The sequence below is a fragment of the Marinoscillum furvescens DSM 4134 genome, from assembly GCF_003386095.1.
Lineage (GTDB): Bacteria > Bacteroidota > Bacteroidia > Cytophagales > Cyclobacteriaceae > Marinoscillum > Marinoscillum furvescens.
The window spans coordinates 1-115343 of the sequence record NZ_QREG01000007.1 but is presented as its reverse complement, the minus strand read 5'-3'; the positions used below and the strand labels follow the sequence as shown (position 1 = coordinate 115343).

General features: G+C 46.0%; 91 protein-coding genes and 2 tRNA genes (1 of these 93 running past the window's edge). 41 read left to right on the top strand and 52 right to left on the bottom strand.

The window, feature by feature from the left end:
- Nucleotides 1-1976, top strand: the 3' portion of a protein-coding gene (locus tag C7460_RS09345) for a triple tyrosine motif-containing protein (RefSeq protein ID WP_170147951.1). 904 nt of this gene lie to the left of the window's left edge; 1976 of the gene's 2880 nt are visible here — the last part of the coding sequence; the start codon falls outside the window, past its left edge; its stop codon occupies nt 1974-1976.
- Nucleotides 1977-2033: 57 nt separating this feature from the next.
- Nucleotides 2034-2216, top strand: a complete 183-nt coding sequence (locus tag C7460_RS09340; RefSeq protein ID WP_115867831.1) for a hypothetical protein — start codon at nt 2034-2036, stop codon at nt 2214-2216.
- Here the strand turns inward: C7460_RS09340 and recR are convergent.
- Both recR and C7460_RS09330 read right to left on the bottom strand, forming a co-directional pair.
- Nucleotides 2213-2824 (bottom strand): recombination mediator RecR, encoded by a 612-nt coding sequence (recR, locus tag C7460_RS09335; RefSeq protein ID WP_115867830.1) that lies wholly within the window; start codon nt 2822-2824, stop codon nt 2213-2215. The genes C7460_RS09340 and recR overlap by 4 nt on opposite strands.
- Complete coding sequence (locus C7460_RS09330) at nt 2824-3114, bottom strand: ATP-dependent Clp protease adaptor ClpS (protein ID WP_394340426.1); 291 nt, start codon at nt 3112-3114, stop codon at nt 2824-2826. Before C7460_RS09330 ends, recR begins: the two co-directional genes overlap by 1 nt.
- 74 nt (nt 3115-3188) lie before the next feature.
- On the opposite strand from C7460_RS09330, the gene C7460_RS09325 reads away from it, so the two are divergent.
- From C7460_RS09325 to C7460_RS09310, 4 genes are all read left to right on the top strand, one after another.
- Nucleotides 3189-4628, top strand: coding sequence for a sodium:solute symporter (locus C7460_RS09325; protein ID WP_115867829.1), 1440 nt, complete (start codon nt 3189-3191; stop codon nt 4626-4628).
- 60 nt (nt 4629-4688) lie between these two features.
- Nucleotides 4689-5048, top strand: coding sequence for a hypothetical protein (locus tag C7460_RS24050; protein ID WP_115867828.1), 360 nt, complete (start codon nt 4689-4691; stop codon nt 5046-5048).
- 104 nt (nt 5049-5152) lie between these two features.
- Entirely contained in the window at nt 5153-5386 is a 234-nt protein-coding gene (locus C7460_RS09315) for a ribbon-helix-helix domain-containing protein (RefSeq protein WP_115867827.1), read from the top strand.
- On the top strand, nt 5383-5715 hold the full coding sequence (locus C7460_RS09310) for a type II toxin-antitoxin system PemK/MazF family toxin (RefSeq protein WP_115867826.1): 333 nt from the start codon (nt 5383-5385) through the stop codon (nt 5713-5715). Before C7460_RS09315 ends, C7460_RS09310 begins: the two co-directional genes overlap by 4 nt.
- Here C7460_RS09310 and C7460_RS09305 read toward each other — a convergent pair.
- Nucleotides 5712-6056 carry an MGMT family protein gene (locus C7460_RS09305; protein WP_115867825.1) on the bottom strand — a complete coding sequence of 115 codons (345 nt, stop codon included), beginning with the start codon at nt 6054-6056 and terminating at the stop codon, nt 5712-5714. The genes C7460_RS09310 and C7460_RS09305 overlap by 4 nt on opposite strands.
- Nucleotides 6057-6102: 46 nt before the next feature.
- Here C7460_RS09305 and C7460_RS09300 point away from each other — a divergent pair, with 46 nt between their 5' ends.
- A complete protein-coding gene (locus C7460_RS09300) occupies nt 6103-6780 on the top strand; it encodes an SDR family NAD(P)-dependent oxidoreductase (protein ID WP_115867824.1) in 678 nt (225 codons plus the stop codon).
- On the opposite strand, the gene C7460_RS09295 is transcribed toward C7460_RS09300, so the two are convergent.
- From C7460_RS09295 to C7460_RS09275, 5 genes are all read right to left on the bottom strand, one after another.
- The gene (locus C7460_RS09295; protein ID WP_115867823.1) at nt 6777-10319 is read right to left on the bottom strand and encodes a VCBS repeat-containing protein; all 3543 of its coding nucleotides are present in this window, start codon (nt 10317-10319) and stop codon (nt 6777-6779) included. The two genes, C7460_RS09300 and C7460_RS09295, sit on opposite strands and share 4 nt — an antisense overlap.
- Nucleotides 10320-10322: 3 nt before the next feature.
- Entirely contained in the window at nt 10323-13634 is a 3312-nt protein-coding gene (locus C7460_RS09290; protein WP_147302897.1) for a VCBS repeat-containing protein, read from the bottom strand.
- Nucleotides 13635-13805: 171 nt separating this feature from the next.
- Complete coding sequence (locus C7460_RS09285; protein WP_115867821.1) at nt 13806-15500, bottom strand: RagB/SusD family nutrient uptake outer membrane protein; 1695 nt, start codon at nt 15498-15500, stop codon at nt 13806-13808.
- Between the two features lie 18 nt (nt 15501-15518).
- The gene (locus C7460_RS09280; RefSeq protein WP_115867820.1) at nt 15519-18722 is read right to left on the bottom strand and encodes a SusC/RagA family TonB-linked outer membrane protein; all 3204 of its coding nucleotides are present in this window, start codon (nt 18720-18722) and stop codon (nt 15519-15521) included.
- A gap of 279 nt (nt 18723-19001) precedes the next feature.
- The gene (locus C7460_RS09275; RefSeq protein WP_115867819.1) at nt 19002-19427 is read right to left on the bottom strand and encodes a hypothetical protein; all 426 of its coding nucleotides are present in this window, start codon (nt 19425-19427) and stop codon (nt 19002-19004) included.
- Between the two features lie 92 nt (nt 19428-19519).
- Between C7460_RS09275 and C7460_RS09270 the strand changes: the two genes are divergently transcribed.
- The 7 genes from C7460_RS09270 to C7460_RS09240 all read left to right on the top strand — a co-directional run bounded on the left by C7460_RS09270 (nt 19520) and on the right by C7460_RS09240 (nt 25842).
- Nucleotides 19520-20230 carry an ABC transporter ATP-binding protein gene (locus tag C7460_RS09270; protein ID WP_115867818.1) on the top strand — a complete coding sequence of 237 codons (711 nt, stop codon included), beginning with the start codon at nt 19520-19522 and terminating at the stop codon, nt 20228-20230.
- Nucleotides 20227-20790, top strand: a complete 564-nt coding sequence (locus C7460_RS09265) for a cob(I)yrinic acid a,c-diamide adenosyltransferase (protein WP_115867817.1) — start codon at nt 20227-20229, stop codon at nt 20788-20790. Before C7460_RS09270 ends, C7460_RS09265 begins: the two co-directional genes overlap by 4 nt.
- Before the next feature lie 15 nt (nt 20791-20805).
- Nucleotides 20806-21870, top strand: a complete 1065-nt coding sequence (locus tag C7460_RS09260) for a branched-chain amino acid aminotransferase (protein ID WP_115867816.1) — start codon at nt 20806-20808, stop codon at nt 21868-21870.
- A gap of 130 nt (nt 21871-22000) precedes the next feature.
- Complete coding sequence (locus C7460_RS09255) at nt 22001-22459, top strand: CBS domain-containing protein (RefSeq protein ID WP_115867815.1); 459 nt, start codon at nt 22001-22003, stop codon at nt 22457-22459.
- 480 nt (nt 22460-22939) lie between these two features.
- Nucleotides 22940-24026 (top strand): peptide chain release factor 2 gene (prfB, locus tag C7460_RS09250; protein WP_115867814.1). Its coding sequence is split into 2 segments (ribosomal slippage): nt 22940-22999 and nt 23001-24026, totalling 1086 coding nucleotides; the frame shifts between segments, so codons are not numbered across the junction.
- Entirely contained in the window at nt 24026-25174 is a 1149-nt protein-coding gene (locus C7460_RS09245) for an MFS transporter (RefSeq protein WP_115867813.1), read from the top strand. The genes prfB and C7460_RS09245 overlap by 1 nt, the downstream gene beginning before the upstream one ends.
- Nucleotides 25171-25842 (top strand): lysoplasmalogenase, encoded by a 672-nt coding sequence (locus tag C7460_RS09240; protein ID WP_115867812.1) that lies wholly within the window; start codon nt 25171-25173, stop codon nt 25840-25842. The genes C7460_RS09245 and C7460_RS09240 overlap by 4 nt, the downstream gene beginning before the upstream one ends.
- On the opposite strand, the gene C7460_RS09235 is transcribed toward C7460_RS09240, so the two are convergent.
- The 7 genes from C7460_RS09235 to C7460_RS09205 all read right to left on the bottom strand — a co-directional run bounded on the left by C7460_RS09235 (nt 25830) and on the right by C7460_RS09205 (nt 31655).
- Nucleotides 25830-26741 (bottom strand): hypothetical protein, encoded by a 912-nt coding sequence (locus tag C7460_RS09235; protein WP_115867811.1) that lies wholly within the window; start codon nt 26739-26741, stop codon nt 25830-25832. The two genes, C7460_RS09240 and C7460_RS09235, sit on opposite strands and share 13 nt — an antisense overlap.
- A 21-nt stretch (nt 26742-26762) precedes the next feature.
- Nucleotides 26763-27890: a molecular chaperone DnaJ gene (gene dnaJ, locus C7460_RS09230; RefSeq protein ID WP_115867810.1), complete on the bottom strand. Its 1128-nt coding sequence runs from the start codon at nt 27888-27890 to the stop codon at nt 26763-26765.
- Between the two features lies 1 nt (nt 27891).
- Nucleotides 27892-28488, bottom strand: a complete 597-nt coding sequence (locus tag C7460_RS09225) for a nucleotide exchange factor GrpE (protein ID WP_115867809.1) — start codon at nt 28486-28488, stop codon at nt 27892-27894.
- A gap of 100 nt (nt 28489-28588) precedes the next feature.
- Nucleotides 28589-29575 carry a GTPase ObgE gene (obgE, locus tag C7460_RS09220; RefSeq protein WP_115867808.1) on the bottom strand — a complete coding sequence of 329 codons (987 nt, stop codon included), beginning with the start codon at nt 29573-29575 and terminating at the stop codon, nt 28589-28591.
- Nucleotides 29575-30153, bottom strand: a complete 579-nt coding sequence (locus C7460_RS09215; RefSeq protein ID WP_115867807.1) for an adenylate kinase — start codon at nt 30151-30153, stop codon at nt 29575-29577. The genes obgE and C7460_RS09215 overlap by 1 nt, the downstream gene beginning before the upstream one ends.
- A 54-nt stretch (nt 30154-30207) precedes the next feature.
- A complete protein-coding gene (gene hpt / locus C7460_RS09210) occupies nt 30208-30744 on the bottom strand; it encodes a hypoxanthine phosphoribosyltransferase (protein ID WP_115867806.1) in 537 nt (178 codons plus the stop codon).
- On the bottom strand, nt 30741-31655 hold the full coding sequence (locus C7460_RS09205; protein ID WP_115867805.1) for a M20/M25/M40 family metallo-hydrolase: 915 nt from the start codon (nt 31653-31655) through the stop codon (nt 30741-30743). Before C7460_RS09205 ends, hpt begins: the two co-directional genes overlap by 4 nt.
- 86 nt (nt 31656-31741) lie before the next feature.
- Between C7460_RS09205 and C7460_RS09200 the strand changes: the two genes are divergently transcribed.
- Nucleotides 31742-32200 carry a hypothetical protein gene (locus C7460_RS09200; protein WP_115867804.1) on the top strand — a complete coding sequence of 153 codons (459 nt, stop codon included), beginning with the start codon at nt 31742-31744 and terminating at the stop codon, nt 32198-32200.
- Between the two features lie 8 nt (nt 32201-32208).
- Here the strand turns inward: C7460_RS09200 and sdaAA are convergent, their stop codons facing one another.
- Nucleotides 32209-33117 carry an L-serine ammonia-lyase, iron-sulfur-dependent, subunit alpha gene (sdaAA, locus tag C7460_RS09195; RefSeq protein WP_115867803.1) on the bottom strand — a complete coding sequence of 303 codons (909 nt, stop codon included), beginning with the start codon at nt 33115-33117 and terminating at the stop codon, nt 32209-32211.
- A gap of 109 nt (nt 33118-33226) precedes the next feature.
- Here sdaAA and hemE point away from each other — a divergent pair, with 109 nt between their 5' ends.
- Nucleotides 33227-34249: a uroporphyrinogen decarboxylase gene (gene hemE / locus C7460_RS09190; RefSeq protein WP_115867802.1), complete on the top strand. Its 1023-nt coding sequence runs from the start codon at nt 33227-33229 to the stop codon at nt 34247-34249.
- On the opposite strand, the gene C7460_RS09185 is transcribed toward hemE, so the two are convergent.
- From C7460_RS09185 to C7460_RS09170, 4 genes are read right to left on the bottom strand one after another with little or no spacing between them, the layout of a single operon-like run.
- Complete coding sequence (locus C7460_RS09185) at nt 34242-36566, bottom strand: response regulator (protein WP_115867801.1); 2325 nt, start codon at nt 36564-36566, stop codon at nt 34242-34244. The two genes, hemE and C7460_RS09185, sit on opposite strands and share 8 nt — an antisense overlap.
- Nucleotides 36563-38896, bottom strand: coding sequence for a response regulator (locus tag C7460_RS09180; RefSeq protein ID WP_170147950.1), 2334 nt, complete (start codon nt 38894-38896; stop codon nt 36563-36565). The genes C7460_RS09185 and C7460_RS09180 overlap by 4 nt, the downstream gene beginning before the upstream one ends.
- Nucleotides 38897-38901: 5 nt before the next feature.
- Nucleotides 38902-39903: a bifunctional heptose 7-phosphate kinase/heptose 1-phosphate adenyltransferase gene (locus tag C7460_RS09175; protein WP_115867799.1), complete on the bottom strand. Its 1002-nt coding sequence runs from the start codon at nt 39901-39903 to the stop codon at nt 38902-38904.
- On the bottom strand, nt 39904-41103 hold the full coding sequence (locus tag C7460_RS09170; RefSeq protein ID WP_115867921.1) for a pyridoxal phosphate-dependent aminotransferase: 1200 nt from the start codon (nt 41101-41103) through the stop codon (nt 39904-39906).
- Nucleotides 41104-41150: 47 nt separating this feature from the next.
- On the opposite strand from C7460_RS09170, the gene C7460_RS09165 reads away from it, so the two are divergent.
- Nucleotides 41151-42215: an outer membrane beta-barrel protein gene (locus C7460_RS09165; protein ID WP_115867798.1), complete on the top strand. Its 1065-nt coding sequence runs from the start codon at nt 41151-41153 to the stop codon at nt 42213-42215.
- 88 nt (nt 42216-42303) lie between these two features.
- Here the strand turns inward: C7460_RS09165 and C7460_RS09160 are convergent, their stop codons facing one another.
- From C7460_RS09160 to C7460_RS09130, 7 genes are all read right to left on the bottom strand, one after another.
- Nucleotides 42304-43176, bottom strand: coding sequence for a sigma-70 family RNA polymerase sigma factor (locus C7460_RS09160; RefSeq protein ID WP_115867797.1), 873 nt, complete (start codon nt 43174-43176; stop codon nt 42304-42306).
- A gap of 346 nt (nt 43177-43522) precedes the next feature.
- Nucleotides 43523-46150 carry an ABC transporter permease gene (locus C7460_RS09155; RefSeq protein WP_115867796.1) on the bottom strand — a complete coding sequence of 876 codons (2628 nt, stop codon included), beginning with the start codon at nt 46148-46150 and terminating at the stop codon, nt 43523-43525.
- Nucleotides 46151-46162: 12 nt separating this feature from the next.
- Nucleotides 46163-46495, bottom strand: a complete 333-nt coding sequence (locus C7460_RS09150; RefSeq protein ID WP_115867795.1) for a PadR family transcriptional regulator — start codon at nt 46493-46495, stop codon at nt 46163-46165.
- Between the two features lie 106 nt (nt 46496-46601).
- Nucleotides 46602-47615, bottom strand: coding sequence for a c-type cytochrome (locus C7460_RS09145; RefSeq protein ID WP_170147949.1), 1014 nt, complete (start codon nt 47613-47615; stop codon nt 46602-46604).
- Between the two features lie 101 nt (nt 47616-47716).
- Nucleotides 47717-50365 carry an ABC transporter permease gene (locus tag C7460_RS09140; protein ID WP_115867793.1) on the bottom strand — a complete coding sequence of 883 codons (2649 nt, stop codon included), beginning with the start codon at nt 50363-50365 and terminating at the stop codon, nt 47717-47719.
- Entirely contained in the window at nt 50362-50838 is a 477-nt protein-coding gene (locus C7460_RS09135) for a nuclear transport factor 2 family protein (RefSeq protein ID WP_170147948.1), read from the bottom strand. The genes C7460_RS09140 and C7460_RS09135 overlap by 4 nt, the downstream gene beginning before the upstream one ends.
- Complete coding sequence (locus tag C7460_RS09130) at nt 50835-51161, bottom strand: PadR family transcriptional regulator (protein ID WP_115867791.1); 327 nt, start codon at nt 51159-51161, stop codon at nt 50835-50837. The genes C7460_RS09135 and C7460_RS09130 overlap by 4 nt, the downstream gene beginning before the upstream one ends.
- Before the next feature lie 134 nt (nt 51162-51295).
- On the opposite strand from C7460_RS09130, the gene C7460_RS09125 reads away from it, so the two are divergent.
- Entirely contained in the window at nt 51296-52501 is a 1206-nt protein-coding gene (locus tag C7460_RS09125) for an MFS transporter (protein WP_115867790.1), read from the top strand.
- The gene (locus tag C7460_RS09120; protein ID WP_115867789.1) at nt 52498-53277 is read left to right on the top strand and encodes an SDR family NAD(P)-dependent oxidoreductase; all 780 of its coding nucleotides are present in this window, start codon (nt 52498-52500) and stop codon (nt 53275-53277) included. Before C7460_RS09125 ends, C7460_RS09120 begins: the two co-directional genes overlap by 4 nt.
- Nucleotides 53278-53328: 51 nt before the next feature.
- Here C7460_RS09120 and C7460_RS09115 read toward each other — a convergent pair whose 3' ends face one another.
- The 6 genes from C7460_RS09115 to C7460_RS09090 all read right to left on the bottom strand — a co-directional run bounded on the left by C7460_RS09115 (nt 53329) and on the right by C7460_RS09090 (nt 68739).
- Nucleotides 53329-55341: an OmpA family protein gene (locus C7460_RS09115; RefSeq protein WP_115867788.1), complete on the bottom strand. Its 2013-nt coding sequence runs from the start codon at nt 55339-55341 to the stop codon at nt 53329-53331.
- Nucleotides 55342-55368: 27 nt separating this feature from the next.
- Nucleotides 55369-56277, bottom strand: coding sequence for a PorP/SprF family type IX secretion system membrane protein (locus C7460_RS09110; RefSeq protein ID WP_115867787.1), 909 nt, complete (start codon nt 56275-56277; stop codon nt 55369-55371).
- Nucleotides 56278-56283: 6 nt separating this feature from the next.
- Entirely contained in the window at nt 56284-64215 is a 7932-nt protein-coding gene (locus C7460_RS09105; protein ID WP_147302896.1) for a tandem-95 repeat protein, read from the bottom strand.
- Between the two features lie 210 nt (nt 64216-64425).
- A complete protein-coding gene (locus C7460_RS09100) occupies nt 64426-65733 on the bottom strand; it encodes an MATE family efflux transporter (protein WP_245986279.1) in 1308 nt (435 codons plus the stop codon).
- Between the two features lie 94 nt (nt 65734-65827).
- Entirely contained in the window at nt 65828-66370 is a 543-nt protein-coding gene (locus tag C7460_RS09095) for an NUDIX domain-containing protein (RefSeq protein ID WP_115867785.1), read from the bottom strand.
- 14 nt (nt 66371-66384) lie between these two features.
- Nucleotides 66385-68739, bottom strand: coding sequence for a TonB-dependent receptor (locus C7460_RS09090; protein ID WP_115867784.1), 2355 nt, complete (start codon nt 68737-68739; stop codon nt 66385-66387).
- Between the two features lie 153 nt (nt 68740-68892).
- On the opposite strand from C7460_RS09090, the gene C7460_RS09085 reads away from it, so the two are divergent.
- The 8 genes from C7460_RS09085 (at nt 68893) to C7460_RS09050 (ending at nt 74600) form a co-directional block, all read left to right on the top strand.
- The gene (locus C7460_RS09085) at nt 68893-69507 is read left to right on the top strand and encodes a ribonuclease HII (RefSeq protein WP_115867783.1); all 615 of its coding nucleotides are present in this window, start codon (nt 68893-68895) and stop codon (nt 69505-69507) included.
- Nucleotides 69504-70130, top strand: a complete 627-nt coding sequence (locus C7460_RS09080) for a hypothetical protein (RefSeq protein WP_115867782.1) — start codon at nt 69504-69506, stop codon at nt 70128-70130. Before C7460_RS09085 ends, C7460_RS09080 begins: the two co-directional genes overlap by 4 nt.
- Before the next feature lie 28 nt (nt 70131-70158).
- The gene (locus C7460_RS09075; RefSeq protein WP_115867781.1) at nt 70159-71046 is read left to right on the top strand and encodes a hypothetical protein; all 888 of its coding nucleotides are present in this window, start codon (nt 70159-70161) and stop codon (nt 71044-71046) included.
- A complete protein-coding gene (locus tag C7460_RS09070) occupies nt 71043-71375 on the top strand; it encodes a tRNA-binding protein (protein ID WP_449405554.1) in 333 nt (110 codons plus the stop codon). Before C7460_RS09075 ends, C7460_RS09070 begins: the two co-directional genes overlap by 4 nt.
- Nucleotides 71376-71452: 77 nt before the next feature.
- Nucleotides 71453-71869 carry a DUF1801 domain-containing protein gene (locus C7460_RS09065; RefSeq protein ID WP_115867779.1) on the top strand — a complete coding sequence of 139 codons (417 nt, stop codon included), beginning with the start codon at nt 71453-71455 and terminating at the stop codon, nt 71867-71869.
- 92 nt (nt 71870-71961) lie between these two features.
- Entirely contained in the window at nt 71962-72738 is a 777-nt protein-coding gene (locus tag C7460_RS09060; protein WP_245986276.1) for an exodeoxyribonuclease III, read from the top strand.
- Nucleotides 72739-72807: 69 nt separating this feature from the next.
- Complete coding sequence (gcvT, locus tag C7460_RS09055; protein WP_115867778.1) at nt 72808-73890, top strand: glycine cleavage system aminomethyltransferase GcvT; 1083 nt, start codon at nt 72808-72810, stop codon at nt 73888-73890.
- Nucleotides 73887-74600 carry a 2-phosphosulfolactate phosphatase gene (locus C7460_RS09050; protein WP_115867777.1) on the top strand — a complete coding sequence of 238 codons (714 nt, stop codon included), beginning with the start codon at nt 73887-73889 and terminating at the stop codon, nt 74598-74600. Before gcvT ends, C7460_RS09050 begins: the two co-directional genes overlap by 4 nt.
- Here C7460_RS09050 and C7460_RS09045 read toward each other — a convergent pair.
- Genes C7460_RS09045 through C7460_RS09030 form a run of 4 tightly spaced genes read right to left on the bottom strand, consistent with a single transcriptional unit; the run spans nt 74587 to nt 76189 of the window.
- On the bottom strand, nt 74587-74874 hold the full coding sequence (locus C7460_RS09045; protein ID WP_115867776.1) for a YciI family protein: 288 nt from the start codon (nt 74872-74874) through the stop codon (nt 74587-74589). The two genes, C7460_RS09050 and C7460_RS09045, sit on opposite strands and share 14 nt — an antisense overlap.
- Before the next feature lie 3 nt (nt 74875-74877).
- Nucleotides 74878-75285, bottom strand: coding sequence for a DUF2721 domain-containing protein (locus C7460_RS09040; RefSeq protein WP_115867775.1), 408 nt, complete (start codon nt 75283-75285; stop codon nt 74878-74880).
- Complete coding sequence (locus C7460_RS09035; RefSeq protein ID WP_115867774.1) at nt 75285-75611, bottom strand: nucleotide pyrophosphohydrolase; 327 nt, start codon at nt 75609-75611, stop codon at nt 75285-75287. Before C7460_RS09035 ends, C7460_RS09040 begins: the two co-directional genes overlap by 1 nt.
- An 8-nt stretch (nt 75612-75619) precedes the next feature.
- The gene (locus C7460_RS09030; protein WP_115867773.1) at nt 75620-76189 is read right to left on the bottom strand and encodes a hypothetical protein; all 570 of its coding nucleotides are present in this window, start codon (nt 76187-76189) and stop codon (nt 75620-75622) included.
- A 184-nt stretch (nt 76190-76373) separates the two neighbouring features.
- Between C7460_RS09030 and C7460_RS09025 the strand changes: the two genes are divergently transcribed.
- Nucleotides 76374-76901 carry a DUF2911 domain-containing protein gene (locus tag C7460_RS09025; RefSeq protein WP_245986274.1) on the top strand — a complete coding sequence of 176 codons (528 nt, stop codon included), beginning with the start codon at nt 76374-76376 and terminating at the stop codon, nt 76899-76901.
- Nucleotides 76902-76961: 60 nt separating this feature from the next.
- Here the strand turns inward: C7460_RS09025 and C7460_RS09020 are convergent, their stop codons facing one another.
- Genes C7460_RS09020 through C7460_RS09010 form a run of 3 tightly spaced genes read right to left on the bottom strand, consistent with a single transcriptional unit; the run spans nt 76962 to nt 82209 of the window.
- Nucleotides 76962-77834, bottom strand: a complete 873-nt coding sequence (locus C7460_RS09020; RefSeq protein ID WP_115867772.1) for a YicC/YloC family endoribonuclease — start codon at nt 77832-77834, stop codon at nt 76962-76964.
- Between the two features lie 8 nt (nt 77835-77842).
- Nucleotides 77843-81166 (bottom strand): TolB-like translocation protein, encoded by a 3324-nt coding sequence (locus C7460_RS09015; RefSeq protein ID WP_115867771.1) that lies wholly within the window; start codon nt 81164-81166, stop codon nt 77843-77845.
- Nucleotides 81163-82209, bottom strand: coding sequence for an NAD(P)/FAD-dependent oxidoreductase (locus C7460_RS09010; protein ID WP_170147947.1), 1047 nt, complete (start codon nt 82207-82209; stop codon nt 81163-81165). The genes C7460_RS09015 and C7460_RS09010 overlap by 4 nt, the downstream gene beginning before the upstream one ends.
- A 58-nt stretch (nt 82210-82267) precedes the next feature.
- Between C7460_RS09010 and C7460_RS09005 the strand changes: the two genes are divergently transcribed.
- From C7460_RS09005 to C7460_RS08985, 5 genes are read left to right on the top strand one after another with little or no spacing between them, the layout of a single operon-like run.
- Nucleotides 82268-82906 carry an MBL fold metallo-hydrolase gene (locus C7460_RS09005; protein WP_115867917.1) on the top strand — a complete coding sequence of 213 codons (639 nt, stop codon included), beginning with the start codon at nt 82268-82270 and terminating at the stop codon, nt 82904-82906.
- A complete protein-coding gene (pssA, locus tag C7460_RS09000; protein WP_185148293.1) occupies nt 82903-83577 on the top strand; it encodes a CDP-diacylglycerol--serine O-phosphatidyltransferase in 675 nt (224 codons plus the stop codon). Before C7460_RS09005 ends, pssA begins: the two co-directional genes overlap by 4 nt.
- A gap of 23 nt (nt 83578-83600) precedes the next feature.
- A complete protein-coding gene (gene porU / locus C7460_RS08995; RefSeq protein ID WP_115867768.1) occupies nt 83601-86978 on the top strand; it encodes a type IX secretion system sortase PorU in 3378 nt (1125 codons plus the stop codon).
- 30 nt (nt 86979-87008) lie between these two features.
- Nucleotides 87009-88226 (top strand): type IX secretion system outer membrane channel protein PorV, encoded by a 1218-nt coding sequence (gene porV / locus C7460_RS08990; RefSeq protein WP_115867767.1) that lies wholly within the window; start codon nt 87009-87011, stop codon nt 88224-88226.
- Entirely contained in the window at nt 88226-89482 is a 1257-nt protein-coding gene (locus C7460_RS08985) for a M16 family metallopeptidase (protein WP_115867766.1), read from the top strand. The genes porV and C7460_RS08985 overlap by 1 nt, the downstream gene beginning before the upstream one ends.
- Here the strand turns inward: C7460_RS08985 and C7460_RS08980 are convergent, their stop codons facing one another.
- Nucleotides 89483-91648 (bottom strand): WG repeat-containing protein, encoded by a 2166-nt coding sequence (locus C7460_RS08980; protein WP_115867765.1) that lies wholly within the window; start codon nt 91646-91648, stop codon nt 89483-89485. It lies immediately after the preceding gene.
- Nucleotides 91649-91679: 31 nt separating this feature from the next.
- Nucleotides 91680-92939, bottom strand: coding sequence for a glutamyl-tRNA reductase (gene hemA, locus C7460_RS08975; RefSeq protein WP_115867764.1), 1260 nt, complete (start codon nt 92937-92939; stop codon nt 91680-91682).
- 198 nt (nt 92940-93137) lie between these two features.
- Here hemA and C7460_RS08970 point away from each other — a divergent pair, with 198 nt between their 5' ends.
- Both C7460_RS08970 and C7460_RS08965 read left to right on the top strand, forming a co-directional pair.
- Nucleotides 93138-94049, top strand: coding sequence for a ComEA family DNA-binding protein (locus C7460_RS08970; protein ID WP_115867763.1), 912 nt, complete (start codon nt 93138-93140; stop codon nt 94047-94049).
- Nucleotides 94050-94059: 10 nt separating this feature from the next.
- On the top strand, nt 94060-98058 hold the full coding sequence (locus C7460_RS08965) for an AAA domain-containing protein (protein WP_115867762.1): 3999 nt from the start codon (nt 94060-94062) through the stop codon (nt 98056-98058).
- 2 nt (nt 98059-98060) lie between these two features.
- Here C7460_RS08965 and C7460_RS08960 read toward each other — a convergent pair whose 3' ends face one another.
- The 7 genes from C7460_RS08960 to C7460_RS08930 form a co-directional block, all read right to left on the bottom strand.
- On the bottom strand, nt 98061-98528 hold the full coding sequence (locus C7460_RS08960; protein WP_115867761.1) for a gliding motility lipoprotein GldH: 468 nt from the start codon (nt 98526-98528) through the stop codon (nt 98061-98063).
- Nucleotides 98529-98645: 117 nt separating this feature from the next.
- On the bottom strand, nt 98646-99920 hold the full coding sequence (locus C7460_RS08955) for a PSP1 domain-containing protein (protein ID WP_115867760.1): 1275 nt from the start codon (nt 99918-99920) through the stop codon (nt 98646-98648).
- A gap of 176 nt (nt 99921-100096) precedes the next feature.
- Nucleotides 100097-101599, bottom strand: coding sequence for a sulfatase family protein (locus tag C7460_RS08950; protein ID WP_221409496.1), 1503 nt, complete (start codon nt 101597-101599; stop codon nt 100097-100099).
- A gap of 210 nt (nt 101600-101809) precedes the next feature.
- Nucleotides 101810-102706 (bottom strand): ribokinase, encoded by an 897-nt coding sequence (gene rbsK, locus C7460_RS08945; RefSeq protein WP_115867758.1) that lies wholly within the window; start codon nt 102704-102706, stop codon nt 101810-101812.
- 44 nt (nt 102707-102750) lie between these two features.
- Nucleotides 102751-103755: a multidrug DMT transporter permease gene (locus tag C7460_RS08940; RefSeq protein WP_115867757.1), complete on the bottom strand. Its 1005-nt coding sequence runs from the start codon at nt 103753-103755 to the stop codon at nt 102751-102753.
- A gap of 283 nt (nt 103756-104038) precedes the next feature.
- Nucleotides 104039-104112: transfer RNA gene (locus tag C7460_RS08935), tRNA-Ala, on the bottom strand.
- A gap of 70 nt (nt 104113-104182) precedes the next feature.
- A complete protein-coding gene (locus C7460_RS08930; RefSeq protein WP_115867756.1) occupies nt 104183-104659 on the bottom strand; it encodes a C40 family peptidase in 477 nt (158 codons plus the stop codon).
- Between the two features lie 166 nt (nt 104660-104825).
- Here C7460_RS08930 and asnB point away from each other — a divergent pair, with 166 nt between their 5' ends.
- The gene (gene asnB, locus C7460_RS08925) at nt 104826-106706 is read left to right on the top strand and encodes an asparagine synthase (glutamine-hydrolyzing) (RefSeq protein ID WP_115867755.1); all 1881 of its coding nucleotides are present in this window, start codon (nt 104826-104828) and stop codon (nt 106704-106706) included.
- Here asnB and C7460_RS08920 read toward each other — a convergent pair.
- Together C7460_RS08920 and C7460_RS08915 are read right to left on the bottom strand one after the other, a co-directional pair.
- Entirely contained in the window at nt 106700-107143 is a 444-nt protein-coding gene (locus C7460_RS08920; protein ID WP_115867754.1) for a Dps family protein, read from the bottom strand. The two genes, asnB and C7460_RS08920, sit on opposite strands and share 7 nt — an antisense overlap.
- 24 nt (nt 107144-107167) lie before the next feature.
- A complete protein-coding gene (locus tag C7460_RS08915) occupies nt 107168-107938 on the bottom strand; it encodes a class I SAM-dependent methyltransferase (protein ID WP_115867916.1) in 771 nt (256 codons plus the stop codon).
- A 140-nt stretch (nt 107939-108078) separates the two neighbouring features.
- On the opposite strand from C7460_RS08915, the gene C7460_RS08910 reads away from it, so the two are divergent.
- Entirely contained in the window at nt 108079-109224 is a 1146-nt protein-coding gene (locus tag C7460_RS08910; protein ID WP_115867753.1) for a GWxTD domain-containing protein, read from the top strand.
- Entirely contained in the window at nt 109225-109971 is a 747-nt protein-coding gene (rlmB, locus tag C7460_RS08905) for a 23S rRNA (guanosine(2251)-2'-O)-methyltransferase RlmB (RefSeq protein WP_115867752.1), read from the top strand.
- Here the strand turns inward: rlmB and C7460_RS08900 are convergent.
- Nucleotides 109964-111034 carry a mannose-1-phosphate guanylyltransferase gene (locus tag C7460_RS08900; protein ID WP_115867751.1) on the bottom strand — a complete coding sequence of 357 codons (1071 nt, stop codon included), beginning with the start codon at nt 111032-111034 and terminating at the stop codon, nt 109964-109966. The two genes, rlmB and C7460_RS08900, sit on opposite strands and share 8 nt — an antisense overlap.
- Before the next feature lie 161 nt (nt 111035-111195).
- On the opposite strand from C7460_RS08900, the gene recQ reads away from it, so the two are divergent.
- The 3 genes from recQ (at nt 111196) to C7460_RS08885 (ending at nt 115032) form a co-directional block, all read left to right on the top strand.
- Entirely contained in the window at nt 111196-113376 is a 2181-nt protein-coding gene (gene recQ, locus C7460_RS08895) for a DNA helicase RecQ (RefSeq protein ID WP_115867750.1), read from the top strand.
- Nucleotides 113377-113472: 96 nt separating this feature from the next.
- The gene (purD, locus tag C7460_RS08890; RefSeq protein ID WP_115867749.1) at nt 113473-114759 is read left to right on the top strand and encodes a phosphoribosylamine--glycine ligase; all 1287 of its coding nucleotides are present in this window, start codon (nt 113473-113475) and stop codon (nt 114757-114759) included.
- 190 nt (nt 114760-114949) lie between these two features.
- Nucleotides 114950-115032, top strand: a tRNA-Leu gene (locus C7460_RS08885).
- Nucleotides 115033-115343: the final 311 nt, after the last annotated feature.

Sequence of the window (115343 nt, the reverse complement as noted above, 5' to 3'; positions counted from 1 at the left end):
ACCTCTTTGAAAGTGCTGAAGGCAACATCTGGGCCTTACTCAACAATGGCATTGACTGCATCAACATCTCCTCACCAGTATCAGTGCTGTTCGAAAATGCGTCCGTATATGATGTGCTCATTCGAGGTGGAAAAATTTACGCTGCAACCAATCAAGGTGTATTTGTCTCTGAACGAATTGTTCACAATCCTCATTTTTCCAGCCTTGCCTTTGAGAAAATCCCTGGATTGGAGGGGCAAGCCTGGAAACTGGATGTCGTGGGAGAAAACATACTCTGTAGCCACGATGCAGGTGTCTACGTCATCAATGAAGCTGATCAAGCCAAAAAGTTAACCGGGAGTCAGGGGACCTGGAAAATACTAAAGGTAGATGGATATGAAAACACCTATTTCCTCTGCACCTACATCGGTCTCACACTCCTCACTTATGAGTCTGGCAAATACATCATCCATGGCCCGGTGGAGGGACTGGTAGAATCTACTCGCGATATCATTCAGGGAAACCAACCCGGAGAGTTTTGGATCTGTCACGGCTACAAGGGTGTATTTCGGGTGCGATTGTCCAAAAATCTAAAGCAGACAGTGGCCATAGAACATTTTCGCGAAAGCGGCCTACCATCTCCGCTAAGTGTGAACACCTTCCGCTACGACGGCCAGATCGTATTCACCACGAACGAAGGCATCTTTACTTTCGATGAAAAAGCGAACCGCTTCGTACCTCATGAGGAGCTCAACAAGCGCTTTGGGACGGACAAGAACGTACGCAAACTTCTAGAAGAAGGAAACCTTACCTGGTTTGTGCATGACGATGAAGCCGGGTATTTCCTGAAAGATCAAGAAGGGTTGAACAAGGATCTTTTCCTGGAACTAAAAGGAACTTTTAACCGCAGTATGGAGTGTATCCTGCCAGTAAACGACAACAATGTTCTTCTCGGTGCTACCAACGGACTGTATGCCTATGATCTGAGCTTTGAGCAACAAAAACCAACAGGTGAAGTGCTCCTCACTCAGGTTGCATTTTGGAATACTGGCGAAAAAGAGAAGCTATCGCTCCTTGATCCTCGGCCTAAGCTACCTCACCATGCCAGCAATATCACTTTTTGCTTTGCCGCACCTAAGCTGAAAGACCAGACGAAAGTCCAGTACAGCTATCTTCTAAAAGGAATGGATAAAGCCTGGTCTGCGTGGACTCCAAAGCCGTCCAAAGAATACACGACGCTTCCTCCGGGGAATTATACCTTTCAGGTAAAAGCGAGGAGCATCATTGGCGAATCCACTTCACAGAGCAGTTATGATTTTGTCATTATTCCGGTGTGGTATCAAACCAAAGGGGCTTACCTCATTTATCTAATTATCATCGTTTGTGGTGCTTACGCTTCCCGGAAACTCATCAAACGGAAAATTTTCAAAGAAAAAGAGAAAACCCGAAGCGAAGAGCAAGAAAAGCAATCCATTCTGGAGATGGAGCTGGAGCAAATGCGGCTGGAGCGCGAAAAGGAACGCATCGAACGAGATAAAAAGCAGTTGGAAGAAGACGTAATATTTAAAAGTAAAGAGCTGGCCAACTACACCATGCTGCTGGTGCGTAAGCGGGAGCTGCTCACAGAACTTCGCGAAGACTTGAAAGAACTGAAGGAGGTAGCCAAAAATGAAAAATCACGCAACCGCCTGCGCCAACTGATTCGTAAAATCGGCATTAACCTCAATGACGAAGAACACATTCAGGTATTCGAAGCTAATTTCGAGCGCGTGCATCATGAGTTTTTCAAGGAGCTAAAAATGCATTTTCCAGACCTTACACTCAAAGAACTACGACTGTGTGCGCTGGTAAAAATGAACCTCTCAAACAAGGAAATTGCACCGATATTGAACATTTCCGTAAGAGGAGTAGAAACGGCCCGCTATCGCTTACGCAAAAGGCTCAGTTTGGATCACGAAGAAAACATGGTAGAGTTTTTAGAAAAACTAGCACCTTGATTGAGCATAAGCCACAATTCCCCTAACATTACACCGAAGAAGCAAGTCTGACATCCTATGAATCCGAATGCACTAAAAGCTTTGAGCTATCTGATGGTAACGATCGTAATGGTCGTAAGCGGCGGATATTTTTATCGTACCTGGCAGCAGGGAGACCCAAGGTGGTATTTTATGATTTTGGCTTTGGCTATAGCCTTGCTACTGTCCTACAACCTGCTGACCAAAAAAAGACGTGACTAATCTGCTGAAAACAGGGTGCGTGTAGCGATACTCCTACCCAGTGTGAGCTCATCGGTATACTCCAGCTCACCACCCACAGGAATACCACGCGCTATGGTAGAAACTTTCACTCCCGTTTCTTTGAGCATTTTAGTGATATAAAACGCAGTAGTATCTCCCTCCATCGTAGAGCTCAGCGCCAGAATTACTTCCTTTACCTCACTGCCGGATTGCTTTACACGCGCTATGAGCGAGTCTATTTTCACCTGATCCGGACCTATGCCGTCCATGGGGGAGATGCGACCACCTAGTACATGAAAGAGGCCATTGTACTGTCCGGTATTACGAATGGCCAGCACGTCGGGCGTATCTTCCACTACACATATCACGGTGGTGTCACGCGAAGGTGTCTGACAGGTACAGTCTTCAGTATCAGCTATGATGTGGCATGTCTGGCAATACTTGATCTGCTCACGGAGATCTTTTAATGATTCCGAGAGGGCTGCTGTTTGTGATTCTGGCTGCTTGAGTAGATGCAGGGCCAACCGCAGAGCGGTTTTCTTACCGATACCTGGCAGGCGCGAAATCTCTTCTACGGCCTGTTCTACCAGCTTAGAGGGATACTCCATTATTCGATAGTGGCTGAAATCCCCGCATCAGTAATCCCATCTCTCATCGGGCGTAATTCTTTTAAGCTGCCTTTTTTCACAGCACACTTCCCCTTAAAATGAATGATGTATGTGCACTGCTCTGCCTGATGAACGTCATGCTTACACACTTTTATGAGTGTGTTGATCACATGATCGAAGGTGTTGAAATCATCATTGTGCACGATAAGACTTTTGACATCTTCCTGACCGAGATCCTCCTCTACATCTACTAATTCTTCTATGTCCGGTGCAAACTCCATGTCTACCATAACACAAAATTAGTGTAAGTGATTAATTTGCCCCAATTTTAGAGCTATTCTTCAACCAAAACCCCTTAGCACGAATGAACCCCGTACTCGTTGGAAGCATTATTCTAGGCTATTTTTTAATCTTAATCGGTGTTTCATGGTTTACTTCTCGCAATGCACAAGACGGTGATTTTTACAACGCCAACCGTCAGTCTCCCTGGTATCTGGTCGCCTTTGGCATGATCGGAGCTTCGTTATCCGGAGTTACGTTTATCTCCGTACCTGGCGAAGTAGGCAACAGCAACTTTTTTTACTTTCAGGTGGTCTTGGGCTATTTGGTCGGTTATTTCGTAATCGCCAAAGTCCTTTTACCGCTCTACTACAAGCTCAATCTGGTATCTATCTACACTTACCTGGAAGAGCGCTTTGGCTTTTGGAGTTATAAGTCAGGAGCGTTTTTCTTCTTGATTAGTCGCATTATCGGCTCGTCCTTCCGCTTGTTTTTGGTAGCAGGCGTATTACAAATCAGCTTTTTTGACGCCTTTGGGCTACCCTTTTGGGTGGCGGTGCTCGTCACCATCATCCTCATCTGGCTATACACTTTTCGTGGTGGGATCAAAACCATCGTGGTGACCGACACACTCCAAACCACGTTTATGATTGCTTCGGTGATCGTAAGCATCTTGTTTATCCAAAGCGAACTCAACTGGTCTTTTGGAGAAATGACCACCTCCCTTTTTAGTGACGCACGCAGCCAGATCTTCAATTGGGACTGGCAAAGTGGCAACAACTTTTACAAGCAGTTCTTTTCTGGTGCCTTCATAGCCATTGTGATGACAGGACTTGATCAGGACATGATGCAAAAAAACCTGACTTGCCGCACGCTTGGCGATGCACAAAAAAATGTATTTTGGTTTTGCATCATTTTGGTTATCGTCAATTTCCTCTTCCTCAGCATGGGGTTGCTCCTGTTCCAATACAGCGAAATCAGTGGCATTGCCATTCCTGAGCGTACCGATTATCTGTTTCCAGAGCTCGCCATCAACCACTTCTCCACGGTAGGAGCTGTTGTGTTTTTGCTGGGCATCACCGCGGCTGCATACTCCAGTGCAGACTCAGCACTTACAGCACTTACCACTTCCTTTTGTGTGGATTTTCTCGGCTTCTCGCCAAAAAATTACCACCGGAAAAAGAACCTGCGCAAGCTTGTTCACTTGGGGTTTTCGCTGGTGCTGTTTGTCGTTATACTCATTTTTCAGGCCATCAATGATCGCAGTGTCATCACCGCAGTATTTATAGCTGCTGGTTACACCTATGGACCGCTACTAGGCCTGTTTACACTAGGGATTTTCACCAAAATCAACGTAAAAGACCACTTGGTACCGTGGGTATGTTTGGCAGCACCGGCTCTTTCCTACCTCGTCAACATCAACTCAGAGGCCTGGTTTGGTGGCTATAAATTTGGTTTTGAAATCCTCATACTCAATGGATTGCTCACGTTTGTGGGACTGCTTCTGATTAGAAGAAAGGACTGACACTTATTAATAAAGTTTTTTTTGGAAATAATGCATACGCTTATTTGACAAGAATACGAAATGAAACGGATCAATAGCTACATCGTAAGGAAAAATAAAGATTACTACACCGCTGACCCGATTCCTCTAACAAATAAAAACTTCAAGAAAGCCTTGAGGCTGTCGTACAAGAGGCTGTTATATCTTCCCGTATTACTAACTCTTGTAATTGGTTTTTTTGTACTCCCTTTAATTGTTTTTAGAACAATCTCTGGGATTAATCTAACCCTTTCACTGGGTATTTCTGCAAGTATTTTCTTTACTATGGCTATTTTAGGTCCATATCTTCAAATAAAATTAGCCTTCTACAATGCCAAAAGAAATCCTAAAAATGGATTGAGAAAGCACGGGATTCTAGAGAATATGAATTTAGAGAAATAATCAATCTAACTTCATAGTTGAGCCCCTGGTCGTGTGACTGCTTCTGATTAGAAAGAACTAATTACGAGTGAAAGTAGTTATATTTACAAAACATAAATATGAATATGACCACTTTCACAAGTTCACTCCCCAATGAGCTACTAGAACAGCTTGCACAAAAATCCAAAAAGCTTGGACTCCCCAAAAATCGGATCATCGAACGTGCTCTCAGCATCTACCTCGAGCAGCTGGATAAAGCTGAGTACATCCAATCTTACCGAATGGCGGGCCAGGACGAGGAAATCATGAATATCGCTGAAGAAGGGATGGCCGAATATGTGAAGCAGCTACCAAAATGAAACAGGGAGAAATCTGGTACACAGATTTAGAGCCAACTAAAGGAAGCGAACAGTCTGGCTTTCGCCCAGTGGTTATTCTGAGTGGGAATATGATGAACGAACTACTTTCTGTAGTCATCGTCTGTCCATTAACCTCCAGTGTGAAAGGCTATAAAGGAAATCTGGTACTAGAACCCAACAGTACTAACAATCTACCAACCGCCAGCGAAACACTAATTTTTCACATCCGGTCACTGGCTAAGATGAGATTAAAGCGAAAAATAGGGACCATCGAACCTGAGCAAATTGATTTTCTGAAAACCAGCCTTAACAAAATCCTCACTTACTAGTCCACCCCCAACTCCACCATCGGGTCCCAAAATACCTGATCGAAATCCTGCACCTGATCCTTTTGGACACGAACACCCTCTGCTTCTAGTCGCTGCTGCATCACCTCTGGGCCACCCAAAAAATTGTGTTTGCCGCTTAGCACGCCAATCCTATTGACCACCCGGTGCGCTGGAATGCTCTCATCGCCATGGGCCTGGTTCATGGCCCAGCCCACCATCCTGGCACTGCGTTTTACCCCCAGATAAGCAGCAATAGCACCGTATGAAGTAACTCTGCCTGCGGGAATCAACCGTGCCACCTCATGCACATCTTTAAAAAAATTGGATTTAGAATCTTCCATAACTTAGCGGTCAATATCCTGTTATAACCCTAAAACTAAAGCAACAATGCCTAAAAATGTATTAGTAACCGGTGCAACCGGAAATCTGGGAACTGCCGTTTGTAAGAAACTGCTCGATCAGGGCTACCAAGTTATAGGGACCACCCGCCCTGGTAGCCAGGCTCCTGAAAGCGCTGTAGATTTTTTTCCGTGTGACCTAACTGACGAAAATGCAACAGCGGCACTTTTTGATCAGCTAAAGTCAAAATACCAACGACTAGATGGTGTCATTTGTCTAGTAGGTGGTTTTGGGATGGGCAATATCCGTGAATCCTCATCCCAGGACATGCTACAGATGCTCCAGCTAAACTATTTTACGGCCTATCACACGGCACAGCAAGCCATCAACTGGATGAATACAACAGGTGGTGGCAAACTAATCTTTATCGGCGCTAAACCAGCACAGGAAGGTGGTGCCGGACCTGTGCTACCATATGCCATTAGCAAATCGGCAGTAGCCAAACTAGCCGAAATCATCAATGAGGATGCAGACAACCAGAATATACAGGCATCACTAGTAGTCCCGAGTATCATTGACACACCTCCTAACCGGGAAGGCATGCCCGACGCAAATTTTAGCGATTGGGTGACTCCTGAGGCACTGGCAGCAAACATTGCGCATTTGCTTTCTGAGCATGGCAGCCCCCTACGGGACGTAGTACTCAAGGTGTATAATCGGGCTTAAAGCTTTCTGGACTTGCCGTCAAAGCTGGTAACCATCACCTCTGTGGCGCCAGCTGGAAGCCTTACATATCGGCTATTTTGGGAGAGGTATGTATGACCGTAGTACACCTCTCTCTTTACCTTTTGATTGTTCGCATCGCGGTAAGTTACCTGGAAGTCATTGGGCTGTAAGGAAATCACCAAACCTGCGCTATCGCCTATCGAAAACGCCCTTAGTTCACCTTGATTTTGACTGGCCACCAGTATATCTCTGCCGCTGGCACCTCTCAATTCCACAAGTGCTTTGGCGTCTTTTGGCACATAAAAACCCGATCGGGTGAGAGGAACTGGTACGAAATGCCCTGTCCCATCACCTTTAAGCACCAGACCTTTAAAGGCATCCAATCGCCCCTGCATGACCTCTGTACCATAATCATTGCCCACTATCATCACATCCAGGTGACCATCACTATCTACATCTTTTGGCAGCATGCCATATACAGGGGCCACCTGAGCCTCTAGTGGAAGCGCCTGTACGGTGAAGGTACCGTCACCCTGATTTTCCAGGTATGCAGACTGCATATAATTGGCTTTGTACGCCAGTGCACTGTCCAACTCACCCTCCCGAAACATTTCGGGAAGTGTAGCCTGAGCATACTGAGCATGAAACGCAAACTGATCCTTTATGCGTGTCATCTGTTTGATCATGTCAGGCCTACCAAAGTAAGGATACTCCTGCAATGCTCCCGATGGGCCGGGCAGGTAAACTCCGGGTACCGCATCCCAGCCACCATTCTGATCAAAATCTGCCGCGTAGATTGTCACCGGATGCTGTGGGCTTCCCTGATTGATGCTGTTGAGACCAAGGTTTCCTGCGAGGTAATCCATATCACCATCACCATCAAAATCTCCCGCAACGAGACTATTCCACCAGCCTACAAAGGCGTTTAGCCCAGCAGCTTGAGTGACGTTGGTCAGCTGCCCATCCGTATTTTGAAACAGTTGAATAGACATCCATTCCCCAGCTGTAACCAGATCTGCATCACCATCACCATCAAAATCACTCCAGAGTGCATCAGTGATCATCCCTATTTCTTTAAACAATTCAGAAGCTTGACCATCCAGCTCAAAAACCAGCCGCTCTGTTGTAGATACATTTTTGAACAGATAACTCGAAGCTGGCGCAGGGTACAGATGCGGCACCTGCCTACCAGCTACAAACAAATCCAGGTCTCCATCGGCATCATAGTCTGCAGCGCGCACCGCCCCACTGCTCCATAAAAATTCTGGGAGTGCATTTACCCGATGAACAAACTCCCCATTTACATTTTCATAAAGTCTGTCTTGATAGACGGTGTCACCTGCCGCAAACTCATTGGATCCGTTAGCAAGGTACAAATCCAAGTCTCCATCCAGGTCCGCATCGAAGAGCAGTACCCCTAGTTCTTCGCCTTCATTTGACGCTCCCGTTAATAAATCCTTTTGTTCGAACTGCCCTTGTTCGTTTTGGAGCAGAAAGACTCCCTTTTCAAAAAGCGACCCTCCTACATACAGGTCGTCAAGTCCATCGCCATTTACATCTCCCGCAGCCAGTCCCGGACCATATTGCGATAGCTTATGCGGCAGCAGAGGCTGCACATTAAAATCAATAAAGTCCTCCTCAATATGTACATAGCCATCAAAGGAATCCTCCGCCAATGGTGCTAAAAGCGCACTTGAACCGGTGGCATTGCTGGCCGGAGCATTCGCTGCATTGGATTCATCTAGTACTATTTCCTGGTTGAGCAACACTTCAGTGAGGGTTTGCTGGCGACCTGAAGGCCAAACTACCTCCACTGAACGAATAGCACTGGCAGCACCCAGACCAATCACCCCTTCAAATCCTACCGAAGACAGATACCCCCTATAAGGGCTTTGTTCCCAGTAATGCGTACCCAGGTCTGTAGTAATCCGAACTTTGGCCCCCAAACCATCAGGGTTGTCTCCGATCCCTTTAAGGGTAACTTTGAGCCAACGATTCTCAGGTTGTCGCTCCGTGCTTTTATTTTCATAAATAAAGGCCGGGTCATTGATGTTGTTGACCACATAATCCAGGTCACCATCATTATCCAGATCGGCATAGGCCGCTCCATTAGAAAATGAAGGCAACCGTACCCCCCAATCTTCGGTCACATTTTCAAACCGTAACCCATCTACGTTCTTGTAGGCGTAGTTTTTTATTTTCACAGAAGGGATTTTCGAGAGCAACAGCTTCTTGCTCGCAAAGCGAGCAACCTCTACGCTGTAATCAGAAAAATCGCGATCGGTGACATCTTTGGGAAAACCATTGGTGATGATCAGGTCTCTGAGGCCATCATTGTCAAAATCGGCGACAAGCGGTGCCCAACTCCAATCTGTAGAAGAAACTCCAGCCATAAACGCCACATCTCCGAATACCGGCTCTCCCGACCTGGGGTTCATTCCCTGATTGACCTGAAAGGTATTGCGTACACACTGGTACTGATAGCCATACCGTTCGTTGTTGATGTAGTTCGTGTAGTTGTTGCCCATCATCATGGTCTTTTTACGGTAGTTGTCCTCCGGCAGCATGTCCACAGCCATGATATCCGGGCGTGCGTCATTGTTGATATCCACTACATCATTACCCATAGCCGAATAACTGGTATGGGCGAGGTAATCCTTCGAGCGGTTGGTAAACGTACCGTCTTGATTGTTGATATATACCAAATCCTGAGTCAGGTAGTCGTTGGTCACGTAGATATCACTCCATCCATCCTGATTGAGGTCAGCTACATTCACCCCCAAGCTGTAACCTTCGTAAATGATTCCGGCCTCTGTTGATACATCCGTAAACACCGGCTGAGTACCCTCACCCGTTTGGTCATTGCGATAGAGTTTGTCTACACGTATTTTGGCGTCCGTATGGCTTTTCTTATACACATTAGGTATACGGGCCTGATCCATTTCGTTTACGGCCAGATAGAGGTCAAGGTCTCCATCACGATCATAATCAAAAAAAGCAGCTGTAGTAGTGTGACTAGTATCCGCTATGCCATAAGCCTCCGCCATTTCTTTAAATACAGGCACTCCATCCTGTATTCCCTGATTGACGAAAAGTAAGTTTTTGCGTTCACTGGATTGGGGCTTTACCGTAGCACACACATATATATCTTTCCATCCATCCGCATTGATATCCACCACAGCCACACCTGAGCACCAACGATCAGCTGCTCCCACTCCAGCCTGTGCCGTTACATCTTCAAACTCCATGGCTCCTTTATTTATATAGAGCTGATTAGAAACCATGTTTCCTGTAAAAAACACATCATCTAAGCCATCATTGGTAAAATCAGCTAGTGCTACCCCACCACCGTTGTAGACATATTCAAAAGTGAGGATGTTAAACGAATCATACTCCGTGATGGTGTTTTCGAAAAACACCTGCGTATCGGAAGGTCTGAGCAACTGAAACTGGTGTTTTTCCTCACAAGAAAAAAGGCAACTCAGGCACACACCCACAAGTAGCAATTTGATCGATTTTGTGATTGTATCGTATCGCATGATTTAGTTCTTTTTAAAAATCCGAATAGGCTGATCCACTGCAGACACCACATAGTGCACCTCACCTTGAATTTCGAGTTTTTCCGCATCTCTCACTTCTCCGCTGAGATAAAACCCCGATTCGGCTTCCTTCACATAGTTAAAACCACGCGCTCCATTTCCGCGCAGCATCACTCCCTTGCTAGCTCCTTGCCTGCCCAGCTGTGGTGCCAGATCATGGAGATTGCCTGCCATCCAAATATCCTGATAGCCATCAGCATCAAAATCATCTACCACTATCGCATAAACAGGAGAGATCTGTGCCATTGCCGGCAAAGGTTCGAGAGAAAGCACTCCGTCATTGTTCCAAAGCACAGAGTTGCTAAGGGTCTCAGCCTGATGAGAAAGTACACCGAGCTTTTCCTTGTCTGTAAACAACGTTTCGAAGGTCATTCGAGCATATTGGTCGTACTTCAAAATCCTCTTTTTGAGATAGGGGAGCTGCCTGGTGAGGTCAGCCTTTGTGGCAAAAGGATAGTCAACAGAGTCCTTTGGAGCGTAGGCTGTTAGGATTGGATCCACCTGGCTGTTGTTGTCAAAATCTTTGACATGAAGTTTTAGTGGGCGCTCGGCAGATGCTTTCAGCACGGTATTTTCACCCCAGTTGCCCAGCACAAAATCAGTATCTCCGTCACCATCGAGATCGGCAGGCACGATGGCATTCCACCACCCCCTTGTACCCGGCAAAGTCATGGGATCAAACTTCCCTTCATTGTTTTCCAAAATAGTCACGGCCATCCATTCCCCCACGACAACCAGGTCTGCATCGCCATCACTATCCACGTCGGCCCAGGTAGCATCGGTCACCATGCCACAATTGGCCAGGTAAGCGGGAGACACATCAGTCCAGGCTCCTCCACTGATTTTGAGCAAATAGCTGCGTGGCACCTTGCCATACTGACCCTGAATAGCACGACCACCGAAAAACACAAAGGACTCTTCACCTGACTCATGTGCTTTGATGGCGCCAAAACTTCCAGAGAGGTCCGGCACGTTCCCTTTGGGCGAAAAATTGCCAATACCCTGATTTTCGTAAAACCTAACCGGTGGCGATGGGTGGTCGTGATGATTTCCTCCGGAGCCAATAATCAAATCCTGATCTCCATCCCTGTCTATATCTAAAAATGCACCACAAGTACTTTCAAACTCCTTGTCAGCACTAAACAAGCCCGGAATGAGCGACAATCCTTTTTTACCATGAATATATAGCTTGTCTTCATCTCCATTTGATGAGAGGTGTAGCACATCATCTCTGCCATCTCCGTTGACATCAGCTGTTAGAATCCTGGAAGATTCTGTAGCCATAGTCTTGACCATCAGGCGCTGAAAATCAAAATCACTGTACGGGTTTTCGCGGTGGCTTTGCTTTCTCCGCAATAGCTGATCAGACACCTCCACAATGACGGATTCTGTGCTGACGGCAGAGAAAGCTTTTTTCGAAGCATCCGCTCGATTTACCTGGTGTGTACGGTTGGTCTCAATTTGATTGAGCACTTGCACACTACCATCTGGCCATTCAATGACCGCACTATCCAGCTGAGTAATACTCCCCACACCTATCACTACCTCTGGTGCAGTACTACTCTGAAATCCACGATTGGTGAAATTTTGAGCGCTAAACAGCTTACCACCAGCATAGAGGGTCACTTTGGCTCCAATGCCAAACGGATTTGAGGCTCCTCCTGAAAACATGAATTTCACATAGTTATGATCGCGAAGCGTGTCCGTACGATTCTTAAATAGCATCGCGGGCATGTTTACATTATTGACCAGTAAGTCCAGGTCACCGTCATTGTCCAAATCTGCATAAGTCGCTCCATTACTGAATGATGGGTAGGCCAGCCCCAGTGCATGAGCCTTGTTTTTCATCCGAAGGTTTTGCTGGTTTTCAAAGGCATAGTTGGCTATCGGGGTGGAAGGGAGGTGGGCCAAAAAATCTCTAAAATCAACACGGCCTTTCTCCTTCACAATCCGGTCGATATTTTCTCGGTCGGCAATAAAATCCACAAAGTCTAAATACGTAATGTCGTGATAAATGCCATTGCTTACATAAATGTCTTTATATCCATCATTTTCAAAATCAAATAGCAATGAGCCCCAGCTCCAATCCGTGGCGGAGACACCAGCCAGTCCACTGATCTCTACAAACTCTCCCATCCCTTTATTTAAATGCAGTGTGTTTTGAGTGTATTGGTGGTGGTATTCTTCCCGAGCTTTCAAATCCCTAAAGTGAAAAGGGTCAAACACCGTCATAGCTTTTAAGCGGTAGTTGTCTGCTGGTAACATGTCCGTGGTAAAGACCTCTGGTGCTCCATCATTGGTAAGGTCCGCAATATCAGCCCCCATAGAAGATCCCGAAATCATGGCTGTGCGGGTGCGCAAGTCTTCAGAGAAGGTGCCATCTCCCTGGTTTAGATACAGGTAGTCGCGCTCCCAAAAATCATTAGAAACAAAAATATCAGGCAATAAATCCTGGTTTACATCGGCGATCACCACGCCAAGCCCAAAGCCAATGGCACTACTGTAAAGTCCCGCCTGCTGGGTCACATTTACAAATTGTCCGTCTTCGTTTCGATAAAGTTTATCTCCACCAAGTTCATCGGGTTGATTTCGTGTGTCTTTTGAGATCCTAATTCTGCTAGGATCTTTGAAGCTGTTGTTGAGCACGTAACAGTCCAGGTCTCCGTCACCATCATAATCGAAAAATGCGGCATGTGTAGAAAAGCCCAGATCATTGAGACCAAAATTTTCAGCCTGTTCTGTAAAGGTACCGTCCTGATTGTTGATAAACAGTTCGTTTTCACGATCGTCTCCGGCGATATCTCCCGAGTTGCACACATAAATATCCAGCCAGCCGTCTGCATTTACATCTGCCATGGTTACCCCAGTACTCCAGGCTCGGCTACCAGCTACGACCGCATCATCGGCCAGCTCAAACCTCAGGCTTCCTTTGTTGAGGTAAAGCCGGTTAGCATTCAGGTTGCTGGTAAAAAATACATCTAGTAATCCATCATTATTTACATCACCGACGGCTACCCCTCCTCCGTTGTAATAGTTGCGATAGTTGATCACATTGAAGTCTTTGCCGTCCGTTACCTGATTCAAAAAATCTATCCCACTTTGAGTGGAATCTAAAAGCTCAAACAACGCATCTTGTGGGGGCTCAAAGTTAGGTATCGGTTGGTTTACAGATGTAGCTTCCTTATCTGAAGGAGCACAGGCCCAGATGCTGCACAGCACCAGTAGGCACCAATAAAATCTTTGAGATTGACGCATATACTCGTTTAGGTTTTGGCCAGGAGGTCTTATTTCCGTTGAAATTAGCCAATATGTATGGCTCAAAAAAAGCGGTCAGTAAAATCTTGGTGAGGAATTAAAAAAAGGCCTGCCTCCGAAGAAGCAAGCCAATTTTCATCATTGTGGATTTGTCGTCCTAAAATCACACTATTACCAGTTTTCGTCCACCAACGTGGATTCACTACCTTCCTTAGATACCTCTATTTGTGGCTGCGGTATCGGGTAGGTGGCATGTTTCGCTTCAAACTTGGAAGCGGCAGTTAGGTAATTGCGCTTCGTTTTTTCTACATCTATGTAGCTATTGAGCACCTCAGCAGCTATACCCCATCTTCTGAGATCGAATAGGCGGTGTCCCTCCATAGCCAGCTCTAACCTACGCTCCATGCGCACAGCATTTCGAGCTACGGCCTGATCAGTCCATGGCGTGTCGTAGGTGCCTATCTGATAATTTGCCCAGGTGATAGCGGCATCATCAATACCAGTAGAAACGCTCACCCCATCAGGACCTTGCGCACAATTGGCTGCTCTGGTTCGAATGCGGTTGACAATGTCACGAGCATTTTCCAGCGAACCAGCCTCCACTTCGGCTTCAGCCAGAAGCAAGAGTACATCGGCATATCGATACAAGTGCATGTTCATAGCATGAAGCTGATAGTTTGCCCAACCAACTGAACTTTGCGCAGGACTATTCTTCTCGTAGATGTTTTTCTTCGGCGAATACGGTCCAGCCCAGCTGCGATCACGAATCCACCCAGGCGCATGCACCCCCCAATCCAGAAAGGGTACATCATCTCGTCCTACAGTCCAGTCTAGTCGAGGATCCACAGGATCTCCCGCTGCTACATCTGCATTATTGAAACTACCGTCTAGCATAGGCAATCCGTCGGCATCTACTTTGAAGGCATTTACCAGATTTTGGGAAGGCTGATGAAAACCACAGCACCCAAACGGACTACCACCATGTGGGAAATTTAGTCGATCATTTCGGTTTCCATTGTCTCCATTAGGATTTCCGTCATTAGATGATGCCTGGTAAGCCAATACAGTTTCTTTCCCATTGTCATGAAAAGCCGAGAACACATCATGATAGCACTCTTCCAGATCATATGGACCATTGGCTTCCACATCACGAAGCGTAGTAAGACCGCCAGCATAATCACCAGAGTACACTTGAATTCGTCCTTTATAAGCCTTGGCCGTCCATTGGGTGACTCTACCTATGTCATCCTGCTCTGTCGGCAGTATAGCTATAGCATCATCCAGGTCTTTGAGCATCAGAGGAACCGGATCGGTGCCTACGTTGGTTTTCTTGAAGTCCTCATCATCTTCAGTGTAATACGGAACATTTTTCCAAAATTTCCATGCTTCAAAGTGATAATGTGCACGTAAAAACAGTGCCTCACCTAAAATACGGTCGCGATCATCGTCTGATATATCTTCTACGGATTCCAACAGAGTGATAGTCGCATTGGCTCGTTTTACACCATCATACACTACTCTCCACTTATCATTGAGATATCCTGAAACACCACCAGTAGACCACTGGTAGAGTTCCACATCTTGAGTAGGTTGCTGATCGCCTGGCTCGGAGCCTTTGTAGGCATTGTCAGAAGCCACACTTCCAAAAATCCAGTTGCTACCGGCACCACCCCAGCCGCCATACCCTGCCCAGCCATCGAGCAGTGAATATGCAGAAATGAGGTTGCCTTCTACCCCGAGCTGATTCGCCAGAGTTTTATCATCCAATACTCCTTGTGCTGGAGCATCCAAAAAATCATCACTACAAGCCCAAAGCACTGCACCGGTAATGATGAAGGTCAATATGAGTTTATATAACTTTTTCATTGTTCTTCAATTTTTTGATTAAAAGCCTGCAGTAATACCAAGCGTAAACATGCGGTTGTTTGGATAACTTCCTCTGTCTATACCTTGTGCCTGATCTGAGGTACTTCCTCCAGTTCCGCTTGTATCAAATGATGGCAAAACCGGGTCAATATTTGAATAGCTCGTGATGGTAAACAAGTTCTGAGCCTGAACGAACACCTTCAAATTGACACCCGTGAGGTTTGGCACAGTGTAGCCCACCTGTAGGTTCCTCAAACGGACATAAGAGGCATCCTCTACATAAAAGCTGCTGTATGCACTACTATAGCTGTCATCCTGATCCAAACGCGGATACTTGGCATCCGACTTACCTTCTTCCCATGAATCAGTCAAACGATCGGCGCGAACGTTCGTGCTGAACAGTCTAAACACTGTAAATTCCTTGGTAATATCGAAGATATCATTACCAAATGACGAAAATAGAAATGCGCTAAAATCAAAGTTTTTGTATTGAACAGATAAGTTCAGACCTCCAGTAAAACTAGGGTGGTAGCTTCCTATCACATCCCTGTCCTCCAGATCGATTACTCCATCATCGTTGATATCCTTGAAACGGAATCGACCAGGAGCGGCTCCATCTTGTGTGGCATGATCATTTACCTCTGTTTCATCCTGAAAGATTCCATCTACTACGTATCCATAAAATGCACCAATAGGATGCCCTACCTTATTGATGGTCATATTTCCAAATCGACCTCCTACAGGACCAAAAAATGACTCCTGATCACCGTCAATTTTGAGAATCTCATTTTTATAATGCGCACCAATAAAGTCAGCACTAAAGACTACATCACTACCGATATTGGTATTATATCCTATACTGAAGTCAAACCCAGTATTTTTCATAGTTGCAATGTTTACAATAGGAGGAGCTGCATTTCCTTGTGTTGCCGGTATTGCAGGATCATAAAGTAGATCATTTACCTCTCGACTATATAGGTCAAAAACGACGTTCAGCTTTCCGTCGAGAAATGCCGCATCAAAACCGATATTCTTAGAAATATTTTCTTCCCATTTCAAATCCTGATTTCCAAGCTGGGTTAATCTATACCCTGGAGTAATTCCTGTGTTGCTCCCAGTAATGTCATAAAAGGCATCACCTGTGCCGCCACCAAACTGATTGGCAACTCTGCCTCCAGGAATATTTTGATTACCTGTGATACCCCAGCCTGCACGAATTTTAAAATCATCTAAAAAAGCCATGCTTTGCATGAACGACTCCTCTGACAGCCTCCAGCCTAAGCTAAACGCAGGAAATACCCCCCAGCGATTGCTTGGCCCAAAGTTTGACGAACCGTCCCTTCTAATCGTACCACTTAGATAGTATTTGTTGCCATAGTTGTAGTCTATCTTTCCGAATAAAGACAAAAGGGTAGAAAACCCACCAAAACTGTTCACATTCTTAGTGCCTGGATCTCCAAGGGCATCCTGAATGTACCAGGAGTCTGTACCTGTATTGATGTAACCAGCCATATCACCATTCATACCATTGTAGGAGGTTTTAACCGCCTCATAACCTGCAAGCACACTGAAGTTACTTTGGTTGAAGGTTTTATTATAAGTCAGTATGTTGGTCCAGTTCCAGTTCAGGTTACGACGGTAATCTTCGTCTAGTGATTTTACTGTATTTGGCTCTGAGTTTTCTGGTGTTGGGAAGTTGAACCCTTTGTAGATACTGCTCGAAAGGTCAAAACCAAACGTAGACTTAAATTGTAGCCCTTCGATAATATCTGCTGACCCATAGACACTACCCACCATGCGCTCTTGCGTGAAAGAGTTGTTTCTATTTTTCCACAGTTGAGCTACAGGATTACTTCCATTACCTAACGTGTTGGCCTTTGCACCTGCGAAATAATCTCCAGAGACGTCATAAACAGGAATGATAGGCTGCATTTTGATCAGCTGACCGATTCCAGTGTTTTCGCCACCTCCACCGGAGCCCATACCGCCAGAGTTGCGCTCCATAGATACTGCGAGGTTTTCTCCTATTGTAAAGCGTCCCGCTTTCCACTCACTATTAGCTCTAATGGAACCTCTTTTCCACCAGTTGTACTTCATCGTACCATCCTGATCAAAATAGTTGAAAGACACATTATAGGTCCCTGATCCTGTGCCACCAGAGATGTTGAGGTTGTAATCTTGAACCATGGCAGGATCAAAAACCTCATCCCACCAATTGGTCCCGTTTGCGCTTGCGGGCATGATTAGCTGGTCTGGAAATGAATAATCTGCCTCAGTAATTCCAAATTGACCTTGCAGGTTATTGGTTTGGTTTACCCCATCATTTGGCCACAGGTAATTAGGAATACTTGGGTTATTCGGATCACCGTAAATGTTTTGTGGTACAGCCAATCCTGCATTTTCATGAGATCGCTTGACCACTTCATGATAGTCGAACGGATCCTGAATCAGAAAATCATCATATCCTTTCACTGGTGTTGCAATTCCAGTCTTCGTATTTAGGGTGATTCTTGCCTGACCGGGCTTGCCTTTTTTAGTAGTGATGATGATCACCCCATTGTTGGCTCTAGCTCCATAGATAGAAGCAGAAGATGCATCCTTCAATACCTGCATCGATTCTATATCATTTGGGTTGAGCCAGTTCATGTAAGCGTCCTGCATAGGCACACCATCCACGATAAAGAGCGGATCATTGTTCTGAAATGAGCTTACCCCACGAATACGAACGGTATTTCGTGATCCGGGTGATCCATTGGTAGTCACTACCACACCAGAACTTCGTCCGTCCAGCTTTCCCAGGACACTTGCATCTGTGATTTTGTTGAGCTCCTCAGTATCTACGATAGACACTGCACCCGTGATATCCTCTGCGCGCTGGGAGGTATACCCCGTCACTACTACTTCTGTGAGTGACTGCACGTCATAGGTGAGCACAGCATCAATCTGGCTTCTGCCATTTACTGCCAGCTCCACGGCATTGAATCCTACAGATGAAAAGACAAGCACATCGTCTGTTGATGCGCCAATGACATACTGACCGTCAAGATCAGTCACGGTACCAGTAGTGGTACCTTTGATCAGTACTGTTACACCGGGGAGGGTCTCCCCGTCTTCCGAGCTTACCGTTCCTTTCACAGTCATCTGTGAATACGCAGGCAAACTCAACACGAACATGAAAAATAGGCAGGCGAATCCACCCACCGAAGTGTAGATTTTTTTCATAATGGTTAAGTCGATGAAACAATCGTTTTTCTCTGCCAACTCACCGACTTCTTCGATGATTTGACACCATCAAGTAAATCAATTTTTTTGTGATATATGAAATTTATGAGGGTATTATTTGTCTTTTTCTGGATTATTGAATGTTGAAAACGTTTCCAATTTCAATATTTCAAAATATTCTTTGGGGACAAAAAATCAGGATAAAGGGAAATTAAGGTGGTTTTCACCTAAAAATGTGTGCGCACACAAAAAATCAAAGTTTAAAAATAATTTATAATGCTAGCCCCCAACCGGACGGACAGTTGCTTCCTCGATAAGGAAAAATAAGTGCAAGGGATCGTCGGCATTGAGCTTCAAAATGCCGGTGACTTCTACATGCTGGTCCTGATCTGAATAGACTTTATCCGTGTAAATTTCAGCTACGGTTTCAGGGCCAGCATTGCCACAAAAAAAACAGTTGTTGTACGGAAATCGCGAAAGCACAAAATAACGTTGCTCCAAACTACTCTGCAGTGGTATTACATAGCCTTGAAGAGTAACTTCTTTTCCATCAAATGATTTGAGTTCCTCAGAAAAAACCGGCACTTCTGTCTCCTCTCCTAAAAACTCATCATAGGCTTTTACCAGCTCAAGTTTTTGGAGCGTGTCCCAACCTTCAAAAGTGGGCAACGAGAACCATAGAAACAGAAAAACTACCATTGACATATTTCACAGATTACTTCCGACATATTCTAACCAATATAGTGTGTATTAGTTCCACCAAAGATTCCACATCTTTTGGTTAGATTTATAGCATCATGAGCATAATTGACACCAAAGAAATAAAGAAACGCTACACCATGGGTAGCGAAACCATCCATGCACTGAAGTCTATTTCTATTCAGATAGAAAAGGGAGAATACGTGGCGTTTATGGGGCCTTCGGGATCTGGCAAATCTACGCTAATGAATATCATTGGCTGCCTGGACACCCCTACAGAGGGGCAGTATATCCTCAACAACAACGACGTAAGTGACCTTACCGAAAACGAACTAGCCGAAATTCGAAATAAAGAAATTGGCTTTGTTTTTCAGACGTTCAATCTGCTGCCCAGAGCTTCTGCATTAGAGAACGTTTCGCTACCGCTGGTCTATGCTGGCTACAGCAAGGAAGATCGAGATGATATGGCCATGGCTGCTCTGGATGGTGTAGGTCTGGCAGAGCGGGCATACCACAAACCCAATGAGCTCTCTGGAGGGCAACGCCAGCGTGTAGCAATAGCCAGAGCACTGGTCAACAACCCTAGCATTATCCTGGCCGATGAGCCTACTGGTAACCTGGACTCCAAAACCTCCTATTCCATCATGGATCTTTTTGCCGAACTCCATAAAAAAGGCAATACCATCATCATGGTAACGCACGAAGAAGACATAGCGGAATATGCTCATAGAATTATTCGCCTAAAGGATGGACTTATAGAATCAGATATTATCAACGAAAACGTACGATCAACAGCCCCAGTGGTATGAGCACAAAACTTTACACAAAAACCGGCGACAAAGGACAAACAGCATTACTAGGAGGCAAGAAAGTTTCCAAATCACACCTGCGCATAGAGGCCTATGGCAATGTAGACGAGCTAAACGCTTTTATTGGTCTGCTCAAAGACCACAAAGAGGTAGAACCACGAATCGGCAATCAGTTTTACTGGATTCAGGAAAACTTATTTTCACTTGGTTCCATTTTGGCCACAGCTCCCGGCTTCACAGGATTCGAATTACCAAAGATTACGGATATCGAAATAAAACAGCTTGAGGTATGGATCGATAAAGCCTCTGGTGAACTGCCAGAATTAAGAAATTTTATTCTCCCCGGAGGTCATGAGGTTGTATCTTTGTGCCACGTTTGCAGAACCGTCTGCCGCCGAGCTGAGCGCAGCATCGCAGCCCTGGCTGAAGCAGAACCCGTAGACGACACCATTATTGTATTTATAAACAGGCTCTCTGACTACTTTTTTGTAATGGCCCGTAAAATGGCCCAGATCCTGAATGCCCCTGAGACTCCCTGGAGTCCGGGAGAAGAAGATTGACAAAAGAAGACAGGCATGATCGAAACTATGGACATCAGCATCACAAAGACCACAGCGTCTAAACTTCCATCAGTGGATATGGAAAACCCTCAGTTCGGAAAAGTATATTCCGATCACATGTTTTTGGCTGACTATGAAGATGGCGAATGGAAAGACCTGAGAATCGTCCCTTATGGCGACCTCTCAATCTCCCCCGCTAATACAACACTTCACTATGCGTCTACGATATTTGAAGGGTTGAAAGCCAACAAGACTGAGAATGGTGATGTGCTGGTCTTCAGACCAGATGCCAATGCCAAACGGCTGCAACTAAGCGCAGAGCGCATGTGTATGCCTGCCGTACCTGAAGAGCTGTTTATGAATGCCATGACAGAACTCATCAGACTGGACAAAGACTGGGTACCATCAGCACCTGGCACCTCACTATACATTAGACCTTTTCAGATTGCTATGGATCCTTATATTGGCATCCGTCCTTCTGACAAGTACCAGTTTCTGATCATCACCGGACCTGTAGGAGCCTACTATGCAGAGCCCGTAAAGGTGAAGATAGAAACTAAGTATACCCGAGCAGCAGCCGGGGGCACTGGGTTTGCAAAAACCGGAGGAAACTACGCTGCAGCACTAAAACCAGCGGTGGATGCTCAGAAAGAAGGCTTCAACCAATTGATCTGGACAGATGGTAAAACCCACGAATTTGTAGAGGAAAGTGGCACTATGAACCTGATGTTTATCATCAACGACACGCTCGTAACAGCTCCTGCAGGAGACACCATCCTTCACGGAATTACCAGAGGTAGTATCATACAGCTGGCCAAAGACAAGGGCATGAAAGTAGAAGAGCGCCCAGTACGTGTCACTGAAGTAATTGACGCTATCAAAGACGGGAGTATGCAGGAAGCTTTTGGGGCTGGTACAGCTGCCACTGTAGCACAAATAAAACTCATCCACCACGAAGGTGTAGATTACGAACTACCACCGGTAAGTGACTGGAAATACTCAGCAGAATTCCTCAATACGCTCAACGGCATCAAAACTGGCCAATTGCCAGATCCACATAACTGGATTTATAAAATCTAAAAAATGCACAAAGCAGCTCCTGGAGCTGCTTTTTTTTGGCCTTTCGCACTCATCTCCCTTCCATCGTCATTAGGAATTTCGGTTAGGTTTCACTAACTTTTAATAAGTTGGACCAAACCCCTTTAACACTATGGTAAAAAGCTACAGAGGCGTACAGGCCGCAAAACCAGCACCTACCGCACAGCGAGTGACCGTTGGTGACTACATGACTTCCAAACTCATCACCTTCAAACCTGACCAGCAGATGGATGAGGTAATCGAAACTCTCTTAAAACATCGTATATCTGGAGGTCCGGTAGTCAATGAAGACGGTGAACTAATAGGAGTCATCTCCGAAGGTGACTGCATGAAAGAAGTGGTGCGCGGCAAATACAACAACATGCCAAGTCTCAGTGGCACCGTAGGCGAGCACATGTCCACCAACGTGATCTTCATTTCCCCTGAAGCTAACATTTTCGACACAGCTAAAATGTTTCTAGATAAGCGAATAAGACGTTTTCCGGTAGTAAACGCAGGCAAGCTTGTAGGACAAATATCACAAAAAGACATTATGAGAGCCGTACACGGCATGCAAAGCTCCACATGGTAATACAGCTATGGGTTTACTGGTAATATTCAAACAAAAAAGCTCCCAATGGGAGCTTTTTTGATAGAAACATAATGTACATTTCTAAGACCTTCTGAACTGGTTGAAAAGGTTCTACTACTACCTTAATCCGCTGGGATTACAAGGTTTTATTCTTGGGCTACTAAAACTAAGGAAATACAATAAAGGGGTGTTTGTCAAAAATAACAGATGTTGGAGATTCTTACAAAGTTTACCTCCATAAAAACACCTGCCACACAATGCTTTTTTCTAGATATATCTAAATCAATAAGCTCGTTTCCAAGTGAAACTACAAAAACATATGCTGACACGCTTCCTAAATTGGTAAAATCACAACGAAACCAATGCAAAATACCACAAACAGGGTAGTAAAGCATTCGTTTTTTCAACCGTAACTGCACACTCAGAGGAGCATTATATATAACTTCGCTGATCAATTAATAAACATCAAAATCTAGCAACATGACAACAGATCAGTTGAAAGACTTGAAGGCGCGCGTTTCGGCCTTGAGGAGGTATCTTTGACTATGATGCCAAGAAAAAAGAAATAGAAGAAGAAGAACTAGTTACGGCTCAACCCGACTTTTGGAATGATCCAGAAAAAGCGGAAGCAGTCATGAAAGGCATTCGCGGTAAGAAAACCTGGACAGAGCATTATGAGCGTGTAGAAACCGCGGTGGAAGAAGCGGAAACGCTTCAGGAATTTTTAGACGAGGGAGAGGGCTCTGAAGAAGAAGTAGAAAAAGCCTATCAGAAAGCACTGGAAGAGGTAGAAGAGCTCGAATTTAAAAAGATGCTATCCAGTGAGGAGGATCAGCTATCTGCGATGCTTCAGATCACACCAGGAGCTGGTGGCACAGAGAGCAACGACTGGGCTGGGATCCTTATGCGCATGTACATCATGTGGGGTGAGGCCAACGGTTACAAAGTACGCGAAGTGGACTTTCAGGCAGGTGATGTAGCGGGCGTTAAGTCTGTGACCCTGGAGTTTGACGGACCACTTGCCTATGGCTTTTTGAAATCCGAAAACGGCGTACACCGATTGGTACGAATATCACCGTTTGATAGTGGTGGACGGAGACATACCTCCTTTGCCTCTGTGTATGTATATCCTGTAGCCGATGACTCCATAGAGATAGACATCCACCCTAATGACATAGAAATGCAAACTTCTCGCTCTGGTGGTGCTGGCGGTCAGAATGTAAACAAGGTGGAAACCAAAGTGCAGCTGACCCACAAACCATCGGGAATCGTGGTAGTCTGCCAGGTGGAGCGATCGCAGCTTGCCAACAGAGAGCGAGCCATGCAAATGCTCAAATCCCAGCTCTACCAGCTAGAGCTTGAAAAACGCAATGCAGAGCGTGATAAAGTGGAAGCCGGCAAAATGAAAATTGATTTTGGGTCTCAAATCCGAAACTACGTATTACATCCTTACAAACTCGTGAAGGATGCGCGTACAGGACACGAGCGCACTGATGTACAAAATGTACTTGATGGAGATATCAATGATTACATTAAGTCATTTTTGCTTCATCAGCAAGAAAGCTAATGCTTAAACGATACTCCAAAAACTTTTGGTTGCTATCGTTTAGCAGCTACTTATTCTTTTCCTCCTTTACCATGATTATTCCGGAGCTTCCGGCATATCTCAGTCGTATGGGAGGAGAAGAATACATTGGCCTTATCATCGCATTGTTTACCTTGACAGCAGGTATCTCCCGCCCTTTTAGTGGCAAACTTACAGACAAGTGGGGCCGCATTCCGGTGATGGTAGTAGGAGCTATGGTAAGTGGCATTGCAGCACTGCTCTATCCGGTGTTAATTACTGTGCCTGGTTTTCTGTTGTTGCGACTTTTTCATGGGTTTTCTACAGGCTTTAAGCCTACAGGCACCTCAGCGATCATTGCAGATATGGTACCCGCCAACCGACGAGGAGAAGCTTTAGGAATAAGTAGTTTCTTTGGTTCTATAGGAATGGCGAGTGGGCCGGCCATAGGCTCGTGGATATACCTGGAGTTTGGTATCAACACGCTCTTTTACGCCAGTGCGGCATTTGCATTTGCATCTGTAGGAATCCTGATTGGTATGAAAGAAACGCTCGCCGACAGAAGCCCCTTTAGCCTGAGCATGCTCAAAATCAAGCGCTCCGACATTTATGAACCCACAGTGCTTACACCATCTGTAGTAATGATCCTTACTACATTGGCCTTTGGCACGGTGATCACTCTCGCTCCAGACTTTAGCGATTTTCTTCACATCAAAAATCGTGGGTTGTTTTTCATCGTATTTACGTCATCGTCCTTATTGGTACGGGTCATAGGTGGCCAGCTTTCCGATAGGTTCGGGCGCAGAAGTGTACTAAGGTTTAGTACCCTGATTTTATTTGTCAGCATGACCGTACTCGGCTTTTCCACGGATACTCATCAGTTTTTTACCGGCGCATTTTTGTTTGGCATTGGGTATGGACTCAACTCCCCCACGCTGTTTGCCTGGACCATAGATTTGAGCCCGGAGGCTAAACGTGGTAAAGGAGTAGCCACTTTGTTTATTTTCCTTGAAGTAGGCATAGGGCTTGGTGCACTCATTTCAGGCACGGTATATCAGGGACATCCAGAGCGCTTTCCGCTAATATTTGGTACTGCAGGTCTTTTTTCTTTTCTTGCCTTTCTTTACTTGCAGTTTTTCACCCGGAAATGAAATCCAAAATACTCCTCGGTGGCTATATACTACTGATAGCTATCCACCTCATCGCCGACCTGATATCACACGAGGCTTACTTTCAGCTGTCCAAAGTGGCACTCATGCCCATGCTGATGTTTTGGGTGTATACCCAGGCAAACGGCTATGTAACACTCACGCGGTTGTTGTTATTCCCAGCACTGGTAGCTTCATGGGGAGGGGATATTTTCTTGCTCTTTCAGGCTAACCAATGGTATTTTATCAGTGGACTCGGGTGTTTTTTGATAGGCCAACTGCTCTATGCGTTGATTTTTGCCAAGGCCAAAAATCTGCAGAGGTCTTTCTCTTTTTGGCAATTAACACCTGGAATCTTTGTGGTAGGCTTTAGCTTTCTGGTGATCACACCGCAAGTGCCGGGTGAACTATTGGCTCCGGTGGGGCTATATACACTTTGTTTGGCTTTGGTGCTTACTTCAGCTATGCGGCGCTATCAGGCCACTAATCATTTCAGCTACAAAACTGGCGTAATAGGCTCGGCACTTTTTGTATTGTCAGATAGCTTGATAGCCATAAACAAATTCTGGATGACGCTTCCTTATGCTACAATTTGGATTATGACCACATACTGTTTGGCTCAGTACCTGATCTGTTACAGCATACTGAAACATGACGATCAGTCATCATAGTGAAAGGCCACATTACCGAGTGCCACGTCTACTTTAAAGGTCATTAGGTTTTCGGCATCAGCCTTATAGCTCATGTTTACAAACACATTGTTTTCTACTTCCTCAAACCCATCTGCCATGCGCCTGCCACAGAGTGGACTATCTTTAAAATAGATGATCATGGGCACTTCTTTGCCGGGGAGGAAGATGTCCAGATTACCAGCTCCTACTGAAGCATCCACCATACAGCGCTGATTTGTGGACTTACTGAAATCCAGCAATGCCCTTCCAAACCCCACATTGGCCATCACATATTTGGCACGTGTGAGCTCCAGATGCCGGGCTACTACAGAGCCCATATCTGATTTCACCCAAAAGGTATCCATCGCAATTTTATTCGGCTCACCATTGTCATAATCCACCAAAATATCTGCACTTCCAGATCGCACTTTGAAGTTTTGAACAGAGGTTCCACTCAGATCTACATCTGCACTACCAAATCCATAATTAAGATTTAGGCGATATACTTTTTCTTGATCCAGAAGAATTTTCCAGTAGTTATCATCTTCTGGCATATCTCTAATCATGGCAAATAGCAACCCATCTCCCAAGCTGGAAGACTTATACTCTTGCAATGCCAATGATACTTCACAGGTTCGCTTGTCTACTTTTCGCTGGAAAGAAGGATTGATCTTATCCAGGTCTGGATTGCCATAAATAGAAAGAGGCCCCTCCTCGGTAGTTGACTTTAAAAAGCAATTACCAGTGGTAGCCTCTAATGTGAATGACACAGTATCAAACTGTGCCGACTCCTTTAATGTATAGAATTTCTTGAGCTGTGCATACGAGCACAGACACGACAGGCCCAACGCCGCTAAAAATACCAACCGCAACATGCCTTGATTTACGTAATCGGACATGAATTAGTTGTGTTTTTAGTGCTATGCACCGAAAAATTCTTTCATGTTTTCGAAGAAACTCTTATCTCCCTTAGATGGATCTGGCTGGAAGTTCTCCGAATCACGCATTGACTCCAGCTTCAAACGCTCGTCTTTGGTGAGTGTTTTTGGCGTCCATACGTTTACATGAATGAGTTGATCTCCAGTGCTATACCCTTCGATATCTTTGATCCCTTTGCCACGCAGGCGCAAAATCTTACCACTTTGGGTTCCAGGCTCTATTTTGATTTTCACTTTACCGTTGATGGTAGGTACTTCCATGTGAGTGCCCAGAGCCGCATCAATGAAGCTCACATGCAGGTCATAGATCACATTATTTCCATCGCGCTTGAGCGTATCATCCTGCTGCTCCTCTACTACGATAAGCAAATCTCCCGGCACGCCACCTGCCACTTCATTTCCCTTGCCGCTCATGCTGAGCTGCATACCTTCAGACACACCTGCTGGGATTTTAATGGAGATGACCTCCTCCTGGCGCTTCATTCCAGAGCTATCAGTACCTGGTGCTCTGCTAGAAACCGTCTGACCTGTACCTCCACATGCCGGACACGTAGACGTAGACATCATTTGCCCAAGCATGGTGTTCATCACTTTGCGAACTTGCCCTGATCCGTTACAGGTGCCACAAGTACCAAACTTGGTCTCAGGATCTACTACTAGTCTATTGACCTTGATCTTTTTCTCTACACCATTGGCAATTTCCTGAAGGTTGAGCTTGAGCTTGATACGAAGGTTTGTGCCTTTGCGCGTACGTCGGCCGCCTCCGCCTCCACCTCCGAAGAAGCTATCGAACGGGCTGCCGCCTCCACCGCCAAAGATGTCGCCAAACTGGGAGAAGATATCGTCCATGTTCATACCTCCGCCACCGAAGCCTCCGCCAGCTCCACCTACGCCCTGATGCCCAAAACGATCATAGCGCTGACGCTTTTCATCGTTTGACAACACCTCGTAAGCTTCCGCTGCTTCCTTAAACTTCTCTTCAGCTTCATTGTCGTCAGGGTTCTTGTCCGGGTGAAATTTGATCGCAATCTTTCGATATGCTTTCTTAATCTCATCCTTAGACGCCCCTTTATCTACACCTAATACCTCGTAATAATCTCGCTTAGCCATATTATGATTTTGCTCCCGTTACCACTTTTGCAAATCGTACCACCTTCTCATTCAAGAAATATCCGTTCTCCACTACATCCACGATCTTACCTGCAAGCTCTTCTTCTGCAGGAATCTGGGTGATTGCTTCGTGATAATCGTCGTTGAAGTCATCGCCTTTGGCTATTTCCATCTTTTTAAGACCTTTAGCCTCCAGCACCTTTTTGAATTTATTGTAAATAAGCTCTGTGCCTTCTTTGGCAGGCTTCATTTCATCGTTTTCTTCCATAGACTTGAGCGCTCGCTCAAAATCATCAAGAACCGGAACCAGGTTTTCTACCAGTTCTTTATTTGCCGATCCTATCAGGTCTATTTTTTCTTTGGCTGTTCTTCGTCTGAAATTTTCAAACTCTGAGTATAGTCTCAGGTATTTGTCTTTGGCTTCACTCACGTCAGCCTGTAGTTTTTCTACTTCCGAAACTTCTTCATCTGCAGCATCTTCAGCCACTGACATTTCAGCTTCTTCTTGAGCTTCGGTTTGATTTTCGGACTCTACTGCTTCCGCGTTTTGCTCTTTTTCTTCTACCTGATCTTGTACTTGATCTTTCTCTTTCTGCATTGCTAGTTTTCCAATTTTAAGACAGGGACGATGGGACAATTTCTTTGCCAAACACCCACAGGCTGACAAGTTGTCATAGATGCATGAATTCTACCCAAGACTAGTCGTTGAGCATCTGCCAAATTTGATCCTTGAGTGACGGAACTCCATATCCTGTAATGCTTGAAATGAAAACATACGGTACATCTGGTAACTCTGCTTTCATTTCTTCCATCAATTCTTCGTCGAGCATATCTGCTTTCGAGATGGCTAGCAGGCGCTGTTTGTCCAGCAACTCAGGATTATACTCACGGAGTTCTTTGAGCAATATTTCATACTCTTTCCGGATATCGTCTGCATCTGTTGGGATCAAGAATAGCAACATCGAATTTCGTTCGATATGCCGAAGAAACCTGATCCCCAGTCCACGGCCTTCTGCGGCTCCTTCTATGATCCCCGGGATGTCAGCTACTACAAACGAGCGATCATCTCTGTAGGGAACTACCCCCAGATTTGGCACGAGGGTTGTAAAAGGATAATCAGCAATCTCTGGTTTGGCTGCAGAAATCACCGACAACAAGGTAGACTTGCCAGCGTTTGGAAAACCTACCAAGCCTACATCCGCCAGGATTTTGAGCTCCAGAATGACCCATTTTTCCACTCCAGGAATTCCGGGCTGTGCATACCTGGGTGCCTGGTTCGTGGGGGTTTTGAAGTGTGAGTTTCCTTGTCCTCCCAGTCCGCCGGGAAGCAGCACTTGCTCCTCACCGTCTTCCATGATTTCCAGCAGCACTTCACCCGTTTCGGCATCTTTTGCCACGGTACCTATGGGTACATCCAGGTAGATATCTTCACCAGTAATTCCGGACCTATTGCCCCCTTCACCAGCGCCACCATGTTGTGCTTTGATGTGTTTTCGGTACTTCAGGTGGATCAGCGTCCACATCTGTTTGTTGCCTCGCAAGATAATGTGACCTCCACGACCGCCATCTCCTCCATCAGGTCCGCCTTTAGGCACGAACTTTTCGCGCCGAAAGTGCACAGACCCAGCTCCTCCATCGCCCGATCGGGCATAGAGCTTCACATAGTCTATAAAGTTTGAGTCCATTAGCCGGAAAGTCCGTCTATTACCGAGCAGATTTGATCAAAGATGCCATCTATAGAGCCTACACCATCAATCCCATTAAACTTGTCTTGCTCCTGATAGTATGCAGCTACTGGTGCTGTTTCGTTTTCATACACTCGTATGCGTGTAGTGATCTTATCATCATCCTGATCATCTACTCTCCCTGAAGTTTTGGCTCTGCCCTTGATACGCTCACGTAGCTCTTCCTCAGGCACTTCCAGTGCGATCATTCCAGAAATACTCAGCTCATTTTCGGCCAACATTTTGTCCAGCGCTCCAGCTTGGTTGATTGTGCGTGGAAATCCGTCAAAAATAAACCCTTTGCCATCCAGGTGGTCCTTGATTTTGGTTTCCACCATGCCGATAACTACCTCATCTGGTACGAGCTTACCTTCGTCCATATATTTCTGAGCCAGCTTACCGAGATCTGTGCCTTCTCCCAGATGCTTCCTAAAAAGGTCACCAGTAGAGATATGGACCAAATCATATTTTTCAATGATTTTTTCACTTTGAGTGCCTTTTCCCGCACCCGGAGGGCCAAACAAAACAATATTTAACATGCGAATTATTTTCTTTTCTAAAATTAAAGATAGTGATTTAGTGATAATGCGAATCTAGTGGATCGCAGCATATATGTCTGGGTACTGTCGCCCAAGGCCATCGTAATCCATACCATAGCCTACTACAAACTTATTGGGGATAGAAAACCCAAAATGATCGATAGCATATTTGCTCTTAAAAACTTCCTCTTTTAACAACAGTGTGGTGACTGTAACAGAAGCTGGCTTTTCGGCTTCTAATAACTCCATCAAATGACCGAGGGTGATGCCTGTGTCTATTATGTCCTCTACAATCATCACATGCCTTCCTCTCAGTGACCTGGACAGCCCCAACAACCGCCTTACATGGCCGGTAGTGCTTTCGCCCTCATAGCTTTTGAGCTTTACCATTTCCAAAGTCACGTTGATAGTGAGCTCTTTCATAAGGTCGGACAAAAACATAAATGCTCCATCCAGCACCCCTACTATGACAAGCTCTTTACCTGCAAAATCCGTATTGATCTTGGAGGCGAGCTCATGTATGGCCTGAGCGATTTCTGTACGAGACAAAAACGGCTCGAATTCTTTATTGTAAATACGAAGTGTACTCATAATCTTTCCATCAGGTATTTGTACATGGAAATCATGGCGATAAGGTCTTTCATGTGGACACGCTCTTTGGGTGAATGCACCTGATCTTCTGGCGCACCGATAAACAGCCAGTCTATCGGGTAGGGTGAATGGTGCACTTCTCTACCATCGCTCGACCCACCACCTTCTACTTCCAGCTGATAGGCGATCCCTGACTGAGCAGCAAGGTCCAACACACGGTCTAGAAATTTTCGACGTGGAATGTTTCGATCACGCATGGAGATGGCCACACCTTCTCCATGTCGCACACCTTCGGTAACCCAGGTAATATCTGAAATCAGGGCTTGTCTTACAGCTGGGTAATGTTGAGCCAAATACTGCACCAGTAATGGAACAGATCCTCCTCCGTGCTCCTCAAAACTAGAGAAAACAATCACACCATGCTCCAGGCTTTCAGCCACCTTTAAGGCATTGTAAATACCTAGCCGGTTGTCCATGTACGGCCCTTCGATGTACTCTCCATCCAGCTTTAGAGTGGGTTTCCAGGTGAGGGTAGTACCGGTAGCAATGGCTCTGGGAAAGTCATAAAAAAGCTGATTTTCATCATCTACCCGGAGTGTGCAGTCTACAAAGCCCATGGCATCCTTACCCACCAACTCATAGCCTGTTTCTGCATCGGGTCCGCCAATAGGCACCAACTGATCCTGATACCGAACCGTAAACCCAATGGTGTCCATGTGAGCGAAAATGGCTGTACGCGGATCCCCGAAAACCAATATCAAATTATCTTGAAGTTCGTCCCCATATAAAATTTTTGGGGCAACCTTCCAATCACTCTGATGGTCTTTTACGTATTTCACCAGGAAATCCCGCATGTGGTATTCGCTACCCGAAGGCGAGGCGATATCTATGAGTTGTTCAAGTAGTTTCATTGCTGAGCCCGCAAAGATAAGTTTAACCGAATGACCCCTGATGAATAAATGTGTATAATTTCACGATTTGAAATCGAAAGACCTGCATGCCCCTAATAATTAAGTACCTGATAGTCTACGCACTGAGCGCCTTTAAAATCATACTTGGCCCTACTATAGGGCTGGCTTATGGCTTTACAGTATTTGAAACCGCTGTGCTTTCGCTGGGAGGAATGATGACCACCGTCTATCTATTAAGCTACTTTGGTCCCGAGATCCGCCGTTTGTTTCAGCGTGTCTTTGGTCCGAAAAAGCCTCGCAAAAAATTCACTCGAAAGACCCGAAATTTTGTGAAAATCTGGCAGCGCTACGGAGTGCCTGGCGTGGCCTTTTTTACTCCAATACTGCTTTCGCCGCCTGGCGGAACCATTCTAGCCACTGCATTTGGGGGTAAACGCTCCGAAATCATCAAGTGGATGTGGGTATTTGGTGCGATTTGGGCTTTCATCCTCACCTTACTGGTGAAATATGCCAGTGATGTGCTTCAGGACCTGGGCGTTCTGTAGCGCATACATTACTCTTCGGAGACTTCATCATCCATGATTTCTATGTCTTGAATAAGAACTTTTCTCGCTATTCGCTGGCCGGTAGGTGTGGCGGCCAGTCCACCCTCAGCGGTTTCTTTGTATTTGGCTTCCATGGAGTGACCGATCTCGCCCATGGCATCTACACACTCATCTACAGGTATGACCGGACTCACATCTGCAAGAGCTATTTGTGCTGAGGAGTTAGCAATAGCAGCTGCACTGGCATTGCGCACTACGCAAGGTATTTCTACCAAACCGGCCACCGGATCACATACCAAGCCAAGCATGCATTGGATGGTAATAGCCACTGCATTAAACGCCTGATCTACGGTACCCCCCAACGCATACACAATAGCTGCTGAAGCCATTGCTGCAGCTGAGCCTGTCTCTGCCTGGCAGCCACCCACGGCTCCGGCTATGGAGGCACGCTTTTCAAGAATCAGTGCCACACCCGCTCCTACCAGCAGTCCTTCGAGTATGGTTTGATCTTTTAGCTTATGGATTTCCTGCAGAGTAACCAGCGTACCCGGAAGGATACCCGAGGCTCCGGCAGTAGGTGCCGCCACTACTTTACCCATGCAGGAGTTAACCTCTTTAGCCGCCAAAGCCCGAGCTACCAACCTCTGAAACTCAATAGATAAGACAGGCACCGGATGATTTGCCACCTTTCGTGCTCCGCCCTGAATCATTCCTGAATAGGAGTTCATTTCTTTCGTAAGCCCCGTCTGGACAGCATCTTTCATCACCTGATAAGCTTTACCCAGGCCATTCCAAATTTCTTCTTCGGATTTGCCTTTTTGCTCACGCTCATAGCGCAAAACAGGCTCAAAAAGCGGCTTATCTTCTTCCTGGCAATAGGTGCGCCATTCTTCAAAACTGTCGAATAATAGACTCATAGGGTAATGTTATTTATAGGGTATTACAAAGGTATGGGTTTTCTATGGTCTCAAGATTTTCTACTACAACAAATCCTGGCAACAGCAAATTCAACCTATCTTTGCGCCCATGTTGGAAAATGACTTAATCTTAAGAGCGGCAAGAGGCGAAAAAACAGAGCGTACCCCTGTGTGGCTGATGCGTCAGGCCGGACGAATATTACCTGAGTACCGAGCAGTGCGCAACAGCCTAAGTGGTTTTAAAGAGCTGGTGGAAACACCAGAACTGGCTGCAGAGGTAACCATACAGCCCGTGGATCTACTGGGAGTAGATGCCGCCATCATTTTTTCTGACATTCTGGTCATTCCAGAGGCTATGGGGCTCACCTATGAAATGGTAGAGAAGAAAGGACCGCACTTTCCTAGCACCATACAATCTACCGCTGATCTGAAATCGCTCCGAATAGCCACTCCAGAAGACCTGTCTTACACTATAGAGGCCATAAAAATCACCAAAAAAGAGCTGAAAGGAAGAGTGCCAGTAATTGGTTTTGCGGGCGCTCCCTGGACTATATTTTCTTATATGGTAGAAGGCGGCGGTAGCAAGACTTTTTCCAAAGCCAGAAAAATGCTCTACACGGCACCAGAGCTGGCTCACGAACTGTTGGACATGATCACCAAAAGCACGATAAGCTACTTGAAAGCCCAGATAGCAGCTGGCGCAGACATGGTGCAGATATTTGACTCATGGGCTGGAGTACTTGGCCCCGAACAGTACCGAACTTACTCCCTGCAATACATCGAAAAAATTGCTGCTGCGATTACGGAAGTGCCTGTTACGGTATTTGCCAAGGGTGCTTATTTTGCTTTAAAGGACATGCAAAAGGTGAGCTGCAACACGGTAGGACTAGACTGGAATATGGACGTGGCTGAGGCAAGACACTTGCTTCCCAACAAAACCCTACAAGGCAACCTGGATCCGTGCGCCCTCTATGGGTCATATAGCGAAGTAGAGGCAGAAACCAAAAAGATGCTGGATCAGTTTGTAGGCCACCACCACATCGCCAATTTGGGTCACGGCGTATATCCGGACACAGACCCAGACAAAGTCAAATGCTTTATCGAAGCGGTAAAAAGCTACTCAGCTAGCTGATATTTTTTATCAGCTTACGTTTGAGTTCTTCGGGATCAAATGGCTTGGTCACGCAATCGTTCATGCCTGCTGCCATTACCTGCTCTTTCACTCTCAGCAAAGCAGACGCTGTAAGAGCGACTATTGGTACAGAAAGGTTACTAGCACGAATCTCTCGTGAGGCCTGATACCCATCCAATATGGGCATTTGCAAATCCATAAGAATGATATCATACGATTTTTGTTTGGCCATTTCCACACCCACCTTGCCATTTTCAGCCACATCAACTATCATGTCCCAGTGACTGAGAAACTTACTGGCTATCATTACATTGGTTGGATTGTCTTCTACCAGCAAAACTGTTCGCCCTATGAGACGCTCTGCACCAAAAAGCACGGTGCTTTCCTGTGACTGCAGCTGAGAAGCTTCACCTATTTGATACCACTGATTAAAGCTAAACCGGGTACCTACACCAGGTTCACTTTCTATGTGTATGGCACTTCCCTGTAGCTCCAGTAGTTTCTTGATTATAGCAAGACCGAGGCCCGTACCGCCAAATTCACGAGTAGTGGAGGTGCTAGCCTGCATAAACCGCTCAAACACCACTTCGTGTTTATCTTTTGGTATCCCAATACCTGTATCCTCTATTTCATACCTTATTTTTAGTCGGGTACCTTCTTTTTGCAATACACCAACTCTTAGTACCACGCTACCTTCGAGGGTAAACTTAATGGCATTATCCATTAGGTTATTCAGTACCTGAATCAGGCGAGTTCTATCCACATATACCGGAGTGCTCAGGCGTGAGTCAATGTCTAAAACCATCTTCAACCCTTTTTCGTCAGCCTTAGGTTTGTATGACAGGTATACACCTTTAAGGGTGTCACGTAGGTCTGTGAGCTGCTCCTCAAAGGTCACTGTACCCGACTCCAGCTTGTTGTAATCCAATATATCGTTGATCAGGGCCGTGAGATGCTGTGCCGAATAACGCAAAGAATTTAGGTTTTGAAGCTGATGATCCCCGGGCTTATCCTTTAGTAAAAAATGAGACAACCCTACCACCGCATTCAACGGAGTGCGTATCTCATGAGATATGGTACTCAAAAAATCTGATTTGGCCTGAGAAGCCTTCAGCGCATCGAATTTGGCTATTTTCAGAAAGTAGGCGAAGCGATAAGATAAAATCAGGGACTGAGAAAAGAAAAACAAAATATACCCCCAAAAAGAAGCTGCTACCCATTCATCCAGGAGCCCAAAATAAACCAAAATGTTATAAGCAAACACTAAAAACACTACGGAGGTGCTTACTACAGCAAAACCAGATCCGGGGCGCTTGCGGATTTTGGCTTTCACATAAATGCTGAACGTAAGCAGAATATATACCAGCAACACCACAAAGAATGGCTCTATCAAACGGGTATAGTAATAAGCCGGAGCCAGCAATGTAAACAGTATAAATAGCAGGCATAAGCCACTGATTACATCCCACAGTACTTTTTTAGCTTCACGGGGGTATAGCTGATGCACGAACCTGCCAAATAAAAACACAGCAAGAAATAAGGAAATATATTCCAGGCGTGTAGCCACATACCAGGACATGTCTACCAAGGAATGAAGCACGTACAGGCCAAATCCAACTATCCGATAACTATAGACAATGCAGAACAATGAAAAGAAAAGGATAGACTTGTCGTGGCGACCGAAAAAGTAAAGGCCAAGAAAGAACAACCCACCCATGACCAGGCTACCTGTTAAAATGAGATCGTAAGCCACCAGTGTAAGCCACCGATCTTCCATATAGGAGTGCTCACCAATTTCAATACCCTCAAGAGCCCCTCCTTTGCTGTGGTCAAAATTGGCTATCTGAATGACGAGCTCATTAGTGTCTCTAACCTGGGGCAGTACTACAAACACCGGCTTCCATAAGGGCTGATAAGACTCTTTTTCTGAGGCTACCTCACCATTTACAGCTATTACATCACCATTAAAGTAGACCTTAAATGATGAATAGACATCTTCTATATGGAGCATATAGGTTTGGTCCGGGTCCAGCAGCACCTGAGTATGATAAGTTGCGTAGCCAATTGCAGAAAGTGTATCATGGCCTACTATTTGATCATTCCAAAGGGAGGGAAAATACAGGTAATCATCGGGAGGATACAGCTCATCCGGTTGCAGCAATTGATTCCAGTAAAACGCATATTCACCATCTAGCGCATAGGCCTGATCCCAATGATTCTGCCTCAAATCGATCACGCCCTTCTTAGCTTGTGATACAAGCAGGAGCGGCAGTAAAACGCACAGACTCAGTAGCGAATATCTGATTAGTGCTTTCATCGGCAAAACTGGGCCATTTTCTGATAAAGCTCTTCGGGCTCAAATGGTTTGGTCACAAAAGCATCCATACCCGCGTCAAAAATCTTACGCTGCTCTTCCATCAGTGCACTTGCTGTCAGCGCTATAATGGGTATGGACACGCCCCTTTGCCGGATTTTCCTTACAGCTTCATAGCCATCCATTATCGGCATTTGCAGGTCCATGAGTATCACATCAAATGCAGAATTCCCCACCGCATCAATGGCCTCTTGCCCATTTTTGGCCACTACCACTTTTGCGCCCCAGCGTTTTAAAAACTTTTCGGCTACCATAATATTTACGGCATTGTCTTCTACCAACAATACCTCCACAGGCAGCTGGTAAGAGTTGATAGTCTGTGGAGCATCACTGTACGCCGGCATACTATCGCGCACCACCTCAAATGCCTGAATGAAAGAGAACACAGACCCTTTGCCGGGCTCACTGTCCAACTTCAACTCCACGCCTTGCAAATTGAGCAATTTTTTAGTGATGGTAAGCCCCAGCCCCGTTCCTCCAAACTGTCGGGTAGTAGAACTGGTCGCTTGCGTAAAACTTTGAAAGATGCTTTCCTGCCGATCTTGAGGTATACCTATCCCTGTATCGATTACACTAAACTTCAACCTGACTTGATGAAGACCACCCGCCACCAACTCTACTTTTACTTTCACCACACCTTTTTCGGTAAATTTGATAGCGTTACTGATCAGGTTAGTCAACACCTGACTGGTACGCGTTTGATCACACCGTATTACCTGTGGAATGCGGTTGTCACAGTCAAACACCAGCTTCAGGTTCTTTTCTTCAGCGATGGGCTCAAACACTTTTTTCAAGCTGGCCATCAGCCCTTGCAATAAGACCGGAGTGTATTCAAACTCAATTTTTTCTGCTTCGATTTTGCTGAAATCCAAAATGTCATTGATGATGACCAGTAGGTTTTTGGCAGAAAACTTCAAAGTGTTAAGTGTTTCAACCTGGCTTTTTCGTGGGGAATCTTCCAAAAGATAGTTGGACAGGCCAATGACCGCATTCATAGGGGTGCGAATTTCATGGGACATCATGGATAAAAAATCCGACTTCATCTTAGCAGCATGCTCGGCCTGCTCCTTGGACCGCTTCAAACTGTCCGTGAATAGAAAAAATAAGATCAAGGATTGGAAAAAGAAAAAACCCAGAAACCCTATAAAGGTGATGATTTCAATCTCGGTAGCCGCTCCCAGGTAGATAATGATCTTGTAGCAAAATACCACCAATACCACCAATGAACTGATCAAAGCATACTGTGAGCCTCCGAGTTTCAGCTGATAGGCTCGAAAATAGGTATACCCTCCCAGCGAAATACCCGCTAACAATAAGAATAGATAAGCATCTACAATTCTTGTAAAAACAAGTGGGTGGCTCACTACGGTGATCAACGCAAATACACAAGACAATGAGGCAAAGATGTAAAACGGGTTAAATCGATATCTAAACGGGTATAAGTAGTGGGTATACATGGCAAAAAATGCCGGAGGCAGAAAAAGCGACAAATACTCCAGTTTCATACTCAACCCCCAGGGCATGTTTGGATAGATTATCTGTAGCGAATAATCGTCTGCCCCAACCATGCGATAGGCAAAGGTGAGGCAAAACAATGAAAAGAAAATAGCTGCTTTTTCCCGAAGGCCAAACAGATACAATCCATAGAAAAACAAGCCGGCCATGATGAGTGTGCCTGCCAGCAGCAAGTCATAAGCTAAAGTCTCTTTTTCCAGGGCATCTATACGTTCCTCAGCACCTAAAACAATGGACTCACGCGCCCCTCCTTTGTAATGTTGAAAATTTGATATCTGAAGCAGCAGGTTTAAAGTATCTACTTCATCATGCAACTCAATTACTCCTGGAACCCATCGGGGTTTTGATGTGCTGGGAGTGTTGCCCGTCTGCCCACAAAAAGGCACCTCCTTGCCATTTACAAAGAGTCTTCCTGCCGAATAAAGGTGCTTGAAGGTTAAAGCCAGCTCTGGACTGCTCTCTGGAAGAAGTACCTGAAGTCGATAGCTAGCTACGCCAAAGTTCTCCAGCTTCACCCCCTGGCGAGTAGTAGCGTCATTCCAAAGCTCTGGAAACTCAAAATAATCTATAGGAGTACTCACCTCATCACCCGGCTCCAGGAGCTGCCCCCAGAAAAACTGCCATTCGCCATCTAGCGGAACACTTTCTTCAGAAAAGTCCACATTGCGTAGATCAAGCACGCCCTGTTCTGCAGTTTGCGCAGTAGCAAAAAGCCCGATCAGCACACATATACAGGTGATAAAATAACGAATGTTCATTCGGTTCATTTAGCTGGCCTAAGCATGCCCAGCAGCAGGAGGTCTTCTGCTGCCTCCGCCATCAGCCGATCTGATGATAGAGGCACTACTCCAAAATGCTCGCATACGATACCACCACCTAAGTTAGCCAACTCCGCGGTAAATCTAAGCGGAAGGTGTATGGCCTGGCATAAAGCCGCAATGGACAACACAGTATCTCCAGCACCTGACACATCAGCTACTTCACGCAGCCTGGCAGGCAAACACCCACTATCCTCTTGTGAATCATAGAGCACACCGTCTCCAGACCGAGTCAGCAAGCATTGAGCTATTCCTTGGTCCTCACGCCATTGTGCCACACGTTCAGCCAATGGCAGATCCGTCCCTGGTACTGCAGCATCAAATTCCTTTGCATTTGGCTTAAAAAGTGTGACATCTTTGTATTTACTGAAGTTTTTAAACTTTGGATCTACAACCACAGGCTTGTTGGCAGCCTTGGCTTCTGAAACGATCATTTCGATCATGTCTGGAAACAAACACCCTTTATCATAATCTTGCAGAATCACCACATCGCAAGTGGGAAGTTGAGCCGAGATATGCTTCCAAAGCATGGCCTGATCGATGGCAGACAGGTCATCGGTGACTTCATCATCTACGCGCAGCAACTGCTGTCCACCGGCTATCATTCGGTGTTTCACGGTAGTAGGGCGCACCTTACTTTCTACAATAAAACGAGGGTCCAGATGATGCTGCAAGCACAGCTCAATAAGATTTGCTCCAGAAAGGTCATGCCCAATGACAGAGCATAATATGGGTTTAGCCCCTAATGAGGCAATGTTTAGCGCAACATTGGCGGCACCGCCCAGCCGGTGTTCTGTGCGCTCAGAGGATAGTACGGGCACCGGGGCCTCTGGAGACATTCGGTGTACCGCACCATAAGTGTAGGTGTCGACCATCGAATCACCGATGATCAACACCTTTAGATGTTTGAAGGCCTCAAAAATCTCCGAAATGGAGGTATAGACCATTTATGACAATTTAGAAAGCGACTCCTTGATCGCAGCAATAGCTCGCTTCAGCTCGTCTTCTGATGCAGCATACGAAAGACGCATACACTCAGGTGCACCAAAAGCCTCTCCGGTCACTACAGAAACATTGGAGTCTTCCAAAATGTACAAGCTGAGGTCTGTAGCATTTTCAATTTTCTTACCGTTTACACTTTTGCCAAAGAAGCTACTGATGTTAGGGAAGAAGTAAAAGGCTCCACCTGGCATGTTTACCTCTACACCAGGTATTTCACTAAGCAGGCCATGCACCATATCTCTACGCTTTCTATACTCTTTTACCATTTCATAAGATGGCTCCAAAGAGGTGGTAAGCGCTGTAAGTGCCGCTCGCTGAGCGATAGAGCAGTTTGCTGAGGTAATTTGCCCCTGCACTTTACTAGCTGCTTTTGCCAGCCAAAGCGGTGCTCCTATGTAACCTACTCTCCAGCCAGTCATAGCAAAGCCTTTTGCAAAGCCATTGATCGTGACAGTGCGGTCTTGCATGCCTGGTAGTGATCCTATGCTCACATGCTTGTCGCCATAGTTGATCAGTTCGTAGATCTCATCTGATAGCACCACAATATTTGGATGGTCTTGCAGCACCTCTGCGATAGCCGTGAGTTCCTCTTCAGTAAATACCGACCCTGTAGGGTTACATGGTGAGGAGAAGATAATAGCCTTTGTTTTGTCAGTGATGGCAGCCTTTACCTGCTCAGCACTTGGCTTAAAGTCATTTTCGATATCTCCCCCAACAAATACACACTTGCCTTCGGCCAGCTCTACTAGCGCACTGTAGCTCACCCAGTACGGAGTAAATACAATTACTTCGTCTCCCGGATCGAGTAGGGCCAGAAATGTATTGGCGATAGATTGCTTTGCTCCATTAGAAACCACAATCTGATCGGGTGAATAGTCGAGGTTATTTTCTTTTTTGAATTTTTCGCTGATCGCCTGTCTCAAATCCAGGTAACCGTTCACGGGAGGATAGGCAAAATATTTACCTTCATCAATAGCAGCCTTTGCACCTTCCTGAATGTGTTTAGGAGTCTTAAAATCTGGCTCACCCAGACTCAATGATATAACATCTACACCTTGCTGCTTGAGCTCGCGGGCCTTGGCCGCCATGGCGAGAGTAGCAGACTCTGCCATATTTTTGATTCTCTCCGATCTTAAATCCATTATATTTATTTTTTGAGGCCCAAAATTAAGCAAATCAAAACCCACAGCAAATGACTAGAATTATCTCTTTTATATTTATTTCCCTCCTTTTTTTGAAATTTTACAATGTCAACGGGCAAGATTCCGAAATGAAGTTTGGTTTTTACCTGGACACGTACTACGCCTACGACTTTAGCAAGCCCACAGAAAACCAGCGCCTGTACGTTACCCAGCATGACCAGCACAATGCCTTTCAGCTAAACCACGGGATCATAAAAGGTGCCTATGATGGGGAGCGCGTTCGTGGGAGTCTGGCACTTCAGACCGGCACTTATCCGGCCAATAACTATAGCGCAGAGCCGGACAAACTCTACCAGATGATTTACGAGGGCTACGCTGGAGTCAAGGTGGGAAAAAAGGGCTGGGTGGATGTCGGAATATTTGGTGGGCACTTTGGGTATGAGAGCGCATTAGCCATGGATCGGGCATTATACTCACCTGCACTAGCTACCGAATATACGCCCTACTACCAGTCGGGTGTACGGTACACTCAGCCACTGTCCGAAAACACCGAAATCCGAGCCGTAGTACTCAATGGCTGGCAAAACATAGGGGAAACGAACAATAACAAAGCTGTGGGGCTCGCTATAGACCATCGCTTCGGCGAACAGTTCATGGTCAGCTATGGAAACTACTACGGCAAAGAAAATGATGGGGACTCAGCTGTCAACCGGTTTCACAACAACTTCTTAATAGAGCTGGCTCCTGTGAATAAACTAAAAATAGTGGCCATCGCTGACTACACTCGACAAGAAGTACCGAATGCGTCAGACCACCATACCACTACGTTTCTCACCGGCATCATTAGCTATGAGGTGATCGATCGGTGGAGTCTGGCAGGTAGATATGAATATGTAGTAGACCAAAACGCCTTGCTACTTCCTGCACATGTTGGTGAGTTTATAATGAACATTGCTTCACTTACGGTCTCACATCAGCTCAATGATGCGGCTAACTTCAAACTAGAAGGCAAGCTCTACCGTGGGCCTTATGACAATTTTGTAGGAGAAAATGGCGTGGGTGATGCGACCATAGTAGTATCTACAGGGCTAATGATTAAGCTGGGAGCTTTATAAACTTGCTCTATCTTCATAAAAGCCAAAAAGCCCATCTGCAGTTGCAGATGGGCTTTCATATTTTGATGCGACTAACTCTCCAGCAGGATTAGTTAGCTACAAATTCTTTCAGTCTTCTATTTTTACCTGGCTCTCTGAGCTTTTGAAGCGCCTTTTCACGAATCTGACGTACACGCTCACGCGTAAGCCCCATGGCATCTCCTATTTCTTCGAGTGTGTAAGGGTTGTCATGACCGATACCAAAGCTCATCATGATTACCTCACGCTCACGAGCAGTAAGCGTAGATAGTGCTCTGAGTGTCTCCACCTTCAGGGAATCATTGAATACCAACTCACCATCTGTAGGCCCGGTGGTTTCGTTTTCCAGAACGTCAAGCAGTGATCCAGACTCATCTTCACCAAATGGCGCGTCCATAGACATCTGCTTCACCTCAGCACCCAGGGTATTGCGCACTTCACTAGGCTTCATATCTAGAATGTCGGCAAGTTCTTCTTCAGTTGGCTCACGCTCAAACTGCTGCTCCAACTCAGCGTATGCTCTTCGGATTTGGTTGATCGCACCGGATTTGTTCATCGGCAGACGAACGATACGCGACTGCTCAGCTAGTGCCTGCATGATCGACTGACGAATCCACCATACTGCGTATGAGATAAACTTAAATCCTTTTGTTTCGTCAAATTTCTTAGCCGCTTTGATCAAACCGAGGTTTCCTTCATTGATCAGATCATTGAGAGGAAGACTTCTGTTTTGGTACTGCTTCGCTACCGAAACCACGAATCTCAAGTTCGCCTTTACCAACTTTTCCAACGCCAGCTCGTCACCCTCACGGATTCTTTTGGCCAGTGTCACCTCCTCGTCAGGGGTAATCATGGGTACGTTACTCACCTCGGTGAAGTACTTCTCCAGCGTGTGGCTTTCGCGTCTGTTGGTAATCGACTGTGTAATCTTGAGTTGTCGCATATGCTAAACGATTTCTTATTAAATGTTCTTTTTTCCCTGGTTTAAAAAACGCTGTGGATGCTGGTCAATTTACACCAAAAGAAAACCGCGAATTTACAACTAAATTCAATACGTGTCAATCTCTTAAGGTTTTAAATTCCAACTTAATAGAAACTCCATTTCCTATAAATAGGTTTCATCCCAACCACATAATTTAATAAAAAAGGTGCATACATGGTTCCAACGAAACGGATGGACCAGTAAATTATCCGTGTCGAAGGGAATAATTATGACCATGAAAGTCTTGTCACAGGATCAAATTAAAAAAATCCTTGGCTAAAAAATGCCACAACCACACGCTCACAAGTCATTCGTACCTCAAGGAAACTACGGGGTTTAACCGGGCCAGCCGAAACACACGTGCAAATACCGTGACAAAAGACACCAACAGCACTGCCACAAACGCAAATGCAAAAGTAAATATCGACAGATCTATGCGATAGGCAAAGTCTGCCAGCCAGCGCTCCAGCATCCACCAGGCCAACGGTGTAGCCAGTAGCAACGCCACCAGAAGCAGCACGAGATAATCTTTCAGCACGATGGACATGATCTCTGCCACAGTAGCCCCCATTACTTTTCTGATACCTATCTCCTTGGTTTTACGCTCGGCAGTAAAATTGACCAAACCAAACAAGCCAAACGTGGAAATGATAATGGAAATAATGGTGGCCACCAGTATGAGTGAGCTACGAGCCTGATCGGCTTTGTAATAACGCTCCCATCGTTCGTCCAGAAAATTGACCTCTGCGGGTGTTTCGGGATCAAATTGCTTTTGGACCTCCTCCATATGTGCTATTACTTCAGCGGTATTTTGGCTGTATTTGACGGTGAAATAATCTATACCCAACACAGGATTATTACAGCTGGTAATCACTACCGGCCCCAGTGGCTTATGCAGTGACTCGAAATGGAAATTTTTCACCACGCCAATTACAGTCATTTTAGAGACAGTGTCTTCAGACACCCATAATGTCTGCCCTACAGGGTTTTCCAACCCCAGCATTTCCACGGCTTTTTCATTCAGCAGCACCTTCAGGGTATCGGCTGCATCACTCCCCGAAAAATTGCGTCCTTTTGACAGGGTCATACCATAGGTATCCAACCAATTTTGGTCTGCCGCATAGTGGGTAGCCATTACCGGCTCATGGGTTCGGTCTACCGAAAGCCCTGCAGATGGTATATACTTCCACTCTCCGGGCACTCGTGAAGAGGTGCTTGCATTTACCACATTTGCACTGGACTTCAATGCAGCAATAATTTGCGTGGCTTTGGCCCTGGCGGCCCCACTATTGATGTCGAGAGTAAGTAGCTGGTCGCGTGAAAAACCCAGGTCTTTTGACTGAACGAATTCTAACTGTCTGTAGAGAACTATAGACCCAACGATCAGACAAATAGAGATGCCATACTGCACTACCACAAAGCTTCTGCGGAGCACTTCGCCCTTGCCAACGAACACATTCTTTACCAACACGAGTGAGCGGTTTGCACTTGCATAATAAAGCGCAGGAATGATTGCAGAAATCACCCAAATGGCCACAAAAATAACCGCATGGTAGCCTAAAATTTCCATGCGAAATGCATCAGCTACAGGTATAGATTTTTGCGCAAGCTCTAAAAAGAAAGGGTGCAAGGCGACCACTAACGCTAGCGAAATGCCATAGGCGATCAGCAAGGTAATGAAGGATTCATAAAACAACTGGACCTTCAGCTGTGTAGCATTGGCACCGTTTACTTTTCGAATACCCGCTTCCAGTGACCGCTTCAAGGACTGCACGGAAGACAGGTTGATGTAATTGAGGCCGGCAATAACCATCACAAATACACCGATGAGCAAAATAATGGACACAAACGAGCGATCGCCATAAGCTATGGTAGGCAAAGGCTCCGTGCCATAATGGTCCAGGTGTGACGAGCCCAGGTGCATGTCCGTGATGGACTGAAAATAAAAATCATGGTAGCCGCGCACGTCTTCTGCAAAATACTTTTCCATGAATGGCGCTTTCTTCGCCAGCACATCGGCAGGTCGTGTGTTCTCTTTCATCAATACCCAGGTGGTCATTCCTCTGGAGTCCCAGGACGCAAACCAGCCGCTAAAATTCTGAGGAAATTTTTCGAACCTGAAGATGTAGATAGTATTGAACTGGTAAGTACTGGTATAGGGCAGGTCCTCATAGACGGCTATGACCTCTACATCACTAAGCTTGCCAGGCATATCCACCAGCTTACCAACAGGGTCCTGATCACCAAAAAGCTTTCGTGCGGTTGATTGATTTAGTGCGATCGCCACTTCTCCACCGAATGATTGGAGGGGATCGCCAGCCACCACATTAAAATCAAGGATTTGAAAAATGCTCTTCTCGGCAAACGCATAGTTTCGGTCGCTAAACTGATTTTCGCCATATTTTAGCGCTCCAGACCCCAGGTAGATCATCCGAGCTGCTTCTTCCACCTCCGGAAACTCTGCCTTTAAGGCTGGCCCCAGTGGGTTAGCGGTACTGCTGAAGTGCTGCACCTGACCTTCATCGCTTGTGCGCTTTTCCAGCACCCGGTAGATGCGTGATGATTTTGAATGATGAGCATCCAGATTTTGCTCATCAGAAACATACAGGAGGATAAAAAAGAGCACCACAAAACCCAAAGCCAGGCCCAGGGTATTGACGGCATAGTGAGCCAGGTCTTTTCGAAACCGGCGAAAATAGACTTTCGTGTAGTTGTACAGTGTATTCATGACAGGGTTGGTTAGCGGAAAGGATTTGATATTAGTGGGGCGAAATGAGCAGATGACATCCCAAAACAATCTTCTGCGAGCCTTTTTTACAGAAGTAGCTGCGCGAAGCTCATAGAGCTCTACCAGGTCACCTTCGATTTCTTCGAGGTACTCTACTTTACAAAACCATCTGAGCAACCGGATGGGCAGTTTTGGGAGTGTATCCATAATGTCAGTGATTTAGCCTTTAGCAAATGAAATGTCAGGTATTTGCTTATAAAGCGATGTACGCACTGTGTATTGCTGATCGAGAGCCTTTTTGCCAAATGCTGTGACCACATAAAACTTCTTCCTCCTGCCGCCGCGATCACCGGTGATCCCTCCATATCTTGACACTACGAGCCCTTTTTGCTCCAGGCGCTTGAGCGCCACATGTATGGCACTGATGTTGGCTTTGCGGCCGGCTTCCCGCTCCAGGTGCTCCAGTATAGATACTCCGTAGGCTTCATCGTGCAGTGCCGCCACCATCAGCAATACCAGCTCCTCAAATTCTCCGAGGGTTTGTTCTTTCATATTTCCTCAATGATTTACTTAACAAACGTGAATATAATCAATTAGTTTCATAATTGTTAAGTAAATAAACCTAAGCACTCCTCAGCTCTCGCCTTGCGTAGGTGTCTTAGTCTTTTTTTCCTTTGATGAATTTGAGTACGAGCACCAACAGCACTATCAGCATAAGAGCGATAATGATGCCCCCTAGAATGTTCCAGAGCCCTTGGTTATCTGGGCGGTGAGGCGGTGGGCCTTCCCCTAAGTTTTTTTCTGGCAGGGCCTGAAGCTGCGGTGTGCTATCCGCGGCTTTGCCGCTGCGGGCATTTACTCCAGCTATATGGCTGGGTGCACCGGTAGTTTCACGTACGTAGGAAAGCACAGCCAGCTTATCGTCGGTAGTCAGAAACTCAAAGCCCGGCATAACAAACGGATAGCTGGTCAGCAAAAAGTTGGCATAATCATCACCTGTTTCGAGTACCTCTTTGGGACTATCTATAAAATCCAACAACCATGGCAGGGGCCTCCGATCTGTGACACTCGCCAGGGCAGGGCCCTTTCGTGTCTCATGGATGCCGTGGCAAGTAGCACACTGGCTATTAAACAGTTCCTTGCCTTTGAGCAATACAGCAGAGCCTCTTGGGATGGTGAGGGTATCAGACACGCCATAGTAATCACGCTCTTCGGCTTGTTTCTTACTGGCACGATCGTGAGCCTTGTCGATCAGCGCTTTGTCATAATACACCGCTGAGTCTTCCGCAAAATCATAATATGCAGCACTGGACTCCTTTTTGAGATAAGCCAAAATAGAAAGTGTGGCCGAGTCACTTAGCTGATCAAAGGCTGGCATGACCATGTGACTATAGGTGCGAAAAAGGTGGCGCGCGTAGGGATCTCCACTATCTACCACCTGCTGCGAGTTTTGAATAAACCGCAGCAACCAGGGTACTGGCCGCCTGTCTACTACACCTGCCAGCGAAGGACCCAGTTTTTGGTTGCCCACGTCGTGACACCTGGAACACAGGTTTTGGTAAAGCTCCTGCCCGTGAATTACGCGCAGCGAGTCGTCGGGAATATCTGCAGGCTGTGCACCGCACATGAGAGCAAGCACCGTACACAGCATAGTGGTCCATTTCTTCATCATGCTGGTTTTCATTTTATCAGACAGTCACCTGCCTGATTTTCGAAAAGCTTCGTAGGATTAACTCTCCCAGGGATAAAGCGTTTGGATTTAGTCCGAAAATCTCACTCTGACCGCAGCCTTTTGGCAGGATTATCTACCCCAGCTTTGAGGGATTCCCCACTGATGGTAATCAGCGCTACCGCAAGTGCGATCAGCCCAGCCAGGACATACACATCCCAGGTGATGGTCACCCGATAAACAAAGGTGTCTAACCACTCCCGCATCAGGTACCAGCCAAGCGGAATCGCTACGACCAGCGAGAGTACTACCAGTCGTAAAAAATTAAACGTCAGCAATCCAAAAATCTGCATGAGCGAAGCGCCCAGGACTTTGCGAATGCTCACCTCTTTGCTTCGCTGCTCTACCATAAAAGCTGATAAAGCAAATAAACCCAGGCACGCCACAATGATCGCCAGTACCGAGAACACGGTAAACACGCGACTCGTACGCTGGACCATGTCATACATGTGGGCATACTCCTGATCCATAAATCGGTACCGAATGGCCTGATTGGGCAAAAACTGGTCCCACACGTGCTCCACGGCATGCATGGCGCTGGCTACGTCGCTTCCGGCAAGTCTCAGAGGCATTAGAATTCCTTCCCCGCCTAGCACGAGACACAGCGGACGAATTTCACCTTTCATCGATTCAAAATGAAAATCCTCTACCACACCGATCACATGATAGGCGGGCTCAAAACTGTTGACGATTTTAGCGCCAAGCGGATCATCCAATCCAAACTCACGCGCCATGGCTTCATTGATGATTACTGCCGATGAATCGGAAGCAAAGGCTTCTGAAAAATTCCTGCCTTGCACGAGCTTCATTCCCATTGTTTGCAAATAGTCTTCATCCACTCTCCACTTTTGAGCCCCTACACTTTTATCCAGCTCTCGCCGACCGGCCAGCCAAAAGCCATTTTGATCGCGGGTAGCACCTGTTATAGGAATAAACTCCGAAATGGTGGCCTGCTCCACATGTGATAGCCGCTTGAGCTCATCTTTCAGCGCCTGCTGACCCTCTTCCAAAGTATTGGAGCCATAGAGCAAAACCACGCGATCTTTCTCAAAACCAAGCTTTTTATTCAAAATAAAATCCATCTGACGGTAGGTGATCACCGTGCAGATAATTAGCACGATGGTGGTGGCAAACTGAAAAACCACCAATCCTGATCTCAATCGTGAGCTTTTCTTACCTTTTGTCACCGTACCCTTTAACACTTCGGCTGGGCGAAACGCCGACAGATAAAACGCCGGATAAATACCCGATATCACACCGACGAGAAGAATCAGCACCCCAAACCCTGGAAGGAACCAGAAGTCTAACCAGGGCAGTTCGAGGGTTTTACCTGTAAGGATATTGAAGTAGGGCATAAGCAATGCAACCAACGCCAGCGCAAACCCAAACGCAATCACACAAAAAAGCACAGACTCAGCCAAAAACTGGCGAATGAGGTCACTACGGAAGGAACCCACCACCTTCAGCATACCGACTTCTTTGGCTCGCATAGCGGATTTCGCAGTAGACAGGTTGATAAAATTCACACAGGCGAGCAGCAGAATAAATAATGCCACACAGCCAAATAACCACACCGTTTTCCGGTCTCCATGTAAAAGGCTATCGTGCAACTCCTCCGCGGGAGTCAGGTAGATTTCATTCACCGGCTGTAGTAAAAACCTAAAATGCGCTTGTAGATCAAAGGCAGACTCGCCTCCATTATCAGACAATGTAGCGGCCATGTGGGTATCGCGAATCGCGAGCAGGTTTTGCTCTACCTGCTGTCGGTCCGCACCTGGCACCAGCTTGACGTAGGTACTGTAATTCCACGAGTCCCAGGAAGTTTGCTCTCCGGGCCAAAACTCCTTCCCCTTCAGCGTTAGCAAAAAATCAGCCTGAAGGTGCGTGTTTGCTACTATGTCCATCACGCCACCAATGGTGTAAGCATTATCTTCCTCCTCATTGAGGATGACTTGCAGGCCCACTGGGTCCTGGTTTGGAAAGTAACTGTCGGCTTTTTCCTTGGATAGCACAATGCTGTTTGGCTGAGCCAAAGCTGTAGTAGCGTTTCCGTAGATAAAAGGTACTTCCAGAATCTCTAGCAGCTCAGGGTCTGCGTAGGCAAATCCTTTTTCATATACAGACTGAGTGGTGCCTTGCGGGCGAAATTGATTGTCTCCGGCATTGTACCAATTGAAAGCTATAAAGCGTGCCGACTGCTCTATCTGTGGAATATCCGAATCCAGCACCGCCTTAATCGGTGCTTGCAGATGGCTCCATTTAGACTTTTCATCTGGGGCATCTACTACATTGATCATTCGAAAAATACGGTCCTGATCTTTATAGTGCTGATCATAACTCACCTCTTCTTGAATAAAAAGAGCAATAAATATGGTAGCAGCTATGCCTAGTGCAAACCCACCAATTTTGATGGAAGAGTATAAGCGCTGGCGCTTTAAAGCTCTCCACGAAAGTTTAAAATAATGACGGTACATACTAAAATGATTGGTTAGTTTAGTTGGTTTTAGAGCGAAGGGTCGGAGGTAATTCCAGGTTTGATACCAGTAGTTTCGTTTTGCACGGCGGAGCCCTTTGCGGTCTGCATGCGCATAAAATTGCTCTTCCAAATCGCCCAGCACTTCTTCTGCCAGCTCATCGTGAAGCACCCATTCCAGCAGTTTTTCAGCATACTTTGGAGGCGATACTTTACTCATGGCGCCTGATGGTCATAGCTCACAATTCGAGATAGCTTCCACGCTCCGTCAACCAACACCCACAAGTGAGCAAACTGTGCCTGAGAGGTCAGTTGTTCTCCTTTTTGATGGTCAAACTCAGCGTAAAATGAGTGAGTGCCAGTCTGGAGAGCAGCATATAGTCCACCTTGATTATACATAGGAAATACCTGCATCTGATCTAGTCGCCGGATGGGCTGATAGTCCAGGTTGCACAGGCCATTTTTGGTATTGGCCAGAAACGTATCTTTCCCAACCATAACACCAGATTGATCATGGTAAAACTCCAAATCATCGGCTACCAAACGCTCAAAAACTGCCAGATCGCAGGTATTAAATGCCACATCGAAGAGCAGGCTGTCTTGTGCTCTAATTTCGGAAAATAGCTGTTCATTTTGCTGTGCGCTGACTCCCCAGCATAAGCACAACATACAGCTCAGTAGCATCACTCTCATTGTCCTGAAAATGCTGGAAATTGACTCCATAGATTCATTCGAAGGTCGCGTGAGGCACTCAGCGCTTGCTGGCCCTCTGCAGTGATGCGATATAAGCGCTTGCGCCTGCCCCCACGCTCCGCAGTGGGTTGACCCATTTCGGAGGTCAAAAACCCTTTTTCGCGTAGACGCTCTAGCGTAGAATGTACCGCCCCGATGGATACACTACGCCCAGACTGCTGCTCAAACTCCTCCGCCAACTTCATGGCGTAAGCCTGGTCTGTGAGAATGCCTACGAGCAGCAAAATCACTTCCTCAAACTCTCCTAGTCGTGTTTCTTTCATGATACTACTAAATTGTAGAACTAATATACGGTGCTTGATTTCCATTTGTTCTACTTTTTAGTAGTAAATATTGATTTTTACACGAGCGGCATCAAATAGGCTAATCCACTAGCTTTGCGGCCTAATCTGGCTGCATGAATTACCTCCAACTTTTACGCAAGTACCCATACAAACTTACCTACGGCGCCCTTCACTACTTTTTCTCCAGCATCGGGCAGACATTTCTGATCAGTGTTTCGGTACCATTCATCCTTTCGGACCTGTCGCTTTCGAGCGGTGCATTTAGCAACAGCTATGCGATAGCCACCATCGCCAGCGCATTTACTTTGCCGCTGATAGGCGGCTGGGTAGACCGGGCCAACCTCAAGCACCTGAGCCTGGTTGGGGGCATAGGGCTTATCATGGCTTGTGCCGTGATGTTTTCAGCTGATCGGCTTATGCTATTAATCCCTGGATTGTTCTTGCTACGATTTTTCGGACAAGGAGGCATGATACTTATAGGCTCCACAGCCACCGCCAAGTTTTTCCATGAGCAGCGTGGCAAAGCACTCTCGGTTGTAGGGCTTGGACTCGCTATAGCAGAAACGTTCACTCCTATGGTCCTGATTTTTATCATCAATGACTTTGGGTGGCGCATGTCATGGATAGCCCTGGCTGCAGTCGTCTTGCTGATATTTATACCTCTTACGAGGCTGCTTATTAAAACCGATACCGCAATACCACAAACCGCACCAGAGCAGTCGAAAACCACAGATTTTACACGCCGGCAGGTCCTTCGAGATCCAAAATTCTACCTGCTGCTTCCGGCATTTATGTTCTTACCGTTCTTTATTACGGGCATATTTATTCATCAAAACCTTTTGGCAGCTGCCAAAGGATGGAGCATGGACTGGATGGCCTTTTGTTTTGTGGGGTATGGCATAGCCAAAGTGCTCACCTCCTTTTTAGGAGGAGCGTTGGTCGATCGCTTTTCGGCCCAAAAAGTGTTTACCTTCTATCTGCTACCTGTAGCATTGGGTCTCGCCTTACTGCTTTTTGCCGATCATAAACTCGCGGCAATGCTTTATATGATTCTCCTGGGGATGACCGCCAGCCTGGGTTCGCTTACGGGTGTAGCACTCTGGGCTGAACTATATGGTGTCAAAAACCTCGGAGCCATCAAAAGCATGACCACCACATTTATGGTAGTGGCCACAGCTATCGGACCGATAGTCATCGGCTATGGCCTCCAAGGCTCTACTAACACTACTTTGCTAGTCGCAATCTTTTCAATACTTCTAATCATTCTGGTGAGTTTTTTCGTTATCAAAAGCAGCAACTTTAACACAAAAACCACATGACCCCAACAGCACTCATTACTGGTGCTTCCTCTGGCATAGGCAAGGAACTCGCCCGGCTACATGCTAGCCGTGGAGGAGACCTCATCATTGTAGCCAGAAGTACCACCAAGCTCCTGGAACTAAAAGACGAACTGGAGGCAGCACATGAAGTAAAGGTAATGGCCATCCCGAAAGACCTTAGCATACCGGACAGTGCGCTGGAAGTCTACGAGGCTGTACAAGAGGCAGGCTTAGAAGTAGAATACCTTATTAACAATGCCGGTTTTGGGGATTTTGGTCTTTACCATGAAACCAACTGGGAGCGTGAGGAGATGATGATCAACCTCAACATTCTGGCACTATGCCAGCTGACTAAATTATTTGGCTCAGACATGGTGAAGCGGCGAAGTGGCAAAATCATGCAGGTCTCGAGTACGGCTGCTTTTCAGCCGGGACCGCTCATGTCTGTATACTATGCCACCAAGCATTTTGTACAAGCGTATAGCGAAGGGTTGTATGAGGAGTGGAAAGAGTTTGGGGTATCGGTAACGGCACTGTGCCCTGGTGCCACGGAATCTGAATTTGCCAAAACTGCCGATATGCAGGAATCTGGGCTATTCAAAGGGAAAAACCTGCCTACCTCAGCAGAAGTAGCCAGCTTTGGCTATGAAGCCATGCTAAAAGGTGAGGTGGTAGCCATCCACGGTAAGAGAAATGCGCTGATGGCCAAGTCTACGAAGTTTGTCCCTAAGAAACTCTTGCTAAAAGCTGTCCGCAAAATTCAAAGCAAAAAATAAGGGCAACCCACAGATGAGCTGCCCTTAGGTAGTAGTAGAAATGATGTCTTATTATTTTACAACCTTGATTTCAGTCCTTCTGTTCAGTTGATGTTTTACCTCATCACACGGCACTCCGTCACCACAATTGGTCACTAGTTTGTCTTCACCAAAATACGTGATGGCTATACGAGCCGCAGCAATACCCTTTTCTATGAGGTATTCCTGTGCCTTTTCTGCCCTGCGTTGAGCCAGGCAATTATTATAGGTGTTGCTACCTCGGCTATCCGTATGCGCTCCCAGCTCCACATTCATGGCTGGGTATTTTTTCATCAGGGCTACCAAACCATCCAGCTGAGCAGCGGCATCTTTTCGTATTTTGCTGCGATTGAAATCGTAGAAGATACTTTCCAGGCGATACAGTTCACCTACATCTGCATACTGCTTATCCATCTCGGTTTTGAGCGAAGTATAGTCAGAATAAATAGTCAGTTGTTCCCCTAACCCAATTACCTGATTTGCACGCCCTGGATTGGTGACCAATAGCACATCAATTTTCGCAAGTCGTGGCTCCAGTGCAACCTCTATCACATGACTTTCTACAGATTTGGCCAAGGTAGCCGAGTTGAACACCTCTGAAGCTGGCTGATATCCTGCTGCGGCTGCAGCTATCGATAGCTGACGGCCCCTCAGGAGTCTTATACCTTCCAATGCACCACTTTGCGACTCATACTGTGATCCGTCCGCCTGATCCTCAACCGCTATATTTCCCTCTACAGGCTTGCCTGTTTGAGCATCTACCAGCTTTACGGTGAGGTCCATCTCCAACACATTTACTCTATAAATATCATCGCTGCCCAGCCCGCCATCACGTGCACTGGATACGTACCCGATGTTTCCATTGAGGATAAACCCAAAATCATCTTTGGTTGTATTGATCGGGTATCCCATATTGATCACCTCAGGCTCCGTATCATTCAGGTCTACTTTGTACACGTCCAATCCGCCAATGCCCGGATGCCCCATGGAGGCGAAATACAATACATTGTCTTCAGACACATAAGGGAATAATTCGTCTTCTGCCGTATTGATGATATCTCCCATGTTGATAGGAGCAGACCAAACGCCATTTTCATAGGTGCTTTTAAAAATATCAGCCTTCCCATGAGTCCCCGCCATATCCGATGAGAAATAGAGTGTTTTGCCATCGGGTGCAACAGCCGGGTGGCCTACGCTGTAGTCTTCGCTATTAAAAGGCATTGGCGCAGGTTTATCCCATTTGCCTCGTTCATTCTTTCTAGCCGAGTACATACTCAGCATGGTTACACCTTCTTCGCTCACTCCTTTTTGTCCCAGGTGAAAATTGTTTCTCGTAAAGATTACGTGCTCACCGTTTTCTAAAAAAGCAGCGGGACCTTCATGAAACTGTGTATTGAGTTTAGTACTCATTGGACGGGCAGCACCCAGGCTATCTCCCTCAAAAGGCGCATAGAAGAGGTCCAAAAAGTAGGTTTCGTCCCAGTAGTAGGTGCTTTGCCCCAGGCGTCTGGTCTTTCTGTTGGATACAAATACGAGGCCTTCATCATAGAAGACCGGACTAAAATCGTTTTGATCAGAATTAATCGGGAGATTTTCTAAATAGTACGCAGCTGAGTCTGAGTAAAAAACCTCGATGTTGTCCAGACTTTTAAGCCGTCCGAGATCCGTTTGGGTTGCAGCTTCCACATTACTGATCAACTGCTTAGCTTTCTTGTCCTGTCCAGTTTTGAGCAATACCTGGGAAAAATTGATTTTATCTTCCGTGCTCGTGAGCGCGTTATTTTCTTCCACTTTGGCATACCAGTTCTCGGACTGCTCAGGCTTGTTCATCAAGCGGTAGCTATTCGCAATTTGCAGTGCCGGGTAGGGTACAAAGTCCCCCTTCAGGTCCAATGCCTTTTCATACAGGTCAATAGCTCGCGGGTAGACAAACTCATTGTAAAACTTATCCGCCTTAAGGATCAGACGCTCATACTTGCCCTCAGAAGCCTGGCTAGACAGGCACCATAAGAAGGCCAATGCAAAAAAGAGTTGTGTTTTCTTCATGATAAGGTGTTGCTGGCTGTTAACAAATTAGAAGTATCGTGGAGTAAGTATTTTGGCTCGTGGCAGCTCTATGATGTAGTTGATCATGATCTCATGTGAGCCGGAATTTACCTGACTGAGCTCTGTGGTGGTCCAAAAATCAAAACCATAACCCACCTGTAGTTTAGGACCTATCTGAAACTGCACGATGGCATCAAAGCTATCTAGCGAACGGTAGGACACTCCTACCCACAGCACATTTCTGAGGAGCACGTTCATATTGATATCTGCCTGTATGGGTGCTCCGTCCACTGCTTTCAACAGAAAGTTTGGCTTGAGCATTACACCCGGAGCAATCGGGAATACATACCCGGCACTTAAGAAATAGTGACGGATGAGCTCAGATTCTGAATCCGGGTTGTCAGGATCAAAAGACTGATTGATCATTTGGGGTACGCCCAGCCCGAGATAAAATCGATCAGAATGCCAGAGCAAACCTGCACCAAAATTGGGCCGAATCATGTTTTGGCTGGCATTGGTCAATGAAGGGTCACTTCCCGCACTAGTTGCAAAGTTTTGGTGGTAGTGCGAGAGGCTCGCCTGAAGTCCGAATGACATTTTGGTTTTATTGGCAAACTTGATCCGGTAGGCATAGGCCATGTGCACACCATGGTGTGTAGTAGAGCCTATTTTGTCACGTACGATCATACCTCCCAATGAAATGGGAGTAAAACCGATTGGACTATGTATGCTCAGCGTTTGCGTACTGGGGGCTCCTTCAAAGCCCACCCATTGCTCGCGCATGAGCGCACTAGCGCTCACACCATCATGGATGCCTGCATAGGCAGGGTTGAGCGCCATTTGGTTAAACATATATTGAGTAAACATTACCTGCTGCTGCCCATAAGCAAGGGTACAAGCCAGCAAGAAGATCGGAAAGATGAGTAGCTTATTCACGTCTGGTTATCGTTTAATGGTTATGTATCCTTTTTGCAGTGGCTTTGCTCCATCACCGAAATCCACGATGAAGAAGTAGGTGCCATCTGGAAGTGCTGTGCCATTGCTCAGCGTATTGCCAGAGTTTACCAGCCCCTGGAAGGCATTGTCTCTATTGTCATATCCTGTGGCTTCCCATACCAGGTTACCCCAGCGATTGTAAATGCGAACCGAATTATTCGGAAAGTTCTCGATTCCCTCAATGACCATGTTGTCATTGAACCCATCGAAGTTTGGAGTAAACACATCATCTACCGGTAAGTCGTCACAGCTGTATGCGTCTCTGTAGTCAGGGATGCCGTCACCATCACAATCTGCCTCGGTGCTCTCTTCGTTATCATCAGTACCATCTCCATCACTATCCTGATCCAGGTAATCTGGGATACCATCGCCATCAGTGTCACCACTGCCTTCTTCACTATCCGGGATACCGTCACCGTCACTGTCCTCATCAAGGAAGTCAGGAATTCCGTCTCCATCACTATCACCATTCCCCTCATCGGCATCAGGAATACCATCACCATCACTATCCTCGTCCAGATAATCGGGTATGCCGTCACCATCACTATCTCCACTTCCTTCGTCCGAATCAGGGATACCATCCCCATCACTGTCTTCATCCAGGTAATCAGGGATACCATCTCCGTCACTATCTCCGCTTCCTTCTTCACTGTCTGGTATACCGTCTCCGTCACTGTCTTCGTCCTGAAAATCAGGAATACCATCTCCATCGCTATCCTCCCTGCTTTCATCTGTATCAGGAATGCCATCCCCATCACTATCCTCATCCAGGTAATCTGGGATGCCATCACCGTCTGTATCTCCGTAACCTTCCTCACTATCCGGGATCCCATCGCCATCACTATCAGGGTCCAGGTAGTTCGGTATACCATCGCCATCGCTATCTCCAGTACCCTCTACACTATCGGGGATGCCATCTCCATCGCTATCGGTGTCTTTGTAATCTGGGATGCCATCTCCATCTGTATCTCCAGTACCCTCTCGCGCATCAGGAATACCATCTCCATCACTGTCTTCATCAAGGAAGTCTGGCAATCCATCTCCATCTGTATCGTTTCCTCCTTCTTCCAAATCTGGGATGCCATCATTGTCACAGTCTGTATCCAGGTAGTTTGGTGTGCCATCTCCGTCAGAGTCGTCGTTTGTGGGGTCTCCATCACCATTTTGATCTTCCTCGCTATCAAACAAGCCATCTTCATCCGAATCCTCTTCTGCTATGGCTATGGTTACCGTTGCCTGAGTGCATCTGGAAGGAGAGCCATTGTCACATACTCTATAAGAGAAGATCACCTTTCCTGTCATGCCAGGAAAAGGAGTGAAGCTAAACGTACCGTCAGGGTTAAGCACCAGTGTACCTCTAGAGGGACGGTTGAGCACGGTAAACGTCAACTCATCGCCTTCTTTGTCTGTAGCAAAAGGAGCTAAATCACCGGTTAACTGGCCCTTGGTCTCATAGCTCGTATTTTCAGCTGTTGGTGGGTCATTTACAGGGTTTACACTTAAATCCAGAGACGCAGTGGCGGATATATTGCCATCCGTTACCGTATAAGTTACCTGTGGAACACTTCCATTGTAGTCAGCCACCGGCTCGAAAGTATAGCTGCCGTCTGCATTGATCGTGAGTGTGCCTTCAGTGAGGGTCACGGTCTCTCCTGCATTGTAAGTCACGCCACCCACGGTAAAAGTCGTGATCGTCATAGCATCCCCATCGACATCTGAGTCGTTCGCCAAAAGCCCTGAAGCTGCAGCGACTGTAAGTGTTCCGTCTTCGTCTACCGTATTGGTATCGTTAGCCGTGGCAGGAGCATCGTTTACAGCAGTCACATTGAGTGACAAGCTGCCTGTGGATGTATCCGTGCCGTCTGACACTTCATAGCTTATGGATGGCAAAGTGCCGTTATAATTTTCTGAAGGCTCAAATGTGAAACTTCCATCAGCATTGATCGTGAGCATACCTTCGGTTAGCGTCACAGTCTCGCCTGCATTGTAAGTCACACCACCTACAGTGAATGTGGTAATGCTCAAGGTGCTGCCTTCTGTATCTGTATCGTTTGCAAGTAGTCCCGAAACGGCAGCTACTGTCAAGGTGCCATCTTCAGCCACATCGTAACTATCGGCTCCAGCTACCGGCGCATCGTTTACGGCATTGACCGTAAGGTCCAATGTACCTGTGCTGCTGTCGGTGCCATCAGTAACTGTGTAAGTTGCCTGAGGAACCGTACCATTGTAATTGGCTGCTGGTACAAACTCGTAGCTACCATCCGCATTGATTGTCAAATCTCCTTCGGTAAGGCTGGCTGTCTGTCCGGCCGTGTAGGTCGTGCTGCCTACCACAAACTGGCTTACCGTCAGTGCCGTACCTTCTACATCGCTATCATTGGCAAGTACTCCGCTTGCTGCGTTTACTGTCAGGGTGTTGTCTTCGTCTACATCGTTGGTGTCATTCGCTGCAACAGGCACATCGTTGACGGCTGTTACATCCAAAGTCATTGTGTAGCCCGAGCTGTAGGCCGTTCCGTCGCTTACTTCAAAACCAAAGTTGCCCAGGCCTGAGCCATTGGCATTTTCTGCCGGTGCAAAGACCAATTTGCTGATGTCTGCTGTAGCTATCGCAAAGCCTGTTGCTCCCAAATCTGTGCTCGTTAGCGTGTCGCCATTGTAGACTAGATAGCCTGCTGTGGCGGCTGGTAGGCTCGTGATTCTGATGCCAGCCATCGCGGTACCTTCCACATCGTTGTAGTTGGCACTAAAGTCTGTTGAGGCGAAGGTCTTGTTCGTGTCTTCGTCGGTGGTGATGGTTTCATTAATGGCTGTTGGTGCATCGTTTACGGCATTGACCGTAACATCTAGAGTCCCTGTGCTGCTGTCGGTGCCATCAGTGACTGTATAAGTTGCCTGTGGTACAGCGCCATTGTAGTTGGTAGCTGGTACAAATTCGTAGCTACCATCCGCATTGATTGTCAAATCTCCTTCGGTGAGGCTGGCGGTCTGTCCGGCCGTGTAGGTCGTGCTGCCTACCACAAACTGGCTTACTGACAAGGTGCTGACTTCTACATCGCTATCATTGGCAAGTACACCGCTCGCTGCGTTTACTGTCAGGGTGTTGTCTTCGTCTACATCGTTGGTGTCATTCGCTGCAACTGGCACATCATTGACGGCTGTCACTGTTACGGTCATCGTGTAGCCAGTACTGTAGGCCGTTCCGTCGCTTACCTCAAAGCCAAAGCTGTCTGATCCATTGGCGTTTTCTGTAGGAACAAAGACCAACTTGCTAATGTCTGCCGTGGCTACTGCAAAGCCTGTAGCTCCCAGGTCGGTGCTGGTCAGCGTGTCGCCATTGTAAATCAGGTAACCTGCAGCAGCTGCTGGAAGACTCGTGATTCTAATGCCGGCCATCGCGGTGCCTTCCACATCGTTGTAGTTGGCACTAAAGTCTGTTGATGCGAAGGTTTTGTTCGTGTCTTCGTCGGTAGTGATGGTTTCGTTGCTAGCCGTTGGTGCATCGTTTACGGCATTGACCGTAAGGTCCAATGTGCCTGTGCTGCTGTCGGTGCCATCCGTTACCGTGTAGGTGACTTGTGGCACTGAACCATTAAAGTTCGATGCTGGTACAAATTCGTAGCTACCATCTGCATTGATTGTCAAATCTCCTTCAGTAAGGCTGGCTGTCTGACCGGCCGTATAAGTCGTGCTGCCTACCACAAACTGGCTTACTGAAAGTGCCGTGCCTTCTACATCGCTATCGTTAGAAAGTACTCCGTTGGTAGCGTTTACTGTCAGGGTGTTGTCCTCATCTACATCGTTGGTATCGTTCGCCGCTACAGGCACGTCGTTGACGGCTGTTACATCCAAAGTCATTGTGTATGCCGAGCTGTAGGCAGTGCCATCGCTTACTTCAAAACCAAAGTTACCCAGGCCTGAGCCATTGGCATTTTCTGCCGGTGCAAAGACCAATTTACTGATATCTGCTGTAGCTATCGCAAAGCCTGTAGCTCCCAGGTCGGTGCTGGTCAGCGTGTCGCCATTGTAGACCAGGTAGCCTGCTGTGGCGGCTGGTAGGCTTGTGATTCTAATGCCGGCCATCGCCGTGCCTTCTACATCATTGTAGTTGACACTAAAATCGGTAGTGGCAAAGGTCTTGTTTGTGTCTTCGTCGGTAGTGATGGTTTCATTACTGGCTGTTGGTGCATCGTTTACTGCCACTACGTCCATAGTCATTACATAATCGCTGCTGTAATCCGAGCCATCATAAACCTGAAAATTGTAAGTAGTATAAAGGTCTCCGAATGCGTCAGGAGCTGGTGAAAAAACCAATTTTCCGATATCAGCGGATGCAATGGCAAAACCACTTGGCGATATATCAGCTGCTTTAAGGGTGTCGCCATTGTACAACAATACTCCATCCGAAGGCAAGGTAGTGATACGGATTCCGGCAAATGCCTGGCTTTCGACATCTGTATAATTGTCATTAAAATCAGCCGCAGCATAGGTGCGGTCTGTATCTTCATTCGTGGTAAGGGTAGTGTCTGCCGCGGTAGGTGCATCATTGACTGCAGCCACTGTGAAGGAGACTGTAGCGGTATCATTGGCACACTCTCCATCAGAAATCACATATTTAAACGTGTCCGCTCCACTGTAATTAGTAGCGCTGGTATACTCGATAAAATCATCGGTCACATCTGCCGGGGTGCCGTTGTTGTTGATTGCAACAACTCCTCCATTTGCCGAGGCTCCATCTCCACCATCGGTACCGGCACTAAGAATTTCCATGTTGTCGGAATCTGGGTCCGAATCGTTGGAAAGCACATTCATGGATTTTGTAACGTCCTCTGAAACATCCGTTGGGTTATCGTCAGCAGCTGCAGGCTGATCTTTGACCAAAAATGTTCCTGTAACAGAGAGCCCTGTGCTTTCACAGCTTTCACCTGTAGTGTAAGCTACTTTTGTAATTTCCACTGTCGTACTGCCACGTGTAGTAAGCTGTGCAGCAGGAATGGAAAAGCTACCCGTACCATTTCCATTGCTTAAAGTCACAGAAGTCGTTTGAGCGGAAGCTGTATTTGCTCCGGATAAATCATAGGTAAACTGGTAAGAACCATTCGCCAGAGAACCGGAAATAGTTGCGGTGGCATCATCACCTAAACAAATATTACCTGAACTAACAGTCAAACTAGAAGTATTCGGCTTTGGCTCTACAGTAAGCGTTCCTGATAGCGTGCTACTGAAAGTACAACTTGAATTGTTGTCATCGATTAGGGTAACATTAAGGGTTACACCATTGTCACTATTAGAAAGTGCTATGGTAGTAAATGTCAAAGCTCCGCTGGCATTGGCGGTCACTGCAGAAGCTGCTTGTGTAGCACCACCATTGATGTCATAAGAAATGTCGTAAGTCTCGTTTGCTTCCAGATTTTCGATCGTCACACTCGCACCATCATCTTCACAAGTAGCCGGGATAGCGGCAAGCGATGCGGTATTTAATGGGTTGTTTTCAACAGTAATTGCGAATGAATTTTCACATTTCCCTCCGAAAGAATAATACACGTTATAGGTTCCTCCTGGAATGCTTTCAGAGGCATCCACTACCCCTGTGGAAGCATCGACCACCATTCCATAATCCGCGCTAAATTCACCTCCCGAAAGGCCTGTGATTGTAGGAGACATGTCTGCACCATCTGTACAGATTTTGTCAAAATCATAAGAGATCGTAGAGTTAATCAAACAAACGAAAGTAGGATCGTTTTCCCCTGACTCTGTACCATCACCATCTCCATCGGGATCAGGGTTACTTCCGAAATCAGAAAAATCCTGATTGTTGAATGGTCCGGTAACGCCATCATTGTCGCCATTGAGCATATTGGAAACCTGGGCCTGATTTTCATATCCATCGGTAGTTGCCGAATTCATATCCACGTTGACTGTGAATCGGATCTTCACCAGGGTAGCTGCAGCCAACTCGGTGCCTACACCCGTGGTATCCAACATGATCACATCAGTTTTACCATTAAAACCAGACTCCAAGCCTCCATTAGAAAACGTGCCACTGGTGATGGTCGGAGCGGTTTTTAAGGTAGCTGATGCACCTGCAGGTAAGCCATCTTCGATTTTTTCGAGAATCTGTAAATTTGTCGCTGACTGGCTGGAATTAAAGTTTTCCACGGTCAACTCAAACTCCACATCGTAAGTACCATTTCCAAGATTCGTTACCGCAACAGTATCTTTAGCAATCGCAATTTCTCCTGGACATAATTTGATATTTAAAGGATATGAATGCTCGGACTCAGCACATGCAGAAATAGACCCTGTAGCGGTATAGTCACCAGGAGCGTCTACGGAAATACTGGCCGAGGTTTCACCGTCCAGACGAATGCCATCACGGTACCACTGATACGAGTCAAAACCTTCTGCTGTGAGTGTCACCGGAAGGTTATCTGGAATACATGTTTCTGAGTTATAACCATCTGGCGTCTCAATCACTGGCTCTGTAGTGAACCCAGAGAAAAAGCCACCAAACCCTTTATCTCCACTGAAAATCGTCAAAGCGGCACGTATTGGCCTTGAACTGGAAATCGTCACATTCCCGGTATAACCCCCAATTTTATAGGTTTCATAACCCGGCTTCCCGGAAACTGATTTGGCGTTTGCCGTTTCATCCGTGCCATTTACTGTCAAGGTTTCGCCAGCTTCGGCGATGATCTGGATAAATGGTAGTCCCAATTGATCGATTGAAGGAATGTCTACTTCTTTACCACCCAAACAAATGATTGGAGGCAAGAAATTCAATCCTAGCTGTCTTTCAGAATTAGTATTACCGCCATTGTCAGTGGCGTTCAGCCCTTGATACACATAGACCGGCTGAGTAGCGTTGATATACATATTGTCGTTTGTGCTGTAATCAGTGGCCGTCAAACGGTGGTAATCTCCGGCGTTTAGACCAGTAGCTACAGGTGTGGCGCCTCCATTGATGTATAAATCAGTATTATCTACAGTAGCTACGACAATGACATTTTCATTGGAGTTTCCATCTCCTTTTATGAGGATATATTCCTCCCCTATTTTTTCAACAGGAGCTATTTGATCAATACCTATGTCACGTCCTGCCCCATTATTGGTTGGAGATCCAGCAAGCCACGATCCGGTATTTACAGCTATATCTTTATCTGCAGTAATTCTTGTACCATTTACATCGTTGAGGTTCTTAAATAGACCTCCTCCCAAGCTCTGCGGATTAGCAGCCAAAACCACAGATTCTCCTTCGTGAAGGACGAAATCAACAGAACCGGTACTCTCGTTCACTACCTCAAAATCTACACTACCGAAATCAGAAAAAGAGACGTTAGTATTGTCCTCAGTAGCCATTACGCTTATGAAATGGGTTTTCTTATTGATATTGGAGGTGTTCTCGTTATTCCATATGTGTCCAGAGCGGAAGTCTTTACCCAAACCGGCAGTACCCTTAGCAGTGAGCGAGCCAGCCTGCGCTCCTTCATTCACTCGTACACTGGCGAAAAATGCTTTATTCGCTCGCAGAATCAATCCCTCTGTCGTTTGTTTCACACCTAATGCTGATGTAGGCACAAGGTAATTGGAGGCGTTACCTTTACTCATGCCCAAATCTGCTGTTGACAATATTTGAGGTGAGCTTCTGGAAAGCAAAATGGAGGCTAGCGTATCCTGCGCTCCATTCATTACCTGGACGGTAAAGGCGGTTGTTTTGGGAGTTGTTAAGACGAGATAAATGTCTTCCGATCCTCCCGTGGCCTGATCTACGCGAGCGTACATAGGTGGGATGTAATGTCGTGTATCCAACTGAGCAAGTACTTGCTGACTGGATAGACAGACAATAAAAAATAATACCGTTTGAATGGTCTTTTTCACGCTGTTTGTTTTAATGGTTTGTAGGCCGAAATTGGTCTGATTTCAGGTAAGAAATCGATGGGACTCGTTGAAGTAAATCGGCGTTTCGGTGAAGTGTCCGGTGTACTCTATGAATGAAAAAAGTACCGCTTAGACATGCAAAACCAACAAATCAGCGACAAGATTCTTTAGAAAAAACGCGCTATTTGGCGCATAAAGGGCAGCTTTTGATTAAAAGCGGAGCCTTTTCAATAAGCTCTGGAACCGAATGATATGTAAGATAGCTGCTACGGTAAGTCCTCCAGATAATGCGTACCATACACCGTAGACTCCCAGGTCAAACGTGAAGCCCAAAAGGTAGCCTCCAGGTATGGCCAATATCCAAAAAGCGATGAACGTAATCAACGTTGGCACCTTCACATCAGTAAGCCCGCGGAGCACACCCAGCCCCACGGCCTGTAGTCCATCCGAAACTTGAAAGGCAGCAGCCACAATAAGCAATCCTGCAGCAAGCGATTGTACATAAGCGTCTTTTACATACAGTGCAGTAAGTTCATACCGTAGCACTATAAAAGTGAGCGCTGTAAAGGTCATGAAGATAGCCACAGTGGTAAATGATGTATAGCCTGCCAGCCGTAGATTTTTAGCGTCTTTCAGCCCCAGCTGATTGCCAATACGAATGGTGGAAGCAGCAGCGATGCCCGTGGCACTCATGTAAGTGATGGCTGCCAGATTGAGGGCAATCTGATGTGCGGCCAGCGCCTCGGCACTGATCCAGCCTACCATGATGGCTGCCGTAGCAAAAGCCCCCACCTCAAAAACATACTGCATACCGGAGGGCACCCCAATTTTCACCATGCGCCAGGCCTGCTGAGTATCAAAAGACCAAGCAAAGCCCGTCAGCTTTGTGCGAATGATGAGTACCATCATCAAGCTCATGACCACACGACTAATCAGCGTGGCGTAAGCTGCTCCAAGCAGACCCATTTCCGGAAAACCGAGCGCACCATAGATCAGCACGTAGTTTAGCGCAACATTGAGCAGGTTGGACACGATGGACACCACCATCGGGTTAAAAGTATCGGATAGGCCCTCCGCAAACTGCCTGAATGTCTGAAAGACCATCAGCGGAAACAAAGAAAAACTCACCACTACCAGATAGGGCTTAGCCGCTATGGCAACTTCCGTTTCCTGACCAAAATACATGAGATACTGACTGGCTATCAGTCCAATGGCAACCAAAACCAGAGCTAGTAGTGCATTGAGCACCAGACCATTTTGCAGCAAAAACATCAACCTGTTCTGATGCTTGGAATCTGTAGATGCCACTAGTGGAGTGACCGCATAGCTCACCCCAATCCCGAACATCATCAATATGTGATAAAACGTCCCCGCAAAAGTGGCAGCTGCCAGAGGAATGACTCCCACCTGCCCCACCATTACGGTATCAGCCACTGATACCATAATGTGACCTAGCTGACCGATCACTACAGGATAAGCCAGCACTACGTTCTTACGAAAATGCTCTTTGAGGGTCACTGCTTTTGGGGTTATGTGTTTTGCGGAGGCAAAGATAGAAAAGCACACGGCCCTTCCTAGAGGTTTGCACTTTCAAAAAAAGATAGGACCCAAACTAAAGCTTGAGCATCCTGGCTAACTTCATAATGGCCACCATGCTTAGGCTGTCTGTTATTTTCCCGTCCAGCACCATCTGATGCGCTTCGGCAAAAGGCAATTTCCAGATTTTCAAATCTTCGGTTTCTTCAAACTCCGTCTCGCCCTGTGTAAGTCCCTCTGCCAGATATGCAAAGCCAACTTCATCAGTTACCGAATTGGAAGTATGCATTTTCACAAACTCTGTCCACTTTTCAGCTGATAGGCCGGTTTCTTCTTTTAGCTCTCGTTTGGCAGCATCCAGCCTGGGTTCGTCTTTTGGCCCGCCCCCCATGGGTATCTCCCACGAATATTCATTGAGCGTATAGCGCCACTGGCCCACCAGCCAGGTGTTCATTTCTTCATCCAGTGGCACTATACCTATTGCGTAATTCTTAAAAAGAACTTTTCCGTAATGACTAATACCTCCTCCAGGATTGATCACCTCATCCTCCTCGAGGGTAATCCACGGATTGTCGTATAGGCGTTTGCTTTTTTGTAGTTTCCAGGGGTTTGGTTCCATGCCAGCAAAGCTAACTAAAACTCCACCTTATAGCTGAGGTTTGGAAACATCCCCAACTGAGGAGCAGTAAGTATCTTATCTGTACGTGGACCATAATAGCGATAGGCTACATTTTCCCAGCCGAGTACGTTTTGCACATTGATGGAAAAGACAGAAGCCATGGCTGGTTTATTGATTTTGTAACTCACACCCGCATCCACCCTGAAATAGCTAGGCAGGCGCTCTTCATAGCTACGGCTGTAATCTCGCATGGTAAAGCCTGCTTCACGAGAGGCATTCATATCTATAGGTGTTTCGCGCTTGCCTCCGGCCAAAATGAGGCGCCCATTGATGCTGAGTACGCGCTGCCCGTCTCGAAAGACAAATTCTCGCCCTCCTAAGGCATTCACTATGAAATTTCCATTGAAAATAGTGTTTCGTTCCACACCATCTCTGCCGGTGTATAGCGACTCATACAAAGATGTGGTAGCCATTAGGTAGTAGTTTTTGCGAAAGCCGCGCTCTATCGTGAATTCTATCCCACAGTTTCTGCCGGTGCCACCATTGGATAACTTTTGGCTGGTATAGCCATCGTAACTGTTGATTGCCGAAAAAGTCAGCTTCTCAGACATGGTAGCCGTATCTTTTGGCCAAATGGGCACATCATAAAGGTATTGGTAGTAGACCTCCGCCTTAGCTCGCCAATAGTTGCCAATCGTCTGCTCAAAGCCAACCACCGAATGGGCCGCCCGGGTAAATCCGAGGTTTTGATTGTGATGTACATAGCTGCCATCAGACTGCTCAGCCCTGCCCATGTATAGCGCGATCGTTTCCATACGGCTATGCAGGCCGAGTCCGCCGGTGAAAGTGCCTCTTGGTGAAACTTGCCACCTCCAACCAGCTCGAGGCTCCAGGTAAAAATTGCCATTGAGGGAAAAATAAGTTGAATGCATACCCATGTTTACCGTGACATTTGGATGAGGTCGGTGCTGCCATTGCGCATAGCCCTGCACCAGACTGTTCATGCCCGAGTCGTCCAAAGGAGATTCGTAGCGCGAATTCCTATAACTCCACTCCGTGCTCGACATGTCATACCCCAGCAAGCTGTAAATGGCTCCAGCTCTCAGGGTGTTGCGCGGACTTAATTTATGATTGATCATGGAAGAAATTCGACATTGAGATTGCAAAAAGTCTTCTGTGTACCAGACAAAAACGTTCATCGAATCTTCTTGATATTTGGACTGATTCGCCGAAACCGACACGATAGACTCAAGGTAAGTTCGGTCACCCAGGAAAACTTTGTGTGTCAGCCCAGCTACTCCTAAAGCTTGCTTCTCGTCCTCGAAGTAGTAGTCATCGGTATTCACCGTGTCTGCCTGATACCCATACGTATTGGCACCAGCCAGACCCCATAGTGAAAACACCCCCATCTTGCGAGTAGGGAGGTTGATCTTAAAAGACAAATCCTGAAAAGTAATGTCCTCCTGCTCACCCATGATGTCTATTCCGATGTGATCAAAAAGCGCGAGCGTAGAATATCGATAGTTTACCAAATAAGAAGCGTTGGATGACTTACTAAGTGGGCCTTCTGAGGCTGCTGCAATACCCAGCAGCCCGGCCTGAAAGGCATGCTCGCGCTTATCAAAGTTTCCGTTTCGAAGGTTCAAATCGAAGATTCCGGAAGTAGCATTGCCATACTGAGCCGGAAAAGCTCCGGTAAAGAAATCAGAATTGCTGAGCACATTGCCACTGAGCATGCTGATGCCACCAGCCGACGAACCTACAGACGTAAAGTGGTTGGGGTTGGGGATTTCCACACCTTCCAGCCGCCAGAGTATACCTTTTGGTGAATTACCTCGTATTACGATCTCGTTGAGCAGATCATCTCCTCCTGTAGTAACTCCTGCCTGACTTACTGCAGCCCGTGCAGGATCACCAAAGGTCGCGGCATACCTACTGGTCTCTTCTACACTCAGCGAAATTGCACTCACGGTGGCCATTTCATTTTGGGCTTTGTTATGGGCCTCCTGCTTATCAGCGATGACTTCTACGGCTTCCATTTTCTCTAGCGACTCCACGAGTGCGAGTTCCAAAAACACCTCTTTACCAGACGATACCACAATACCTGAAAGGCTTTTTTGCTCATAGCCTACTGACGAAACCATGAGATTGACACGCCCTACGGGCACCGATTGGATTCTAAAAATGCCATCTACATCCGTCACACCACCTGTAATAGGCTCGGTATCAGGTATCCAAACGGTTACACCTACCAGAGGCATCTTGGAATCGCGATCAATCACACGCCCTTTTACGGTTTGAGTAAGTGATTGCCCCATCAGGCTGGTGCAAAGGCAAGCTAAAAACAGCAAAGAGAAAATTTTAGACATGGTTAAAAATGGTTTTTTCAATTACTAGACAGCCACCCTAAACTTTACCCCCATCGATGTAATGAAAAAAATATCACAGGTGTACAATTAGCGTCCCAAGCTTGAATAAACGAAATAACGGTTCAAAAACTTTGATTGCCTTAATTTTACGAGATGCTGTTACCATATTTTGAAAAAGGACTGATAGAAGCTGGATGTGATGAGGCTGGCAGAGGTTGCCTGGCCGGCCCAGTAGTAGCTGCGGCAGTGATCTTGCCAGCTGACTATGAGCATCAGGTACTCAACGATTCCAAGCAGCTTACGGAAAAGCAGCGCAATGAACTCCGACTAGAAATCATGGACACAGCGATCTCCTATGGGGTTGGGGTAGTGAGCCCGGCGGAAATCGATGAAATCAACATTCTGAACGCCTCCTACCTGGCCATGCATCGTGCCATAGATCAGCTTAGTCCCATTCCTGAGCTACTACTTATCGATGGCAATCGCTTCAACGCTTACAAAGAACTACGCCATGAGTGCATCATCAAGGGGGATGGAAAATTCTACAGCATCGCAGCAGCATCTATTCTAGCCAAAACTCACCGTGATGACCTCATGCGCGAGCTGGCTACTAAACACCCCGGATATGGCTGGGAAACCAATGTAGGCTACCCTACCAAAGCCCACCGATCTGCCATTCGTGCTCAGGGAGCCACCCCACATCATCGCATGAGTTTTCAGCTATTGCCAGCTCAGCTCGAGTTGTTTGACAAAACATCCGACTCGTGAGCATTCGTGAGCGATTGTCCAGAAGCCTGAGTGTCAACAATGAAGGCCCGAACAAAACTCTGGCAGCCGAAATCGTACAAACCGCCGATGCTGAGTCCATAAATGAGTTGATCTCCTTACTTCAGGATGAACACACTGATGTGGTTGCCGATACCTTGAAGGTGCTAGAAATGGTTGGGCTAAAACTACCCGCGTTGGTAGGGCCTCAAGCGGAACAGGTCTTTGAGCTACTCAACCACCCCTCCAATAAAATCCAATGGCGAGCCATGTGTGTACTCAGCAGTATAGCGCATGAATGTCCAAAGTTTTTGGAAGCACACCTACCAAAAATTCTGGAAGTGATGGATAATGGCACGGTGATCACCAGAGATCATGGAGTGAAAATTTTGCTTGCGCTCTATCCTGCGATTGCTACCACCCCTGGCTTACTGCTAGATCAGATACAGCGAGCTCCAGATAATCAGCTGGGCCAATATGCAGAGAAATGGGCCACGGTAATTACACCTGAAGATGTCGCTGATCTCATTCTTATTTTAGAAAACCGATTGAAAGATTTGCATCACCCTTCCCACCAAAAGCGGATTAGCCGTGTCTTAAAAAAACTTCACAAAAAACGTCAGTAAATTTTAGTTTCAACCTAACATTTCTCACATGACCCGCCTCCTGATTCTCCTGGTACTAGTCATTTTTCTGGGGCCTATCTCCAGTTTTGGTCAGGCAATAGACAGTACCGAATATCGTGTACAAACCGTAGACGGAAATGTCTACTTTGGTTACATCGTGGAAAAGCAGGTAGAGTTTTTTCTTTTCCAAACAAAAAGCATTGGCACCATTCAGATTCGGTTTGACGACATCCAAAGGATTGAGCGTACCACAGGCAGTACCCGGCCTCCAAAGTCCTCCGCAAAAAACAGCAATGATGTACTGCTACAATTTGAGTATCCTCAAAAGTATGCGGGCTCCCCGAATGCCTTTGGACTCGAAAAAGGCACTGGGTATTACAATAACATCTACCTGGTCTATAATGACTTTCAGATAGGGCTAAGCGATCAGTTTAGTATGGGTGGGGGCTTCATCCCTATCACCGATGAAAGTGAGTCCATCCCTATGTGGCTCAGGTCCAACCTGAGCATTCCCATCTCAAAAGATATGATTCACCTGGAAGTCAGTGCGCTAAACGCTCTGATGGCTGGACCAGAACCTGCTCCCTTTGGGGCATTTTTTAGTAAAATCGCTGTTGGCTCTCCCAAAAACCACATTTCCATAGGCGTGGGATCATACTACGACAATGGCAACTGGTTTCCTGAACCTATGGTACACTTTGGTGGATCATTAAAGGTCCTTTGGGATGTAAACTTCGTGACTGAAAATTATGCCAGTCGAAATCACGCTATCTACACAGGCGGATGTCAGGTTGCTTTGGGCAAAATAGCGTTAGACACTGGTATATTTTTGTATTCAGACAGATCATCGGTAGTCGGATTTCCATACCTGGGACTCATCGTGCCATTAACCCCTTCAAAGAATAAATGGAAATGATCACCTGGCAAGATTTTGAGAAAATAGACATGCGCGTGGGTACGGTTATTTCTGCCGAACCATTTCCCGAAGCACGCCGCCCGGCTTATAAGCTAACGGTAGACTTTGGCAGTAAACTGGGTATCAAAAAAAGCTCAGCGCAGATCACTATGCACTATACACCTGAAAGCCTAATTGGAAGGCAGGTAATTGCCGTGGTAAACTTCCCCCCGAAGCAAATCGGCCCAATGATGAGTGAGTGTCTGGTGATGGGCATTTATGATGAAGACAAAGAGGTAATCCTAATAAAACCTGACAAAGAATCTCCAAATGGGAGCAAAATTGGTTAATAAAACGTAACACCCCTGATTTGCACCTGGCAGGGCAACATTTTATTTTTACAAAACGTCAAAAAAAATGTGACCTTATGTCTGAACTGAAGACACAACCTCATGATGGAAGTGTAACCGAGTTTTTAAACTCGATAGAATCAGAAACCAAAAGGGAAGACAGTTTTGCCATAAAAGAAATGATGGAAGAAATCACCGGAGCCCCGGCAGTGATGTGGGGTTCTAGTATTATCGGTTTTGGCTCTTATCACTACCAATACAAAAGCGGCAGGTCTGGAGAATGGTTTCTTTGCGGTTTTTCACCTCGCAAACAAAGTCTTACACTCTACCTTATGTCAGGGTTTGATGCCATAGACTCCTACCTCAATAAACTAGGCAAACATAAAAAGAGCAAGGGATGCCTGTACATCAACAGGCTCACCGATATAGACCTGATGGTTCTCAAAGAGCTGATCACTGAATCTGTGAATAAACTCAGGCCAGAAGCTGATTAGCAAATCGTGTGGGATTACCTCCCAATTATCGTGCTTTCCGAAATGAGTTATTAACTTCGAGCCGTAAAAAATAAAGTAAACACCTTATTCCTATGGCTGACCTGAAGCTTATTTCCTGGAACGTAAACGGTATCCGCGCAATCATCAAGAAAGATTTTCTCACGGATGTAAAAGAGATGAATCCTGACATCTTGTGCCTTCAAGAGACTAAGGCTCAGCCCGAGGATGCTAAAACAGCTCTGGACACACTGCCCGATTACAAAGCATATATCAATTCAAGTAAAGCCCGAAAAGGATATTCAGGAACTGCAATTCTGACAAAAAACGAGCCGATTTCTGTGACCTACGACATGGGCATCGAAGAGCACGATCAAGAAGGACGAGTAATCACAGCCGAATTCGACAATTTCTTTTTAGTAACAGTATACACGCCCAACTCCGGTGCAGGCATGAAGCGTCTGGACTATCGGGCCACCTGGGATGTAGCCTTCCGTGACCACCTTATGGCATTGGACGAAAAGAAGCCGGTAATAGTCTGTGGTGACCTCAACGTAGCCCACCGTGAAATAGACATTGCCAGACCAAAGGCTAACTACAACAAAACCTCTGGCTATACCCAAACGGAAATCGATGGCCTGGACAACATCCTGAGCGCTGGCTTTGTAGACACCTTCCGTCACTTCTATCCCGAAGAGGTGAAATACTCCTGGTGGAACTACAAGTTCAAAGCACGTGAGCGCAATGTGGGCTGGCGTATAGATTATTTCCTGGTAAGTGAGCGCCTTAAAGATCAGGTGAAAAGCGCTGAGATCCACAATGATCGATTTGGGTCGGATCACTGCCCGGTGTCTATTGACCTGAAGGCCTAATCATTCTATTTAACCCTAAATCCCGGCTTTTATAGTTTTTTCTATTTTTGCCGGCAAAACATTACACCCATGACATCCAAAAAAATACCTCTACACGACTTACACGTTTCCCTCGGCGGAAAAATGGTGCCTTTTGCAGGCTATGAAATGCCTGTGCGCTACAGTTCGGACAAAGAAGAACACCATCAGGTGCGCAATAGTGTGGGTGTTTTTGATGTCTCACACATGGGGGAGTTTAAAATCTCTGGCCCGGGCGCATTGGACCTTATCCAGAAGGTAACTTCAAACGATGCTTCCAAAATCGTTGACGGACAGGCACAGTACTCTTGCCTACCAAATGACAAAGGCGGGATCGTAGATGACCTAATCGTTTACCGTTTTGGTGCAGAAGAATACATGCTGGTGGTAAACGCCTCCAACATCGAAAAGGACTGGAACTGGATACAGCAGCACAACACCTTTGATGCTAAGATGGAAAACCTCTCCGATGAGACCGTACTGTTTGCCGTACAAGGCCCTAAAGCGGTAGCCACTTTGCAGAAGCTCACGGAGCTAGAACTCAGCACCATCAAATTTTATCATTTTGCAACAGGCACACTTGCGGGAAAAGAAATGATCATTTCGGGTACTGGTTACACAGGTGCGGGAGGATTTGAGCTCTATGTAGACGCCACAGATGCCGAAGAAGTTTGGAAAGCTATTTTCGAAGCAGGTGCCGAATTTGACATCAAACCTATTGGACTGGGAGCTCGCGATACACTGCGACTAGAAATGGGCTTTTGCCTGTATGGCAACGACATCACTGATGAAACGAGCCCACTGGAAGCAGGTCTGGGATGGATCACCAAGTTCACCAAAGACTTTGTCAACAGCGATGCTTTGGCTCGCCAAAAGGAGGAAGGCATCACTCGTCGACTGGTAGGCTTTGAAATGGTGGACAAAGGCATCCCACGCCAGGGATATGACATCCTCGATGCAGCTGGAAACACCATCGGCCAGGTCACCTCAGGCACTATGTCGCCCACACTAAACAAAGGAATAGGGCTTGGCTATGTAACCATGGGCAACCATAAACCAGGCCAACAACTGTTTATCGCTGTAAGAAACAAACAACTAGCAGCACAAGTCACTAAGCCACCATTTATCAAATGAATCAAGTAGAAGTCTGCCTCACTCCAGAACTCATCCACCAGCACGACCTTAGCGGTAAAATTGCCGTGGTGGTGGACATTTTCCGCGCTACCTCTTGTATGGTTACTGGTATGGCACATGGAGTGCAATCCATCCACCCGGTTGCGACTGTAGAAGAGTGCTTGCAACTGGGAGCTAAAGGAATGGTAACGGCAGGCGAACGTGGAGGCATCAAGGTAGAGGGCTTCACCATTGGCAACTCTCCCTATGAATACATGCGCGAAGAGTTTCAGAAGCAATCTATCGCGGTGACTACCACCAATGGCACACGAACTATTCTGGCATCTGAAGGTGCCAAAGAAATCATCATCGGCGCATTCTTAAACCTTAGTGCAGTTGCTCGTCACATACAGCAAAAAAACAGTGACGTATTGATCCACTGTGCGGGATGGAAAGGCACAGTAAACATCGAAGACACGCTCTATGCCGGTGCCCTGATCGCTGAACTATCGGGCACCCATGCACATACGGGAGATGCGGCGCTACTGGCACATGAACTATTTCGTGCCAACCAAACCGACCTAATGAAAATCGCCAACAATTCAGCTCATGCTGCTCGTCTGGCGGGATTTGGCGTGGCAAAGGACCTGGAGCTGTGCATGCAGCAAAGTAAGTTTGACGTAGTGCCTATCTATGAAAACGGGGAAATAACCAGCCTTACCCAAAAATAGGAGCTACGGCACACTCAGTGATTTCTATCTGATCCCATACGCCACCAGTGATGTAAGGCTCTTCGGCTTTCCATGCTTCAAGCTCCGCTGGTGTATCAAAGTCCATCACCATCACTGAGCCTTTCATCTGCCCTTCTTCTATCATGGCTACAGCGTATAGGAGTTTCCCTTCCTCTTTTAGCTTTTTGGCTCCTTCAAGATGTGCGGCACGTTGTTCTTTTCTTCTTTGAGGTCCTTCTGTGGCATGGTCACGCCCGATGACTAGGTATTGCATAGCTTAAAATTTCAGTTTCGAACCAAACTCCATGTCACTCAGCTCTATTTCCAGTGCTTTAGTGGAGAGTTGGATTTCTCGCAGCGAAATAAATAAAGAAAGCAGTAAAAACACGAGAGATACACCAAAAGTATAGCTTCCCCATTCTCCTACTTTCATATAAATAAAAAACATGGCGAGCACGCAAAGAAACAGACTGGCCACGCCAAAAAACTGCATGGTGCGAATAAGAAACAGCCTTCGCCGAAGATTTTGCATTTGCCCCTCCAGAATTTTCTTGGGGTTGTCCAGATGCATTTTGTGCAGCTGACGAATGATGTTGGCTATCGCAAGAAAACGATTGGTATACGCCAGCAATAACAGTGAAATAGCAGGAAACAACAATGCTGGTGTGGTGAGTGAAATCTCCATTAATTCAGTTTATCGTTGGTTTTGTGACGTGTGGCATCACGAATGTTTTTCTTCTCGAAGTTCTTCTTCAGAGCCTCTGTCAGGTCCACTCCGGTTTGATTGGCCAGGCAAATGAGCACCCACAGTACATCAGCCATTTCATCCCCCAGATCGTGCCCCTTATCGGACTCCTTAAATGACTGCTCACCGTATTTACGAGCCATAATTCGAGCCAGCTCCCCCACCTCTTCGGTTAGGATGGTCATATTGGTCAGCTCATTGAAATAGCGCACTCCTACTGTGTTGATCCATTCATCTACCTGCTCCTGTGCTTCCGCTATGGTCATAGTTTTGTTTATCGTTCTGTATTCGCTTCCAGGTTTTCGTTAAGGTGTCTGATCTCAAACCCTTCCAAATCTAGCTTGGTTAAGAAAAACTGCAAACGCTCCTCCTCAGCTTTTCTGAGCGAGTCTCTGTCCGGCTCAAACTCCTCGAAGTGTTCGTGAGGAAAATGCTTGCCTGGTTGGTAGTGATCTTCCCAAAACAACGCTTCGTCTACATAACCCTCCTCACCATAATAGTATTTGTACTCAGCAGCTAATTTGTCATCACGTAAGACTACCAGATGCCCACTAAAAATTGGCTCGTGCTTGTCAAAATAAAAATAATCATCCCGCTCTATACGCGGGGTATGCAACACTCCCACAAGTTTGAGTAGCTCATCATCCATAAAATACCCTCTGATTTTGTAGATAGAATCACCTTTATGAAAATCATCCTCACGAATACTCACCCGATGATTTGCATCTATGTCTCGTACTTTTTTTTGAATGGCATCTACGAGCGGGCGCTTTTCCTTGCTTACTTCCGATGAGCAAGCAGCGAAAACGAGGATAAGGGCTGCAAGTGGAAAGAAATGTTTCATGGCTTTTACTGTTAGGTTTGACGCTGGAGGGTCCTCCTCTTACTGGTTTTATGACAATATAGCGATTTCCGTTTTTTTCCTGACAAGGTCAGCAGCTAAATCCTATCCATTTTTAGGCGTCAGCTTCGATGCACAACCTTCGCTGGTCATTTGTCGTGAAAGACTAAAAACAATTTTTAGACCTATGAACCAAAAACACAACAAGCTAGTCGCAATGATTGCACTGATTTGCCTCGTGGCATTTCAGGGAATCGCCCAGGATAAAAGCAACCGGCCAAGCCCCCCTGCCGAAACCAATGCCACCGTAGGTGATGTGGATGTAACGATCAACTACAGCCAACCTGCTGTAAAAGGCAGAAAAATATGGGATGGACTGGTGCCTTATGGTAAAGTATGGCGCACTGGTGCCAATGAAGCCAGCTGGATAGAAGTTTCTGATGATGTCACTATCAATGGTGAATCACTTTCGACAGGGAAATATGGGTTTTTCACCATACCTGGCGAAAACGAGTGGACCCTTATTTTCAATGAAAAGTGGAAACAATGGGGAGCTTATGACTATGACGAATCGCAGGATTTCCTCCGAGTGACAGCCAAACCTGAAAAATCTGATAAATTCTATGAACGCTTCACCATAGAGGTGAATGAAGACGGTAGCGCCAGCCTCAACTGGGCCGACCTCTCTGTGCCATTTACCATAAAAGCTGAATAAGCACAACCACTGTCTCAAAAGCAGGTTTCAAGTGAAAACAAGCTTTTGAGACAGTGTATTTTAGATGATATTCATCGACTGTTCTTTAATCTTTTCCAGCTCATCTTTCATTTGTACCACAGCACGTTGGATCACTGCATCATTGGCTTTGGCACCGATAGTGTTGATTTCACGCCCTATCTCCTGAGATATAAAGCCGAGCTTTTTCCCCTGAGATTCACCTTGCCCCATTACTTCTCGGAAGTATTCTATGTGGCGTGCCAGCCTCACCTTTTCTTCTGTGATGTCTAGCTTTTCCACATAATAAACCAGCTCTTGCTCAAACCGATTTTGGTCTACCTGCGTTTTTTCTTTGATTTCTTCTATGTTGGCCGCTATGCGGTCGCGTATGGCTTGTATGCGCTCAGGATCTCGTGAGGTCACCTCTTCCAGTCCTTGCTGTATGCCGTCCAGATAGCTAGATAGTTTCTCCTGAAGTATTTTTCCTTCAGCACTGCGAAAGTTATTGCACTTGTCAATGGCTTCCTGCACAGCACTCTGTACAAAAGCCCAGTCTACGGCCTCCGTATCATTTTTACTTACGATTACATCGGGGGAGTTGAGTGCCAGACGAAATAGGTCCTTTGCATCTGCCTGCACTTCGAAAGCCATCTGCTGATACTGCTCAAAGTAGCTTTTAAAAAGCTCCTTATTGATCATCACATTGGGCTCCTGTATGCCTACTGGCGTGAGTTCAATGTTTAGATTTACCTTGCCTCGCTTCAGGTGTTGGGTGATCATTGCTTTGATGTCTGGCTCACGCTCTGTGAGTTCTCTTGGCAACTTCACGTTGAAGTCCAGAAACTTACTATTAAGTGTTTTGATCTCTACCTTGATCCGGTAGCTGTTGGACTCTGCCTCAGCAGACCCAAACCCTGTCATTGAATAAAGCATTCGCAAATTTAGAAATCTAATCCGAGAGTGAGGTATATCCTGGTGTCACCAATTTCAAAATCTCTTATGGGCTTGGCCACATCCACTTTCAGGTAATACCCCAGAAGTACTGTACGTAACCCAAACCCATAACTTGCCAGCCATGGGTTTTGAAAATTGGCAAGCTCAGCACTAAATGCAGACCCTTCTTCCACATATTTTTTGGTGAATGCGCTGGTTTCACGACTAAATGGTGCCTTGCCTGTCCATGCAGTACCTACATCATAAAAAGAGATCAACTGGAAATTGCGTAAGAAAGCCGAAGATATGGGGCCGTTAGAAAAATACCGGAATACTGGCAGCCTGAGTTCTGCATTGAACACCAGAGCATTGGATCCATACAGCTCGTTGAAATCAAAGCCTCTCAAATTGGTCACAAACTTTGAAAACAGGATTTGGGAATTATCCACTGCATTGCTCATTAGCAGCGGGTCTTCTGCCCCCTGGTCTTCGAAAGATCCAAATAGCCAGTTTTGCATCCCTCCTACCATATAGTTGGGCTTAGCATCTCCCATACTGCGCCCATAGAATAAGCGCCCAGCCAATGTAAACTCGCGATGTATTTTTTGATAATGGCGAAGGTCTACGTTGACACGCGAAAAGTTACGGTTACCTTCCAGGCTCAGGTAGTTTTCATATTCTACCAATCCACGAGTACCCTGATAAATATTAAAACCTTTTTCAATGGTATTGTCCAAGACCATTGCAGCTCTCAGCCCGGAGTACCGCACCTTACTGTCTTTGGCAAGTGGAGTACTGCTGTTGGGGTTATTGATCACGGCCTCCCACTGCAGGTTGTTAAACTCTGTACTGGCATAAAAAGGCGAGAGCTCAAACCTAAACGTATTCGTAAGTGGGAGAGAAGCCCCAACCTCAATCTGATTTAGGGTATATTTTTGTATCAGCAGGTCTTCCTGCGTATTGCCCCGCATAAAGGTGGTATTCGCATCAATGATGTAAGCATTGCGATCAAACCGCACATGAAAATCCATCAAATGCTTGAGGTACTGGTACTCTCCATACAGGTGACCACTTCTTAGGTTTGTGTTGGTAAGCACGCCTCCATTTAACCGGTGATTATCCAGAATGTCATTGATCTCTGTTTCTAGCAATATGCTGAAACCCCTAATCGGGTCAAAGGCAAACGACGTAATGAGGTTGTTAAAACTAAAGCGGGGCTCATACGCCTGAGGACCAATGACTCGGGATTCACGCTCAAATTTTCGGTAATTAGAGAAGAATGACTCAGGTCTGTAGGATCGGCTGGCACTAGGCTGTCTGGACGAATTGCCCTGTTCCTGCTCCTCTTCAAAGACATAATTATCAGTATCTATAAACCCTTCCTCTGCATCACTTTGCTGCGGTGCGTCAGTCACTTCCTCGAAAGCAAAGCCATCAGGTGAAATCAATGAATCCAAATAGCTAAGCTCCTTTTCTGGCAAGGTATCTATTTTTACCTCTTCTACTTCTACAACAGGCTCTGGTTCGGGCTGTTTTCGAGGCAGCCGACTAGCCAAAAACCGAGCCTGATGCAGCCGCTGACGAGCTGTCTGCGGAGTGAAAATACGATTCCCAAAATCAAACGGGCTTTCTACATATACCTTTGGTCGCCCCCGATCCAGCATTAGAAACGTGAGTTTATCATTGCCAAATGTCAGGTCATAGTCAAGTATGCTAAACTCATAGTTGGACACTTGCACAAAGGTGCTGTCCGAAAAGCTGTAGCGATACAGATTGGTAATACCTTTTTGGTCACTTAGGTAAAAAACCTCATTTTGATTTTTGGCTATGGGCTTGCGATCTATGCTGTAAGTGTTGGTAATGCGCGCAAAAGAATGCGTGGTAGTATCCAGGTCATACAGGTACAAATTGTAATTTTCATCGATGTTTTCCAGGTCTACATTGCGCACTTTCACTGAGTCGCTTTTCCGGTTGCTACTAAACACAATGGCTGCAGTACCCGGGATAAACACTGGATCCACATCATCGTAGAGATCTGTAGTAATCCTTTTTAAGGCATTGCGGCGCATGCTGATCAAGAAGAGGTCGTTGCTGCCACTCACATCTCCACTGATGATCGCCAGTTTTCCATTGTCATTAAAAGAAAAGCTTTCAACCTGTCGGAATCGGGTCAGCGGTTTTTGAAACTTCTCCCCTGTGTTCACATTGTAAGTATTCAAAAAGAGGTTTCCTCTTTTGTACAACAGTACACCAAGGTGATCATTGTCTTGCCAGTCAATCAGCGGCAGGTGATAGTCTACCTCCTGATCATTGATCAGATAGCCACCACTAACTATGGTTTTTTCTTTACCCTCTGGTAGCTCGATCATGTTTACCTTGTAGCGCCCGTTTTTATGGTAGGTATAGGCCACCTTATCTCCCTGTGCGTTGATTTTCACATGGCTCAGCACTATGTCTTTATTTCGATACCCAGCCACTATGTGTTCATCTCCAGCCTCCCGGTAGTTTTCGGCGATCTCCTGCTGCTGCATGAGATAGTAGTTTTTCCATTCGCTCAAAAACTGCTTGAAAGAAATCCCAAGCGTACTGGAGATACTGTTTTCTTCATTTCGAATGATTCTGGTGAGGTTTAGAATGTTCGAAATATTGCTTTTCCCGTACTTTAAGGCGATGTAATTCCAGATGGACTGACCTACAATTTCGGCTTCCTCGTTTTGAATCTTTACCAGCTTGTTGATATTGTTTCGTGCCAGGTAGTCACGCACATAGTCATCCATATCCTGTGACCAACCATGCGCCAGATACCTGGCGGCACCACCTATAAACCACTCAGGCAAAGACAGGAGGTAGGAGTTTTGAAAGATCTCTGCAAGACTGCCCCCAAACATCATGTCGTTGATTAGGATTTTTGCCAGGTTGTGTATGATGTCTTTTTTAAATAAATATGCCTGACCAGGGTATGCCAGCTCTACCTGTAGTTTTACAAAATCCGTTTTACCACCTATGGTAAACACATCCCCGCCAATCCCAATATTGCTCTGCTGCAGGTCCTGTACAGAGTTGTAAATAAAAATCTTGGTTTTGGTATAAGGCGCATATCCGAGTATATCCGTGAGTTCGGTAAACTCCTTTTCCAAATAAGTAAGTGCTTCTTTCGCATACTCCTGACCACCGGGGTAGTAGTACACCTCGAAGTTATTGGTAGAGTAATAATACCAATCAAAGCGCTTGTACTGTATCCTGTTGTGCCCAAATGGCGTGTGGTAATACTGCGCCATGACGCCTGCCACCGTTATAACACTGAGCACTATGGTGATAAAAAATCTTTTCATTCGTATGTTCTACTAACTGCTACCTCAGGCAAAAGTTCTGCATCGCGTAGACAGTAATTTACCATATGACACGCAAAAAAAGGTATCAGTGATACGCCTTTTGTGCCAAACCCATTAAATATTCCTACTGAAGGGAATTCTGGATGCCATCCCAAGAATGGCTTCCTGTCATAGGTAGCCGGACGTACACCCGCTGTGGCACCTACTTCCTGATAATCTCCTTCGTATATTTTCTTTAACCTTCCCTTAAGATTATTGATTCCTTTCGCGGTGGGTTTATAATCCAAATGGTCATGATCGTAAGTGGAGCCTACACTGTATTTCCCATTTTTGGGCAACACAAAAACGCCACGGTTGAGAATTTCATTTTCCGGCAGATTGGTGGCTATCTCCAGAATCTCCCCTTTCACCGGCTTGAAAGGCAGGGAGTTCCAATATGGGTTGGCTGCTACAGCGGGCCCTTCACAAAAAACAACTTTTGTAGCCCGCAGCTCTTTGTATTTTACCTCCCCTTCAGAAACATTCATTTCTTCATACTGAAACACTTCCGACCTGTACATTCCCTTATCATCAAACCATTTTCTCATTGCCTTCAGCATGTTCGGTAGATGTACAAACCCACACTTTTTGAGCTCCAGGCCTCCAAAATCATCTAAAACGCCTGGAATCTGTCGGGAGCCTGGATGTATCTGCTTCAAGTACGGGGTGTAAGCATCATCCGCCAAGCGCCCTGCCCAGTCATTTTGCTCCTCGTGGCTAAAAAATGGCCGATAAATAGACTTGGGGTACAAAAACCTGGCATTCAGCACCTGCTCTAGTTGGCTATAATATGCTTCCAGCCCTGAAAACAACTCGTCAGCCATCCAGGTTTTTATCATCCGCCTGCCCGTTATCGGATTGTAAATTCCAGCGGCTTTCATGGACGATGACTCCTCTGTTTCCTTGTTGAGCACCATTACAGATGCTCCTGCATTGAGCAATTCATAGGCGAGCAAACTCCCGGCTATTCCCTGACCTACCACCAAATAATCTACTTTCTCCAAAGACCTTACTTTATTTTTTACAAATTTGCACCATACCAGATCATTGTCACTCAATAATATGGAAATAAAAACGCTTGTTTTCAATCCATTCTACGAAAACACCTATATACTCTTTGACGAAACCAAAGAGGCCGTTATTGTAGACCCAGGGTGCTATGAAGATTACGAACGCAAAGAGCTCATAGCTCAAATAGAGCAAAACGATCTAAACGTAAAACTGATTGTAAATACGCACTGTCACATTGATCATGTACTGGGAAACTACTACATGAAAGAACATTTTGGCTGCCCACTCTGGATTCCTGAAGGTGAAGCCGAAATATTTCGTGCTGTGACCGTATATGCTCCGCAATGGGGTATCACACAATATACCGAAGCACAGCCTGATAAACTGATGAAAGAAGGGGAGCCTATACGTTTTGGCAACACTGTACTGAATACTATCTGTGTTCCAGGGCACTCGCCTGGTCATTTTGTATTTCACCTCCCTGAAGAGCAAACATTAATCGGGGGAGATGTGCTTTTTAAAGAAAGTATTGGCCGTACAGACCTACCCGGAGGGGACCATGACCAACTACTTCAAAATATCAAATCCAAGGTCTACACGCTCCCGGATGATACCACGGTATACCCAGGACACGGACCACACACCACCGTAGGCCATGAGAAGCTTCACAACCCATTTGTAAAAGGATGAAAAAGCACATTCCTAATTCACTCACCTGTCTCAACCTCATCACAGGAGCAATCGGATGCATAGCAATCATTCGAGGTAATAGTGAATGGGCCATCTATTTTGTATTGATCTCTGCTTTTTTTGACTTTTTGGATGGCTTTGCTGCACGCCTGCTGCACGTACAATCGGCCATCGGCAAAGAACTGGACTCTCTTGCAGATGTAATTAGTTTTGGATTGCTGCCTTCTTTGTTTGTTTTTGCTCAGCTGGAGCAACAGCTAGATCAGCCATACCTACCTTACGTGGCTCTCCTGATAGGGGCATTTTCGGCGATTCGACTGGCCAAATTCAACACCGACGATCGTCAATCAGATCAGTTTATAGGGCTACCTACTCCGGCAAATGCTCTACTGCTGACATCTTTGCCATTGCTTCCGAGTGCCATTGACCTGAGTGGCTACCCACTGCTCGCTTTGGCCCTGGTCACCTGCTACCTTCTGGTGGCACCCTTGCCCATGATCGCATTAAAATTTAACGATTGGTCCTGGAAAAACAACCAACTCAAATATTCATTAGTCATCCTAATAGTGCTGCTGGTGGCCATGTTACAGCTCAAAGCATTACCGTTTGTTATTCCGGCTTATGTCGTATTGTCTATCATTGGGAATTTTCGCCCTGCGAAAGACGTTTAGCACCTATTGTATCACACTAAACCATGCACTCATTTCGTTGGAATTTTCTAATGCGTAATATCCTCACCAGTCTTTTCCTACTTAGCGCTAGCCTGACATTCGGGCAAAGTGTGCTGTCTTCGGGCTCCTGGCACAAGATTGGGATTTCCAAAACAGGTGTTTACCGAATGGATCGGGAGTTTCTCCGCTCCAAAGCAAACCTTCCTTCAGATGTAGACCCACGCACCATCAAGGTATTTGGAATGCCCGGAGGACTGCTACCACAGCCAAATAATGAAAACCACTACTACGACCCTCAGGAAATAGCTATTTATGTAAGTGGGGAATCTGACGGCACACTGGATGAGGGCGATTATGTGCTGTTTTACGCTGAAGGTCCACACCGCCTCACCCTTACAGAAGGTCACCCTTCTCTCGAACAAAACATCTACTCCGACTCCACCTACATTTTGCTAACCTACGGAGGTGATCAGGGCAAGCGAATAACACAGCGTACCGCCCTTACTTCCACTTCCTCCAGTGATACCTACACGCAGTACATCGTACACGGCGAAGACCTCATAAGCCCATTTAGAACAGGAAGAAAATGGTTTTACCAAAAATTCTATGCTCAGGAGAGCAGAAAAACTTATGAATTTGAGACCAGTGATGCGGACAGCCTCTCCGTTTGGATAGAAGTAGCGAGTAACTCCACCAACGACAATGCATTTGAATTTGCCTTGAACGACGAACCCCTGGGCTCGGTGACCATGACCCCAATTCTGGATTTGCAATATGGAGATAAGTTCAGGTATGAGTCTTTTTACGAAAAAGCACTCCTGAAGTCTGATGACATTCGCCTAAGTATTTCACTAAATATCAGCGGCATTGGCACAGCATACCTCGACTATTTTATACTGGGCATCCATAAAAAAGCCAGCATACCACCTTCAGGCATGTACATTTACCGTGATTCCGGTCAAGTACAGTCCTATCGTATCAGCAACAGCAATTCGGCTGTTCAAATGTGGAACGTTAGCAACCCTTTGGAGCCGATTCGTATTCCCGCATCCAATGACTCCAACTCAACCTTTACCGCAGACCATAGCGAAACACGCCTTGTAGCCGTGGACCCCTCAGCACTCCCTGCCCCATACTATGTGTCGCGTATTGCCAATCAAAACCTAAAAAGCAATACCAAAGTGGATGGCATCATCGTGACGCACCCGTTGTTTTTACCACAGGCAAACCGACTCGCGGCATTTCATCAAAGCTTTGATGGCTTATCAGTAGCTGTAGCTACTACTACGGAGATCTACAATGAGTTTGCCGCTGGGCGTGAAGACCTTACTGCCATTCGCAACTACCTGAAATACTGCTACGACAATGGTGGTCTGCTAAAATATGCCCTGTTGTTTGGAGATGCTACTTATGATTACAAGCAAATACAAGCTCCCCGAGACCATAATTTCGTTCCAATTTACCAATCCTTTGAAACCAGCCACAATGTGCTCTCACATAGCTCAGATGACTACCTTTCATTCATGGAAGACGATGAAGGTGGCTGGTCTGAAGGTGTACGAAAGCAGGATCGCACCAATGAGTACTTGCAGCCCTATCAGGATCACACTTCAGATATCGGCATTGGGAGGCTGCCCGTAAAATCAGCCGATGAAGCCGAAGCACTGTTGGATAAAATCATTCGCTACAAAACCGCACCACAGGCATACGGTCCATGGCGAACCCGACTCGTATATCTGGCAGATGATGGAGACAACAGCACCCACATGCGACAGGCAGAAAGCTTTTCATCCATTGTAGACAACCAGTTTATTCAATACTCCACGGATAAATTATACCTGGATCGCTTTGAACAGCCTGATAATGCCCAGGAGAATGCTCCTGCCAGAGAAGCACTAAAAGCGGCTATTCATGAAGGTATATTCATTCTTAACTACATGGGCCATGGCAACCATCTGCAGCTGACTGACTGGGATGAACTGGTAGTCACCAAAGACATGATTATGGAGCTCACCAATCGCCACAAATTACCGTTTGTAGTGACAGCCACCTGCGATTTTGGCAAGTATGACAACCCCACGGTAGTATCAGGAGCTGAAGAATTTCTCTTGAACCCTGACGGAGGAGCAATCGGTCTACTGACAACTACTCGTCCTGTTTACTCTAACACCAACTTCCCGGTAAATGAGAGTTTCCACTACAGTGTTTTCCAAAAAATAGATGGACGCCACCCCAGACTCGGAGACGTAATCATGTACACGAAAAACAACAGTTTAGAAGGGCTAAAAAATCGCAATTTCGCCTTACTCGGAGACCCCATGCTCCAACTCAATTACCCTGAGTACGACATAGTTTTGGATCAATTTACGGAAACCGACACCCTCAGCGCTTTGCAGGAAGTCACCATATCGGGCAGAATAGTAAATGGCAACAGTACTGTCACCAACTTCAACGGCAAAGCCCTGCTAAACATCTGGGACCTACCTCAATCTAAGGTGACGCTGGGTGATGAAAATGACCCTTTTCAATTTAGAGATCAAACCAATGCGTTATACAGAGGTGAGCTTACGGTGAAGGACGGCATGTTTGCGTCAAACATCATTTTACCGAAAAGCATTTCTTATAGTTTTGAATCTGGCAAACTGGACTTGTATGCATGGAATGCAGACGATCGCATCGATGCCAGCACAGCGACTAAAAACTTTGTGCTGGGTGGCTCTGCAGAAGAAATAGCAGATGACCACATCCCACCTGCGGCCAGTTTGTATTTAAATGACCCCACGTTTCGTCAGGGAGATGTAGTGGGCCCATCGAGCTTGCTTATCGCAAAACTGTCAGACGAGCACGGCATCAACATTTCCACAAATGGCTTCAACTCAGGCCTTACCTTACAGCTCAACGACGAAGAACCATTTGAAGTAAACAAATACTACACTGCAGATCTGGACACTTATAAAAAGGGCACACTTCTGGTGCCATTAGAAGGCTTGAAAGCTGGAAATTACACCGCGCAGTTAAAAGTTTGGGACGCATACAATAATTCTGCCGAATACTCTGTTAAATTTAAGGTGTCTGAAGCTCCAGTCATCAGACTATACAACACCAAAAATTACCCGAACCCAATTTCTCAATATGGAGAAACGACTTTTAGTTTTGAACATGACCGAGCAGGTGAGGACCTTATGATCCAATTTTTTATCTACGACATGCAAGGGAGTCAGGTACATGGATGGGAGCACACGCTTACCAATAGCCCAAGAAATGTGAGTTTTGCTCATGACCTGAGCAACCTGGACAATGGCGTACTGGACAAAGGAATCTACCTGTACAGAATACGAATAACAAGCTCACTGGATGGAGCTACCAACGAAGTGATCAAAAGACTAATAGTCATTAATTAATTATCTTTGCCAACTTTAAAAACCTATTTAATGAGTTTACGTCTAGACAAGGCCCTAATCACACTACTGGCCCTCTTCCCGATCCTGGCACAGGCCCAATCTGCATATATTTCAGGACAAGACAGCTCTCGAAATCCTATTACTGTAGCCGTTCCATTTGTCAGTTTTGCACCAGATAGCCGTGCATCTGCTATGGGCGATGCGGGTGTAGCTTCTGCACCAGATGCCTACAGTACTGCCTGGAACAACGGAAAGTTGGCTTTTATAGAAGATGATCTTGGATTTTCATTTTCATACTCGCCATGGCTGGGAAACATTGTGGACGACATGTCGCTCAATTACCTGACATTCTACAAAAAAATCGACCGCATTCAAACGATCGGTGCTTCACTAAGGTATTTTGACCTGGGTGAAATTCAGCTTACAGACTCTCAGGGCGAGCCTTTGGGACTGGAAAACCCACGTGAAGCGGCCTTTGACGCTACCTACTCCAGGAGGCTCACCGAAGACATGGGGCTGGGAGTAACACTGCGCTATATCTGGTCCAACTTATCTGGTAATATCACCGGAGCACCGGATGCAAAAGCAGGTACCAGTGTCGCCATTGACGTAGGGTGGTATTACAACAAAGAGCTCATTTTCAACGGCATGAACTCCGAACTCTCTTTTGGGGCTCACCTGTCTAATTTCGGCCAGAAAGTAACTTACAGCAACGATTCTAATGAGGACTTCATACCTACCAATCTCAGACTAGGTACAGGCTTCAAAATGAACATCGACCCTTACAACAGCATCTCTGTTTTGCTAGATTTCAACAAGCTACTGGTGCCTACTCCTCCTATCTACCGCACCGATGAAGACGGAGAAATCGTTTATGACCAAAATGACAACCCTGAAATCGCACAAGGTAAAGATCCTAACCGACCACTCCTCAGTGGAGCATTTGGCTCGTTTACGGATGCCCCTAGAGGGTTTAGCGAAGAGATGCAGGAGATCATGGTCTCAGCTGGTACGGAGTACAAATACAAAGACATCTTTGCGGTGCGCTTCGGCTACTTCTATGAGCACGAAAACAAAGGAAACCGTAAGTACTTTACTGCCGGACTAGGCTTTAAATATCAGGTTTTCGGTGTGGATTTTTCATATCTGGTGCCTCAAGAAAACAACCACCCGCTTGGAAATACGCTTAGACTTTCTTTTGTCTTCAACTTCGACACAAAGGATAACGAAGCACCAACTGCCAATTGATGCCAGACCGAACCAAAGCACCAGAGTCTTCTGTAATAGATCTACCAAACCTCCCCGCACTACAGACAGTACATCTGCCTTGCGGGCTGGATTTACACCTGCTCAATCAAGGGCAGCAACCTGTCGTCTTATTTGAAATGGTGGTGCCACTAGGGCGCTGGGAAGAACCCAGTGCCGGACTGGCGTATTATTTGTTTAAGATGCTTACTGAAGGCACTCCAACTAAAAGCTCTGAAGAAATTGCTTCATTTTTTGACTTTTATGGTAGTCACCTGGAAATCACCCCAACTCTGGATGCGGTAAACATCAAGTTGTATGCACTGAACAAGTTCTTTCCTGAGCTGGTCAAGTTTCTGACGGATCTGCTCACAGAGAGCTCCTTCCCCAAACGAGAGTTTGAGACCCTTAAGCAAATTCGAATAGAGCAAATTCGACAACAATATTCCCGCAATAATGCATTTGCGAGCTTGAAATTTCGCGAATTGCTATTTGGTGCTGAGCACCCTTACGGTCTCATGATATCTGAAGAGCAGGCACGCAAAACACAACGTGACGACCTGCTAAATCACAAAAACCTTCTGTGCACCCAGCCGCTCCTCTTTATTACTGGCATGGTGGGCGAAGATGAAATAAAAGCTGTAGAAAGTGCATTTGAAGGATTCCCACAGACACCAACTCCTTCCAAACGAACTGCTTTTACCAACACCGGAAAGAGCCAGACAATCACCCGTGAAGACAGCACCCAGGCCAGCCTGCGAATAGGCAAAACAACCATCAACAGGCATCATGAAGACATTCATAAGCTAAAAGTTGCAAACGAACTTCTAGGGGGCTTTTTTGGCTCACGCCTCATGAAAAACATTCGAGAAGAGAAAGGCCTGACCTATGGCATACACTCTTCATTTCTACACCTTCACCATGCATCTTATTGGTGTATAGGCTCAGAACTACTCAGGGACAAGGTGACCCTGGGCCAGGAAGAAATCCAAAAGGAAATCACAAAGCTCCAACAGTCTCCTCCTGAACAGGAAGAGTTCAGCATGGTGATCAATTACATGAAAGGTAAGTTTTTGAGCTCTTTTGACTCGCCGTTTAGCGCCCATGGACTTATCAAAAGCCTAAAGCTGGCTCAACTCCCAGAGAGCTATTTTATGGACTTTTTCGATACACTACAAAACATTAAACCAGAAGACATTTCGCTGATGGCCTCCAGGCATTTCAATCAGGATGATATTACCACCCTGGTAGTGGTTTGATCAGTTGTCCCGAAGGAGTAGATAGTCTCCTTTGATTTGAATATCTGTGTAATCAAAGGGCACCCGGGTAAAACCTTTGTAATCCAACACGCCCTTTTGTCCAGCCCTACTCGCGATGATTAGTTCTTTGGGTGTATCCTCCAGACTGTCATAGTTGGGGCGGACTATAAAACGACCGTTTACATCCACTAAGCCCACTTTTCCATCCCAGTCCGTGACCCGATAATTGCCCGTGCCAAGGCGCTCAATATACTTCCACCGCGTGGCTACCACCTCTTCTCCCTGCCTGGTGATGAGCCCATAGCCCTCCGACACCTGCACGATAGCCAACCCATTCTTATACACACTTGATGACAGGTAAAAGGGCTGAATTCTCAAGATCTCCGACTTGTCTATAAACCCCCATTTACCCATCAGCTTAATGGGAGCGTAGCCTTCCTGAAAATACTGCGCAGAGTCATAGCGATTGGCTATTCTCAGCTTGCCGTTGGTATCTACAAAACCGTGCTTTCCATCTTCTATGATATGAAAGAAGGACTCCTCAAAGGTGAGGACTTTCTCCACTCCGTCTTTTGGGCTTAGTAGCTCTCGGCCATCTGCAGCCAACAACGTGACGCCTGTAGAATCTACCAACTCATAATACCCACCTATGACGCTCACAGACTGATACTGCGGGTGCACATAATAGCCCTCATGGGTAATGACACCACTCGCTCCAGCTACCCGGTCGTATATGCGCAGGGCTCCGGTAGAGTCGGCCAATGGAGATACCTCAAAAGGAACGCTGTGCAACACCTCTCCGGCATGGTTTAGTACATAAGAAGCTCGTCCTCTGGTGCCGATGTAAAACTGACCATGAGCGTATACAGAATCATATTCTGGCAAAATGAGCCACTCATCAGCAAATGAAGAAACGCCCCATTTACGGTAGCTACTAGCTAAAAAATGATCCGGATGGGTAGCAGGGACCACAGCATCGTAGCGATAGTTGACAATACGCTCTCCGGTAAAATTGATCCACCCCCAATAATCATTCTTTTTTACCGGTACATTTCGTGCGTGCGAGTGGCCTACCGCCTGAAATGGACGTTCATTTATTTTTCTTCCAAAGAGGTTGTAAACATCCCATTGGTCACGTGACTTTGTGAAAAAATAATGTGCGTCCACAGCCACCGAATCAAACCCAGTGGCAATTTCCCGACCGTCTGTTTTGTGTATTTCCCATTGGCCAAATGCTGAATTTTCAGTAACCAAAAAGCCCTGATTGATATAACGCAACTGACGCTGCTGGTCCTTAAACAATAAATCACTTGCTGCCAGTATATGCTCTGTGCGATTGACATGTGCTATCAGCAAATCTTCCGTCTGGTGATAGACAATTGAATCACACAGAATTTCCATACTCACGCTTTCATCACCAATGAGCTTTACTTTCCAATTTGGAAAAAGCCCTTTGCCGTTTTCGTCTATGCGCTTAAAGTGTATTGGCTGCTTAAGCTCTCCAGCAGCCGTCATCACTCCGAAGTACCCTTCCTTCTCTACCAGATAGTCTTCACCATAGGCAGACAAAGCATCTACCCAATATGCCAGCAATGGCACTCCTTCACGACTAATGGGCTTCAGCTGGTTTTGATCATTTTCCATAACCAATAGCTCGCCCACCAAATGAATATTTGCGTAATTCATAGGCACCAGCACCTCATTGCCTGGTGACACCAGCCCATACCGGAGTTTGCCGTTGGTATATTTTGCTACACGTAGCTGGCCAGCCATTTTGTCTATGGTATAGTACTTTAGGTCTACAACCACCCGGCCTTTGGTATCTATCAGCCCACGCTGTACGCGGTTGCTAAATTTTGCCCGTACTCCAGCCTCAAACAAGTCATCATGAAATGGCTTTAAAATGGCATACTTGGCACTAGAAATTTTCTTGCTTTTGATATTGATAAGGCCCCATCGGCCATTTTCATAAAAGCCAACAGTGCTGCCTACGATGGCGCTTTCACCATCAGACCAACCGAGCCGCTCATAAATAGCAGGTACTACCACTTGCCCTTCGCTATTAGCTACCCCCTGAAAGCCACCTGATGTAATGATATGTAGTCCTTCTGCATGCAAGCTAATGCTGCACACAGCCATCATAAAAATGAGGCAAAAAATCCGCATAGGTCAAATATAAGAAAATGCGAAGCGAGGTTTACTCCGCAGGTTTGCTTTCTTCCTTTTCCAGGTTGAAAAGGTCATTGAGGACGCCTACCAGAGACTCAGCCTCGCCACGCTTACATGCAGCTTTGAGCTGTAGCACCGGAAGCTTAATTACTTTCTGCATCATGCTCTTGGTGGCTTTTTCCAGCATTTTGGCTTGCTGCTCATCCACTTTCCCTACATATCGGGCCAATTCCGCTTTGCGAATATCCTCCAATGCCTGCTTAAATCGCTTGATTGTGGGAGACACTTCCATCTCCTGAGACCAGTTGTTAAACTCCGCTATGCTCTCAGCAATTATTGCCTTCACCTGCCCTACTGCTTCATGTCTGCGCTTTAGTGCCTGACTGGCACGTTCCTGTAGTTGGTCCACATTGTAAAGCAACACACCGTTGATTTCCTCTACTGCTTCTTCTATACTTCGGGGCACCGAAAGATCTATAAGCATTTTCGGATGTTCATTTCCGCTCAGCAGAGACGAAGTAATGATTGGCTCCGGAGCTTGTACCGCACTGATCACCACATGCGCAGATTTTACTACTTCAGAGAGGCGCTCATATGCTACAGCCCGATGGCCAAACTCTTCCGCATGAGATTGAGCTGTTTGAAAAGTTCTGTTTACCAGACATACATCTGCTGTAGCGCCTTTCAGGTTTTCGGCTACATTGGCACCGATCTCCCCTAAACCAATCACTGCTACCTGAGGCGCAGTGTAGTTATGCATAAACTGATTGGCTATATCCACAGCCGCTGAGGCTACAGAAGCCGTTCCGTCCCGAAATGGTGTTTCCTGAACCGTACGTTTATTGGTGTAAAAGATCGTGTGAAGAAGCCTATGCAAAAATGGACCTGCCATATCTTCATCTGCAGACCACTGGTAAGCCTTCTTTACCTGATTGGTGATCTGAATATCACCCAATACCTGTGAATCCACTCCCAAGGACACCTCAAACAAATGATTTACTGCCTCCTCATACGGCATAGCTCTGAAGTAACCCGCCGCAGGTTGATCCAGCAACCCATGAAACACATCAATAAGGCCGGCAATTTTAGATGCCAGGTCTTCTGAGGAAGTGTAATAGATCTCTGTACGATTGCAAGTAGATAAGACGAGGGCTTCGTCTACACCAAAGGTCTCCTTGAGCATAGTCATGAACTGCTTCGCCTGATTTTCATCAAACGTAACCGCTTCACGTACCTCGAGTGGTGTGTTTCGATATGATATCCCTACTGCCTTAAATTGTCTATGCATCAGATCCCTTCACTAAATTTGATCGCCTGCAAAAATAAAGCATGACGAACATTTTTCCATCCTATTACCATCAGAAAATCAGCCGGTTTACTCCCCGTATTGTCAGTTTCACTACAGACACCATACTACCGCACACTTAAAAGCAAGCACACACGTCACCTACGAATAATTTAGTATATTCGTTTTAAATAGCGGTTTATGTTAAGAGTTATCCGACAATGGATTTCAGATGCTCTGGGTTTTTCTAAATCCGAAGCAAACGGCACGATCACCCTGTTCGTTTTGGCATTTTTGGGACTGGTAGTTCCAAAAGTCTATCTATACCAAACAAAAAGCTCGGCAAATAATTTTCAGCTTGACAAAGAATCTTTGAAGTCATGGGCTGCAGAACTCGAAAGCTCTTTTGTACTAAAACCCAAGCCAAAACCCAAAAATGAACCACCTCCCCTGGAACAATTTCCTTTCAACCCAAACAGTGCTACACTTTCTGAGATGATTCGCCTTGGACTCGGTGAATATGCCTCGAAAAACATTTTAAGTTATCGTGAAAAAGGAGGCCGCTTTATGGTAAAAAAAGACCTACTCCGCATATACAACATCCCCGAGGAACGCGTAAAAGTGCTTTGGAACTATATTCAGCTCCCGGATGAGCTGAAAGAACCGGAAGAAATCCGTCCATACGACAAACCAGCCCAAGCGGCCGAACCAATCAAAAAGTTTGAGGTAAACACCGCCACACCGGAGGACTTACGCCAGCTCAAAGGCATCGGACCGGTTCTTTCCAAGCGCATCGTAAGCTACAGAAACAAACTTGGGGGATTTCATCAGCCAGAACAGCTTTATGAAGTTTATGGATTGGACTCTGCCGTAGTAAATCAGCTTCGGCAACACCTTATTTTTGCTAGTGATGTTCAGCAAATTGATCTCAATACAGACTCGCTAAAACACCTTTACCGTCACCCTTACATAGATTACAATACAGCAAAAGTGATTGTCAATTTCAGGAAACAAAGAGGCCAGCTGGATGATGTAGAGCAGCTAAAGTCAATAAAGATCATAAGCGACAGTCTCTATCAGAAAATATATCCTTATCTTTCGCCGAATCCGTGACGGATACCCTATGGAGAAAATTTTGCAAACGTACCTGCGAAGGCTTACCAACCTCTCTGGAAACAACCGGTCACTCTTGCTCCTGAGACTGATCTCAGACCAATTTTTAGACCTTCACGACCTGGATTTTGCAGATGGGCAGCCTAGCTTTAGTGTAATCCAGCAACTAATAGCAGGCAAAGCTAAAATCAAACTGAGTGACGAATTTGATGCACGAGACCAAAGTGTCAACCGTATCAGCCAAAAACTGCGCAAAATACAGCGTATCGAAAATTTTATCTTTCAAGAACGAGGTGCCAGAGACCTGTACATAGGGTGGCCATTTGTGAGAGGGAAATTCAATGACGGGACATTAGTGCGATGCCCACTTATATTCTACCCCGTATCACTTTCGCGCACCAATGGAGGGTGGCACCTGGAGCAGCGAAAAGACGTCAACATCACCTTCAATAAAACCTTGCTTCTAGGCTATGCATACTACAACAAAGTGGCACTAGATGAAGAGCTCATCGAGTCCGTGCTAAACGACCTGAGCATGGACAGCACGGTCTATCGTACGGAGCTATATAACATCCTGAAAGAAAGTAACCTGGAGCTCAACTTCAATCAGGAAAATTTTATGGACAAGCTTCAGCCTTTTGAAAACTATAAAAAGGCGGCTTTCGAAGAACATGAGCGCGATGGGGAGCTAAAATTATACCCTGAGGCGGTTCTGGGCATATTTCCTCAGGCTGGGTCTTACCTCATGCCAGACTATGTAAAACTTCTGGATGACCCCACTATCAAAGACCTTAGTGCATTTTTTGGGGAAAGGGTAAAAGAAAACCCTGAGGTGCAAGAAACCACACGCTACTCCGATCAGGTGAAGGAAGAAACCACCTTTACGCCTTTTGAGATGGATGCATCGCAGGAGCAGGCGCTAAACCTGGTAAAAAAAGGCAATTCCCTTACCGTACAGGGACCACCGGGCACTGGCAAATCTCAGCTCATTTGTAACCTGATAAGTGACTTTATCGCGCGAGGAAAAAATGTACTGCTAGTTTGTCAAAAAAGAGCTGCACTGGATGTGGTGTATGAACGACTTCAGAAACAGGAGCTACATGATTTCATAGGGCTGGTACATGACTTTAAAAACGACCGTAAAAACATCTTTGAACAGATCGCCCGGCAAGTAGAAAGCCTGGATGAATATCGCCAAAAAAACAACGGACTGGATGCCATCCATCTCGAAAGAAACTTTCAGCGAGCCAGCCGTCAAATAGACCAAATCACTGAGGAACTCGACGATTTTAAGAAGGCACTTTTTGACACTGAAGAATGCGGAAAATCCATCAAAGAGCTTTACCTCACTTCAGATCCGGACCAACCGGCGTTTGCGCTCAATCAACAATACAGGCTTTTCACTTATGATGCCCTTCCTGAGTTTCTCACACGCCTATCACGCTATCTGGACTACCATGAAAAGTTTGAAAACAAGCCTCACTTTTGGACTAGTGGAGCCTCTTTTTCCAACTTCAGTACTCAGGATTTTATCAAGCTAAAAGAAACTCTCCAGGAGGTACCAGCTTATGATGAAAAGCTGCAAACCGAATCGGCGCTTTTCACGAAAGTGCCCATCGATTTCGAAACTGCACTCCACTTTTTGTCTCATAAAGAAAAGCTCGAGCAGCTAAAAACCAACCTTGACAATGAAACGGTATACACCTACTACCAACAAAAACTAGAACATCTCCCTGACCAGGACACTCCCTGGCTTTCTAACCTGGAACGCACCATGCTGCAGTGCTTTAAGGGTGCTGGACTAGAAACTTCTCTACAACCTGGTGAACTGGGACGCTTTCAGGAAGCACTGGAGCATGCTATCAGAGCTCGTAAGAATATCTTTAGTTGGATCAGATGGAAGCTATTTTCTGCAGACAAGATCTTTATCACACGCGTACTGGTAGCCAATGATCTAAAAAGCAATCGAGAAGGATTTGATGTATTGCTAGACCGTATCGACAACCGACTCAATTATGAACACATAGTATCTCAGGTAGAAGCCACCAGATGGTTGACAGATTTTCCGAAGAGCTTCCGAAAGATCGATATTCAGAATTGGTTTTTCTATCAAAAACTGGCGCTAAAGTGCATACAGCTTACAGACTCTATACGTACCCTCAATCAGTTTTTACCTACGAAAAATACCAGCCGGGAAGAATATGTGCTACGTGTAGAACGGCTCATCAATTTTCTGGAGCAAATCCCACTACAGCTGCAACTTTGGAGTCGATACATTACCGAAAAACAAGTGCGCAGTATCCTTCTCGGAAAAGAGCAACTAGATGACATCACTCAGCAGCTCAATGAGGATTTTGATTCGCTAGTAGAGTATCATAAACTAAAAGAAAGCTTTAGCTCCGAAGAAAATAAGATCATAAATGAATTGCTAGAGCGCTCTTTAGAAAAGAAAGAGGCAGTCCTGTCACTATTTGAAAACAGCCTGGCACTGGCATGGATCGATCATATAGAAACCAAGTTTCCTATCCTCAAGGCCGTTTCTTCTTTCAGACTAGACCACCTTACACAGGACCTGCAGCAAGCCATCAAAGATAAGATGGAAGCAAGTCAGGAAATCCTCTTGCTAAAATCCCGTGAGCGCACCTATGCCAATCTGGAATACAATAGGCTCAACAACCTGGTTACGTACAAAGACCTTTACCATCAAGTCACCAAAAAGCGGAAAATATGGCCTATTCGCAGAGTGATTTCACAGTTTTATGAAGAGGTCTTTTCGCTTCTGCCATGCTGGCTTGCTTCTCCAGAGTCTGCCTCAGCTATTTTCCCAATGGAAGAAATGTTTGACCTGGTCATTTTCGATGAAGCCTCTCAGTGCTTTGCAGAGCGAGGAATACCTGCCATGTATCGTGGCAAACAGGTGGTGATAGCCGGGGATGAAAAGCAGCTGCAACCGAATGACCTCTACAGGGTGAGGTGGGAAGATGAACCTGATGATACCTCTCCGGAGTTGGAAGTAGACTCCCTTCTTGATCTCGCCAAACGTCACCTCACAGAGGTAAGTTTGCGAGGGCACTACCGTAGCAAAAGCCTGGAACTGATAGAGTTTTCCAATTTGCACTTTTACGGTGGAAGGCTGAAGCTCCTACCCGATTTTCATGTAGCCAATGGAGACACTCCAGCCATACACTATGTAAAAATAGACGGCCAGTGGAAAAACAACACCAACGAGCCAGAAGCCGACAAAGTACTTAGTTTGCTTTCAAAAATCGGTAGAGACTTCCCTCAAAAAGATGTAGGGGTGGTCACTTTTAACGCTTCGCAGCAGGGCTTGATATTAGACAAAATAGAACAGGCCATGGATCAGGGCACCTTCAATGCACCGAAAAACCTGTTTGTCAAAAACATAGAAAACGTCCAGGGCGACGAGCGTGACATTATCGTTTTTAGCCCTGCATATGCTCCAGACGAAAATGGAAACATTCAGCTAAGGTTTGGCAGCTTAAATCAGGCCGGAGGAGAAAACCGCCTCAATGTAGCGGTGACGCGCGCCCGCGAACAGATCTTTATGATCACTAGCATCCTCCCGCATCAGATGCACACGGAGCACACTACCAATAACGGCCCCAAACTGCTCCAGGCCTACCTGGAATATGCCAAAACAGTAAGCGATGGAGAGTGGTCGCCTAACCCGCAAGACGACAAAAGTCACCATCAGGATTGGTACCTGCGAAATCAGCTTCGTAAAGTAGGTCAGCCATTCGAACTAAGAAAAAGCCTACCATTTGCAGACCTTACCGTCACCAAAGAGCAGTCCTACCAGGGACTTATACTCACTGATGATGAACTGTTTCATGATACTCTCTCATCCAAAGAAGCTCACAGTTATAGACAAAACCACCTTATCCAAAAAAATTGGCCATTTGTGCAGTTTTATAGCCGTGAGTATTGGATGAACCGCTCACAAACACGCGAAAAGCTGATGAAATTTATACACCGGGTGACCGAGTAGTATTATTCGGCTACCACTTCCACTCTGACCCCCACAGCTGCCACCCCGTAGAGGCTATCTCGGCGCATGTACTGCTGCAAGTCCAGCTGAAAGTCACCTGCGTATGGAAAGTCGTAGTTTTCCAGCAACACCTGACGATGGTCAAACAGGTCCCCCAGTCCACTACCATTTGGCTCTCCGGTCTTGGAGTCAAACAAGTAAATGTTTTTGAGTGTGGTTCGAAGCGCTTGTCCCGCGGAATCTAACAGGGTATATCGATAATACAAATTATGAAATGGATAGTCCGCCGTATTTCGCAAATTGGCGAATACATGATGTGGACGTGAAGCATCACCTACCTCAAATGTAAAAGTTTGTACAGAATCCTTATGCCAGTAATAGCCGTCCAGATCTTTATTTGAATCATAAACCCTGTTGGGGTCACAGCCCCACAAGGCCACCACTAACCCCAGCCAAAGGATGTTTTTCATAGCTTACTTTCTATAATTAATTAAAGGGATACTCATATCAGCTATAGTGAACTAACCGTCAATGATGCCCCATAAAAACGCGGATCTAAGAAATCGTAGATTTCCCTATATGTATTCCTACGACTTCTTTTGTTGATTATTGGGACGTTTGCCCCGGTTTTTGTTTTTATTATGTTTTTTCACATTTCCACTGTCCTTGTTGGAAGTGCCTTTATTCGGGTTATTCTTATTTGAGGTTCCTTTATTCGTGGCATTCTTGTTACTGAAGTTCCGTTTCTTATTCCGTTTGTTTTTAGACTTCCGCTTTTTGCCTTTGTTGAACTTGCGGTCCATCGCTACCAGGTCACTGTTGAGCCCTCCATCATCTATTGGTTCCTCCACAGTGTCTTCAGCCAGAGTCACAGGTTTTTTCCCATTACGGTTCATCTCCAGTATCTCATTGACGCGCTCTACCTCTAGCGGATACCAGGTGTTTTCATCATCATAGCCAAACCACATGATCTTCCTGAAAATATCTGTTTTTTGTAGCTTGGCCCGGCCCCTTTCGGTCTCCAGTGGCTTCTGTACCTGAGGAATGTCTTTAAGCGCTTCCATATAGGTATCCAGCTCATAATTGAGGCAGCATTTTAGCCTGCCACATTGCCCCGAAAGCTTACTGGGGTTGAGGGATAGGTTTTGGTAGCGAGCCGCCTGTGTGCTCACAGACTTAAAATCTCCCAACCAGGTGGAACAGCAGAGCTCTCGCCCGCAAGACCCAATGCCTCCCAACCTGCCTGCTTCCTGTCGCAAACTGATTTGGCGCATTTCCACACGTATCTTAAACTCTGAAGCGAGGAGCTTAATCAACTCTCGAAAGTCTACTCGTTCTTCAGCAGAGTAATAAAAAGTAGCTTTAGTATTGTCAGCTTGAAACTCTACGTCAGTGAGTTTCATTTCCAGCTTAAGGTCATCGATGATCTGGCGGGTTCTATACAGCGTAGGCATTTCACGCTTTTTCACGTCTCGATATTTATCCAGATCGCGCTGAGACGCTATTCGGTAAATTTTCTTCACCTCATTGTTGTCCTTCACGCCACGCTTTTTCATCTGAAGACGAACAAGCTCTCCCTGGAGAGATACATGACCAATGTGATGCCCGTTGGGTACGTCTACCACCACGGCATCTCCAGTAGTGAGCTGTAGCCCATCTACATTGCGAAAAAACTCCTTACGCCCGTTTTTAAAACGAACCTCTAGTATATCATAGGTGCTTTCGATTGGGGCGTCCATGTTTGACAACCAATCGAAAACATTCATTTTGTTACACCCACCAGTGCTACAGCCGCCATTATTTTTGCATCCAGCAGCCTGTCCATCTTCACCTTTCACCGTACTACACGATGCACATCCCATGGATCAAGTTATTTATAGGTTTAATTACCAAATATAGTAAACGTAGCAGAAAGAGATTGCTTGTTTTGGAAAGGAGACAAATAAACCTTAACACCCAAAAAAAATGGCTTTTGCACTTCAGAAGAACATCTGAATTGCAAAAGCCATCTACAGTAATACCTGATACTTTTTATCGATTATTTCAACTCTAGTTGCTGTACGCCTTCCAGCGCATTTCCTCTGATTTTATTAAAATCTGCAAGCATCGCAGCAAGTCTCTCCGGCTCCGAATCTGCAAGATTTTTCTGCTGACCTATATCAGACTTGAGATTGTACAACTGATACTCGTCCGAATTCCCCAGTTCGATGTTCACTTGTTTATTTACAGCTGGTCCTTTGTATGGCGGTATCATCACCCAGTCACCTTGACGGAAAGCAGTCCTGGAGGTGGCCTCCAATACCAATTGTTCTCTACCGGCTTCACTTTTACCCAAAAACACTTCCAAGAGCTCTTTGCTATCTGGTGCTCTCTTTTCGCTGCCCACCAGTGCTGCAATGGACGAAAGCAAATCCATCTGACAAACCAGGGCGTCTGACACAGTAGGCTGGATAGTCCCCTGCCAATACGTGGCAAATGGCACACGAGTACCTGCTTCGAACAGACTGTACTTACCACCTCTTAGTGGGCCCCACGGTGTGTGGTCACCAAGCTTCTCTACAGCTTCGTCATAGTAGCCATCGTTTAAAACTGGGCCATTGTCACTAGACAGTACAATCAAAGTGTTTTCGATGAGCCCTTCTTCTTCGAGCGTTTTTAGAAACTCTCCGATCATCCAATCGGCCTCCAGTATGACATCTCCTCTAGGCCCCATACCTGAGCTACCAACAAACCTCGGGTGAGGCGTACGCGGCACATGAGGTTGCTGTAATGCGTAATAGAGAAAAAAGGGCTCCTCTTTGTGAGCTTTAACATAGGACTGAGCTTCAGCCAAAAAGTGATCAGCCATATCTATATCACTCCATTTGGCAGCTTCACCACCTTTCATATAGCCAATCCGCGGTATGCCGTTCACGATGCTATTGTTGTGTCCATGGTGCCATTTCATTTCTACAAGCTCAGGATTGTCTTTACCGGTAGGCTCCCCTTCAAAGTTTTTTCGGTAGTTGACCTCAATAGGGTCATTAGGGTCTAAACCTACTACATGTCCATTTTCAATATAAACGGTAGGTACTCGATCCTGAGTAGCTGCCAGTATGTGTGCATGATCAAACCCTACTTCATTCGGACCAGGAGAAACGCGCTGATTCCAATCAACATTTCCACTACCGAGCCCCAGATGCCACTTCCCTACAATACCTGTGTGGTAGCCTTCGCTTTTGAGCATGCTCGCGATCGTAAGCTGTGCAGTATCTATGACCAACGGAGCAGTTCCCGGAAGTATTTTGGCGTCTTTGTTTTTCCATGGATACACACCTGTGAGCAATGCATATCTACTAGGAGTACAAGTAGCCGAAGAGGCATATCCTTGAGTAAATTTCACACCTCCATTGATCAGCCGGTCCATATTGGGTGTGTTGATTTCGGTAGCACCATAGGCACTTACATCTCCATATCCCAGATCGTCAAGATAGATGATCACAACGTTGGGGCGGCGGTTATCTGCTTGCTCTTTTTTCGGAGAAGGAGCGCAGCTCCACATCTGAATGCAACTGACAATTAATGCTAACGATAGCAATCGAAAATACAAACTATTCATTAATGTGACTTATATTAGAGGTTCAGAATTTAAACTAAAATGGAAATATCCGTAATAATTACGTTTAATCAAAATCCAGTCTCCTTCTAACATTATTTACCCCCTCGAATGACCTGAAATATCCCCCAACTATCTCCTCAAGAGCTATGATACCTACACCTCGTCAGCCCATGGAATGGACGGCTGGGCTCCTTCTTTTAGCACAGATTTGGTGGCCGCCTTTGTAGCTGCTTGCAGGGCAGACTTTAGTGGTAATCCCCTTGCTAGTGCAGCCACCAGGTACCCATTGAAAACATCTCCTGCAGCTGTAGTGTCAATTGGTTGTACAGATATGGCTGGTATGCTTCCTTCCTCACCACTTTTGGTGGCATACCACACACCCCGAGCGCCCAGGGTAATCACCACCGCGTGCTGTACATCTGATAGCAACATATGCGCCATTTGTTTGAAGTCAGACGACTGTAACTTACCGGCTAGTGTAGCTGCTTCGGTTTCATTAGGAGTAATGATATCTACCAGCTGTAGGAGCTCGCGAGGCAATTGTGCTGCCGGTGCTGGGTTCAGAATGGTGGTACACCCACAGGATTTGGCCAGTTTCAGGGTATGTAGCACGGTTTCTTGTGGCACTTCCAGTTGGACGAGTGCAAAGTCCGAATCTTCAAACTCCTTTTTAGCTGCATCTATGTGCTGCGGGCTAAGGTGGTCATTTGCTCCGGGTATCACCAAAATTGCATTTTCACCGTTGTTATCGTCTACAGTAATTACCGCAATACCCGATGCACAATCTTGCACTTTTGACACGTACTGCGTAGGCATACCCTCGTTTGATAAATTTTCCAGGGCAGCTTCACCAAAGCCATCTGACCCGACACTGGTGATAAACACGGGCTTGCCTCCTGCTCTGGCCACTGCTACCGCCTGATTGGCCCCTTTACCGCCATGAATCTGTTGGAAATTGTTTCCGAACACGGTTTCTCCTGGTAAAGGCAGCCTTTCAGCCCGGCATACCAGATCAGTATTGGTACTCCCTACTACAACGATTTTCTTCATAATTTATGGATTAAAAAAAGACCATGCCCACGAAGGGCATGCCGTCAAAACCTGGAAATGATAATTAAAAACAAGCCTGCTAAAAAACATAGAAACATCAATGCGAGCATCTGCCTTACCTGTCGGTTGGCCCCCTTAAACTCCTTCCAAACGAATACTCCCCAGATGGCTGCCACCAATGTAGCCCCCTGTCCGAGCCCATAGGAAATGGCGTATCCCGCCTGACCGGAAGCCAAAATACTCAGCGACATACCGATAGCCCATATCACACCTCCGGAAATACCGATCAAATGCAACCGAAGACTTCCCTGTTTGAAATACTGAGTGTAGGTGGTGTGCTTTCCGGTGGGAGAGAAGTACATGGCCCAGGTGTTGAACAATGCATTGCTCACCAACACACCTAAGGAGAAGATAAATAATGCCGAATAGGGTGTAAGAAGGCCGGTAGCCGGAGCAGCAAAATCGATCGCCATGGCATCCGCTACAAACCGATAAAAGAACCCCATCAGCACCCCTCCTATGAGTGAGAACAATAGCCCTTTCACTCTGGTGGTTTGTGCAGTTTTGCGCGACATCTTCCCATATGCCAAGGCATCCAGCACGATAGCTACTGCCACCAAAAACACACCCGAAAACAACCATACAGGCTTCCCTACAGGCGAAGCGAAATAGTTAATGACCACTCCCTGCACCAGAGCTATTCCGATACCCACTGGAAAGGCGATTGCCATGCCAGCCAGGTCTATTGCTATGACGATGAGTATATTGGCCAAATTAAAGATCACTCCACCTAAAAATGCTGACCTGAGCGAACCAAACTTCGCTTGCTGCAAATCCTCTAAAAATCCTCTACCCAACTCTCCATGGGACCCCAGGGTAAAACCAAACAACAAAGTCAGCAGCACAATACCAATGGCATAATCCCAATAAAACAGCTGGAAAGCCCAAGATTTGGAGGCCAGCTTTTGAGTGTTGGCCCATGACCCCCAGCACAACATAGTAATCACACAAAGACCTACCGCTAGTGCATAATTAGAGACAATGTACATATCGAAATGAATGTTTAATGATCGCTAAATATAATGCTTAATCGTTTAAATAATCGGATAAAAGAAAATTCAACGGCTGAAAAGCCTTTGAGAAAAAATGTGAAATCAAAAAACGAAAAGCTGAAAGCCTGAAGTTTCGACAGCCTCTGCGAGATCATGCTTTGGGACATGCCGTTCGCAACTAGCCGTCCACAATTAGCTGTTCGACCAATGACCCCACGCTGCCAGCGTGGTAGAGCTTTAAACAAAAAAAGGCCACCCATTTTTCATGAATGACCTTTTGTGGAGCATATCGGATTCGAACCGATGACCCCCACGCTGCCAGCGTGGTGCTCTAGCCAGCTGAGCTAATGCCCCATCTAGAGTGTGCGAATTTATATTAAAATTCACATTCTCCAACTTATGATCTTCGTTTTTGTCTTCGAATCTATCTGATGACCCTCCGAAAACGCTTGACATTGTCTCTGTAGTACTCCGCATTCAGATCAGACTCTATCACCCCTCTACTGGTAGATGAATGAATAAACCGAATCTCCCCACGATGCGCATAGGTAATGATGCCACTATGAAACCACTTTTCTCCCTTTTTTCTGAACTTAAAAAACACAATATCTCCCTCGCGTACATTGTCCCAGTTTTTCTTACGCCCTGTCTTACTTTGTGCTTTGGCTGTACGTGGGAGTTTAACGTCTATAGACTGATAGCACTTGTACATCAGCCCCGAACAATCGATTCCCGCCCTGGACATACCTCCGTATTGGTAGGGCGCCCCCAGGTATGACTGTGCTTCGGACACTACACGTTGTATCATCCGTTTTTTACGCTTGCTCTGCGCCTGAGATTGCAGCATCACCAGCACACATATAGCTAAGACGCTAATTGCTTTCCAAAAAGTAGTGCTCATTTAAGTTTAATTTCTGCCTTTAGTCCATAAATTTAACGGGCCTGAAGAATCGCATGATTATTGACCCGCCGAAAGCGCTCAATATGCTGATGGTTTTAGGCTCCAGCTCGTTAGACAACATTTTAAACAGGAAAGTTCGTAAGAGCTCTTAACGCAAACAACTTTTATGTGTGGAATCACAGGAATTTACGCTTTTAATCCCGTAGGTCGAATGCACCTCGTGCATCTGGAAGAGGCCACAAAAAAGCTGGAAAAGCGTGGACCTGATGTGCACAACACCTGGTTTGATGAGGTGGTAGGCCTGGGACACCGAAGACTATCGATTATAGACACTTCCTCAGCGGGAAACCAACCCATGACTGATGCCAGCAATAGGTATCAGATTGTTTTCAATGGAGAAATCTACAATTTTCTGTCCCTCAAAAAAGAGCTAACCTCTCTAGGGCATACCTTCAGGTCTGAAAGTGATACAGAAGTACTGCTTTATGCATACATCCAATGGGGAGCAAAAATGCTCCCTCGTCTGAATGGCTTTTTTGCTCTGGCCATCTATGATCGGGATAGTCGTTCGCTATTTGTAGCCAGAGACCGATATGGCATCAAACCACTACTATACTATAAAGACGAAGACAAACTTTTATTTGGCTCTGAGCTAAAGGCACTGCTCGCTTTTGGGGTACCAAAAAAACTGAACCTTGAAGCACTCAGGACCTACTTTGAACTAACATACATTCCAGCGCCATTGTCTATACTTGAGGGCGTTCAAAAATTAGAAGCTGGGCATTATCTGCAAGTGAGTGATGGAGCAATACAGAAGCAAAGCTACTATAAACTCCCAGCGGGCACTTCTTCTCCCATAACACATCTGGATAAAGCCAAGTTGCAACTACAAGACGCGCTGGAAGCCGCAGTAAACCGTCGATTGGTAGCTGACGTGCCGCTTGGTGCCTTTTTGAGTGGGGGCATTGATTCATCAATAATTGTAGCCCTGGCCAGCAAACACGTCCAGCAACTGGAAACTTTCAGCATTGGCTTTAAAGACAACTCATATTTTGATGAGACACACTTTGCGGAGCTAGTAGCCAAAAAGTATGGAACGAACCATCATGTTTTTTCATTGACCAATGATGACTTACTACAGGGCGTAGATGCTGCCGTAGATTACCTCGACGAGCCTTTCGCCGATTCCTCAGCACTTCCGGTAAGTATTCTCAGTCAGCAGACTCGCCAACATGTAACTGTAGCCCTATCAGGGGATGGTGCTGACGAACTGTTTTCTGGATACAACAAACACGCTGCGTGGATTCGCATGCAATCACCAGGACTACAAGAACATCTGGCGAGCACTCTGGCTCCCTTCTGGAAGGTGTTGCCAAAGTCTCGCAACAGTCCACTATCGGATACGGTGAGGAAGCTCGATCGCTTTGTCAGAGGTAAAAACCTTTCGCCACAGGAGCGCTACTGGTTTCTAGCCAGCTTTACACCTCAAAAACAGGTAGACAGACTTATCCGTCAGAAATACAAAACCAACACAGACGCATTTAAGTCTTCGATAATTGACCAAATACAATCTGGATCGCTTGCCGAAGTGCTGGCTCTTGACGTTCAAATGGTGCTAGAAGGGGATATGCTGCGCAAAGTAGACAGTATGTCCATGGCCAACAGCCTGGAAGTGCGGGTACCATTTTTAGACCCAGAGGTGGTGGCTCTGGCTTTTTCAATGGATGACTCACTAAAAGCTACGAGCTCTGCACGCAAAATCATTCTGAGAGAGGCGTTTCGGGAAATATTACCTAAAGAGCTTTATCAAAGAGGTAAGCATGGCTTTGAAGTCCCATTACTACAGTGGTTTCGGAAGGAGCTGGCGAAGGAGCTGGACCGGCTCGTATTTAATGACGAGCGCTTAGAAGCTCAGGGGATATTTGACATAAAAGAAATCGCCCGAATCCGTCAGCAAATGTACTCCGTGGATCCGGGCGATGTTCATAGCCTCGTCTGGGCTTTATATGTTTTTCAGCGTTGGTATGACCGCTACTTCGATCATTGACCCAACCAGGAGCGAAACATCCACATGGTCTTTTCCTGATCATTGATCAGACCGATCATCATGTCTTCAGTTTCCGAGTCGCCCTCACCTGCGGCTAACTCTTTCACTACATTCTCCTGAGCTACCAGTGTTTCTAACTGATCCAGCAATGACTTCACGATTTTGTCATCTTCTGACATATTAGTCACTGGTTGTATTTTGGAAGTCTCCAGGTATGCCTGAAAAGAGTGAAGAGGCTGACCTTTGATGGTCAGGATTCGCTCTGCCAGGTCGTCTATATTGGTAAGGGCTTCTGTGTATAGCTCTTCAAACTTTGCATGCAGTTCAAAGAAGCGTTTCCCCTTAATGTTCCAATGAAAACCTCGGGTGTTTTGATAATAGATATGAAAATCACTAAGCAGCTGATTGAGCTCTGTAATTAATTTTTCTGATGCCATATTTTAATAAAGTATTTGAATTGACTACTTGGTAAGAATACAAAACAAGTCCAGGTTTTGTTCTGATTTTTCGTTTAAAAAGTAGTCATCCTGACCGATGGATAGCACCAGTTCATCAGCCTGGTCTTTTAGCTTGTTTCTATTGCGACGGTTGAGGATTTCATATGGCTTTCGCAATATCGCTGCAGGCAGCCGGTACTGAAGGTTGAGCACATCGTACTTCATGATTTTCTGCACACTTTCACGGTTTTGCTCATGGTACTGCATTACCTTCTCATTTCCGGCGATTCCTTTCATATCCACATGATCAAAATACTTGCCTGCCAAAGCTTCCAGCTCTTCGGCAGTATATTCACGGATATGCCATGGATTTCTGCTGAGCGTCATTTTTATATTGGGCGTGCTTATGAGTGCTTTACCTCCAGGTTTTAGGATACGATGAATCTCCTTCAAAAACTCCTCATCTTGCTTGATGTGCTCGATCACCTGAAAGCTCACCACTGTATCAAAGCTGTTGTCTGGAAGCTTAATTGGAGGGAACACACTACTTTCAAATTGCGCCTCAGGATGCTTCTCGCTCAGCTTTTGCACCACTTCCTCTATTTTGTCCAGCCCCAAATAAGACGAAGCTTTAGGCATCAATAGCTCTACGCCACGGCCTTCTCCACAACCGAGCTCCAGCAAGTCACCACTTATCATTGGTGCAGCTACATGATAGGCTTTCAGCAGTCGCTGATGTATAGGATTGTCAGAAGGTATTTGATCTGAGGTGATTTCCGTGGTGTATACACTCATGGTGTTTTTTTGAAACAAAAATAATCAGTGTGCTCACAAAATGACGAATTCCATAATTTTTAACACATCTTAGCGAGCGTCAACACAACCCAATGTTTCACTTATAAATCGCTAAATATTCTTTAACTTTTTTGCCTGATATGCAAAAGCCAGCTTTCATTCTCTTTATTACACTGGGGCTGTTTCATTTTTCCAGTGCACTGGATCTCACCAGACTGGACCTCAGCTACCAGTACGACACCAAATCACCTGAACTTACCGTGGACTACCGCGTGGTACAAGGCGCTGATGGAATCTCTGTGTACTACCGCCTCAATCTTCATAAAAACATTTCCTGGACCCAGCGCTTTCTGACTCAACCCAAGTACAAGTCTGTAAAACACGACACCCTCCAGGTATATACGCTGGACACCTTGCGTATCACAGGCAGACAAGCATATTTCAAACTGACCATTCCCACTCCAGAGCATGCTCTTTTGCTATTGGTAAGTGGAGATCCCAAACGCGGACTTTATCAGGTGCAGGATATTCCTATCAAATCGCCCATTGGCTTCCCGTCTTTTGTGCCCATGACTGATGATAAACTCCCCGTTCTCGATAAGTATGTTACTACCAGCGAAATAAGCGTTCATCCAGACACCATGTACCATGTGTTTGCCTATGACGACAACTTTGGGCCAGCAGACCCTGCCATGGGCATCATGAAACCACTAGCTCCTAATCTGACTATAGATTCTTCATTCTATTTTGAAAAACATTTGAAAGATCTAGACGATCATCAATTTTACCTCATCCAACAAGACACCTTGGCACCTCATGCCATTACATTACTAAAGTGCCCTGAACACTTCCCCAAGTACAGAAAGCTGGAAGAACTCATACCTCCCCTTACCTACATTACCACCCCAAAGGAAATCCAGCAAATCATGGATAAAGGGGACAAAAAAACTTTTGAAAATTTCTGGATCAACACCTATGGCACTAAGTTCAGAGCAAAAAATGCCATTCGCACCTTCTATCAGGCAGTAGAAGACGCCAACCGTCTCTTTACGGATTACAAGCCAGGATGGAAGACCGATCGTGGCATTATTTACATCGTTTTTGGCAAGCCAGACAATGTGATGCGTGACGAGCAAAAAGAAATATGGACATATAATGATGGCACTCGATTTGAATTCATTAGGATTTCTACTCTCTTTACACCAGCATTGTACTCACTGAAGCGAGACAGAAAATATGAAAACACCTGGTATGATCAGGTTGGAGAAATAAGAAAGGGAATATAGATGGCGATCAAGAAGTTTGACAACATGATCTATGGCATCCGTGCTGTGATAGAAACAATCCAATCCGGAAAAGACCTGGAAAAATTATTTGTGCAAAAAGGGCTGAAAGGGGACCTAATGAAGGAGCTCCTAACTCTCGCTCATCAGCGCAAGGTCCCTATCTCCAGTGTGCCAGTAGAAAAAATCAACCGATTTACGCGCAAAAACCACCAGGGAGCTGTAGCGTTTGTATCGCCTGTACAATACCATCAGATCGACCATGTACTGCCTGGGATATTTGAAGACAGAAAAGTGCCTATCATTTTAGTGCTGGATCGGGTAACAGATGTACGTAATTTTGGAGGTATAGCTCGTACGGCTGAGTGCATGGGAGCAGATGCCATTCTGATCCCCACCAAAGGAAGCGCCCAGATCAATGCTGACGCAGTAAAAACCTCCGCAGGAGCCCTCAATTTCATCCCTGTTTGCCGAGAGCCAAATTTGAAGGAAGCCATACAGTTTTTGAAAGATTCAGGCCTTCAGGTCATAGCAGCCACCGAAAAGGCCGAATATTATTTTCAAGATCTTGATTTGATGGTACCTACAGCCATCGTAATGGGGTCTGAAGACGAAGGAATATCACCTGCATACCTGGCGTTGGCTGACAAGGAAGCCAAGATTCCGCTGAGCGGAGAAATCGAATCACTCAATGTCTCTGCAGCAGCGGCTATGGCACTGTATGAAGTACAGCGGCAAAGACTTATATAAGCTCTTCGCCTTTTTTCTCTTTCACGTCATTTACGAAGGTTCGGAATATCCCCGAATCTTCTTTTTTGCAAACCAAAAGCACATCCTCAAAATCTGCAACGAGGAATCCCTCCAGCCCCTGAGTTAGCACCAGTCGATTGGTTTTGCTAAGAATATAGTTGTCTTTAGAATCGTACGTAATGATGTCTCCTTCGAGCACATTGTCATCACCATTCTTCTCTTTGATCTCATGCAAGGCATTCCACGAACCAAGGTCCGACCAGCCGATATCTCCTAGTACTACAAAGACCTCTTCTGCCTTTTCCATAATGGCATAGTCTATAGAAATATTTTTGCACAAGGAATAAGCTCTTTTTACAAAACGCTCCTCTGCCTCGGTAAAGTACTTATCGGCTCCTTCGGCAAAGACCTCTGCTAGCTCTGGCTGATGTTCTTCAAAGGCAGCAACGATAGCATTCACACTCCAGACAAAAATCCCGGCATTCCACACAAACTCCCCACTCTCGATAAACTTTTTGGCCAAATCGAGTTGAGGTTTTTCAGTAAAAGTTTTCACCTTTTTCAAAGCATCCTCTGACTCTTCGAATTGTATGTATCCGTACCCCGTTTCTGGTCTGTTGGGCTCTATACCGATGGTGATCAGACTCCTGTCGTTTGCATTTTGCACAGCCTCTTCGATCACTTCCAGAAAAGCCTTCTCTCTAAATATCACATGATCAGAAGGCAATATCACCATCACGCCATTAGGGTCCTTTTGTCTTATCTTATAGGCCGCATAGGCAACACACGGGGCCGTATTGCGTTTAGAAGGTTCGAGTAGGATATTGCTCTCAGGGATCTCTGGTAGCTCTTCGCTCAGTAGCTCTTTGTAAATTTCGTTAGAAACTACCCAAACATTTTCGTTTGGCACTTCGCCCTTGAAGCGATCATATGTCATCTGCAGCAAAGAACGGCCAGTGCCCAAAACATCCAGGAATTGTTTCGGTTTATTGTTTCGGCTATAAGGCCAAAACCTAGTTCCCGTTCCCCCAGCCATTATCACTACGTGTATATTCTTGTTCATGTGGAATATTAGTGGATTGTGGTTATTCTGAATTATTTTCGGCAAATATAACCGAATAACCTAACCTGAGCCCTTCGGGACAAATAACGAAAGTTGTTTGTAAGGTATGTCCTCTAATATTTTTTAGTTAATTTTTAGTAAGTAATCACCAGATTGAAACGATGGAGACCGGTACAGATATGAAACTAAAAGAAACACTCAAGCGAGTGTTTGGCTATGATACCTTTAGAGGTACTCAGGAGCAGATCATTCAGCATGTCATGGATGGTAAAAATACCTTTGTGATCATGCCTACCGGAGCGGGCAAGTCGCTGTGCTATCAGCTACCTGCCATTACCAAGGAAGGTACTGCCATCGTGATATCTCCCCTGATCGCACTGATGAAAAACCAGGTGGATCAAATGAATGCCGTTGGGATTAACGCCCGTTTTCTCAACAGCACACTGAGCAAGTCAGAAATGACCCGAGTGAAAAAGGAAACCCTCTCTGGGGAGGTCAAACTACTTTATGTGGCCCCTGAGTCACTTACCAAGGAAAGCAACGTAGAGTTTCTCAAAAAATCCAGGATTTCTTTTGTCGCTGTAGATGAGGCACACTGTATATCCGAATGGGGTCATGATTTCCGTCCGGAATACCGGCGCATCAAGGCTATCATCAAAGATCTGGGAGATGTACCTATCGTGGCACTCACTGCCACTGCTACACCAAAGGTACAGCTGGACATCATGAAGAACCTGGAAATGGAAAATGCTTCCGTTTTCCAATCCTCGTTTAACCGGACCAACCTCATGTATGAGGTAAAACCTAAAAAGCAGGCAAAAAAACAACTCATAAAGCTGGTAAAAGAGCACAAAGGCGAATCGGGTATCATCTACTGCCTAAGTCGCAAAAAGGTGGAAGAAATCGCGGAATTCCTAAAGGTAAACGGAGTGAATGTAGCTCCCTATCATGCGGGAATGGACAGTGCTGTACGTATGCGCAATCAGGATGCCTTCCTCAATGAAGATGTGGACGTAGTAGTGGCCACCATTGCCTTTGGCATGGGAATAGATAAGCCAGACGTGCGCTATGTGGTGCACTATGACGCACCAAAATCAATAGAAGGATACTATCAGGAAACGGGTAGAGCTGGCCGAGACGGCATCATGAGTAAGGTGGTGATGTTTTACAGCTACAATGACATCCTCAAACTCGAAAAATTCAATAAAGACAAATCAGTTACAGAGCGCGAAAACGCAAAATATTTACTGGAAGAGATGGCACTCTATGCAGAATCTGCCGTCTGTAGAAGAAAGCAATTACTGCATTATTTCGGTGAGGAATGGCACAAAGAAAACTGTGAAGCTTGTGACAACTGCCTGCACCCTCGAGAGCGCTTTGATGGTGAAGAGCTGGTAACAAAAGTGATTGAAGCCGTTCGCCAGACCGAAGAGCGTTTCAATCTAAACCACATCTCAAACGTACTGGTCGGCAAGAAAACAGAACATGTGCTCAGCTATAGCCACGACAAACTGAAAATATTCGGGGCTGGGAAAGACCATGACGAGCACTTCTGGAAATCAATCATACGCCAAACGCTCCTCAATGAGTTCATTGCCAAGGACATTGAAAATCCGGGCGTTTTCAAGCTGGCGCAAAAAGGCATTGATTTTCTGATAGACCCTTTCAAAGTGGAGTTGGTAAAAGACCATGAGTACGAAACCGAGGGTGAAGAAGAAGAGATCGAAAAAGAAACCATCAACACCACCGCTTACGACAAGGTGCTTTTTGACATGATCAAAGCCCTTCGGAAAAAAGTGGCCAAAGAAAAGGGACTCCCTCCATATGTGATTTTCCAGGATCCATCCATGGAAGAAATGGCTACCATGTATCCTACCACTATAGATGACCTCATCAAGATCGTAGGAGTAGGGGAAAGTAAGGCTCGCAAGTTTGGACGCCCATTCCTCAAACTGATAGAAAAATACGTAGAAGAAAACGACATCCTCACTGCCTCAGATGTGTTAGTCAAATCTGCAGGAGTGAAATCCAAAAACAAAATATTTATCATTCAGCAGATTGACCGGCAAATTGATCTGGAAGAAATCGCCGAAGCGAAAGAGATGAAATACGAAAACCTGATAAAGGAGATCGAAAACATCTGCTATGGCGGCACTAAGCTAAACCTGGACTATTACATCGACCAACTTTTAGATGACGACCGGCAAGATGACATATACGACTACTTCCTCAATGCTGAAACAGACAGTATAGCAGAAGCTATGGAAGAGCTTGGTGAGTTTTATTCCGAAGATGAAGTACGACTCATGCGCATCAAGTTTATGTCAGAATACGCCCATTAGGATCCTTCATTTCGGAAATAACCAAATTAGATTCGTGTACTAAAAGCAAACGCCCTATTTTTGTGGCGCAATTTTTACACATCTAAAACTTTCCCGATGAATATTCTGGTAATTGGCTCTGGTGGTCGTGAGCATGCATTAGCTTGGAAAATAAAACAAAGCCCCCTATGTGAAAACCTCTTTGTAGCTCCAGGAAATGGAGGCACAGAAGATGTAGCCACTAACCTCCCCATCGGCGTAAAAGACTTTGATGGCATCAAGCAAGCCATTAAAGACCATCAGATCAACCTTGTTGTGGTAGGACCAGAAGATCCATTGGTCAATGGATTAGTAGATGAGTTGAAAAGCGATGACTCGCTGCAAGACCTCCAAATAGTAGGTCCAGCTAAAAACGGCGCCTTACTAGAAGGCAGTAAAGAATTTGCTAAAGACTTTATGCTAAAGCATGGCGTACCTACGGCCGCAGCTAAAGTATTTGACGCCACCAATATCGAAGAAGGCTACACCTTCCTCGAAAGCCTCACTCCCCCTTATGTATTGAAAGCCGACGGATTAGCTGCCGGGAAAGGGGTGCTGATCACCGAGAGCCTCGAAGAAGCACGCCAAAATCTGGATGACCTGATACTTCATAAAAAATTCGGTGAAGCTAGCGCCAAGGTGCTCATTGAAGAGTTTTTGACGGGAATTGAATTGAGCGTATTTGTACTGACCGACGGTAAAGACTATATGATCTTGCCTGAGGCAAAGGACTACAAACGCATCGGAGAAGGAGACACTGGCCTCAACACTGGTGGCATGGGTGCCATCTCTCCCGTAATCTTTGCTGGTGATGAGTTCATGCAAAAAGTAGAAGAAAAAGTAGTAAAACCAACCATAGCCGGAATACAACAAGAAGGCATGGACTACTGCGGCTTTATCTTCATCGGGCTCATGAACAACGCAGGCGAACCCTATGTGATCGAATACAATGTACGCATGGGTGATCCTGAAACAGAAGTGGTGATGCCACGGGTCAAAAGCGACCTGGTAAGCCACCTCTCAGCAGCCGCTAAAGGCGAGCTGGGCAAAGAAAAGCTGGAAATTGAACCGTATACTGCAAGCACAGTAGTATTGGTTTCAGGTGGCTATCCAGAAGCCTACGAAAAAGGCAAAAAAATCACGTTTAAGCAACCGGTAAAAAATGCTGTGGTGTTTCATGCTGGCACAGCCCAAAAGGAAAACCAACTCGTAACAAACGGGGGGCGCGTAATTGCCGTGACTGGTCTTGGCAAAAACCTGGGCGAGGCGCTATCACAAAGCTACAAGGGTGCCGAACTCATCCAGTGGGATGAGATGAACTACCGCTCAGACATTGGCTTTGACCTTCAAGAACTGGGGCAATAAAATTGTATTGAAAAGTCGATTAGAAGAAAAATAAATTTACTTTTGCACTCCTTTCACAAGGAAAGGAATCAATAAACGTCATGCCTAAGTGGCGGAATTGGTAGACCTGCCTCGCCGGCAGGCGGGCGCGCACGGTGCGCGGCTGGCTTAGAGGCTCTATTAAGAATAACTTAGGAAATACTAACGTCATGCCTAAGTGGCGGAATTGGTAGACGCGCACGTTTCAGGGACGTGTGAGCTATGCTCGTGTGGGTTCGACTCCCTCCTTAGGCACTAATCCCGATCAGATAATGGTCGGGATTTTTTTATCCCTTCCTGAAAACAAACACTCCAAAATACACACTCGTGTGGGTTCGATCGGTACGCCGACCCGGCCCCTCCTTAGGCACTAATCCCGATCAGATAATGGTCGGGATTTTTTTATCCCTTCCTGAAAACAAACACTCCAAAATACACACTCGTGTGGGTTCGATCGGTACGCCGACCCGGTCCCTACTTAGGCACTAATCCCGATCAGATAATGGTCGGGATTTTTTTATCCCTTCCTGAAAACAAACACTCCAAAATACACACTCGTGTGGGTT

What these genes read in the sequence shown, in the direction of transcription:
- C7460_RS09130 (WP_115867791.1), bottom strand. Translation starts at nt 51,161, where the DNA reads ATGAAAGAAACACGACTAGGAGAGTTTGAGGAAGTGATTTTGCTGCTC.
- C7460_RS08900 (WP_115867751.1), bottom strand. Translation starts at nt 111,034, where the DNA reads ATGAACAAGAATATACACGTAGTGATAATGGCTGGGGGAACGGGAACT.
- C7460_RS09300 (WP_115867824.1), top strand. Translation starts at nt 6,103, where the DNA reads ATGCCTAAAAATGTATTAGTAACCGGTGCAACCGGAAATCTGGGAACT.
- porV (WP_115867767.1), top strand. Translation starts at nt 87,009, where the DNA reads ATGAGTTTACGTCTAGACAAGGCCCTAATCACACTACTGGCCCTCTTC.
- C7460_RS09270 (WP_115867818.1), top strand. Translation starts at nt 19,520, where the DNA reads ATGAGCATAATTGACACCAAAGAAATAAAGAAACGCTACACCATGGGT.
- C7460_RS08985 (WP_115867766.1), top strand. Translation starts at nt 88,226, where the DNA reads ATGCCAGACCGAACCAAAGCACCAGAGTCTTCTGTAATAGATCTACCA.
- hpt (WP_115867806.1), bottom strand. Translation starts at nt 30,744, where the DNA reads ATGAGTACACTTCGTATTTACAATAAAGAATTCGAGCCGTTTTTGTCT.
- C7460_RS09295 (WP_115867823.1), bottom strand. Translation starts at nt 10,319, where the DNA reads ATGCGATACGATACAATCACAAAATCGATCAAATTGCTACTTGTGGGT.
- C7460_RS09185 (WP_115867801.1), bottom strand. Translation starts at nt 36,566, where the DNA reads ATGAAAGCACTAATCAGATATTCGCTACTGAGTCTGTGCGTTTTACTG.
- C7460_RS09050 (WP_115867777.1), top strand. Translation starts at nt 73,887, where the DNA reads ATGAATCAAGTAGAAGTCTGCCTCACTCCAGAACTCATCCACCAGCAC.
- C7460_RS09125 (WP_115867790.1), top strand. Translation starts at nt 51,296, where the DNA reads ATGAATTACCTCCAACTTTTACGCAAGTACCCATACAAACTTACCTAC.
- C7460_RS09115 (WP_115867788.1), bottom strand. Translation starts at nt 55,341, where the DNA reads ATGAAGAAAACACAACTCTTTTTTGCATTGGCCTTCTTATGGTGCCTG.
- C7460_RS08965 (WP_115867762.1), top strand. Translation starts at nt 94,060, where the DNA reads ATGGAGAAAATTTTGCAAACGTACCTGCGAAGGCTTACCAACCTCTCT.
- C7460_RS08955 (WP_115867760.1), bottom strand. Translation starts at nt 99,920, where the DNA reads ATGGGATGTGCATCGTGTAGTACGGTGAAAGGTGAAGATGGACAGGCT.
- C7460_RS09120 (WP_115867789.1), top strand. Translation starts at nt 52,498, where the DNA reads ATGACCCCAACAGCACTCATTACTGGTGCTTCCTCTGGCATAGGCAAG.
- C7460_RS08960 (WP_115867761.1), bottom strand. Translation starts at nt 98,528, where the DNA reads ATGAAAAACATCCTTTGGCTGGGGTTAGTGGTGGCCTTGTGGGGCTGT.
- C7460_RS09075 (WP_115867781.1), top strand. Translation starts at nt 70,159, where the DNA reads ATGACCCGCCTCCTGATTCTCCTGGTACTAGTCATTTTTCTGGGGCCT.
- C7460_RS09280 (WP_115867820.1), bottom strand. Translation starts at nt 18,722, where the DNA reads ATGAAAAAAATCTACACTTCGGTGGGTGGATTCGCCTGCCTATTTTTC.
- C7460_RS09175 (WP_115867799.1), bottom strand. Translation starts at nt 39,903, where the DNA reads ATGGTCTATACCTCCATTTCGGAGATTTTTGAGGCCTTCAAACATCTA.
- C7460_RS09340 (WP_115867831.1), top strand. Translation starts at nt 2,034, where the DNA reads ATGAATCCGAATGCACTAAAAGCTTTGAGCTATCTGATGGTAACGATC.
- rbsK (WP_115867758.1), bottom strand. Translation starts at nt 102,706, where the DNA reads ATGAAGAAAATCGTTGTAGTAGGGAGTACCAATACTGATCTGGTATGC.
- C7460_RS09260 (WP_115867816.1), top strand. Translation starts at nt 20,806, where the DNA reads ATGATCGAAACTATGGACATCAGCATCACAAAGACCACAGCGTCTAAA.
- recQ (WP_115867750.1), top strand. Translation starts at nt 111,196, where the DNA reads ATGGAGACCGGTACAGATATGAAACTAAAAGAAACACTCAAGCGAGTG.
- C7460_RS09040 (WP_115867775.1), bottom strand. Translation starts at nt 75,285, where the DNA reads ATGGAGATTTCACTCACCACACCAGCATTGTTGTTTCCTGCTATTTCA.
- C7460_RS09025 (WP_245986274.1), top strand. Translation starts at nt 76,374, where the DNA reads ATGAACCAAAAACACAACAAGCTAGTCGCAATGATTGCACTGATTTGC.
- purD (WP_115867749.1), top strand. Translation starts at nt 113,473, where the DNA reads ATGAATATTCTGGTAATTGGCTCTGGTGGTCGTGAGCATGCATTAGCT.
- C7460_RS09140 (WP_115867793.1), bottom strand. Translation starts at nt 50,365, where the DNA reads ATGAGTAAAGTATCGCCTCCAAAGTATGCTGAAAAACTGCTGGAATGG.
- C7460_RS09235 (WP_115867811.1), bottom strand. Translation starts at nt 26,741, where the DNA reads ATGTCCGATTACGTAAATCAAGGCATGTTGCGGTTGGTATTTTTAGCG.
- C7460_RS08970 (WP_115867763.1), top strand. Translation starts at nt 93,138, where the DNA reads ATGTTAAGAGTTATCCGACAATGGATTTCAGATGCTCTGGGTTTTTCT.
- C7460_RS09240 (WP_115867812.1), top strand. Translation starts at nt 25,171, where the DNA reads ATGAAATCCAAAATACTCCTCGGTGGCTATATACTACTGATAGCTATC.
- recR (WP_115867830.1), bottom strand. Translation starts at nt 2,824, where the DNA reads ATGGAGTATCCCTCTAAGCTGGTAGAACAGGCCGTAGAAGAGATTTCG.
- C7460_RS08950 (WP_221409496.1), bottom strand. Translation starts at nt 101,599, where the DNA reads ATGTGGAGCTGCGCTCCTTCTCCGAAAAAAGAGCAAGCAGATAACCGC.
- C7460_RS09155 (WP_115867796.1), bottom strand. Translation starts at nt 46,150, where the DNA reads ATGGATACACTCCCAAAACTGCCCATCCGGTTGCTCAGATGGTTTTGT.
- hemE (WP_115867802.1), top strand. Translation starts at nt 33,227, where the DNA reads ATGTTGGAAAATGACTTAATCTTAAGAGCGGCAAGAGGCGAAAAAACA.
- C7460_RS09035 (WP_115867774.1), bottom strand. Translation starts at nt 75,611, where the DNA reads ATGACCATAGCGGAAGCACAGGAGCAGGTAGATGAATGGATCAACACA.
- C7460_RS09245 (WP_115867813.1), top strand. Translation starts at nt 24,026, where the DNA reads ATGCTTAAACGATACTCCAAAAACTTTTGGTTGCTATCGTTTAGCAGC.
- pssA (WP_185148293.1), top strand. Translation starts at nt 82,903, where the DNA reads ATGAAAAAGCACATTCCTAATTCACTCACCTGTCTCAACCTCATCACA.
- C7460_RS09060 (WP_245986276.1), top strand. Translation starts at nt 71,962, where the DNA reads ATGGCTGACCTGAAGCTTATTTCCTGGAACGTAAACGGTATCCGCGCA.
- C7460_RS09020 (WP_115867772.1), bottom strand. Translation starts at nt 77,834, where the DNA reads ATGCTTTATTCAATGACAGGGTTTGGGTCTGCTGAGGCAGAGTCCAAC.
- C7460_RS08920 (WP_115867754.1), bottom strand. Translation starts at nt 107,143, where the DNA reads ATGGCATCAGAAAAATTAATTACAGAGCTCAATCAGCTGCTTAGTGAT.
- C7460_RS09090 (WP_115867784.1), bottom strand. Translation starts at nt 68,739, where the DNA reads ATGTCTAAAATTTTCTCTTTGCTGTTTTTAGCTTGCCTTTGCACCAGC.
- sdaAA (WP_115867803.1), bottom strand. Translation starts at nt 33,117, where the DNA reads ATGAGTCTATTATTCGACAGTTTTGAAGAATGGCGCACCTATTGCCAG.
- C7460_RS09095 (WP_115867785.1), bottom strand. Translation starts at nt 66,370, where the DNA reads ATGGAACCAAACCCCTGGAAACTACAAAAAAGCAAACGCCTATACGAC.
- asnB (WP_115867755.1), top strand. Translation starts at nt 104,826, where the DNA reads ATGTGTGGAATCACAGGAATTTACGCTTTTAATCCCGTAGGTCGAATG.
- C7460_RS09085 (WP_115867783.1), top strand. Translation starts at nt 68,893, where the DNA reads ATGCTGTTACCATATTTTGAAAAAGGACTGATAGAAGCTGGATGTGAT.
- C7460_RS09325 (WP_115867829.1), top strand. Translation starts at nt 3,189, where the DNA reads ATGAACCCCGTACTCGTTGGAAGCATTATTCTAGGCTATTTTTTAATC.
- C7460_RS09150 (WP_115867795.1), bottom strand. Translation starts at nt 46,495, where the DNA reads ATGAAAGAACAAACCCTCGGAGAATTTGAGGAGCTGGTATTGCTGATG.
- porU (WP_115867768.1), top strand. Translation starts at nt 83,601, where the DNA reads ATGCACTCATTTCGTTGGAATTTTCTAATGCGTAATATCCTCACCAGT.
- obgE (WP_115867808.1), bottom strand. Translation starts at nt 29,575, where the DNA reads ATGGACTCAAACTTTATAGACTATGTGAAGCTCTATGCCCGATCGGGC.
- C7460_RS09160 (WP_115867797.1), bottom strand. Translation starts at nt 43,176, where the DNA reads ATGCGACAACTCAAGATTACACAGTCGATTACCAACAGACGCGAAAGC.
- C7460_RS08980 (WP_115867765.1), bottom strand. Translation starts at nt 91,648, where the DNA reads ATGCGGATTTTTTGCCTCATTTTTATGATGGCTGTGTGCAGCATTAGC.
- rlmB (WP_115867752.1), top strand. Translation starts at nt 109,225, where the DNA reads ATGGCGATCAAGAAGTTTGACAACATGATCTATGGCATCCGTGCTGTG.
- C7460_RS09275 (WP_115867819.1), bottom strand. Translation starts at nt 19,427, where the DNA reads ATGTCAATGGTAGTTTTTCTGTTTCTATGGTTCTCGTTGCCCACTTTT.
- C7460_RS09315 (WP_115867827.1), top strand. Translation starts at nt 5,153, where the DNA reads ATGACCACTTTCACAAGTTCACTCCCCAATGAGCTACTAGAACAGCTT.
- C7460_RS09305 (WP_115867825.1), bottom strand. Translation starts at nt 6,056, where the DNA reads ATGGAAGATTCTAAATCCAATTTTTTTAAAGATGTGCATGAGGTGGCA.
- C7460_RS09265 (WP_115867817.1), top strand. Translation starts at nt 20,227, where the DNA reads ATGAGCACAAAACTTTACACAAAAACCGGCGACAAAGGACAAACAGCA.
- C7460_RS09030 (WP_115867773.1), bottom strand. Translation starts at nt 76,189, where the DNA reads ATGAAACATTTCTTTCCACTTGCAGCCCTTATCCTCGTTTTCGCTGCT.
- C7460_RS09285 (WP_115867821.1), bottom strand. Translation starts at nt 15,500, where the DNA reads ATGAAAAAGTTATATAAACTCATATTGACCTTCATCATTACCGGTGCA.
- hemA (WP_115867764.1), bottom strand. Translation starts at nt 92,939, where the DNA reads ATGCATAGACAATTTAAGGCAGTAGGGATATCATATCGAAACACACCA.
- C7460_RS09005 (WP_115867917.1), top strand. Translation starts at nt 82,268, where the DNA reads ATGGAAATAAAAACGCTTGTTTTCAATCCATTCTACGAAAACACCTAT.
- C7460_RS08915 (WP_115867916.1), bottom strand. Translation starts at nt 107,938, where the DNA reads ATGAGTGTATACACCACGGAAATCACCTCAGATCAAATACCTTCTGAC.
- C7460_RS09135 (WP_170147948.1), bottom strand. Translation starts at nt 50,838, where the DNA reads ATGAGAGTGATGCTACTGAGCTGTATGTTGTGCTTATGCTGGGGAGTC.
- C7460_RS09330 (WP_394340426.1), bottom strand. Translation starts at nt 3,114, where the DNA reads ATGGTAGACATGGAGTTTGCACCGGACATAGAAGAATTAGTAGATGTA.
- C7460_RS24050 (WP_115867828.1), top strand. Translation starts at nt 4,689, where the DNA reads ATGAAACGGATCAATAGCTACATCGTAAGGAAAAATAAAGATTACTAC.
- C7460_RS09290 (WP_147302897.1), bottom strand. Translation starts at nt 13,634, where the DNA reads ATGCGTCAATCTCAAAGATTTTATTGGTGCCTACTGGTGCTGTGCAGC.
- C7460_RS09070 (WP_449405554.1), top strand. Translation starts at nt 71,043, where the DNA reads ATGATCACCTGGCAAGATTTTGAGAAAATAGACATGCGCGTGGGTACG.
- C7460_RS09225 (WP_115867809.1), bottom strand. Translation starts at nt 28,488, where the DNA reads ATGCAGAAAGAGAAAGATCAAGTACAAGATCAGGTAGAAGAAAAAGAG.
- C7460_RS08940 (WP_115867757.1), bottom strand. Translation starts at nt 103,755, where the DNA reads ATGTACATTGTCTCTAATTATGCACTAGCGGTAGGTCTTTGTGTGATT.
- C7460_RS09145 (WP_170147949.1), bottom strand. Translation starts at nt 47,615, where the DNA reads ATGATGAAGAAATGGACCACTATGCTGTGTACGGTGCTTGCTCTCATG.
- C7460_RS09255 (WP_115867815.1), top strand. Translation starts at nt 22,001, where the DNA reads ATGGTAAAAAGCTACAGAGGCGTACAGGCCGCAAAACCAGCACCTACC.
- C7460_RS09065 (WP_115867779.1), top strand. Translation starts at nt 71,453, where the DNA reads ATGTCTGAACTGAAGACACAACCTCATGATGGAAGTGTAACCGAGTTT.
- C7460_RS09205 (WP_115867805.1), bottom strand. Translation starts at nt 31,655, where the DNA reads ATGAAACTACTTGAACAACTCATAGATATCGCCTCGCCTTCGGGTAGC.
- C7460_RS09215 (WP_115867807.1), bottom strand. Translation starts at nt 30,153, where the DNA reads ATGTTAAATATTGTTTTGTTTGGCCCTCCGGGTGCGGGAAAAGGCACT.
- gcvT (WP_115867778.1), top strand. Translation starts at nt 72,808, where the DNA reads ATGACATCCAAAAAAATACCTCTACACGACTTACACGTTTCCCTCGGC.
- C7460_RS09310 (WP_115867826.1), top strand. Translation starts at nt 5,383, where the DNA reads ATGAAACAGGGAGAAATCTGGTACACAGATTTAGAGCCAACTAAAGGA.
- C7460_RS09180 (WP_170147950.1), bottom strand. Translation starts at nt 38,896, where the DNA reads ATGAACATTCGTTATTTTATCACCTGTATATGTGTGCTGATCGGGCTT.
- C7460_RS08910 (WP_115867753.1), top strand. Translation starts at nt 108,079, where the DNA reads ATGCAAAAGCCAGCTTTCATTCTCTTTATTACACTGGGGCTGTTTCAT.
- C7460_RS09165 (WP_115867798.1), top strand. Translation starts at nt 41,151, where the DNA reads ATGACTAGAATTATCTCTTTTATATTTATTTCCCTCCTTTTTTTGAAA.
- C7460_RS08930 (WP_115867756.1), bottom strand. Translation starts at nt 104,659, where the DNA reads ATGAGCACTACTTTTTGGAAAGCAATTAGCGTCTTAGCTATATGTGTG.
- C7460_RS09200 (WP_115867804.1), top strand. Translation starts at nt 31,742, where the DNA reads ATGCCCCTAATAATTAAGTACCTGATAGTCTACGCACTGAGCGCCTTT.
- dnaJ (WP_115867810.1), bottom strand. Translation starts at nt 27,890, where the DNA reads ATGGCTAAGCGAGATTATTACGAGGTATTAGGTGTAGATAAAGGGGCG.
- C7460_RS09045 (WP_115867776.1), bottom strand. Translation starts at nt 74,874, where the DNA reads ATGCAATACCTAGTCATCGGGCGTGACCATGCCACAGAAGGACCTCAA.
- C7460_RS09015 (WP_115867771.1), bottom strand. Translation starts at nt 81,166, where the DNA reads ATGAAAAGATTTTTTATCACCATAGTGCTCAGTGTTATAACGGTGGCA.